Source organism: Shewanella sp. K8 (assembly GCF_028823715.1).
Taxonomy (GTDB): domain Bacteria; phylum Pseudomonadota; class Gammaproteobacteria; order Enterobacterales; family Shewanellaceae; genus Shewanella; species Shewanella algae.
Genome location: NZ_JAPEHY010000002.1, coordinates 1 through 115,343 on the forward strand (window position 1 = coordinate 1; position 115,343 = coordinate 115,343).

101 protein-coding genes and 3 tRNA genes (1 of these 104 running past the window's edge) are annotated in these 115,343 nt (G+C 53.5%); 60 read left to right on the forward strand and 44 right to left on the reverse strand.

Annotated features, from left to right (window positions below; genetic code table 11):
* Positions 1-428: 428 nt before the first annotated feature.
* The 8 genes from ON072_RS01450 to rnm form a co-directional block, all read right to left on the reverse strand.
* On the reverse strand, positions 429-1,424 hold the full coding sequence (locus ON072_RS01450) for a transposase (RefSeq protein ID WP_261752720.1): 996 nt from the start codon (positions 1,422-1,424) through the stop codon (positions 429-431).
* A 244-nt stretch (positions 1,425-1,668) separates the two neighbouring features.
* Positions 1,669-2,433: a hypothetical protein gene (locus tag ON072_RS01455; RefSeq protein WP_144224532.1), complete on the reverse strand. Its 765-nt coding sequence runs from the start codon at positions 2,431-2,433 to the stop codon at positions 1,669-1,671.
* Positions 2,434-2,970: 537 nt separating this feature from the next.
* Positions 2,971-3,936, reverse strand: a complete 966-nt coding sequence (locus ON072_RS01460; protein ID WP_144224534.1) for an exo-alpha-sialidase — start codon at positions 3,934-3,936, stop codon at positions 2,971-2,973.
* Positions 3,937-4,229: 293 nt separating this feature from the next.
* Positions 4,230-5,102, reverse strand: coding sequence for a 23S rRNA pseudouridine(2605) synthase RluB (gene rluB / locus ON072_RS01465; protein WP_025010665.1), 873 nt, complete (start codon positions 5,100-5,102; stop codon positions 4,230-4,232).
* Positions 5,103-5,693: an SMC-Scp complex subunit ScpB gene (scpB, locus tag ON072_RS01470; protein WP_025010666.1), complete on the reverse strand. Its 591-nt coding sequence runs from the start codon at positions 5,691-5,693 to the stop codon at positions 5,103-5,105.
* A gap of 11 nt (positions 5,694-5,704) precedes the next feature.
* Entirely contained in the window at positions 5,705-6,496 is a 792-nt protein-coding gene (locus ON072_RS01475; RefSeq protein WP_274625925.1) for a segregation and condensation protein A, read from the reverse strand.
* A gap of 77 nt (positions 6,497-6,573) precedes the next feature.
* The gene (locus tag ON072_RS01480) at positions 6,574-7,194 is read right to left on the reverse strand and encodes an L-threonylcarbamoyladenylate synthase (RefSeq protein ID WP_025010668.1); all 621 of its coding nucleotides are present in this window, start codon (positions 7,192-7,194) and stop codon (positions 6,574-6,576) included.
* On the reverse strand, positions 7,191-8,051 hold the full coding sequence (gene rnm, locus ON072_RS01485; protein ID WP_274625926.1) for an RNase RNM: 861 nt from the start codon (positions 8,049-8,051) through the stop codon (positions 7,191-7,193). The genes ON072_RS01480 and rnm overlap by 4 nt, the downstream gene beginning before the upstream one ends.
* 355 nt (positions 8,052-8,406) lie before the next feature.
* Here rnm and ON072_RS01490 point away from each other — a divergent pair, with 355 nt between their 5' ends.
* The 18 genes from ON072_RS01490 to map all read left to right on the forward strand — a co-directional run bounded on the left by ON072_RS01490 (position 8,407) and on the right by map (position 22,980).
* Complete coding sequence (locus ON072_RS01490; protein ID WP_274625927.1) at positions 8,407-9,966, forward strand: anthranilate synthase component 1; 1,560 nt, start codon at positions 8,407-8,409, stop codon at positions 9,964-9,966.
* A complete protein-coding gene (locus ON072_RS01495) occupies positions 9,963-10,565 on the forward strand; it encodes an aminodeoxychorismate/anthranilate synthase component II (RefSeq protein WP_274625928.1) in 603 nt (200 codons plus the stop codon). Before ON072_RS01490 ends, ON072_RS01495 begins: the two co-directional genes overlap by 4 nt.
* Positions 10,558-11,634, forward strand: a complete 1,077-nt coding sequence (gene trpD / locus ON072_RS01500) for an anthranilate phosphoribosyltransferase (protein ID WP_274625929.1) — start codon at positions 10,558-10,560, stop codon at positions 11,632-11,634. Before ON072_RS01495 ends, trpD begins: the two co-directional genes overlap by 8 nt.
* Positions 11,631-13,019: a bifunctional indole-3-glycerol-phosphate synthase TrpC/phosphoribosylanthranilate isomerase TrpF gene (gene trpCF, locus ON072_RS01505; RefSeq protein ID WP_274625930.1), complete on the forward strand. Its 1,389-nt coding sequence runs from the start codon at positions 11,631-11,633 to the stop codon at positions 13,017-13,019. The genes trpD and trpCF overlap by 4 nt, the downstream gene beginning before the upstream one ends.
* 58 nt (positions 13,020-13,077) lie before the next feature.
* Complete coding sequence (gene trpB, locus ON072_RS01510) at positions 13,078-14,307, forward strand: tryptophan synthase subunit beta (protein ID WP_208184659.1); 1,230 nt, start codon at positions 13,078-13,080, stop codon at positions 14,305-14,307.
* On the forward strand, positions 14,304-15,107 hold the full coding sequence (gene trpA / locus ON072_RS01515; RefSeq protein ID WP_261752725.1) for a tryptophan synthase subunit alpha: 804 nt from the start codon (positions 14,304-14,306) through the stop codon (positions 15,105-15,107). Before trpB ends, trpA begins: the two co-directional genes overlap by 4 nt.
* A gap of 781 nt (positions 15,108-15,888) precedes the next feature.
* Positions 15,889-16,410, forward strand: coding sequence for a hypothetical protein (locus ON072_RS01520; protein ID WP_129585955.1), 522 nt, complete (start codon positions 15,889-15,891; stop codon positions 16,408-16,410).
* A gap of 100 nt (positions 16,411-16,510) precedes the next feature.
* Entirely contained in the window at positions 16,511-16,927 is a 417-nt protein-coding gene (locus tag ON072_RS01525) for a GNAT family N-acetyltransferase (protein WP_274625931.1), read from the forward strand.
* Positions 16,928-17,009: 82 nt separating this feature from the next.
* Positions 17,010-17,360, forward strand: a complete 351-nt coding sequence (locus tag ON072_RS01530) for a hypothetical protein (RefSeq protein ID WP_107004627.1) — start codon at positions 17,010-17,012, stop codon at positions 17,358-17,360.
* Between the two features lie 41 nt (positions 17,361-17,401).
* Positions 17,402-17,764, forward strand: coding sequence for an MmcQ/YjbR family DNA-binding protein (locus tag ON072_RS01535; RefSeq protein WP_107004626.1), 363 nt, complete (start codon positions 17,402-17,404; stop codon positions 17,762-17,764).
* A gap of 32 nt (positions 17,765-17,796) precedes the next feature.
* Positions 17,797-18,015, forward strand: a complete 219-nt coding sequence (locus ON072_RS01540) for a DUF6500 family protein (RefSeq protein ID WP_028780256.1) — start codon at positions 17,797-17,799, stop codon at positions 18,013-18,015.
* 147 nt (positions 18,016-18,162) lie between these two features.
* On the forward strand, positions 18,163-18,609 hold the full coding sequence (locus ON072_RS01545; RefSeq protein WP_025010677.1) for a GNAT family N-acetyltransferase: 447 nt from the start codon (positions 18,163-18,165) through the stop codon (positions 18,607-18,609).
* 7 nt (positions 18,610-18,616) lie between these two features.
* A complete protein-coding gene (locus ON072_RS01550; protein WP_274625932.1) occupies positions 18,617-19,411 on the forward strand; it encodes a hypothetical protein in 795 nt (264 codons plus the stop codon).
* Between the two features lie 3 nt (positions 19,412-19,414).
* On the forward strand, positions 19,415-19,873 hold the full coding sequence (locus ON072_RS01555; protein ID WP_025010679.1) for a hypothetical protein: 459 nt from the start codon (positions 19,415-19,417) through the stop codon (positions 19,871-19,873).
* 76 nt (positions 19,874-19,949) lie between these two features.
* Positions 19,950-20,639 (forward strand): DJ-1/PfpI family protein, encoded by a 690-nt coding sequence (locus tag ON072_RS01560; protein WP_144133851.1) that lies wholly within the window; start codon positions 19,950-19,952, stop codon positions 20,637-20,639.
* A 121-nt stretch (positions 20,640-20,760) separates the two neighbouring features.
* On the forward strand, positions 20,761-21,612 hold the full coding sequence (locus ON072_RS01565; RefSeq protein ID WP_144133849.1) for a sulfurtransferase: 852 nt from the start codon (positions 20,761-20,763) through the stop codon (positions 21,610-21,612).
* A 386-nt stretch (positions 21,613-21,998) separates the two neighbouring features.
* On the forward strand, positions 21,999-22,205 hold the full coding sequence (locus tag ON072_RS01570) for a ParD-like family protein (protein WP_025010681.1): 207 nt from the start codon (positions 21,999-22,001) through the stop codon (positions 22,203-22,205).
* A complete protein-coding gene (gene map, locus ON072_RS01575) occupies positions 22,198-22,980 on the forward strand; it encodes a type I methionyl aminopeptidase (RefSeq protein ID WP_025010682.1) in 783 nt (260 codons plus the stop codon). Before ON072_RS01570 ends, map begins: the two co-directional genes overlap by 8 nt.
* Before the next feature lie 10 nt (positions 22,981-22,990).
* Here the strand turns inward: map and ON072_RS01580 are convergent, their stop codons facing one another.
* The 4 genes from ON072_RS01580 to ON072_RS01595 are packed head-to-tail and all read right to left on the reverse strand — an operon-like array spanning position 22,991 to position 26,754.
* Positions 22,991-24,121 (reverse strand): ABC transporter permease, encoded by a 1,131-nt coding sequence (locus ON072_RS01580; RefSeq protein WP_144224548.1) that lies wholly within the window; start codon positions 24,119-24,121, stop codon positions 22,991-22,993.
* Positions 24,111-25,070 carry an ABC transporter ATP-binding protein gene (locus tag ON072_RS01585; RefSeq protein WP_144224550.1) on the reverse strand — a complete coding sequence of 320 codons (960 nt, stop codon included), beginning with the start codon at positions 25,068-25,070 and terminating at the stop codon, positions 24,111-24,113. Before ON072_RS01585 ends, ON072_RS01580 begins: the two co-directional genes overlap by 11 nt.
* Positions 25,067-26,011 (reverse strand): HlyD family secretion protein, encoded by a 945-nt coding sequence (locus ON072_RS01590; RefSeq protein WP_144224552.1) that lies wholly within the window; start codon positions 26,009-26,011, stop codon positions 25,067-25,069. The genes ON072_RS01585 and ON072_RS01590 overlap by 4 nt, the downstream gene beginning before the upstream one ends.
* Positions 26,008-26,754, reverse strand: a complete 747-nt coding sequence (locus ON072_RS01595; RefSeq protein WP_144224554.1) for a TetR/AcrR family transcriptional regulator — start codon at positions 26,752-26,754, stop codon at positions 26,008-26,010. Before ON072_RS01595 ends, ON072_RS01590 begins: the two co-directional genes overlap by 4 nt.
* A 490-nt stretch (positions 26,755-27,244) precedes the next feature.
* On the opposite strand from ON072_RS01595, the gene ON072_RS01600 reads away from it, so the two are divergent.
* The 10 genes from ON072_RS01600 to fhuF all read left to right on the forward strand — a co-directional run bounded on the left by ON072_RS01600 (position 27,245) and on the right by fhuF (position 39,849).
* Positions 27,245-28,813, forward strand: coding sequence for a pyridoxal phosphate-dependent decarboxylase family protein (locus tag ON072_RS01600; protein WP_197021448.1), 1,569 nt, complete (start codon positions 27,245-27,247; stop codon positions 28,811-28,813).
* Between the two features lie 10 nt (positions 28,814-28,823).
* A complete protein-coding gene (locus ON072_RS01605; protein WP_144224556.1) occupies positions 28,824-30,170 on the forward strand; it encodes a lysine N(6)-hydroxylase/L-ornithine N(5)-oxygenase family protein in 1,347 nt (448 codons plus the stop codon).
* A complete protein-coding gene (locus ON072_RS01610) occupies positions 30,170-30,787 on the forward strand; it encodes a GNAT family N-acetyltransferase (RefSeq protein WP_144224558.1) in 618 nt (205 codons plus the stop codon). The genes ON072_RS01605 and ON072_RS01610 overlap by 1 nt, the downstream gene beginning before the upstream one ends.
* Entirely contained in the window at positions 30,784-32,676 is a 1,893-nt protein-coding gene (locus ON072_RS01615) for an IucA/IucC family protein (RefSeq protein WP_144224560.1), read from the forward strand. The genes ON072_RS01610 and ON072_RS01615 overlap by 4 nt, the downstream gene beginning before the upstream one ends.
* Before the next feature lie 35 nt (positions 32,677-32,711).
* Positions 32,712-34,868, forward strand: a complete 2,157-nt coding sequence (locus ON072_RS01620) for a TonB-dependent siderophore receptor (protein WP_425383253.1) — start codon at positions 32,712-32,714, stop codon at positions 34,866-34,868.
* Positions 34,869-34,933: 65 nt separating this feature from the next.
* A complete protein-coding gene (locus ON072_RS01625; protein WP_144224564.1) occupies positions 34,934-36,058 on the forward strand; it encodes an iron-siderophore ABC transporter substrate-binding protein in 1,125 nt (374 codons plus the stop codon).
* A complete protein-coding gene (locus ON072_RS01630; protein ID WP_144224566.1) occupies positions 36,055-37,104 on the forward strand; it encodes a FecCD family ABC transporter permease in 1,050 nt (349 codons plus the stop codon). The genes ON072_RS01625 and ON072_RS01630 overlap by 4 nt, the downstream gene beginning before the upstream one ends.
* Positions 37,101-38,162, forward strand: a complete 1,062-nt coding sequence (locus tag ON072_RS01635; protein WP_261752735.1) for a FecCD family ABC transporter permease — start codon at positions 37,101-37,103, stop codon at positions 38,160-38,162. Before ON072_RS01630 ends, ON072_RS01635 begins: the two co-directional genes overlap by 4 nt.
* Positions 38,159-39,034 (forward strand): ABC transporter ATP-binding protein, encoded by an 876-nt coding sequence (locus ON072_RS01640; RefSeq protein WP_144224570.1) that lies wholly within the window; start codon positions 38,159-38,161, stop codon positions 39,032-39,034. The genes ON072_RS01635 and ON072_RS01640 overlap by 4 nt, the downstream gene beginning before the upstream one ends.
* Positions 39,025-39,849 (forward strand): siderophore-iron reductase FhuF, encoded by an 825-nt coding sequence (fhuF, locus tag ON072_RS01645; RefSeq protein ID WP_144224571.1) that lies wholly within the window; start codon positions 39,025-39,027, stop codon positions 39,847-39,849. The genes ON072_RS01640 and fhuF overlap by 10 nt, the downstream gene beginning before the upstream one ends.
* 151 nt (positions 39,850-40,000) lie before the next feature.
* Here the strand turns inward: fhuF and ON072_RS01650 are convergent, their stop codons facing one another.
* Entirely contained in the window at positions 40,001-41,914 is a 1,914-nt protein-coding gene (locus ON072_RS01650; RefSeq protein WP_025010695.1) for a TonB-dependent receptor domain-containing protein, read from the reverse strand.
* A gap of 235 nt (positions 41,915-42,149) precedes the next feature.
* On the opposite strand from ON072_RS01650, the gene ON072_RS01655 reads away from it, so the two are divergent.
* Together ON072_RS01655 and ON072_RS01660 are read left to right on the forward strand one after the other, a co-directional pair.
* The gene (locus ON072_RS01655; RefSeq protein ID WP_144224573.1) at positions 42,150-43,220 is read left to right on the forward strand and encodes an alpha/beta hydrolase; all 1,071 of its coding nucleotides are present in this window, start codon (positions 42,150-42,152) and stop codon (positions 43,218-43,220) included.
* Between the two features lie 562 nt (positions 43,221-43,782).
* Complete coding sequence (locus ON072_RS01660) at positions 43,783-44,007, forward strand: hypothetical protein (RefSeq protein WP_025886758.1); 225 nt, start codon at positions 43,783-43,785, stop codon at positions 44,005-44,007.
* On the opposite strand, the gene ON072_RS01665 is transcribed toward ON072_RS01660, so the two are convergent.
* On the reverse strand, positions 44,001-44,927 hold the full coding sequence (locus ON072_RS01665; protein ID WP_261752736.1) for a class I SAM-dependent methyltransferase: 927 nt from the start codon (positions 44,925-44,927) through the stop codon (positions 44,001-44,003). The two genes, ON072_RS01660 and ON072_RS01665, sit on opposite strands and share 7 nt — an antisense overlap.
* Positions 44,928-44,954: 27 nt before the next feature.
* Positions 44,955-46,034: an AI-2E family transporter gene (locus ON072_RS01670; protein WP_037474734.1), complete on the reverse strand. Its 1,080-nt coding sequence runs from the start codon at positions 46,032-46,034 to the stop codon at positions 44,955-44,957.
* Positions 46,035-46,101: 67 nt separating this feature from the next.
* Between ON072_RS01670 and folX the strand changes: the two genes are divergently transcribed.
* The 4 genes from folX to ung all read left to right on the forward strand — a co-directional run bounded on the left by folX (position 46,102) and on the right by ung (position 48,572).
* The gene (folX, locus tag ON072_RS01675; RefSeq protein WP_208126154.1) at positions 46,102-46,470 is read left to right on the forward strand and encodes a dihydroneopterin triphosphate 2'-epimerase; all 369 of its coding nucleotides are present in this window, start codon (positions 46,102-46,104) and stop codon (positions 46,468-46,470) included.
* A gap of 46 nt (positions 46,471-46,516) precedes the next feature.
* Positions 46,517-47,416 carry a TIGR01777 family oxidoreductase gene (locus tag ON072_RS01680; RefSeq protein ID WP_025010700.1) on the forward strand — a complete coding sequence of 300 codons (900 nt, stop codon included), beginning with the start codon at positions 46,517-46,519 and terminating at the stop codon, positions 47,414-47,416.
* 232 nt (positions 47,417-47,648) lie between these two features.
* Positions 47,649-47,861, forward strand: coding sequence for a TOBE domain-containing protein (locus tag ON072_RS01685; protein WP_025010701.1), 213 nt, complete (start codon positions 47,649-47,651; stop codon positions 47,859-47,861).
* Positions 47,862-47,897: 36 nt separating this feature from the next.
* A complete protein-coding gene (gene ung, locus ON072_RS01690; RefSeq protein WP_028780273.1) occupies positions 47,898-48,572 on the forward strand; it encodes a uracil-DNA glycosylase in 675 nt (224 codons plus the stop codon).
* 110 nt (positions 48,573-48,682) lie between these two features.
* Here the strand turns inward: ung and ON072_RS01695 are convergent, their stop codons facing one another.
* The 9 genes from ON072_RS01695 to ON072_RS01735 form a co-directional block, all read right to left on the reverse strand.
* Complete coding sequence (locus ON072_RS01695; protein WP_261752737.1) at positions 48,683-50,542, reverse strand: SurA N-terminal domain-containing protein; 1,860 nt, start codon at positions 50,540-50,542, stop codon at positions 48,683-48,685.
* Between the two features lie 210 nt (positions 50,543-50,752).
* The gene (gene hupB / locus ON072_RS01700) at positions 50,753-51,025 is read right to left on the reverse strand and encodes a nucleoid-associated protein HU-beta (RefSeq protein WP_025010704.1); all 273 of its coding nucleotides are present in this window, start codon (positions 51,023-51,025) and stop codon (positions 50,753-50,755) included.
* Between the two features lie 257 nt (positions 51,026-51,282).
* Positions 51,283-53,640 (reverse strand): endopeptidase La, encoded by a 2,358-nt coding sequence (gene lon / locus ON072_RS01705; RefSeq protein ID WP_025886755.1) that lies wholly within the window; start codon positions 53,638-53,640, stop codon positions 51,283-51,285.
* A 129-nt stretch (positions 53,641-53,769) separates the two neighbouring features.
* Positions 53,770-55,050 carry an ATP-dependent protease ATP-binding subunit ClpX gene (gene clpX / locus ON072_RS01710; protein WP_025886754.1) on the reverse strand — a complete coding sequence of 427 codons (1,281 nt, stop codon included), beginning with the start codon at positions 55,048-55,050 and terminating at the stop codon, positions 53,770-53,772.
* Positions 55,051-55,138: 88 nt separating this feature from the next.
* Positions 55,139-55,747, reverse strand: a complete 609-nt coding sequence (gene clpP / locus ON072_RS01715; protein WP_025010706.1) for an ATP-dependent Clp endopeptidase proteolytic subunit ClpP — start codon at positions 55,745-55,747, stop codon at positions 55,139-55,141.
* A 92-nt stretch (positions 55,748-55,839) separates the two neighbouring features.
* The gene (gene tig, locus ON072_RS01720) at positions 55,840-57,144 is read right to left on the reverse strand and encodes a trigger factor (protein ID WP_208169526.1); all 1,305 of its coding nucleotides are present in this window, start codon (positions 57,142-57,144) and stop codon (positions 55,840-55,842) included.
* A gap of 246 nt (positions 57,145-57,390) precedes the next feature.
* A tRNA-His gene (locus ON072_RS01725) sits at positions 57,391-57,466 on the reverse strand.
* 9 nt (positions 57,467-57,475) lie between these two features.
* Positions 57,476-57,552 (reverse strand) — tRNA-Arg (locus tag ON072_RS01730).
* 67 nt (positions 57,553-57,619) lie between these two features.
* Positions 57,620-57,696: transfer RNA gene (locus ON072_RS01735), tRNA-Pro, on the reverse strand.
* A gap of 235 nt (positions 57,697-57,931) precedes the next feature.
* On the opposite strand from ON072_RS01735, the gene folD reads away from it, so the two are divergent.
* Complete coding sequence (gene folD / locus ON072_RS01740; RefSeq protein ID WP_062793544.1) at positions 57,932-58,786, forward strand: bifunctional methylenetetrahydrofolate dehydrogenase/methenyltetrahydrofolate cyclohydrolase FolD; 855 nt, start codon at positions 57,932-57,934, stop codon at positions 58,784-58,786.
* Positions 58,787-58,888: 102 nt separating this feature from the next.
* On the opposite strand, the gene cysS is transcribed toward folD, so the two are convergent.
* On the reverse strand, positions 58,889-60,268 hold the full coding sequence (cysS, locus tag ON072_RS01745) for a cysteine--tRNA ligase (protein WP_044734237.1): 1,380 nt from the start codon (positions 60,266-60,268) through the stop codon (positions 58,889-58,891).
* Between the two features lie 144 nt (positions 60,269-60,412).
* Here cysS and ON072_RS01750 point away from each other — a divergent pair, with 144 nt between their 5' ends.
* A complete protein-coding gene (locus ON072_RS01750) occupies positions 60,413-60,907 on the forward strand; it encodes a peptidylprolyl isomerase (protein ID WP_025010708.1) in 495 nt (164 codons plus the stop codon).
* 10 nt (positions 60,908-60,917) lie between these two features.
* Positions 60,918-61,655 carry a UDP-2,3-diacylglucosamine diphosphatase gene (locus ON072_RS01755; RefSeq protein ID WP_144224579.1) on the forward strand — a complete coding sequence of 246 codons (738 nt, stop codon included), beginning with the start codon at positions 60,918-60,920 and terminating at the stop codon, positions 61,653-61,655.
* 149 nt (positions 61,656-61,804) lie between these two features.
* On the opposite strand, the gene miaE is transcribed toward ON072_RS01755, so the two are convergent.
* Complete coding sequence (gene miaE, locus ON072_RS01760; protein WP_144224581.1) at positions 61,805-62,569, reverse strand: tRNA isopentenyl-2-thiomethyl-A-37 hydroxylase MiaE; 765 nt, start codon at positions 62,567-62,569, stop codon at positions 61,805-61,807.
* Between the two features lie 435 nt (positions 62,570-63,004).
* Between miaE and ON072_RS01765 the strand changes: the two genes are divergently transcribed.
* The 4 genes from ON072_RS01765 to ON072_RS01780 all read left to right on the forward strand — a co-directional run bounded on the left by ON072_RS01765 (position 63,005) and on the right by ON072_RS01780 (position 67,432).
* Positions 63,005-64,771: a MotA/TolQ/ExbB proton channel family protein gene (locus ON072_RS01765; protein ID WP_144224583.1), complete on the forward strand. Its 1,767-nt coding sequence runs from the start codon at positions 63,005-63,007 to the stop codon at positions 64,769-64,771.
* Positions 64,771-65,469 carry an OmpA family protein gene (locus ON072_RS01770; RefSeq protein WP_144224585.1) on the forward strand — a complete coding sequence of 233 codons (699 nt, stop codon included), beginning with the start codon at positions 64,771-64,773 and terminating at the stop codon, positions 65,467-65,469. The genes ON072_RS01765 and ON072_RS01770 overlap by 1 nt, the downstream gene beginning before the upstream one ends.
* A complete protein-coding gene (locus ON072_RS01775) occupies positions 65,470-66,618 on the forward strand; it encodes an HNH endonuclease (RefSeq protein WP_144224587.1) in 1,149 nt (382 codons plus the stop codon).
* Positions 66,619-66,835: 217 nt separating this feature from the next.
* Positions 66,836-67,432, forward strand: a complete 597-nt coding sequence (locus ON072_RS01780) for a Yip1 family protein (RefSeq protein ID WP_025010711.1) — start codon at positions 66,836-66,838, stop codon at positions 67,430-67,432.
* Positions 67,433-67,622: 190 nt separating this feature from the next.
* Here the strand turns inward: ON072_RS01780 and ON072_RS01785 are convergent, their stop codons facing one another.
* The 4 genes from ON072_RS01785 to ON072_RS01800 all read right to left on the reverse strand — a co-directional run bounded on the left by ON072_RS01785 (position 67,623) and on the right by ON072_RS01800 (position 73,122).
* The gene (locus tag ON072_RS01785) at positions 67,623-68,480 is read right to left on the reverse strand and encodes a hypothetical protein (protein WP_144224589.1); all 858 of its coding nucleotides are present in this window, start codon (positions 68,478-68,480) and stop codon (positions 67,623-67,625) included.
* Positions 68,481-68,762: 282 nt separating this feature from the next.
* Positions 68,763-70,433 carry a glutamine--tRNA ligase gene (gene glnS, locus ON072_RS01790; protein ID WP_144224591.1) on the reverse strand — a complete coding sequence of 557 codons (1,671 nt, stop codon included), beginning with the start codon at positions 70,431-70,433 and terminating at the stop codon, positions 68,763-68,765.
* A gap of 162 nt (positions 70,434-70,595) precedes the next feature.
* Positions 70,596-72,890 carry a Fe(2+) transporter permease subunit FeoB gene (gene feoB, locus ON072_RS01795; RefSeq protein ID WP_093983284.1) on the reverse strand — a complete coding sequence of 765 codons (2,295 nt, stop codon included), beginning with the start codon at positions 72,888-72,890 and terminating at the stop codon, positions 70,596-70,598.
* Complete coding sequence (locus ON072_RS01800) at positions 72,883-73,122, reverse strand: FeoA family protein (protein ID WP_025010714.1); 240 nt, start codon at positions 73,120-73,122, stop codon at positions 72,883-72,885. Before ON072_RS01800 ends, feoB begins: the two co-directional genes overlap by 8 nt.
* A 429-nt stretch (positions 73,123-73,551) precedes the next feature.
* Between ON072_RS01800 and ON072_RS01805 the strand changes: the two genes are divergently transcribed.
* The 15 genes from ON072_RS01805 to panP all read left to right on the forward strand — a co-directional run bounded on the left by ON072_RS01805 (position 73,552) and on the right by panP (position 97,425).
* Positions 73,552-74,535 (forward strand): DmsE family decaheme c-type cytochrome, encoded by a 984-nt coding sequence (locus tag ON072_RS01805; RefSeq protein ID WP_101059135.1) that lies wholly within the window; start codon positions 73,552-73,554, stop codon positions 74,533-74,535.
* A 10-nt stretch (positions 74,536-74,545) separates the two neighbouring features.
* Positions 74,546-76,657: an MtrB/PioB family decaheme-associated outer membrane protein gene (locus ON072_RS01810; protein WP_144224593.1), complete on the forward strand. Its 2,112-nt coding sequence runs from the start codon at positions 74,546-74,548 to the stop codon at positions 76,655-76,657.
* 19 nt (positions 76,658-76,676) lie between these two features.
* The gene (locus ON072_RS01815) at positions 76,677-78,608 is read left to right on the forward strand and encodes an OmcA/MtrC family decaheme c-type cytochrome (RefSeq protein WP_144224595.1); all 1,932 of its coding nucleotides are present in this window, start codon (positions 76,677-76,679) and stop codon (positions 78,606-78,608) included.
* Positions 78,609-78,703: 95 nt separating this feature from the next.
* Complete coding sequence (locus ON072_RS01820; protein WP_186298886.1) at positions 78,704-80,890, forward strand: OmcA/MtrC family decaheme c-type cytochrome; 2,187 nt, start codon at positions 78,704-78,706, stop codon at positions 80,888-80,890.
* Positions 80,891-81,192: 302 nt separating this feature from the next.
* Entirely contained in the window at positions 81,193-83,334 is a 2,142-nt protein-coding gene (locus ON072_RS01825; protein WP_044734226.1) for an OmcA/MtrC family decaheme c-type cytochrome, read from the forward strand.
* Between the two features lie 309 nt (positions 83,335-83,643).
* Positions 83,644-85,626, forward strand: a complete 1,983-nt coding sequence (locus ON072_RS01830) for a multiheme c-type cytochrome (RefSeq protein ID WP_062793546.1) — start codon at positions 83,644-83,646, stop codon at positions 85,624-85,626.
* Between the two features lie 67 nt (positions 85,627-85,693).
* Positions 85,694-86,683 (forward strand): DmsE family decaheme c-type cytochrome, encoded by a 990-nt coding sequence (locus ON072_RS01835; protein WP_093983290.1) that lies wholly within the window; start codon positions 85,694-85,696, stop codon positions 86,681-86,683.
* 12 nt (positions 86,684-86,695) lie between these two features.
* Entirely contained in the window at positions 86,696-88,783 is a 2,088-nt protein-coding gene (locus tag ON072_RS01840; protein WP_274625933.1) for an MtrB/PioB family decaheme-associated outer membrane protein, read from the forward strand.
* A gap of 189 nt (positions 88,784-88,972) precedes the next feature.
* Positions 88,973-90,061, forward strand: coding sequence for a M35 family metallo-endopeptidase (locus ON072_RS01845; RefSeq protein ID WP_261752739.1), 1,089 nt, complete (start codon positions 88,973-88,975; stop codon positions 90,059-90,061).
* Positions 90,062-90,261: 200 nt separating this feature from the next.
* Positions 90,262-90,840, forward strand: coding sequence for a hypothetical protein (locus ON072_RS01850; RefSeq protein WP_144224602.1), 579 nt, complete (start codon positions 90,262-90,264; stop codon positions 90,838-90,840).
* Positions 90,841-90,929: 89 nt separating this feature from the next.
* Positions 90,930-91,541, forward strand: coding sequence for a uracil-DNA glycosylase family protein (locus ON072_RS01855; protein ID WP_274625934.1), 612 nt, complete (start codon positions 90,930-90,932; stop codon positions 91,539-91,541).
* Positions 91,542-91,757: 216 nt separating this feature from the next.
* The gene (locus ON072_RS01860; protein ID WP_107353362.1) at positions 91,758-92,906 is read left to right on the forward strand and encodes a sugar diacid recognition domain-containing protein; all 1,149 of its coding nucleotides are present in this window, start codon (positions 91,758-91,760) and stop codon (positions 92,904-92,906) included.
* Positions 92,907-93,061: 155 nt separating this feature from the next.
* Positions 93,062-94,420 carry a GntP family permease gene (locus ON072_RS01865; RefSeq protein ID WP_144224603.1) on the forward strand — a complete coding sequence of 453 codons (1,359 nt, stop codon included), beginning with the start codon at positions 93,062-93,064 and terminating at the stop codon, positions 94,418-94,420.
* 54 nt (positions 94,421-94,474) lie between these two features.
* A complete protein-coding gene (locus tag ON072_RS01870; protein ID WP_144224605.1) occupies positions 94,475-95,638 on the forward strand; it encodes a glycerate kinase in 1,164 nt (387 codons plus the stop codon).
* A gap of 140 nt (positions 95,639-95,778) precedes the next feature.
* Positions 95,779-97,425 carry a pyridoxal-dependent aspartate 1-decarboxylase PanP gene (panP, locus tag ON072_RS01875; protein WP_144224607.1) on the forward strand — a complete coding sequence of 549 codons (1,647 nt, stop codon included), beginning with the start codon at positions 95,779-95,781 and terminating at the stop codon, positions 97,423-97,425.
* Positions 97,426-97,429: 4 nt separating this feature from the next.
* On the opposite strand, the gene ON072_RS01880 is transcribed toward panP, so the two are convergent.
* From ON072_RS01880 to ON072_RS01915, 8 genes are all read right to left on the reverse strand, one after another.
* A complete protein-coding gene (locus ON072_RS01880; protein WP_144190904.1) occupies positions 97,430-98,449 on the reverse strand; it encodes a hypothetical protein in 1,020 nt (339 codons plus the stop codon).
* A 135-nt stretch (positions 98,450-98,584) separates the two neighbouring features.
* Entirely contained in the window at positions 98,585-99,700 is a 1,116-nt protein-coding gene (locus ON072_RS01885; RefSeq protein ID WP_107111836.1) for a hypothetical protein, read from the reverse strand.
* Between the two features lie 2 nt (positions 99,701-99,702).
* Positions 99,703-101,502, reverse strand: coding sequence for a hypothetical protein (locus tag ON072_RS01890; protein WP_107111835.1), 1,800 nt, complete (start codon positions 101,500-101,502; stop codon positions 99,703-99,705).
* Complete coding sequence (locus ON072_RS01895) at positions 101,492-101,848, reverse strand: hypothetical protein (protein ID WP_096141319.1); 357 nt, start codon at positions 101,846-101,848, stop codon at positions 101,492-101,494. The genes ON072_RS01890 and ON072_RS01895 overlap by 11 nt, the downstream gene beginning before the upstream one ends.
* A 10-nt stretch (positions 101,849-101,858) precedes the next feature.
* Positions 101,859-102,149: a PAAR domain-containing protein gene (locus ON072_RS01900; protein ID WP_025012114.1), complete on the reverse strand. Its 291-nt coding sequence runs from the start codon at positions 102,147-102,149 to the stop codon at positions 101,859-101,861.
* A gap of 1 nt (position 102,150) precedes the next feature.
* Positions 102,151-102,678, reverse strand: a complete 528-nt coding sequence (locus ON072_RS01905) for a DUF4123 domain-containing protein (protein WP_144133817.1) — start codon at positions 102,676-102,678, stop codon at positions 102,151-102,153.
* Between the two features lie 4 nt (positions 102,679-102,682).
* Positions 102,683-104,755, reverse strand: coding sequence for a type VI secretion system Vgr family protein (locus tag ON072_RS01910; RefSeq protein ID WP_144224609.1), 2,073 nt, complete (start codon positions 104,753-104,755; stop codon positions 102,683-102,685).
* Positions 104,756-104,911: 156 nt separating this feature from the next.
* Positions 104,912-105,430 (reverse strand): Hcp family type VI secretion system effector, encoded by a 519-nt coding sequence (locus ON072_RS01915; protein WP_025009852.1) that lies wholly within the window; start codon positions 105,428-105,430, stop codon positions 104,912-104,914.
* A 667-nt stretch (positions 105,431-106,097) separates the two neighbouring features.
* On the opposite strand from ON072_RS01915, the gene ON072_RS01920 reads away from it, so the two are divergent.
* The 4 genes from ON072_RS01920 to ON072_RS01935 all read left to right on the forward strand — a co-directional run bounded on the left by ON072_RS01920 (position 106,098) and on the right by ON072_RS01935 (position 108,910).
* A complete protein-coding gene (locus tag ON072_RS01920; RefSeq protein WP_044734212.1) occupies positions 106,098-106,562 on the forward strand; it encodes a hypothetical protein in 465 nt (154 codons plus the stop codon).
* Between the two features lie 364 nt (positions 106,563-106,926).
* Positions 106,927-107,844 carry an AraC family transcriptional regulator gene (locus ON072_RS01925; protein ID WP_245003300.1) on the forward strand — a complete coding sequence of 306 codons (918 nt, stop codon included), beginning with the start codon at positions 106,927-106,929 and terminating at the stop codon, positions 107,842-107,844.
* Positions 107,841-108,611, forward strand: coding sequence for an AzlC family ABC transporter permease (locus ON072_RS01930; RefSeq protein ID WP_375336409.1), 771 nt, complete (start codon positions 107,841-107,843; stop codon positions 108,609-108,611). The genes ON072_RS01925 and ON072_RS01930 overlap by 4 nt, the downstream gene beginning before the upstream one ends.
* Positions 108,608-108,910 carry an AzlD domain-containing protein gene (locus ON072_RS01935; protein ID WP_045282425.1) on the forward strand — a complete coding sequence of 101 codons (303 nt, stop codon included), beginning with the start codon at positions 108,608-108,610 and terminating at the stop codon, positions 108,908-108,910. The genes ON072_RS01930 and ON072_RS01935 overlap by 4 nt, the downstream gene beginning before the upstream one ends.
* Before the next feature lie 4 nt (positions 108,911-108,914).
* Here ON072_RS01935 and ON072_RS01940 read toward each other — a convergent pair whose 3' ends face one another.
* The 6 genes from ON072_RS01940 to ON072_RS01965 form a co-directional block, all read right to left on the reverse strand.
* Entirely contained in the window at positions 108,915-110,282 is a 1,368-nt protein-coding gene (locus ON072_RS01940) for an MFS transporter (protein WP_144224614.1), read from the reverse strand.
* A gap of 87 nt (positions 110,283-110,369) precedes the next feature.
* A complete protein-coding gene (gene nagA / locus ON072_RS01945; RefSeq protein ID WP_186298887.1) occupies positions 110,370-111,491 on the reverse strand; it encodes an N-acetylglucosamine-6-phosphate deacetylase in 1,122 nt (373 codons plus the stop codon).
* Between the two features lie 49 nt (positions 111,492-111,540).
* Positions 111,541-112,548: an ROK family protein gene (locus tag ON072_RS01950; protein WP_025886687.1), complete on the reverse strand. Its 1,008-nt coding sequence runs from the start codon at positions 112,546-112,548 to the stop codon at positions 111,541-111,543.
* A gap of 3 nt (positions 112,549-112,551) precedes the next feature.
* Positions 112,552-113,757 carry an SIS domain-containing protein gene (locus tag ON072_RS01955; protein ID WP_107004584.1) on the reverse strand — a complete coding sequence of 402 codons (1,206 nt, stop codon included), beginning with the start codon at positions 113,755-113,757 and terminating at the stop codon, positions 112,552-112,554.
* 4 nt (positions 113,758-113,761) lie between these two features.
* Complete coding sequence (locus tag ON072_RS01960; protein WP_096141327.1) at positions 113,762-115,036, reverse strand: class II D-tagatose-bisphosphate aldolase, non-catalytic subunit; 1,275 nt, start codon at positions 115,034-115,036, stop codon at positions 113,762-113,764.
* A 7-nt stretch (positions 115,037-115,043) separates the two neighbouring features.
* Positions 115,044-115,343 carry the 3' end of a Gfo/Idh/MocA family protein gene (locus tag ON072_RS01965; RefSeq protein WP_028780309.1) on the reverse strand. Its footprint extends 1,071 nt past the window's final position, so 300 of the gene's 1,371 nt are visible here — the last part of the coding sequence; its start codon lies beyond the right edge, outside the window; the stop codon is at positions 115,044-115,046.

Here is a 115,343-nt window from a genome sequence, read left to right on the forward strand (position 1 = left end):
GCTACTTTGTCAGAAAGAGACCTGCCGGTGCTTGCATCGGAGAGGTGTCCATATAGTTATTTAGGCTTGAATGGAGCCTTTGAAAAGGAAAGGATACAATACCGAGGCCAAGATATACTCAAGTAAGTCTTGAGTCTCCCCTTCTATCACTGCATTTATAAAGCACTTCCCCTTTGGGCCCAGCAATATACAGGACATCCTAAACACTTTCCAACAAACATGCAGCCAAATATGCAGGACCCCCTAAACACTTTCTGAGCAGCAAGGAAGTACACTGCAGGGGGCAGTATCTGATAAATAACGACAGTTTTATGGAAATGAGACTCTCTGAGATGAGTAATCTGCGTGCTTCATACAAAAACTGCGATTGCCAGGCAGGCCAACGGCAGGCTTAAGCCTGTTGCTGCAAAATCACCAACGGTTTAAGGTTAATAGGGGTGTATTGCTTGGCTTTGTTGCTTACCCCGGCACCATTTACCGCCATATTTGGCCTTCATGGCACACATGGCATCCCATCGGCCACTCATGCCACTATACTGGCGGCGAAACTCCTTGGCGGAAGTTATCCAGGCATCGTCGCTGACACCAAGCTCAAGCAACAGTTTGGGCCTAGAAGAGGAAGAGGCAATAAAGCCACGCTTGTCTTCCCGCACCGCGCGACCTGTCCAATCAATCAGCTCCAGATAGTCGGCAAAGTGAAACGGGATACCGCTTTGTTCGGCGGTAGTTGCCGCACCGTCAAATTGCAGCAGTGGCTTAAGTGAAGCGTTGGCAGTTGCAGGCTCAGCTACTTCTTCTATGCGCTCCTGAATGGATGTGTAATCAGAAGTTTGCAGCGAATCTGCAATACCGGCGCGAATGGGATTTAAATCCACATACATCATGCAGGCCAGCAGCGCCTGTTCATCGAGCAGCGCCTGCGACTTAAAGCGCCCTTCCCAGAATACGCCCTTGCAGCCATCTTCTCGATTGGCCTTGCGGGCGATATCTTCATTTAAACAGCGCATAAACCAACTGATACTGCCAAGGCGTTCCTGCCAATCGCTAATCAGCGTATCCAACAGTATTCGCTCACCTTCTGAGAGACTATCGCCCTTGAGGAACTTTGCCGCCACAGGATTGCCACTAAAGAGCATTGTCCAACGCTCAATGACTTCAAATGGCGACAACGCTTGTTGTGCAGCAAGGTCGATTTTGAGCACCAAATGGTAGTGATTACTCATGACCGCATAAGCGCAAACGTCGATGCAGAATATTGACGACAACTGTCTGATTTTATCCACGATCCAGCCACGTCTATGTTCGTAACTGCGCCCCGACAGTGCATCTTCACCACACAAAAATGCCCTTCTAACGCAACGGTTAATCACGTGGTAAAAGGGCGTACTTTCAGCATCTATCAACTGGCGACGGGCAGTGGTCATAACCAACTTCGACTGGGCTTTGATGGGTATTTCAAAGCCTAGTCAAGGCTGTGTGAAACATCAAAAAGATATGGCTGTCCTGTATTTCATGGTATTTCATGCGACTGAGCTTTGATGGGTATTTCAAAGCCTAGTCAAGGCTGTGTGAAACATCAAAAAGATATGGATGGCTGTCCTGTATTTCATGTATTAGCAGTATTCGGATCAGCTATTTAGCGAGCGCAGCGAGTGGTTAATGCGTTTGTTATGTTTTTAATAAAGCGGGAGATCTCCACTGCCACACAATATCAGGTTCACCTTCTTTTTTGCCAACTAAGAGCCTTTTATAATCAGCTTCTAAAATGTCTTTATTCTTTGAGAGCTCTTCAATATCGACTGGAGATAAAGAAAATTTACGAATGTTGTCCGCTAGAATAAATTTTTCTGGTGATTGAACTTCAATTGATGCAATGTACTCGCCTTCCTTCCAAGGAAATGAATGCTTGTTGAAATTGTATAATTCAATCATTTCTTGTTCGCGAAGAAACGCTTCTGCATCGTATTTATTCTCAGCTTTTAGATATGCAATTTTTTTTACAGCAGAATTTTCGTACTCTTTTTTTGATGCAATAAAAGCAACATCTTGAAAACGAATAAACCGTTCTTCTATCTGAGTTTGATTGAGTTTAATTGCTAGAACAGATTGTTCTTTTTCAAAAGGCATAGACCCCGCATCAGGAGTAGTCATTTTACCTACACTCTGCTTTATGCCTTGCCATTCGAATACACGCTCTTCACCACTTTGGTGCTTTAAGCGAATTTTTAAGTCTGATACGACAATATCTTTATGCTCAACCGAAAAGGCTAAATGTAAATTTAAAATTGGGCCGAAAGAAGTAAAACCTAATTCGGCAAAACGAGAGGTAATTATTCTTACCTTTGGTTTTGTGAAATGATTTTTGATCAAAGTTATCAAATGAGGAGCCCAAGCCAGCGCTCCCAAAATTGCAATTCCATCTATAAACTTCAAATTTGACTCCTCAGTTTGATAAAAACATAACAGCTGTATAGTGCACATGCGCGGTTTCTAAACCTACTATCTACCAGCTGCATTTTTTAACTTTATGAATTTAATGCTATTTTCTAAAATGTTACAGAAATAACGCGTAAACTTACCTTAAAATTTCCCAACCAGCATCTTGCGGCTATACGCCCCCAGCAAGACCCATACCTACCGGACAAGTCCAAACTCTGCTCGTCCCTGCATTCCGCTGAAAACGGAAAAATACCACTGCCGCCGACTTTGAGCCGCTGAGCTTAAGGAAGCGCTAAAGCTAAGCGGTTGAATTGGTTATACAATACCCAGTACTGAATGTTAAAACAATTAGCCAAAGGTCAAGTTTTTGACAAAGACCACAAAGTCCTGATTTGGCTGATTTTTGCAACAGAATTGACTGGCTTTGAAATCTAAAGCGATTTTCCCTGTTAGTAAACCTAATTCAGTCGCACTCGCTGGTGTCGAGCACACAGGTATTGTTGGCTGGTACTTTAGCTATTGGTTGGTACTTTAGCCTTTAAGCCCGATACGGGCGAAATAGATGGCGGTTTTGCCCTCATGGCTTGAGTAGTACACCAGCTTGAGTTCATCGCCGTCCAGCTCGATACCGGCGTAGCTGGTATCGCCGCCAGATGGCAGAGTCAAAAGTTCAGTGACCTTGGCTGTGGCGCTATCGATTTCCACCAGCGAGGTGCGCACCTTATTGTCATAGAGGCGCACCACGGCCAGCAGGCGGTCGTTATAGAAAAAGGCGACCGGACCACCGATACGGCAACTGAGCTGCTGCCAGTGCCAGGTTTTGAAAGGTGCCTTGGCCTTGCCGAGCAGGCCGGTTTCTTGTGCGTCCCACACAGGATCGCGCCTTAATAGGCAAAGCGCTTCTGTATCTGAAGAGGTTTGAGCAGAGCGAATCTGCTCGCCGCCACGAAACAGCAGTGATGATTCGTTAACATAGCCGTCATTTTGCAAGGGGGCGACCCAGGGCGTAAATTGCAGCGTGCCGGTTTGTGATGCTTGCAGGCGCTCACTGCGATAGAGCCTGACATCACCATCGGCGCCTGGGCGATAGCCCACGCCGTAGAGGCCATCTTCGGCCTCGGTCACCCGCCAGAGCCAGTATCCGGTATCGACGACTTTTTCGGGGGCCGACCAGTTGATGCCATCCAGCGAGTGCCACATCAAAGACTGCAGCGGCGCCTTGCCATGTTTGGAGGCTGCGCCAAAAAGCCATAAACAGCCGGCATGGGCGAGCAGTTTGCCGTCGCGCAGATCGCCAAGCTCGCTTTGAATAAGCGCCTCGGCTTGCCAGCTTTGGCCATCGTCGCTGGATTTAAGCACTCTCAGCGCACCGTCATCAGACACATGGGCTTGGCCCTCCCGAAAGACGCAGTAGAGCGCCCCCTGCCAGCGGCATAGATCGCAAAAGGCGTTGTGTTCGCCTTGGTCCCAAATTTTTGTGTGTGAGATCAGCTGCATGCCTTGGCTCCCTGAGTTGCTGTTCCTTTATCTTATACCATGACTTAACTGCGCCAAGGTAAGTGGACTTTTTACGGTAAAAAGTGATGGCAAAAAACTTTGGTAAAAAGCTATGGCAGAAACGGTGATAAAACTATGAAAAAGCAGCGAGAAACTGTTGAAAAAAGCTTAGAAAAACAGCAACAAAAAAGGCCGCCGCGGCGACCTTTCATTGCATTGGAATCACATCTTTAGATGGGATTAGACAGGCTATCGACAAGCTTTAACACACTGCCGATAAAGCCTTGGCGGCATCAGCTGCGCTGCCGGGTTGGCTTGGGCTTACCCGCCGCCGTCTTGTGTTTACGCACGGCGCGGCGCACCTTGGCACTGCGCACCTTGTTACGGGCCACGCTGTGTTTGTCGGCACCCAGCATGGAGCGGGTTTCCGGATCCATGCCCGCCAATTGGCGCAGGTAGTTAACCTGCTCCAGCGGCAGTTCGACCCAGCCACCACGAGGCAGGCTCTTGGGCAGTTCTATCATGCCGTAACGCACCCGAATAAGGCGGCTCACCTGCACTTCCTGGGATTCCCACAGACGACGCACTTCACGGTTACGCCCTTCACGCAGGGTAACGTGCCACCATTGGTTGATGCCTTCGCCACCGGCGGCCTTGATATGGTCAAACTGGGCCGGGCCATCTTCCAGCATAACGCCGCTACGCAGACGCTGCAGCGCCGCTTCCGGCACTTCACCGAAGGTACGCACGGCGTACTCACGCTCCACTTCATTGGAGGGGTGCATCAGGCGGTTGGCCAGTTCACCGTCTGAGGTGAATAGCAGCAAACCCGAGGTGTTGATATCCAAACGTCCCACTGCAACCCAGCGGCTGTCTCGGGTGCGGGGCAGACGATCGAATACTGTGGGCCGGCCTTCGGGATCTTTGCGCGAGCAGATCTCCCCTTCCGGCTTGTGGTAGGCCAGTACCCGGCAGATCACATCATCGGCAGATTTCAACGATACCGCACGGCCATCGATACGTACCTTGGCGTCGGCTTCGATGCGATCACCCAGTTTGGCGATTTCTCCGTCAATACTCACGCGACCTGCAGCAATCCATGCCTCCATCTCACGACGGGAGCCATGGCCTGCACGGGCCAAGACTTTCTGCAATTTTTCGCTCATTCAAGTTGACTCTTCTAAGGGTTCCGGCGGTGTTTTCATCCCCGAAAATACCGCCTCTAATGATTCGGCGTCAGACAGAGGCGGCAGATCCGCTATGCTGTCCAGACCGAAGTAAGCCAGAAACTCTGTAGTGGTGGCGTATAACGAAGGCCTTCCCGGCACCTCTTTGTGTCCCACAACGCGGATCCAGCGTCTGTCTGTTAAATTCTTGATAATCTGGCTGCCGACAGCCACCCCTCTGACCAGCTCAATTTCGCCGCGGGTCACAGGCTGACGGTAGGCGATAACCGCCAGGGTTTCCAATGTTGCCCTGGAGTACTTGGGCGCCTGCTCCTGCCACAAAGGTTGCAGCAAGGGGCTGAGGCTGTCGCGGGTCTGAAACCGATAACCGCCGGCAACCTTGACCAGTTGTACTCCACGCTCCTGGTAATCCAGGGTCAATTCATCCACCGCGGCGCGAATACGCTCGCGGGAGACACTGAAATCGGCCAGCACGGTTTCTCTCAGCGCCTTCAAGGTCATGGGCTTGGCCAGCACAAACAGGCTGGCTTCGATCAGTTGTTTCAGCTGAAGGTCGTTAATCTTCGCCAAGTCGGCTCCCGTCAGTACGCCTTGAGATAAATTCGCGATAAAGGTTCGGCCTGGATCAGTTCCACCAGCAGTTCCTTTACCAATTCCATCAACGCCAGAAAGCTGACCACCACTCCGGCACGCCCCTCTTCCACCTTGAACAGGGCTTCAAAAGGGGTGTAATGCTCACTGGAGAGCATGGCCAGAATTTGGCTCATCCGCTCCCGGGTAGAAAGCTGCTCGCGCTGCACCTGGTGAGAAGTGCTGGCTTCCACCCGCTTGAGTACCTCGCCAAAGGCCCGGGCCAGTTCGGCCAAAGACACATCCGGCGGCACCAGCAAGGGCTTGATATCCGGCGCCTTGCCCGCCTTGGCCTGGAATACGTCCCGCTCGAGCCGGGGCAGTTCATCCAGCCGCACCGCCGCCTCTTTGATGGCTTCATAAGCCTTGAGTTGGCGGATCAACACGGCTCTGGGGTCTTCCTCTTCCTCGGCTTCCAGCTCCGGCCTTGGCAACAGCAAGCGCGACTTGATTTCCGCCAATGTTGCCGCCATCACCAGATAGTCGGCCGCCAGCTCTACCCTGGCGCCCTGCAGCAGCTCGATATACTCAAGATACTGGGCGGTGATCCTGTGGATGGGCAGATCTACCACATCCATTTTTTGCTTGCGGATCAGGTACAAAAGCAAGTCGAGCGGCCCTTCAAACGCCTCAAGAAACACCTCAAGCGCCTCGGGAGGAATAAAGAGATCGGCAGGCAGCTCTCTGAGCGCCTCACCCCGCACTACGGCAAGCGGCAGACTCTGTTGAACGCCTTCACTCAAGCCGTTTTCTCTCCTCTGGCAGCATCCTTAAGGCGGCATAGGCCGACCAAACGCGCGATTATACCTTTATTGAGCGGTTAAAGAAATGGGCTGATATCGCCACTGCCTTCACGGACTATGACCATTTCGCCTTCAGACATGTCTATCACTGTGGTGGGCTTTTCGCCCAGGTAACCGCCGTGGAGAATGGCATCTACCTGATGTTCGAGAATATCGCGGATATGCTCGGGATCCGACTCGGTAAAGTCGTTGCCGGGCAGAATAAGACTGGTGGACATCAGGGGTTCACCCAGAGCTTCCAACAGCGCCAGGGCGATAACATTGTTCGGTACCCGAATGCCTATGGTGCGTTTCTTTTCGTTCTGCAGCCTTCTTGGCACCTCTTTGGTGGCCTTGAAGATGAAGGTGTAACAACCCGGTGTGTTGTTCTTCAGGATGCGAAACGCCTGATTATCGACTCTGGCATAGGTCGACAGCTCAGATAAGTCGCGACACATCAGCGAAAAGTTATGATCATTGTCTATCTGGCGAATTCTGGCGATACGGCTCATGGCGTCTTTATCGCCAATCATACAACCCAGCGCATAACCGGAATCTGTGGGGTAAACTATGACCCCGCCGCTTTTCAGAATGCTCACCGCCTGGCTTATCAGACGGGTTTGAGGATTCACCTCATGTACGTAGAAAAATTGACTCATTTAGTTATTGTCCATTGCTTGCATTGCCAGACCCAGTTCAATCCCTGGGGCCGATACAGATTCTTGCCCAGTTCCAGCCAGCGGCCGGGAAAGTGGAAATCGGATCCCACCGAGGCGTAGAGGCCGTTGAGAGTGGCCAGCGCCCCTAAATTATTTCTGTCGTCTGTGGTTTGCTGCCCGAGCACCACCTCCATGGCATCACCACCGGCGGCCTTGAATTCGCGCACCAGGCGTTTGAGCCACTTGGCCGACAGTTGATAGCCACTGGGGTGGGCCAACACGGCCACTCCACCTGCGTTGTGAATTACCTCTATGGCCGTCGCCATCTCGCCCCAGTTGTTGGGCACATAGCCCGTCTTGCCACGGCCGAGAAACTTCTTGAACACGCTGGCGCTATCCGGCGCATGCCCCTGCTCGGCCAGGAAACGGGCGTAATGGCCACGGCTCAGTGCCGCATCACCGGCGAGCGCCCTGGCGCCTTCGTAGGCCCCTGGAATACCGGCCTTTTCAAGCCTTACGCCTATTTCACGAGCCCGCTCTTCCCTGAGCTCACGTTGACGCTCGAGAAAGACAAGCAGGTTTTCGTCGTGGCGGTCAATATCCAGCGCCACGATATGAATATCATAGGCGTGCCAACGGGTAGAGATCTCAACCCCGTCTACCAAAGTCAAAGGCGTGCTCTGCCCGGCATTGAAGGCATGGGCCTCATCCAGCCCGGCGACTGTGTCATGATCGGTAATCGCCAGCAGCTCAACCCCCTTTTCCAGGGCGCGTTCGAGCAACTGAGACGGTGTCAGTTGGCCATCTGAGGCTGTGGTATGGCTGTGAAGATCGGCCAAAGTATTTTCAGTTATCATAGCGCTATTGTACTTGGTTTTGTTGGCAAAATGCGATTTATCTCCGCTGGGCGACGGCAAATTGGCAGAAATTTGCATAAATTAAAAATATTCAATTGACATTGGCGGGCAGCTGGGTTTTTCTATAGATCAAACGTCGAGAGGACAAATTTTCAATGACACACTTCAACGCTTCACTCAACATCATCTGGTGGTGGCACTTCCCTTAACGCGGGTAGTGTGAAGCGCTGTGCACGATTGAAAATAACGCAGCCAAATTCAACAAAAAGCCCGCAAGAGATTGCGGGCTTTTTTGTGCTTAACGGTCAGGAAAACCCCGCAGCCAGGCTAAACAGCGGAACAACAGGAAGGACAGATGAACAGAATCGAGCCAATCGCCAGAGTACACCGCCAGACGCGGTCACTGCCCTATTACGACGATCCCCTGAAACTGTATCAGCAACTGACGCGGGACAAGCCTCACAGCATGTTGCTGGAGTCGGCCGAAATCGACAGCAAGGATCACCTGAAGAGCATTATCCTCAGCCACGCGGCGCTGGCCATTCGCTGTGACGGGTCGACCTTGAGCTTCGAGGCTTTGACAGACAACGGCGCCGGACTGCTACCCGCCATTCACGACTTCTTTAACTCGCGCGGTGAGGTCAGCCTGGAACAGCAGAGCCTCAAGGTCGTGCTGCGCCCCATCACTGCCGAGCTGGATGAAGATGCCAGACTCAAGGCAGGCTCGCCGCTCGATGGCCTGAGATTGCTGCAGCAGGGTCTGGTTGATGAAAACGAGAGCCAGTTTGAAACCGGATTTCTGGGCGGCGTTTTGGGGTACGACCTTATCGCCAGCACAGAGCCGCTGCCAAGCGTAAGCCAGGGCGCCAACCACTGCCCCGACTATCTGTTTTATCTGGCTGAAACCCTGATAACAGTGGATCACCAAAAGGGCTGCGCCGAAGCCGTGGTGATGGAGTTTAATGGCAACAGCGAGGTGCAGACCGAGCTTGGCGCCAGACTGGACGCCATAGAAACCAACTGCCAGCTGCTGGAAGATGTCGCCCCTTTAAGCGGTGTACATGCCGAGGCCAGCGTCAATATCAGTGACGCCGATTTTTGCCGCCAGGTGAGCCGCCTCAAGGAGCATATCTGCGCCGGTGATATCTTTCAGGTTGTGCCATCACGCAGTTTCAGCCTGCCCTGCCCCAATACTCTGGGCGCCTATCGGGCACTGAGACTGACCAACCCCAGCCCCTATATGTTTTACCTGCGCAGCGCCGACTTCACCCTGTTTGGCGCCTCTCCGGAAAGCGCCCTCAAGTATGAAGCCGAGGGCAATCAGGTTGAGGTTTACCCCATCGCCGGTACTCGCAAACGCGGCAAGACCCCAGATGGCGAGATAGATTTCGATCTCGACAGCCGCATAGAGCTGGAGCTGAGACTGGACAAGAAAGAGTTGTCGGAGCACATCATGTTGGTGGACTTGGCCCGCAACGATATCGCCCGCATCAGCCAGAGTGGCAGTCGTAAAGTGGCCGAGCAGCTGAAGGTAGACAGATACTCCCATGTGATGCATCTGGTCAGCCGGGTAACCGGGCAGCTTAGGGAAGATCTCGACGCCCTGCACGCGTATCAGGCCTGCATGAACATGGGCACCCTGGTGGGTGCCCCCAAGGTGCGCGCCGCCCAACTCATTCGTGAAACCGAGCAGCAACGCCGCGGCAGCTATGGCGGCGCCGTAGGTTATCTCAACGCCCTTGGCGATATGGACACTTGCATAGTGATCCGCTCCGCCTTCGTCAGCGAAGGCATAGCGCACATCCAGGCCGGGGCCGGAGTGGTCTATGATTCAGATCCCCAGGCCGAGGCCGACGAGACCGCGCAAAAAGCGCAGGCAGTGATCAGTGCAATCAAGATGGGAGGTGGCCTGTGAAACTCTATCTATTGGATAACTTCGACTCCTTCACCTACAACCTGGTGGATCAGTTCCGCAGCCTGAGCTTTGAAGTGCTGGTGTACCGCAATAATGTCAGTGCCCAGTTGCTCGCCGAGCGGATGCTGGCGGAGCCGGGTCAGGCGGCGCTTATTCTATCTCCCGGCCCGGGCGCCCCCAGAGAAGCCGGTTGCATGATGGAGCTTATTGCGCTGCTGGCCGGCAAACTGCCCATTCTCGGTATCTGCCTTGGTCACCAGGCCCTGGTTGAACATTACGGCGGCAAGGTTGAGCGTGCCCCCCAAGTGGTACACGGTAAGGCCAGCCCGGTAGAGCACAACTGCGACGGCCTGTTTGCCAACCTGCCATCTCCCTTGCCTGTGGCCCGCTATCATTCGCTGGTGGCAACCAAGGTGCCCGACTGCCTGGAGGTGATTGCCACCACCGAAGGCATGCCTATGGCCATCAGCCATCGCTGTGATGCCGCCGTCGGCTTCCAGTTCCACCCCGAATCGATTCTCACCACCCTTGGCAGCACCTTGCTGGTGCAAACACTGCAATACCTGACCATGAGCCGCGAGGAAACCTGCCATGACTGAACTGCAACCTCTGTTCGACAGCCTGTACCGGGGCGAGTCTTTGAGCCGTAGCCAAGCCGCCAGCCTGTTTGCCGAGCTTATCGACGGCAAGCTCAGTGAAAGCCAGATGGCAGCCATGCTGATCGCGCTCAAGCTCAAGGGCGAAACCATAGACGAGATCAGCGGCGCCGCCGATGCCCTGCTGGCCGCCGCCAAGCCGTTTCCGCACCAATGCCAAAGGGTAGTGGATATTGTCGGCACCGGCGGTGACGGCCACAACACCATCAATATCTCTACCACGGCCGCCTTTGTTGCCGCCGCAGCCGGGGTCAATGTTGCCAAACACGGCAACCGCGGGGTGTCCAGCAAGTCGGGCTCTTCCGATCTGCTGGCACAGTTCGGCATAGACTTGACCATGTCGCCCGAGTGCGCCGCCAAACACCTTGCAGACAACGGCCTGTGTTTTCTGTTTGCACCCCATTATCACGGTGGAGTGCGGCACGCTGTGCCTGTACGCCAAGCGCTCAAGACCCGCACCCTGTTCAATGTACTCGGCCCGCTGATTAATCCGGCTCGCCCCGACTATATGCTGCTTGGGGTCTACAGCCCGAGCTTGGTTCGTCCCATCGCCGAGGTGTTGCGGGCCCTTGGCGTCAAAGGCGCCATGGTCGTTCACGGCAGCGGCCTGGATGAAGTGGCGCTGCACGGCGAAACTCAGGTGGCCGAACTCAAGGGTGAAAAGATAGTGGAATATCGCCTCACCCCGGCAGACTTTGGCGTGCCGCAGGCGACGCTGGCCGAGCTGGAAGGCGGCACCCCGGCAGAAAACGCCCTTATTACCCAAGCACTGTTCGCCGGTAAAGGCAGCGCCGCCCAGCGTCACGCCGTGGCCATCAATGCCGCCTGCGTACTCTATCTCGCTGGCAAGGCAGACAATCTCAAACAGGCCACCCAACTGGCACTGGCCACCCTGGATGATGGCCGCGCCTGTGCCAAACTCAACGCCCTGGCGGACAAGGCCCACCAAACCCAGACTGAAAACAATGACGCCAACTCACCACAACCCAGCAAGGCAGGAGCTATATCATGAGTAACGTGCTTGAGCGTATCGTCGCCACCAAGCAGCAGCATATTGAAGCCCTCAAGCTGCGTTTTCCCGAAGAGAGCCTGACGCCCAAGACGTCGGATCGCAGCCTGTATCAGGCACTCAGTGCAAAAGGCGCCGGCTTTATTCTGGAATGCAAGAAGGCCAGCCCCTCCAAAGGGCTTATCCGCAAAGACTTCGACCCGGTTGCCATTGCCGATGTTTACAGCCGCTACGCCTCCGCGGTGTCGGTACTGACAGACGAGGCCTTCTTTCAGGGTGACTTTCGCTATTTGCCCAAGGTGCGGGCCAGAATCAAACAGCCGGTATTGTGCAAAGACTTTTTTGTTTCGTCTTATCAGGTTAAGTTGGCGGCCCATCAGGGCGCCGATGCCATCTTGCTGATGCTGTCGGTACTCAGCGATGAGCAGTATCGATTGCTGGCGAGCGAAGCCGAGCAATATGCCCTCGACACCCTCACCGAAGTCTCCAACGAGGAAGAACTCAAGCGTGCGCTGGCTCTGGGCGCGCCGATTATTGGCATCAACAACCGCAACCTCAGGGATCTGAGTACAGATCTGGCGATGACAGAATACTTAGCCCCCAAGATCCCCGAGGGGACACTGATCATCAGCGAATCCGGGATCTACAGCCGTGAGGATGTACGCCGCCTCAGCCCGCTGGTCGACGGCTTTTTGGTAGGCAGCTCGCTGATGGCCGAGGCCGATTTGGATCTGGCCTGTCGCCGCCTTATCTATGGCAACAACAAGGTGTGTGGCCTGACCCGGGAGCAGGATCTGCTGGATGCGGCAAAATCCGGCGCCATCTATGGCGGCCTCATCTTCGCCGCCAAGTCCCCCCGTTGTGTCAGCCGCGCCCACGCCGCCGAGCTGTGCCGTTACAACGCCGAGCAGCCGCGTAAACTGGCGATGGTAGGGGTATTTGTCAATGAATCACCGGCTAAGATGGCCGAGCTGGCCAATGAACTGAAACTGAGCACGCTGCAGCTTCATGGCAGTGAATCAAGCGAAGATATTGCCAAGCTCAAGTTGCTGCTTGAGCAAAACGGGCACCAGGCCGAGATCTGGAAGGCTGTTCCGGTCAATGTCGACGGCGGCGAGCTGCCAACCTTGCCGGAAGGCGCCGACCGCTATCTCTATGACAGTAAAAGCGGCGACAGCTTTGGTGGTACCGGCAAACATTTCGATTGGCAGCAAGGGCTTGCCCAGCGTGAGCGTGCCATGCTTGCCGGTGGCCTGAGTCCGGACAACGCCGCCTTGGCTGCCACCCAGGGCTTTTTCGGGCTGGACTTTAACTCAGGGGTGGAAAGCGCCCCCGGCATCAAAGACAGAGCAGCACTGCAGGCGGTGTTTAAGCAGCTCAAAGCCTGACAAGAACAACAGCATTCGCCTGTCAGACAGGCGTAACAAGTATCCTAAGGAAAGCAGTATGAGCGAGTTAAAACTCAACCCTTATTTCGGGGAATACGGCGGCATGTATGTGCCGCAGATTTTGATACCGGCGTTGAAGCAGTTGGAAAGCGCCTTTGTCGAGGCCCAGAATGATCCCGCCTTTCAGGCCGAGTTCACCGAGCTTTTGAAAAACTATGCCGGGCGCCCCACCGCCTTGACCCTGACCCGTAACCTGTCGCCCAATGATAAGGTGAAAATCTACCTCAAGCGGGAAGATCTGCTGCACGGCGGCGCCCACAAGACCAACCAGGTGTTGGGGCAGGCGCTGCTGGCCAAACGCATGGGTAAAAAAGAGATCATCGCCGAAACCGGCGCCGGTCAACACGGGGTGGCCACCGCCCTGGCCTGCGCCCTGCTGGGCCTTAAGTGTAAAATCTACATGGGCGCCAAAGATGTGGAGCGCCAAAGCCCCAATGTGTTCCGCATGCGTTTGATGGGCGCCGAGGTCATTCCTGTCACCTCAGGCTCTGCCACTCTCAAAGATGCCTGCAACGAGGCGATGCGCGACTGGTCCGGCAGCTATGACAAGGCGCACTACCTGCTGGGTACCGCCGCCGGGCCTCACCCTTTCCCCACCATAGTCAGGGAGTTCCAGCGCATGATAGGCGCCGAAACCAAGGCGCAGACCCTTGAGCGTGAAGGCCGACTGCCGGACGCCGTCATTGCCTGTGTTGGCGGCGGCTCCAACGCCATAGGTATGTTTGCCGACTTCATAGATGAAGCCTCGGTGCGCCTCATAGGCGTTGAGCCGGCCGGAAAAGGCATAGATACGCCGATGCACGGCGCGCCGCTGCGGCACGGCAAGACAGGCATCTTTTTTGGCATGAAGGCGCCCTTGATGCAGGACAGCAACGGCCAGATAGAAGAATCTTACTCCATCTCTGCCGGGTTGGATTTCCCCTCTGTCGGCCCGCAACACGCCCACCTCAACGCCACCGGACGCGCCACCTATGAGTCGGCCACCGATGAAGAGGCGCTGGAGGCCTTCCAGTTACTGGCCCGCTGCGAAGGGATTATTCCTGCGCTGGAGTCGGCCCACGCGCTGGCCTATGCCATCAGGCTTGCCAAAGAGTGCCGCGAAGAAACCATACTGGTGGTTAACCTCTCCGGCCGCGGCGATAAAGACATATTTACCGTTTCCGATATCCTGGCAGAGCGCCAGGCTGCATCTGCGCAGTCAGATAAATCACAGGAGTCACAGGCATGAGTACACGTTATCAAACCACTTTTGCCCGGCTGCAGGCCGAAGGCCGCGGCGCCTTTGTTCCCTTTGTGACACTGGGCGATCCCGGCCCTGAGCTGTCGCTGCAGATTATCGACACCCTGATTGCCCATGGCGCCGACGCCCTTGAGCTGGGCTTCCCCTTTTCCGACCCGCTGGCCGATGGCCCGGTGATCCAGGGCGCCAACTTACGGGCGCTGGCTGCAGGTACCACGCCGGCCAAGTGCTTCGAGCTTATCGCCGAGGTACGTAGCCGTTATCCCGAGTTGCCCATCGGCCTGCTGTTGTACGCCAATCTGGTATACGCCAACGGCATCGACAACTTCTATCGCCGCGCCGCCGAGGCCGGGGTGGATTCAGTGCTGATAGCCGACGTGCCGGTTGAGGAAGCCGCACCTTTTATAGAAGCCGCCAAGGCCCATGCCATAGCGCCTATCTTTATTGCGCCACCCAATGCCGATGATGATACCCTCAAGACGGTGAGTGAAGCCGCTGAAGGCTACACCTATCTGCTGTCCCGCGCCGGGGTAACAGGCGCCGACAATAAGGCCGGTATGCCGGTGGATGAGGTACTGGCCAAGCTTAAAGCCTTCGATGCGCCGCCTCCACTGCTGGGGTTCGGTATCGCCGAGCCGGCTCAGGTCAGCGCCGCAATTGCCGCAGGCGCCGCCGGTGCCATCTCAGGCTCTGCCGTGGTCAGGATCATTGAGCAACACCAAAATGCACCCGATATGCTACTGAGCACTCTGGCCGACTTTACCCGTGCCATGAAGGACGCCAGCTAATCTCAGCCCTCTTTAATCCTCCAGCCAGGGTATTCCCTGGCTTTTTTATGCTTGCCTTACAATGACTTTGCGCTTGTTGCTTGTGTTGGCACAGGGTAACAAGATACCCTTGAATCATTCTCTATGCGGTTGCAAAGAGAAGCATGTAAAACCGAGATCCTTGTATCAAGCTAATCATCTCGGCTTCAGGGACGAAAGGGACTTTCGGCCGTGCGGTAGCTATTGTCTTAATGCACTATTTTCATGCACTGTTTTAAAGCTGTATTTAAGGCAATGGCTTGGGATAGAGCCGCGCAGCACTCAGATACGCTTCAGGAGCCCAGTCTCAAACCGCGACTGACAACCAACTACACCAAGCGGAACTCAAGTATGAAAAGACTGTTTTGCCTCCCGATTATTCTATTCTCGACTGCCGCTATTGCCTAAACACTGGAAACGGATGGTTATAAAATAGAGATAGAAATCAACTGTGAAAGTGAAATGTTATGTGACGATGTTTCCTATATAGGCCAGTCCAAAAAGTCGCGGAATAAAATAAGATTAACCGGCAGAACAGTACACACTGTGTGCAATGATGGTGTTACCCCCTGCTATGAGTTTCAAAACGGCTCAATCAATTACTTTGTTTCCGTCTTTGGCGAGCTTAGCGTCACCAATCAACATGGCGAGTTGATCCTGGAGCAATCCGGGCAATGGCTCGATTAGCATGCTCATCAGCAAATCCAAATTCACTATCAGACTTGATTGTATAAAGGACAGGGAAAGAATAATGATAAAAAGGATGTTAGCTGTTTTTGGGATAAGCTTTTTTATTGTCGGTTGTGCCAATATTCCACTTGGCACCATGCTCAGTCTAAGCTCCTTCGATGAGCAGGATTTTGTTCAATTAAACCCGCAAGTCATCAGATCGCAGATCCTTATCGATGCGCCGGGCAAACTCGACCTTGATACCACTGAACTGACCCTGGAGCTGGATAGCAGTAAGGGAATATCCAGTTATCGCTTCCCGCTCAGACTGGAATCGACTGAGATTATCCCCCAAAACGAGGGACTGTTCAGCACCAGCCCTATGAAACATCATTACCAATTGGCACTCTCTGAAACGGCAATAAGCAGTTTCAGGCAAGTGCAGGCGTTGATAAATACCGAGACACCCACAGAGTACAGCTTTTCCATCGACGCGGGCCTTGCTGATACAAGCGAACCGTTAAGGGAAGTCACCTTGTCGGTTTTGATCAAACTGACCGAAGAGCAGGGATATCTGACCTTGATAGATAACGCGACACTCAACCTTGAGCATTAGCCTTGAGCTTGGGCCTTGAGCATAAAATGACAGCAGCCTTAACCCCTGATTTGATTAAGACTGGATCCAAAACAACCAACAACAACTCAAGGAAATCGGTATGCAGATTGACCTTTTACAGCAAGTTGATGATGACCTGCAAAATGAGCTTATCGACAAGCTCAGAACCTATAATCACAGCTATATAAACGAAACTAGCCAACCTCTGGCCGCAATCGCCCGCGATTCCGAGGGACAACTCATTGGTGGCGTGAGTGGCCGCAGCATCTATCGCCAGTTGCTGATTGAGGTTGTTTGGGTCGCGAAGGAGCATAGAGGTTCAGGTCTTGGCAGCCGCTTAATGGCTCTGTGCGAGCAAGAGGCAATCAAACGGGGGTGCCTGGCTGCGCAGCTCGACACTTTGTCGTTTCAGGCGCCGGCATTTTATGCCAAACAAGGGTTTGCAGTTGTCGGTTCGGTCAGCGGAATTCCCGGCAGTCCGGACAGGTATTTTATGTGTAAACGCTTCAATGGCTGAAGGCCTGGCTGCAATATGCCTTTTCTCCTGAGAGCGTGTTTGCGCCTTGTTCAATTTAGAGACTTGTTCCATGCACGGACTCATGAGTAACACCAAGTGGCGCAAGGTATTGACTGTTCTGGCCAAGTACCCCGTCTATCTACAGCTCAAACGCCTGCAGGATGAAGACTTTCCACTGGATGTCGAACGCGCCGATCTGATTCTATCTGAGCTGGGTACGACACACTTTACTTATGTCAGATGTTCAGTCAGCTACAACGAGATAGACAAGTTGAAAGTAAAACGTCCAGCCAGAATATCGGCTTGGGGAGCAAACGAGATGACAGATTTATTTTCAGAGCTGAGCACGGAACTGAAAACCCTAGGTCAGCTCCCTTGCCAATTTGGGACCGATACGCTTGTCCTGTTCGGTTATCAACAAAACGTCGACTGAAGCCGGTATTATTATACTCCCCCAAAATGACAGAGAACGCCATGACACTGACACAACTCAAGAAACTGTTACAGCAATGCCCCAACGCCACTGCCGACTATCCTTTTGGTCCTGAGGCCAGAGTCTATAAGGTCATGGGTAAGATGTTTGCTCTGCTGGCCGAGCAGGAAACGCCCCCGAGGGTGACACTCAAGGCCAAACCTGCCGACGTGCTGGCACTGATCGATAGCTTTGAGGCGATAGTGCCCGGCTATTACATGAATAAGCAGCATTGGTTCACGCTAACCTTGAATGGTGAGGTCAGCGAGGATATGCTCCGTGACCTGATTGAGGCATCCTACGCCCTGGTTGTCAGTAAACTGACCAAGGCGCAACAAGCTCAGTTGCAACAGCAAAACACCTAAAAATGACTTTCCAGATTGAGGGAACAATCGAGATGCGTGCCAGCCTGCGACAAAAAGTTATCCATGTCTGCCAGCAAAAAATCGCCCAGAAGGGCGAAAATGTTGGCGTCTCCTTCTATGCCTTCTTTGCCAACAAGAATGATGATCCCGAGTTGCTCATGGAGGCCGCAACCTGGTGGATCCAGACCCATAAACTGGATCACTTTGAGAAGGCCCGCAAAATTCTGCAAATGGTGCAAGCCGGGCAATAACCTCAGGGGCTGAGTAGCGCTAACCAGAGCCTAATTAAGCCCATGGATATAAACCATGCAACTCGCCGGGGAAAGATGAGCGCATCCTGCTCGGCCTGGCTCTCAAAGAGCACCACAACCCGACCCAGGATTGGAAAACCACAAGATATGAACATTGAAACCCCATCCAGTGCCGACTTTGCTGAGCTGCTGCAAGTCTGGGAAGATTCAGTGCGCGCCACCCACGACTTTATCAGCGAAGCCGATATCGCCTTTTTCAAGCCGCTGATCCTCGATAAGGCCTTCCCGGCGGTGACGCTCAGATGTATACGAGATGAAGCCAAAGCCATTGTCGGCTTTCTGGGCGTAGCAGACGACAAGATAGAGATGCTGTTTGTTCACAGCCGGGCTCGCGGCCAAGGCGTAGGCAGTGCCCTGCTCAAGCATGCCATCGAAGACCTCGGCGCCAACTTGGTCGATGTCAATGAGCAAAACCCACAGGCGGTCGGATTCTACCGCCATCAAGGCTTTAAACAGATCTCCCGCTCGGCACTCGATGCCATGGGTAAGCCCTTCCCTATTTTGCATCTGGCGCTTGATACCTCAAAAGGATAACTGATTGATGTCCAAGGAAGATGAGTTAAACAAAAAATATCGCGCTCTGCCCCGCGGCGCTCGTTGGCACTTAAATCTGGATGCCGATGGACGAGCCTACTTTATTGGCAGACAGCAAACCCTGGCTACAATCTGGGGCTTTATCATGCTGGTTCCCCTGTCGGCCTCAAGTTTAATGGCTGTGGTGCTGACAGGAAAATCACAGGTATTTCATGCCGTCTCGGCCTTGCTGTTGTTAACTCTGGCAACTGGCTGTTTGGGGGTGAGAAGGCGTTGGCTGTTTGACCCCAAAAGCGCTGAGATTCAAAAATACACTGGCTGGTGGCGTATAAAAGCCAAGCCCCGTAAAACCCTGCCCTACAGTCAACTCTCTATTCATATTACCCCACTGGCACAAACGCCCAATGGGGTACAGCTGGTGCTGCTCGGACAGCGCCACACCCTGACAGATATGGCCGAGGCGCTGGCATTGATAGGCTTTTTGCGCGGCTGCGCCGGCCCGCGCGCAGTCAATGAACTTGAAGTTTATGAACTTGAAGTCTATGAAAAAGTCACTGCATGGCCCGAGTTGAAAGCCGTGCCCTTTGACGCAGCTCCAAGCGACTTGGCGCCGCCGGAGGCCGAGAGCCAGGCCGCAAAATCCCCCCATACCGAAACCAAGCCTCTGAAAGCCGCGACTCAAACTGGCCAATCCATCAGTCAGTACCGACCCATTTGGGAGCAACACCTGATGTGGAAACTGGCACTGCCGCTGCCGCTTTTTGCCCTGCTCGGACTGCTACTGACACGCTTAGGGAGCTGAGCCATGGCGCACTGGAACAAGTACTCCTCACAAAGGGCCGAGTTGGTGTTTGGCCGCTGGACCTGGTTAATCGGCCTGCCGCTGGCGGCGCTGACTCTGGCACAGGTGTATTTCGGGCTTAACCCTGAATTGCTGCTCGGTTGGGCCATGGGGGCAACACTCGGCTGGCACGCGTTGTTCTGTCGCCATAAAATCTTGATAGACAAGGATACCTGTGTGCTGGTGCACAGTATTCGCAGTATCTACCCCATAGGGCAACTCAAGGTGCCACTGGCCGAAATCAGCGGATTTTGCCTCTGCCCCCACTTCGGCGAGCCCAGATACTGGGACTTGATCTTGATGCTCAAGGATGGTCAGAGAGTGACCCTGCTGAGACGTAAGGGCAAGGCCGCAATGCAGGAGCTGGGTAAAGAGCTGGCAGATGTCAGCGGCCTGGCCTATGACGAAGAGTTCAGAGACTGAATCCCGGCTTGCATTGGCATTGAATAACATTCCTGAAGAACCCAATTGTCAAACTGATACCAGACAAGGAGGCTGTATGTCTGTTTATACTTCACCAAACGCCCAAACTCCGAGCGCCAGCTATAGTGCGGCGGACAAGAAACCCACTATCGCCATAGTGGCTTTCGATGAATTTACCGATATCGATCTGTTTTTGATGTGGGACATAGTGGGCCGCATCCAGAATGATTGGCAGGTCAAGCTGCTCGGCAGCAACAAAAGTCACAAATCGGCATTGGGTCTTGAGATTGAGATGCAGGGCCATATTCGCGAAGCCAACCAGGCTGATGCCGTGCTGTTTATCAGCGGCAAACAGGGGATCCCGCTGGCGCTGCAAGACCCGGACTTTATCAATACTTTTGAGTTGGATCCCAACAAGCAACTGCTCGGCTCTATCTGCGCCGGTTCCTTTATCCTGCAAAGATTGGGGTTACTGGATTGCCGCGCGGCCACCACGCATCCGGATGCCAAAACGGCATTGCAAAAGACAGGTGCCGAAGTACTGGATGAACCTTTGGTGATAAGAGGCAACATAGCTACCGCCGGTGGCTGCCTGTCGGCCATGTATCTGTGTGCCTGGCTGGCCGAACGCCTGCTCGGTGAAGAGAAGCGCCGGGAAATGCTAAGGGAGCTGTTGCCCGCCGGACAACAGCCACAGTTTGAGGCCATTATTGATGCCAGCCTGCAAAGTGCTGCTAAGGCTGCAATCCAAACCGCATGCCAATAACTATTGAGAATAATCGCCTATAGAGGTTCTGTGGCAATAACAGCTTGAGAAATCCGTAGCGCTCCAGTAATTTGGGCCAAGTTTCATTGCTTGGTGCCGTTACCGAGCTTAAGGAGTCGAGATGCAATCTGCACTGGTAAGCAGCGAGTGGTTGGCCGCTCATCTTTCTGATCCCAAGTTGGTCATTTTGGATGCCAGCATGGACAAGGTGATAGGCCGCGAGCCGATAGTCTACGATGAGCCCTGCTTTATTGCCGGTGCCCGGCGGCTGGATCTGGAGCGGGAGTGCACAGATCTGCAGTCCAGTGAGTTACACGCCCTGCCGAGTCAGGCCCAGTTTACCGAGCTGGTGCAGCGGCTCGGCATCGACCAGGACAGCACTGTCGTCATCTATGACAACCAGGGCATCTACTCATCGCCCCGGGGCTGGTGGTGTTTCAAGGTCATGGGCTTTGAGCAGGTGTTTGTTCTCGACGGCGGTCTGCCCAAATGGCTCAAAGAGCAGCGCCTCTGTGCCGACAAGCCGGCGACCGAGTTTCCGCGCGGTAACGCCTGTGGGCAATATCAAGCGGAAAAGGTCTGTAACGCCCCCCAGGTATTGGATACCTTGGCAGGCAAGCAGGCCATGATACTGGATGCCAGGGCCAGTTCACGCTTTCTCGGCCAGAGTCCCGAACCCAGAGAAGGCGTGCGCAGCGGCCATATTCCCGGCGCCGTGAATCTGCCGTTTGCCGAAGTGCTGGATGGCGACAGCCTGAAACCTCAGCCGGCACTGGAGCAGATTTTTCTACATCTGGGTGCCATGGACGCCAGACGCAGCGGCAAACCTTTGATCTTCAGTTGCGGCTCAGGGATCACCGCCTGTATTTTAATCCTGGCGGCCTATCAGGTACGCCTCGATGCCCTGATACTCTACGATGGCTCCTGGGCCGACTGGGGCAGCAAGGCCCATCTGCCGCTGGCAACAAATTAAGCCTCGCTTGCCTTTGAACAAAAGCATTCTGAGCAAAACGGCTAAGACCCAAGCCGTTATAAACCAAAGCTGTTAAAACCGGCTCTCGCTTTCAGCCCAACGGAAGACGAGCAGCAAACGGTTCTCTAGCTTCACCTTCACCCTCGAGCTCAATCTCAAGCCTGCTTCCCCAAGCAGGCTTTTTAACATCATAGCCGCCCATCAGCTCGCCTCTGCAAAATATGACCAAGGTTGCTTATGCTTGTCTAAAGAACAGCCTTAAGCCCTTTTCTGACAACGCCACACTTTCTTAAGGCACCGCAATCTTTCAACCAACATGCTTTTCTTTCACCACCACAAAGTATACGATTCATATATGTTTTATATATAAAGTGTATTTTTAGCATATGGGAATTATCAAGATATCCGATGAACTCCATGAGGAGCTGCGCAAGGCCAGCGGCCTGATGGCGCGCTCCATCAACGCCCAGGCGGAGTTTTGGATCAAGATGGGCATGCTGGCCGAGCTTAATCCCGACCGGAGTTTCAATGAGCTGATGGCCGAGCTGTATCAGCGGGAAGCCATCAAGGTACCTGGAGCACAAAATGCTTGATCAAAAAAGAAAAATTCATTTAAAAACCGCGGCTGAAGCCGAGCTGATGCGCCGCTCAGGCGCTCTGCTTGCCAAGGTATTTGCCATGTTGGACGACTTTGTTGTTCCCGGCATCTCGACCATGGCCATCAACGACAGAGTAGAAGACTTTATCGTCAACGAGCTTAAGGCGCGCCCGGCCAGCAAGGGCCAATACGGCTATGCCTATGTGCTCAACAGTTCGGTCAATGAAGTCGTGTGTCACGGGGTTCCGTCGGAGCAGCAGTTGCTGAAGGCCAGCGATATTGTCAATCTGGATATTACCCTCGAAAAAGATGGTTTTATTGCCGACTCCAGCAAGATGTACCTGATGCCACAGGCATCGCCTTTGGCCAAACGCCTGGTACAGGCCACTTATGAAGCCATGTGGCGAGGGATCAAGATGGTCAGGCCCGGTGCCCGCCTCGGGGATATTGGCCATGCGATTCAGCAGTATGCCGAATCCCAGGGCTACAGTGTGGTCAGGGAATACTGTGGTCATGGCATAGGGCGGGAGATGCACGAAGAGCCCCAGGTACTGCACTATGGCCGCGCCGCCAGCGGCTTGGAACTGCGAGCCGGTATGTGTTTTACCATAGAGCCGATGATCAATCAGGGCGGCGCCAAAATAAAGACCAAGAAAGATGGCTGGACTGTAGTGACCCGGGATAAAAAACTCTCGGCCCAGTGGGAGCACACCATACTGGTGACAGATACCGGCTATGAAGTGTTGACCCTCAGAGATGAAGAGCGCTGAACCACAGCGCTCATCCCAAACGCTTACGGAACCTCAATGAAGCGAGCAACACGCCTCCCAGGGTGAACGCCCCCAGCCAAAAGGCATCTTTAGCCAACATCAGGATATCGGCCTCACGCAGGACTATGGCGCGCACCATACGCATAAAGTGGGTCGCCGGCAGCGCTTCGGCTATCCACTGCGCCGCAATTGGCATAGCTTCGTAAGGAAACATAAAGCCTGACAACAGAATAGAGGGCAGCAGGATAAATACCGTCAGCTGCATCGCCTGCAATTGGGTCTTGGCAATAGTGCTGATCACCAGGCCCAGGCTGAGGCTGGCAAAGATGAACAACAAAGAGGCCAGCAACAAGCTGTCCAGACCGCCGCGCACAGGCACACCGAACAGGAAGTGGCCCACGCTGAGGATAATACTCACCTGAATAAGCCCCACCAGCACATAGGGGATGATTTTCCCCACCATCAGCTCCATGGGTTTGACCGGGGTGGTGATCAGAAACTCCATATTGCCCTGCTCTCTTTCCCTGACAATGGCGGCAGAGGTGAACATGATCATTGTCATGGTCAAAATCACCGCCAGCAAGCCGGGCACTATGTTAACCACAGTTCGCTGCTCCGGGTTGAAATACTGCACCACCTCAAAACTTGGCACCCGGTTTTGGCTGCTGAAACCGGCCACTTCATCCAGCGGCATGCTTCTCAGGCTACGAATCGCGGCGGCGATAACCGTATCCGAGCCATCCACCAGCCACTGAGCCACGGGCCGGGTAAGCTGGCTGTCGCTTTGACGACGGTCGAAGGCTGGATGATTCACCAGCCGGGCATTGAGATCCGCCGGCAAATAGAGCACGGCGCGCACTTCTCCCGAGGTGATGGCCGCCTCGGCCTGTTCGATAGAGGCATATCTTGCCTTGAAGTCCACCACTTGGGTGGCCTTTACCGCCTGCACCAAGGCCCGGCTATAGCTGCTGGCGGACATATCCACCAAGCCGGCGGGCAGATGCCTGGCATCGGTATTGATGGCGTAGCCGAACAGCAACAGCTGCACCAGAGGGATCATCACTATCATGCCGAAGGTCATCCTATCCCGCGACAACTGCCTGAGCTCCTTGAGCATGATTGCCAATATCCTAGCCCACATGTCGACCTCCGGTGCAGGATACAAACACATCTTCGAGACTGGGGCGCGCCATGGCGAGCTTGTGCCCATCGCAATAGGGGCTGAGAAAGGCGATGGGATCTGTGGCATCACGCCGCACCAACACCCTGAGCCGGGTGCCTACCTGAGCGGCAGAAACAACCTCAGGTAAGGCCACCAGCTGCTGTTTGAGCGCCCTTAGCTGCTCACCGCTCACTTCCACCACGCTGGCGCCCATCTGCTGCATCAGTTCGGCCGGGGAGCCATCGGCCCGCTTGGCGCCGCGCTCAAGGATTGCCAATGCATGGCAGCGCTCTGCTTCGTCCATGTAGTGGGTTGAAACCAAAATAGTGGTCCCGGCGGCGCAGAGATCGAACAGCCGCTCCCAAAACTCGCGGCGGTTTTCCGGATCGACCGCCGAGGTGGGTTCATCGAGAAACAACAGCTCGGGGGAGTGTAGTGTGGCGCAGGCCAGTGCCAGACGCTGCTTCTGACCACCACTCATGGAGCCGGCCAACTGAGACTCCCTGCCCTCCAAGCTATATAGATGCAGTAGCTCTTCGATGCGCGCCTTGCCGCGGCGGCCGAACAGGCCATAAATACTGGCAACAAATCTGAGGTTCTCCAGCACAGACAGATTATCGTAGAGAGAGAACTTCTGGGTCATATAACCTATACGTTGCTTGAGCCTCTCTTCGTTACCGGCAAGCGGCTCTCCCAATACGGTCACCTCACCGGCATCCGGCAACAACAGGCCGGTAAGCAGCCGAATCGCAGTGGACTTGCCGCAACCGTTGGGGCCGAGAAAGCCGTAAATGCTGCCACGGGGAATGGCGAGACTGAGATTATCCACCGCGGTCAACTCACCAAAGCGCCGGGTCAGCCCATGAGCTTCAATGACCAGGGGAGTTTGAATGGCCGAAGAAGCACCGGCATCAGCTGACTGAGTCATGGCAGTCGTACCTCCAGCGCCAGCCCTGAGGGCAGAGACTCGGCGCCCTCGACATCGATATCCGTCAGATACATCAATCTGGCACGATCGCGCTCATTAAGGGCATAAAACGGGGTAAATGCCGGTTGGGAACGGATATTTCTGACAGTGCCTTTGAGCGGCTGTTCCACCCCATCGACCCAGACCTCCAGCTTGTCGCCGCGGGAAAGCTTACTGATGGCCGTTTGCGGCAGATAGACTCTGGCATAGGGTTTATCCAGCGCCAAAAGCGCGACAAGTTGAGTGCCCTGAGCCACTCGATCGCCCCTCTTCCAGGGCAATATGTTCACCTCTGATGCCAGCGGCGCCCTGAGACTGAGGTCGTCCAAGGCTTTCTCCTCGGCCTTGAGCGCCGCCGCTGCGGCAGCCACTCTGGCTTCGGCCTGGGCCAGTTGTTCGCTGCGGGTACCGTTTTCCAGTTGCAGCCATTGTTCATTGGCCTGCTCGACCAAGGCCTTGGTGTGATCCCGCTCGGCGATGGCCGCATCCAACTCCGCCTGCCCCACCACTTTGGCGACAAACAGTTCGCGGGTGCGCTGATATCTGAGTCTGGCTTCGGTCGCGGCTGCCGTTGCCGCCTCTATGGCGGCTCTGGCCGCCCGCCGCTCTTCTACCCTGGCGCCTTGTTGCAACTCATCAAGCCTGGCGCCGGCCTCAGCCAATTCGGCGCGGCGCTGTGCCACTCTGGCTGCCGCGCTGCGGCTGTCCAATTGCAGCAACAACTGCCCCGCCTCGACCTTGTCACCCTCGGCTACATGGATATCGGCTATCTGCTCGGCAACGGGGGCTGAAAGCTGGATACGATCCCGCTCCAGAGTGCCCATGGCGCGGCTTTCGCCGTTGTCGCCACAAGCTTGCAACAGCAATAGTGTCGCTGTCAGTATCAGGGATATCTTGTTCATTGGGGTTCCTCACTGCCTGGGTTGGCGGCAATATCCTGGCGCAATAAGCCTTGATGCAGGACTTTGGCATTGTGCTCTGCCAGCTGTTTGAGCCAGGTTTCATTCAATTCGACACCGAAGTCCCGCATCAGATGGGCCGGGGCGATCAGCGGAAACACCATCAGGCTGACAAAACTCAGCCGTGCCAAGGTAGGGTCCAGGTTGGGATTAAGGCCTTGATGTTGCCCAAGCTGGCGGATCCACAGCCTCGAGCGGCTGAGCATGTCACTGAATACGCTGGCAAGGGCATCGAAGGCTTCACTGCCTTCTCTGTGATTCAATACCTGGATGATAAGCCCGGGCAAGGCCGGGTTGGCGGCCATAGCGCGGTAATAGACCTGCATCAGCTCAAATGGCCCGCCAAAACCTGACTCGGGCCTTTTCTTGCTCGAATCAAGACTCATCTTGCTGGGCTCAAAGCTGTTTGAAGAGCCCTCAGAGGTAGATTGATGACTTTGCGCGGCATTGTAGTGTTTGAAGGCTTCCAGCACTGGAGCGATTGTGTCTCTGACCATAGCCTCAAACAGGCCTGCCTTGGAGCCGAAGTAATAACGGATCATCGCCGCATCCACTCCCGCCTTGCGTGCCAGCTCTCGGGTGGAAACCCGCTCATACCCCTTCAGGGTAAAGCAGCTGCGCGCGGCTTCTATCAAAGCATCCCGGGCCCCTGAATGGCCTTTAGGACGACCGGCTGTGGCATTCATCCCCTGCTCCTCAAAAATTCCTCTTGTGATGAATATACTCAGTTTAGTGCTTATATGGCAGTGAGTTAATTCTCCATTCGTGCCTATGTTGGGGAATTTAGTCGGCCCAGTTAAGAGGCATTTGAGCAAGCTTGCTCCACCGTCTTCGACTCCCGTCCTTTACCTCACCTCCGGCGGAGCCAATGGGAATTCCGTCACTCTTGAGCAAATCGCTCTCAAATCAGTCGCTCCCAATGCTGTAAATGCTGTCTTTATCCGACCAGTTTGTGGTTATCGGTACAGGCTTCTAATCAGACCAGTTACATCTTTACACAAATCAATTGAGAATCATTTGCATTTGTATTTGAGTGCATGCTAATTTGTCGCCGCTGTAGTTGAGAAACGGATGACAGCAAAAAAGGAATGGCCCAGGGAAAGGCCGAAGTAGTTCCTGTCCCTGGGTGACTTGTCATTGATGACTGACCTCATGTCAGTCGCAAAGGAGGCAAAAGTGACACACCCCAGCATGGAGCCTGAACAGGCGAGCAATGACCCGAGCTATGATGCCGCCGGCCACCTGCCGTTCGCTCCCCACACTGAACTCTTTGGTATCGCACCCGAACACCACTACTCCCGCTTGATGCAACTGGGCATGGATACCCTGAAACACCGCCTTGAACGGCTGGATGGCCCCAGCAGTGGCATTCGCCCCGAAGAGCTGCAAAGCGCATTTTCCGATATCAATCTTGACCGCCCCCTCGGGGACATGAAGCAAGTTCTGGCCGAACTGGACAAGCTCTATCTCAGCCACGCCATCTACTTCCAACACCCTGATTATCTGGCCCACCTCAACTGCCCTGTAATGCTCACATCCTTGTTGGCCGAGCAGTTGAGTTCTGCCATCAATACTGCGGTGGAAACCTGGGATCAGAGCGCCGGCGGGACTCTGATTGAACAGAAGGTTATCGACTGGGCCTGCGAGCGCGTGGGATATCAAGGATTTGCCGACGGTGTCTTCACTACCGGCGGCACCCAGTCCAACCTGATGGCGCTGCTGCTTGCCAGAGAGTTGGCCGGCAGCCTTGAGCCGGGTCACAGAGGCAATGTTCTGGCCGGCCTGGCTGCCAATGCCCGCCGCTACCGCATTCTCTGCTCTGAATTCAGCCATTTCAGCATTCAAAAGGCGGCCGCACTTTTAGGGTTGGGACACGAGGCGGTTGTTAGTGTCGGTTGTGATGCCAATCGGCGCATGGATCCCAAGGCACTGGCGGGCAAACTCAGGCAGCTCAAAGCGGCAGGACTGATCCCCATCGCCGTGGTCGCTACCGCTGGGACCACTGACTTTGGCGCCATAGATCCCATAGCGCCCATAGCTGCCCTTTGCCGCGAGTTCGGCTGTTATCTGCATGTGGATGCGGCCTACGGCGGCGCCTTGTTGCTGTCACGCACTCAGCGCCAACGCCTCGAAGGCATAGAGTTGGCCGACTCTGTCAGCCTGGATTTCCATAAGTCCTTCTTCCAGCCCGTGTGCTGCTCGGCGCTGTTGGTCAAGGACAAAGGCGTGCTCGGTTACCTCACCTACCATGCCGATTACCTCAACCCTGAGTCCCAGGCCCAGGCCGGAGTGCCGGATCTGGTCAACAAGAGCCTGCAGACCACCCGCAGGTTTGATGCCCTTAAGTTGTGGCTGAGCCTGAGAGCCGCCGGACCGGATGCCATAGGCGAGATGTTCGACACCCTGATTGCCACCACAGCCGAGCTTTATGAAAGCTTTAGCCGTTTCCCCGAGTTGCAGACGGCGCAGCGCCCGTCGCTGACTACCCTGGTGTTTCGCTTCAACGACCCGGCGCTCGGCAGCGCCGAACTGGATGAATGCAATCGCCATATCCGTGCCCGCCTGGCCCGCGAAGGGCGCGCCATGATTGCAGCGACCAAGGTGGCCGGCAGCCAATATCTCAAGTTTACCCTGCTCAACCCTCACACCCGTCTCGAGGATATCGAAGCCGTATTGACCGACATCTGCAAAATCGGTCGCGAGCAGGCCCGTCACTACAAGACCAGCGCGCTTTGCAGCGCCTGAGGAGGAACTGATGCAAACCAAAGTCTACGATACCCTGGGCATAGGGATAGGCCCCTTTAACCTGAGCCTGGCGGCCCTGGCCGAGCCGCTTGATGGTCTTGAGTGTCTGTTTGTCGATGCCGGCGCCGGTTTCGACTGGCATCCCGGCATGTTGCTGGAATCGTCCAGATTGCAGACCCCTGTCATGTCGGATCTGGTGACCATGGCCGATCCCACCAGCCGCTACAGCTATTTGAACTTCGCCAAACAAACCGGCCGACTCTACAGTTTCTATATTCGCGAAAGCTTCTTCCTGCCGCGGCAGGAATATAATCTCTACTGCCAATGGGTCTGCGCCGAGCTGAGTAACCTTAAATTCAATTTCAAGGTCACCCGGGTCAGTTTCGATGCCGAAACCGACACCTATCTGGTCAGGGGACAGGACAGAGTCAGTGGCCAAGAGCAGAGCCTGCGCGCCCGTCACCTGGTGCTGGGAACCGGTACCCAGCCCTGGATGCCCCACTTCTGCCCCGGCGCCGACAAGCGAGTACTGCACTCGGCCAACTATCTGCACCGTAAACAGGCACTGCAGAGCCAAAATGACATCACCATAGTCGGCAGTGGCCAAAGCGCGGCAGAGATCTTCGAAGATCTGCTGCTGGATATCGACAAATACGGTTATCGCCTGCGCTGGCTCACCCGCTCGCCAAGATTCTTCCCGCTCGAATACACCAAGCTGACTCTGGAAATGACCTCGCCGGAATATATCGACTATTTCCACGCCCTGCCCGAGGCACAGCGCCGCGAACTTATCGGCTCACAGAAGAGCCTCTATAAGGGGATCAACGCCGATCTGATCAACAGCATCTATGATCTGCTTTACCAAAAACGCCTGCACTGTGACTTTGATGTACAACTGCTGACCAACACGGCACTGCAAAGCGTTCACAGCGACGGACAGCAACTGCTGCTGGGTTGCAGACATACAGAGCTTGAGCAGGAGTTCGAGCTGACCAGTTCGGCACTGGTGATGGCCACCGGCTACTGCTACCGATTGCCGGATTTTCTAGAGCCGCTCCACTCGCAGCTGCTGTTCGATCAAAAGGGCGAGCCCGATGTCCAGCGGCATTATCACATAGACAAGGCCGGGCGAATTTTTGTTCAGAATCTGGGGCTGCACACCCACGGGCTGTGTTCGCCGGATCTGGGAATGGGCTGCTATCGCAACGCCACCATATTGCGGCAGATCCTGGGCAAAGCACCTTACGAGATAGAGCAGCAAATTGCCTTCCAAAGCTTTGGTATTCCCAAGCAAGACGCCAGTGCGCCCAAACGCCGGCAAAGCAGCAATCAAGCGTTGCAGCGGGAGGCCAGCTGATGGCCTCTCAAACAGCAGTTAATCCGGCTGCAGACACGGCCGGCTTCAGCGCCAGATACGGCTTTGCGCCGGGCAAGCGCCTCAAGGTCAACGACTTTGATTTTTGTGCCTATCGGGAAAGCGAGCACTTTGACACCCTGAGCGACTGGCTCGGCCGCGACTATGCCGCCTTCTGGGGCATGCAATCCTTAACGCCCACCGAGCGCCGCGTTGAGCTCGCCCCCACTGCAGATAAGTTTGGCCTGATGGCCTATCGCGGCGCGGAGCCTGTGCTCTATACCGAGCTGTACGATCCCCGCTTTGATGAAGTGGGCCAACACTTTGACTGCCAACACGGCGATTGCGGCATGCATTTGCTGCTGGCTCCTCCCACTAAGCCGCAGCGCGGTTTCAGCCGCCAGGCCATCACGGCTGTAGTGTCTCTGATACTGCAGCATCTGGGCTTTGCCCGCCTGGTGGTAGAGCCGGATATCAACAACCAAAAGATTCACCCGCTGAACCGTGCGGTAGGCATCTGCTACAGCCACGCCATTCAACTCGAAAACAAACAAGCCATGCTGGGTTTTTGCACCCTGCCTGGGTTCAGTGCCGCACTGGCAACAGGAGCCACACAATGACAGCATCCATTATCGAACAGACCCGTCTCAGCCATCTGACGCCTGCCATCTGGAACCAGGCGAGCCGCCATCTGCTGGCGAAAATTCTCAGTGAATTCAGTCATGAAAAGCTAATAGTGCCAGAGCTGTTATTGCCAGCAGAGGCAGAGCAAGAGGCCTGTTGGCAGCTCAAGCTGGATACCCGGGATGGTCAGCTCTGCTACCGCTTCAGCGGTCGCCGTTATCAGCTGGATCACCTGCAGATAGCGCCGGATTCCATCGAGTGTTTCAAAGATGGCGAGCAGCAACAGCCGGACGCCATGCTGCTTATCATCGCCCTCAAGGAGAGACTCGGCATAAGCGATGCATTGCTGCCCACTTATCTTGAAGAGATCACCAGCACCCTCTACAGCAAGGCCTTCAAACTTCTGTGGCAGGCAAAGCCGGTGCAGGAGCTGGTGGATTGCGACTATCAGCAGATAGAAGCGGCCATGACCGAAGGCCATCCTGTGTTTGTCGCCAACAACGGCCGCATAGGTTTTGATGTCGATGACTGGCGGGCCTTTACGCCGGAGAGCGGCCAACCGTTGCAACTCGAGTGGCTGGCGGTCAGCAGTGAACATACCAGCCTGGCGCTGATAGCCGGGCTCGACTATCGCCAACTGCTGCAAGATGAGTTGGGCGATGCCTTGTTGCTCAGATTTGAGCAGAAGATCCGGCAACAGGGCAAAAACCCGGACGATTATTTTCTGATGCCCGTTCATCCATGGCAGTGGCGCGAAAAGATCAGCCGCATATTTGCCGCCGATCTGGCCCGTGACCGCCTCATTCACCTGGGACAAGGCCGTGATGAATATCAGGTGCAGCAATCCATCCGCACCTTCTTCAACCTGAGCCAACCCAAGCGCTGTTACGTGAAGACGGCGCTGTCGATTCTCAATATGGGCTTTATGCGGGGTTTATCGCCCTACTACATGAGCCGAACCCCGGAGATCAATGCCTTTGTCGCCGAGCTTATCGACAGCGACCCTTTCTTTGCCAATCAAAGATTTGTGCTGCTCAGGGAAATCGCCGCCATAGGCTATCACCACAGATACTATGAGCAGGCGCTGGAGAAAGACACCCCCTACAAGAAGATGCTCTCGGCACTGTGGCGTGAAAGCCCTTATGCTCTCAGCTTCCAGGGCGAGCCTTTGGTAAAACCCGGACAGCAACTGATGACACTGGCTGCGCTGCTGCACCAGGACAATCAGCAGCAGAGCCTGCTGGCGGCGCTTATCGAGGCTTCCCCCCTGAGTGCCCACGACTGGATGAGCCGGCTGCTGGATCTTTACCTTACCCCCTTGCTGCACGCCTTCTTTGCCTACGATCTAGTGTTTATGCCCCATGGCGAGAACCTTATTCTGGTGCTGGATGACAAGGTGCCTGTCACCATATTGATGAAGGACATAGGCGAAGAAGTCGCAATTCTCAACGGCAGTGCGCCGCTGCCGGGACGGGTGGCGCAACTGGCGGTCTCGCTCGAAGAGGAGATGAAGCTCAACTACATACTGCTGGATATTTTCGACTGTATCTTCCGCTTTATGGCGCCGCTGCTCGATAGCCACACCAGCCTGAGTGAACAGGGATTCTGGAGCCTGGTGGCCGCAAAGGTCCGTGATTATCAGGCTTCCCACCCCCAGTTTGCCGATAAGTATCGCCGCTACGATCTGTTCCAGCCGACCTTTGTCCGCACCTGTCTGAACCGGATCCAGCTCAACAACAACCAGCAGATGATAGATCTCGAAGACAGGGAGAAGAACCTGCGCTTTGCCGGCGATATCGACAATCCGCTGCACCCCTTTGCCGCCAGCCACAGCTTTGGCGTGACACCCACCCAGGCCGAGCGTCTTGCAGACCCGGCCCTGTAAACCTTCCAGGAAGTAACAGGAAAATGGACACAAACATGCAAACCCTTAATGGCTTCAGGCCGACCCCCATCGCCCTTCTCTGTTCTGTGCTATTGAGCGCCCCGGTGTTCGCCGCCGACAAGAGCGAAACACAGGAGAAAGAGATGGAGGTACTGACAGTAATCGGTGCCAAGAGCCAGCCCATGAGCTACAAGGCTAGTGACATGAGCACGGCCACAGGTATGAAGCTCTCGTTTCTCGAGACGCCGCAGTCTGTCACAGCCGTCACCGCCAAAGCCATTGAAGATCAGCAGCTCAACTCTGTCATAGATGTTATGACCAGTGTCGCCGGGATCAATGCCCGCCCCTCGGACAACGACAGATACTCCATCAGCGCCCGCGGGATCTCAGTCAGCAGCATTCTCTATGATGGCGTGGCAACCACCTATGACACCCGCTTCAACTATGGCGATAACCTGATGGACAGCGCCCTATACGAGCGCATTGAAGTAGTACGGGGCGCCACCGGCTTGATGCTGGGTGCCGGTAGCCCTTCCGCCGCCATCAATTTGGTGCGAAAACGGCCCACTGCCGAGTTTCAGGGCAGCGTCAGCCTGAGCAGCGGCTCCTGGGACATGCTGCGCGGCGTAGTCGATCTCTCCGGCGGCCTCAATCAGGATGCCAGCATCCGTGGCCGGGTGGTGCTGGCCTATCAGGACAGGGAAAACTGGCAACACAGATATGAGCAGCAGCGGCAAACCCTGTATGGCATCCTGGAAGCGGATCTGGGAACCAATACTCTGCTGGCCCTGGGCAGTGATTTCCAGCATACCAGGCCGGAAGGCACCATGTCCGGCGGCTTGCCGCTGTTTGACAGTGACGGCAACCGCACCAATTACGACCGTCATGTATCCACCGCCCCCAGTTGGGCCTCCGCCAAGACAGATGCGCTCAACGGCTTCGTGACTCTGGAGCACCACTTCAACCCAGATTGGAGCCTAAAAGGCAGCTATATCTATGGTGACAACAGCCTGGAGTTTGATGTGCTCTGGCCCATGAAAAATCCGGATCCCGTCACCAATGAGGGCATGGTCCCCGGCTCTTTGGCCTTTATCGACGGCAGCCGCACTCAGCACACCTTTGATCTCAAGCTGTCCGGCAACTTCAGCGCCTTTGGCCGCAACCATCAACTGGTGGCCGGCGCCAATCAACAAAAACAGGATTTTGCCAACCCCTACTATGGCGCTCTCGGCGCCAGGCCACCTTTGGGAGACTTCCGCCAACCCGGCTTTGATTACCCAAAGCCGCAATGGAGCGATAAGGTGCTTTACGGCTCCTGGGGCGAAACCAAGCAACAGGCTGTCTATGTCGCTTCCCTGCTTGAACTGACCGATGCCCTGTCCATGGTGCTCGGTGGCCGCCTGGATAACTGGGAAACAGATCAGGATAACTTTGGTGCCAAACATGACTATAAGGTCGATGGTGAGTTCACCGGCTACCTGGGGCTGACCTATGCCCTAAGCGACGAATATGCCCTGTATGCCAACTACACGGACATTTTTACCCCGCAAAGCAAGGTTCAGGCAGATGGCCGTTATCTGGACCCCATCAAGGGCAGCAACTATGAGGCCGGGATCAAGGCCAGCCTGTTCGATGAGGCGCTGGACTTGTCGTTGGCCGCCTTTGAGATCCGTCAGGACAATGTCGGTGAGCGAACCGGCGAAAGCCTGCCCAACAGCACTATCCCCATCTACCGCAGTGTCGACGGCACCAAGACCCAGGGTTTCGAGTTTGAGGTCAACGGCTCCATCAATGACAACTGGGATCTTTACCTGGGCTACACCCAGTTTGATACCGAAAATCCCCAAGGGCAAAAAATCAACACCACCAACCCGGAGCGGCAGCTCAAGCTCTTTACCACTTATGAATTCGATGGCTGGCTTCACGGATTGCAGCTGGGCGCCGGGGTCAACTGGCAGAGCCGCATCTATAGCCAAGTCTCAAAACCAGACGGAAAAAAGGTTGAAGTGGAACAAGGCAGCTACGCCCTGGTGAAGTTGATGGCGAGATACAAGTTCAATGAACAGTTGAGCCTGAGAGCCAATCTGGATAACGCCCTCGACAAGAGCTATTACAGTCAGCTCGGCTTCTATGACCAATTCCAGTATGGCGCGCCGCGTAATTTCAGCGTCACCCTAGACTACCGTTTCTGAGCCGCGTTATGCCGTGAAACTACCCATAATAAGGAGCGCCCCGCACTGCGGGGCGAATAACAAGTATGTTGTGTGAAGCAAGGCGCCTGTTGGCGCTTATCGTGTTTCTGAGCCTGGGGCTGGCGGGCTGTTATGACCCTCAGCAAACCAAAGCCCAAACACCGCCGCAAGACGGTTATCCGGTTTGCATTACCACGGCCCACGGGACCAGCTGCATCGAGTCGCCGCCCAAGCGAGTGGTGACCCTGGGAGCCGGGGCCGAAGACTGGACCCTATCCTTAGGGGTTGTCCCCATCGCCATTGAACCCCATTACTGGGGCGGCGATGCAGAGGGTTATCTGCCCTGGTTTCGCCAGGCATTGGAAGCGCAAGAGCTGCCGCTGCCGGCCATCATCAGCAGTTACCCCGAGCTGGATGTGGAGCGATTATTGGCGTTGAAACCGGATCTTATTCTGGCGCCCCAGTCCGGTATCACCCGCGAAAGCTTTTTGCAGCTGAGCGCTCTGGCCCCCGTCATCGCCTATCCGGACAAACCCTGGCTGACACCGGTTAAGCAGCAGGTGGAACTGATAGCCAAGGCGCTCGGCAAAGAACTGCAGGCCGAAGCGCTTTTGAAACAGCAACGGGCTTATATCGCCCGAGTCGCCGCCGAAAACCCTGAGTTCAATGGCGTTCGCCTGGCCTATATCAATGCCGCCAGTCGAGTTGGCAATCTCTCGGTTTATGTCACAGGCGATCCCAGAGTGGATCTGCTGTTGGCGCTGGGGTTTGTATTGCCACCACAACTTTTTGGGCTCAATGCCAGCCGAGGCCACTTCGCCGCCCACATAGGACTGGAGCGCGCCGACATGCTGGATGATGCCGAGCTGCTGCTCAGCTGGTACAGCTCAGACAAGGCCAGAGCCGAGGTGGAAGCCATGGCGGTTATCCGTCGTCTGCCTGCCATGCGCCGCGGTCGGTATCTGGCAATAACCGACCCGGCGCTGGTGATGGCCAGCTCCTACGGCTCGCTGCTAAGCGTTAAATGGGCTATTCCCAAGCTGGTGCCGCAACTGCAACAAACCCTGGCAGAGCAACAAGAAAAAACTCGCCCATACCGGCATCAAGACACACAGCCAGGTGCAGATACAGACGCCCATTCAGGTGCAGATACAGGCGCGCCATCGAATAAAAACGGGAGGCCGGGATGACACACCCAAAAATCTTTCTGCAACCTGGAGATACCCAGTCCCAGAACCGTCTTGGACGTAACGCTTTAACCCTGCTTGGGCTGCTGACGATGCTGGCGCTGCTGGTATTGGCCAACCTGCTCTTTGGCGCCCGCACGCTACCGCTGACTATGCTGGGCAAGCTCTGGCAACCGGCCGCAGACGATCATCTGTCACTGGTGTTACAGGCAAGGCTGCCAAGATTGCTGTGCGGCATGTTGGCCGGCATGGCATTGGCAATGGCCGGTTGCGTTATCCAGGCGCTGTGCCGCAACCCCTTGGCGGATCCCGGCCTGCTCGGCGTCAATGCCGGCGCCAGCGCCTCTCTGGTCACTCTGGGGCTATGGAGCGCAACAGCGGGTTTGAGTCTCTTCTGGCAGGCCTTGCCCGGGGCGCTGCTGGCCAGCGCCTTGGTGTATATGATGTCCAGGGCGCAGCAATCCCAGGGGCAATCCGCTGCGGTCAGGCTGATCCTGGCCGGCGCCGCCATCAGCGCCGTGCTCGGGGCCTATGTCCAGGCCAGAGTGCTGCTGAACCCACAGCTATTTGATGGTTTCAGGTATTGGATGGCGGGCTCCCTGTCCGGACTGGGCTGGCCGGAGTTTCATGCGCTCTGGCCCTATCTGCTGCCCGCCGCGGCACTCTTGTGGCTGCTGGCGCCGGCGCTGAATCTGATGCTGCTGGACAATCATACCGCCAAGGCGCTCGGTGCCTCACAGGGCTGGCAGGGGCTGCTCGCCTGGCTGGCTGCCACCTTGCTGTGCGCCGCAGCCACCGCCATTGTCGGCCCGCTGGCCTTTGTCGGCCTGGCCAGTGCCCATCTGGCCAGGCGTTATCTGACACTCAATTTCCGCCTGCTATTACCGGGAGCCGCTTTGATAGGCGGCGCCATGGTATTACTGGCAGATCTGTTGGCGCGGGTATTGATGCCGCCGGCCGAGCTGCTGACCGGCATCATGGTCGCCCTGCTGGGAGCGCCGTTTCTGTACCTGATGGCCCGAGGTCAAAACCTGAAGGAGGCGTCATGAAACAAACCCGTTTTCCCATCTGGCAATGGGGCCCGATAACCTTAAGAGCCCCCTCATCCGGCGCCATTGGAGCCGCCTTGCTGGCCGTAATCCTGCTTGGCGCTGCACTGCTACTTAGCCTGATGCTGGGACATCAGGGCCTGGCTCCTGTGAGCCTTGCCAAGGCCTTGTTTGCCGAAGCCTCCGACTATGAAAACTGGCTTTTGTGGCAATCACGCCTGCCAAGGGCCCTGTGTGCCCTCGGCGCCGGCATGGCGCTGGGGCTCTCCGGCGCCGTGTTTCAAAGCCTGAGCCGTAACCCGCTGGGAAGCCCGGATATTCTCGGGGTCAATGCCGGAGCCAGTGCCGGCGCCGTCCTCTGGTTATTATGGCTGCCGGAACTGCCATTGCTGCCCGGCGCCCTCTTGGGCACTGGGGTTGTGCTCCTGCTGTTTTTCGCAGGGCTCGGACGCCAATGGCAGTTTTCCCGCAATCTGGTGTTGATGGGCATCGCCATCAACGCCTTTGCCATCGCCCTGGTGCAGTTTGTACTGACACTGGTGCAAAGAGAGCAGGCGCAGCAGATGCTGGGGTATCTGTCCGGCAGTCTGGCACACCGCACCTGGGGTGATGTGCTGCTGATAACCTCAGTGTTACTGCTGGCGCTGCCCGCTCTGTTGCTGCTCTCCCGCCGTCTGTCACTGCTAAGCTTGGGCCAGGAACTGGCTCAGGCGCTTGGCAACCCGGTGCGCCAAAGCCAAACACTGGCGCTGCTGTTTGCCTCCTTGCTGGCGCTGGGAGCCGTACTCTGCGCCGGCCCGGTAGCCTTCGTCGCCTTGGTGGCGCCGCATCTGGCCCGCTTTGGCAATCGTCAATTGGCACTGCTGCGCTCGGCGCTGATAGGCGCACTGTTGCTGCTCGGGGCCGACACTCTTACCTTATTGCTGCCGGGCAACCAAAGGCTGCCGGTGGGCGTATTGACCGCCCTCATCGGCGGCGCCTATCTAGCGCTGCTGTTGAGCCGCGAAATCCGGGGACAACCGCAACTGGCCAAGGGACTGAAAGGAGAAAGATCATGACCCAATACCCTGACTATGACATTGCCCTCAGTGGGCATGAGCTTTATCTCGAGTACGGCCAGCGGCCCATCATAAGCGCCATGAACCTGGCCATCCCCAAGGGTAAGCTGACGGTGATCCTTGGCCCCAATGGTTGTGGCAAGTCGACCCTGCTCAAGTGTTTGAGCCAGGTACTGCCGCCCACACGCGGCCAGGTCATCTTGGGTCACACCCCCTTGGCGCAGTTGAGCAACAAGGCCAGAGCCAGGGAGCTGGCACTACTGGTGCAAAAGCCTGAATTACCGGAAGGAATAGATGTGCAGGAGCTGGTCAGTCGCGGCCGTTACCCTCATCAGAGCCTGTGGCACCAATGGTCAGAGCAAGATGAGCAGGCGGTTGCCCAAGCCCTGGCTGCCACAGGGTTAACCACACTGGCACAAAGGCCGGTGGCCGAGCTCTCAGGCGGCCAGCAACAGCGAGTCTGGCTGGCGATGGTGTTGGCGCAGCAAACCGACTTGCTGCTGCTCGATGAACCCACCTCGTTTCTCGATATCCGCTCCCAGCTGGCAGTACTCGACTTTTGCCGGGCGTTGGTGGATCAGGGCCGCACCTTGGTATTGGTGCTGCACGACATCAACCAGGCTCTGCGTTACGGCGATCACTTGCTGTTGATGCGTGATGGCAAGTTGATTGCCGGCGGCGCGCCTGAATCACTGTTGACCGAGGCCCTGCTGGAACAGGTGTTCGATATCAATGCCAGCATAATCACAGATCCCGAGGCCAACTGCCCGATGATTATCCCCAGACCCAGAGCAAAGCCCAGAGCCGCCGGGCACCATGGCGGGGAGGATTCGACCAACAATGCCACCGGAGGACTGCCGTCATGGGAATGAGTATTGCCAGCGAGCTCAACCAACTATTGGCACAAAAAGCCGCCTTCTATGGCGAGCACTTCAAGGCCATAGAGAGTCTGGAGCAGTTACCCCAAGAAGCCATCAGCTTGAACTCAGTCTTGAGCCAGGCACATTACCCGGCGCTGCTGCAGCAATTTGCCCTGAGTTATCAAGCCAAGGTGTCCACAACTTGTGCCACAAAGCCCGAGATAGACGCCCGGGCACTGCACTCCATGTGGAGCCAGTGGTTTTTCGGCCTGCAACTGCCCCCCCTGCTGCTGTGGTTGTTTGCCAGTCAGCCCGGCAGCGCACTTAACCGCGCCATTGCGGCTGCAGCTTGCAGTGGCAACTGGTACCTTGAACCTTTTGATAACGGCCGGGCGGAAACCTTCTATCTGCTGCTTGATGCAGATGTCAGCCATCCGGCTCCCGCCGGGCAACTTGCCAGTTGGGAAAGCTTACTCGATCAGTTGCTCATTCCCATTGTCGAGCGCCTGGCAGAACTGGGGCCAGTGCCATCAAAGCTGCATTTCAGCCATCAAGCCTATATTGTGCATTGGTATCTGGGTGAGTTGTCACTGCCCGTCAGTTGGCGACAACAATTGATAAGAGAGATGTTCGAGCAAGCTGAGCTGCAGCCACGGATTGATATTGCACCGATTGCCCATCCATTTTGGCGTAAGCTAAGGCTCAAGCAGCAAAGCCCGCGTATCGCCTGTTGCCTGCGGCACAAGCTTCCCTGCACCCAAATGTGCGCCGATTGCCCGCTGGATAAAGATGGCCGCAAAGGCAAAGGGCAAAAGGCCTGCGGTTAGATTACGGCTCAATGCCTTTTGGTGGTTATCACCTGAGCCTTTCGATGGAGAAATAAAATGTTGGCCAAAAGAAAAGCAGCGACAAGTCGCTGCTTTTCTTATTGCAATCCTGGCTATTTAAAGGATTCAGGCCGGGAGTAGGCCCAGACGCTTAGAGGCTCAGGCTGACACCGACAAAGAAGGCACGGCCTTGCAGTATCATATCGCTGTTGGTGTCTTCCTCGGCCGGTTGCTCGTCGGTAAAGTTGGTTACCCCTGCGCGTAGTTTCAGGTGATCGTTCACCCGATAACTGCTGCCGATATCGAAGCGGCTGTAGCCATCCTGACGCACGGCACTGCTATCCAAATATGAACCGAAATAGTTACCGGCAACATACAGCTGCCAATCGTCGGTGAGATACCAATCCAATTGCACATTGGCACTCTGGCGTGGACGACCAGTGAGTTCATCACCATCACCTGTCTCGGTATCGAGATAACTGTAGTTTGCCTTGAGGCCGAGATCCGCCGTGATATCCACGCTGGCGGTCAGCTCTACCCCTTGCAAAGTCACCTTAGATTCGTTGTAGTAAGTACGGGTTGGGCTGGAACCATCCCAAGCCGAAACCGTGATCAGATCTTCCACCTTGTTATGGAACAAGGTTGCAGACAGCTCATAGGAAGGCTGACTCCACAAGGCTGCCAGCTCATAGTTGACACTGGTTTCGGGCTCAAGATCCGCATTGCCCACTACAGTACAAGCGCCGCGGCAACTGACTGAAGAGAAAGTCGGAGATGATTCAAACAGTGCCGGAGCCCTGAATGCCGTACCGACACCACCTTTGAGCACCAATGCATCAGAGGCACGGTAAACCAGATACGCCCTGGGGCTGAAATGGCTGCCGTACTTTTCGTTGTCTTCGTAGCGGCCGCCGAGGGTCAGGGTGAAATCATCCAGGAAATCGAACTGATCCTGAATAAACAGCGAGTATTGTTCAACACTGTCACCACCGGTAAGTGGATATTGCACAGGATCGTCGACTTCAGTTTCAAAGTACTCGGCGCCGACGGTCCAGTCCTGCTGCCACAGGTTAAAGAAGGCCGAGCCTCTGAAGGTAGTGTTTTTCTCTTCGATGTCACGTCCCAAAGGGGGCTGCAGCGAATAGCGGCTGTTGTAGTCGTAGATATCCGACTTTTCCAGGTTGGCCAAAAGCTCGGTGCCACCCCAGCTCCACTCGCCTCTGTGAGTCAGAGCAAAGGTGTTGCGCTCTATCTTCTGCTCGCGTTTTGAATTGGCAGCAAAGGTGGTCAAGGGCACCTTGTCATTATCGTATTGATAATCCAAGTCCAGCGATTGATTGTCTGCCAGCTGCCAGGTGAGCGAGCCATAGAGCTTGCGAGTCTTGCGCTCTTCTATGGTGTCCTGATTCGGGGTCAGTTCGGGCATCAACCAGGCGTCCTGCTCAGCCACCTCTGCGGTGAACATCAGCCCCAGATTATCTGTGAGTTTGCCCGAGCCAAACAGGTTGGTACGACTGCGATCACCGCCCTCGCCGTCCTGCATCCAACTGTACTCGCTGTCGAGTACCAGTTGCCAGTCATCATCTGGCGCCTTGGTAATCACGTTGATGACCCCGCCAACCGCATCTGAACCATAGAGAGCCGACATGGGGCCGCGAACAATCTCCACCCGGGAGATAGCGTCGATGGGGATAGCAGTCAAGTCAAAGTTACCGCCGCGCCACAGACCATTGGAAGAAGAAACCCGCTTGCCGTTGATCAACATCAGTACATAGTCTTCATCCATACCACGGATATAGATGCTGTTTCGGCCCGAGTCGTTGGTCACCACATTCACGCCGACACTGTTTCTCAGCACATCCCCCAGATCTTTGACCGGCATCAGCTTAATCGCTTCGGCATCGATCACCGAGATTGAGGCAGGTGCAGTGCTGAGTTGCTGATCCTTGGCACTGGCAGTAACGACCATATGCTCCATTTCACCTTCATCTGCCTGGGTATAACCACTGACAGCCATGGCGACCAAGCTCAAGGTAAGCAGTTTGCGGCACTTATCCAGTTTCATTCTATTCCCCCGATTATCGCGGCGACGATTGCGCCTTGTAAGTTGTTGCTTTTGGGTAAATCCAGGTAAAGCCCCTGGTTCCATGGCGCGAAAAAGTAGCATAATCCTTACAACATATAAATGATATTGGTTATCATTTACAATGTAATGACGCGAATGTGAGCCAGGCCACTCAAAAGCCCATCAGGGCTGAATTTCAAGCTGAAAATGTCACCTTTACCGAGTAAAAATTTCCATGAAAAAATCACTGTTTATCCCTCTGACGCTATTGTTCGGTCTGCTGGTAGGCTGCAGCGCCCAAAGCCTGGATAAAGAAGCCGCCGGGAAACAACAGCTACTGACGCTGAACTCCAACATATTGGGAGAATCGCGGGAAGTATTGCTGCGTCTTCCCAAACACTGGGACGCCAGGCACAGCAAGAGCTTTGCCCGTTATGTGATCCTGGATGCCGAGCAGCAGTTTGAGCATCTTGCACCCATGCTGGACTATCTGGCTTCCGGGGTTAATCCTGCGATACCTGAAGGCGTCATAGTCGGCATCATCAACCGTAACCGTATTCGTGACTTCACGCCGGTGAAACTGGAAACACTACCCGGTGGTAGACCCGCAGGGCCGCTTTATCAGCAATCGGGCAATGCCGGCGCTTTTCTCGACTTTCTCGACCAGGAACTTAACCCCTGGCTGAATACCAGGCTTGGGCAGCCCGGCCCTACTGTGCTTATCGGTCACTCTTTTGGGGGCTTGTTGGCACTGGAGGCGCTGCGCCGGCAACAGCCTATGTTCAATGCTTACCTGGTGCTGGATGCCAGTCTCTGGTACGACAGCCCGACTTATGCCGATGAGCTCGAGCAGGCACTCACTCAGGGCCAGCTAACAGGCAAGCCCCTGTACATGGCGATAAGTAACCAGGCCACCACCCCCGGACTTGGCCGCAATGACTACCACAAACAGCGAAATCTGGCGCTGGCCAAACATCTGTCGGTGCTGCCGTCTCAGCAACTTATATTTCACAGCGAGTTCTTCAGTGACGAAGATCATCACTCCCTGCCTCACATAGGTGTCTATCAAGGTATTCGCTGGCTGATGCACTCGCAACAGTTGGATATATTCGCCGAGGATTTCAGCGTGACTGAAGTGGTCAGTCGCTTCACGCGCTTGAGCGAGAGCCAGGGTATTGAAATCAAGCCTCAGTATCATGCACTCAAAGGCTTGCAGCGCCAGGCACAAAGACAAAAGCTTGCTCAACAGCAGCGGATATTGACCCAGCTTATCGAGCATTATTACCCCGGCTCCGCCCTCGAATGACTCATCCGTAATTCAATGGCAACAAAAAAAGCGGCAACCCTGAGGTTGCCGCTTTTTCAAGATTTGAGCTGCCTGGCTGAGGCTTAATCCAAAAACGCTTCTTCGTCTTTCTCTACCGGAAGTGATTCAATCACTTCATCCTGCAGTTGGTAGTAAGCATCTTGGTACTCATGAATTTCCATAACAACTCCAGTCTATTCTGTAGGGTACAGGGCGTATCTTTTTCTTGGATTCCTGTTAAGTTCAGGTCCCGACGACACTTTATGCCCGATTCCGGCTTTTCGGAGCCCTGGGTGTTTCCCCTAAGGCGGCGCCAGTATAACAAGGCCCGAGAAAGAATTACAGAAAACTTTCACTTTCGTTACCCCAAACTGGTAAAACCACCTTCAAAAGCTCAAATATCCACCGGTTATGTAGGAAGTGCTGAAAGACTTTCAGTTTGATATGCCCCTGGGTTCTGAGGCGAAATTTTTTAAACACATTGGGTCTAGCGGCGGGCGCTGCAACTGCTATTGCTTAAAGGAGGCCTCCCCGGCCCGTAAATCAGCAAGAGGACGACGCCATGAATCATATTGTCGACTTTGAAGCACGAACCCTCGCCACCCTGCTGGCCAGTGGCGATATATTGGGAATGCGCATGTTTATGGAAAGGATGCAGATGCCCTTGGATGTCCAGGACAGGCTATTGCACCAGGCATCCGGCTTGAGCAGTTTTGATGTCGAAGGCATAGCCGCCCTGTTGGAAGAAGGCGGCCAATCCCTGATCTCTGAACGCCTCAGTTATTGAGTATCCGAGTCCGGTTCTCCCTCATAGCGATACAGCAACACCTTCAATGCCCTGTCAGGATCCCGGTCTGCAAAGGCCGGTGGGTTATCCAGCTGTTTGACAAACTCAAGTTCTGGTGCGGCGTCACTGACCTGGCTCTGCAAAAACGCTCTGTCCAGCTCAGGCGCATTGAGACAGAGCAACAGCTCGGCGCCCGGGTTCAAGAGTTGCGGCAGATGACGCAGCAGTCGCAGATAGTCTTTGGTTGCCACAAAGCTACCCTTTTGGTTGCTGGGCGGATCGACTATCAGCAAGTCATAGGGCCCGAGTTTTTTAAGTTTGCCCCAGGACTTGAAGATATCATGCCCCAGAAAGCGGGCGCCGGCAGTAAGCCCATTGAGCAAATGGTTTTGCTTGCCGATGGCGAGCGCCCCTTTACTCATATCCATATTGACCACTTCATCGGCGCCGCCCTTGAGGGCCGCCACCGAAAACGCACAGGTATAGGCAAACAGATTCAGTACTTTCCGCCGAGCACTGTTGGCCATCACCCACTCGCGGCCGTTTCGCATGTCCAGGAACAAACCATGATTCTGGCCCCGTAACAGATGCAATTGATAACGGCAGCCAAGCTCGCTGGCCAGATGTGGCTCGGGTATCTCGCCGGCAATGAGCTCGGTGCGGGTCTGCCCGGCGGCGCGGTATTGATAGACAAGATTCAGGGCCAGCCCCAAGGCTTGCCAGCGTAATTGCAGACGCTCGGTAACCAGCGCCAGCTCTTCCGGCGTCAGGGGTTTAAAGGCGGTCAGCAACACCACAGGTTCAAACCAATCCAGGCATAAGTGCTCGGTGCCTGGATAACGGCCGCCGCGACCATGAAACAAACGGCCACACTCATCGCCTGGTGTCAGGTCGGTGATGGCTTCCAAAAATAACTGCATGAAATCCTCAACTTCTTATTTCTGCCTTTATTCGGCATCGGATGCCGCTTCTTTATCGGCATTTTCCCGCACGGCAATACTGGCATCGTCCGAGAGCAAGATTGCCAGCCAACTGCCACTCTGGCTCGATTCCAGAGCTATCTTGACTATCATGGTCAGCGGTACGGACAGCAACATGCCGACCGAGCCCAAGAGCCAGCCCCAGAAGATCAACGACAGGAATACCACCAGGGTGGACAGCCCGAGGCCGCGCCCCATGAATCTGGGTTCTACCAGATTGCCCATTACCATATTGGTTGCCAGATACAGGGCGGCAACCCCGCCTGCACCCGCTGTGCCCAGCTGCACAAAGGCCAGCAGTACGGCCGGGATGGCGGCGATGATAGAACCGATATTGGGAATATAATTAAACAAAAAAGCCACTACGCCCCAGAGCAGCGCATAATCCACCCCCATCAGCGCCAGACCGACACCGACAATAACACCGGTTGCCAGGCTGACCAGGGTCTTGATCACCATGTATTGGTTCACTGATTGCAAGAAGCGCTCAATCTGGGATAAACGCATCTCGGGGTCATCCAGCGCCAGATGCACCTTACGCGGCAAAGATTGTGCCTCAAACAGCATAAAGACTATGGTCAGCACGATCAGAAACAGGTTGGCCATGACATTGCCCACGCCGGAAAGCGTATTGGTGGTCAAAGACAAGGCCATGCCGGGGTCCAGATAGGCCAGCACCTTCTCTTTGGAGATGTGAATATTCAGCTCCTTGAGCTTGTCCAATATCCAGGCAAATTGCTCCACCAACTGCGCCCGGTATTGAGGCAATTGCTGGGAAAACTCATTGATGGAACTGCCCACCACAGAGGCCAGCCAAAGCCCAAGTAACAAAATGATCGCCACCAACACAAATACAGCCAGGGCTCGAGGCACGCGGTAACGACTCAGGGCATTGATGGCCGGGCTGCAGATAACCGCAATAAAGGCTGACAACACAAAAGGCACCACTATGGCGCTGGCGGCCTTAATTCCCGCCAGCACTATGACCAGGCAGGCCATGACAGCAAATCCTTTCAGCGCCATGGACGGACGATAGGCTGATGACATAATTGAAATTCCTTGTTGATCTCTGTCACAATCAGCCGTTGCATCAACAACAAAAAGTAGTGACATGATGAAACCCGAATTAGCTATTATACGCATTAAAAACCTGCGCTTGCGCACTTTTATCGGTATCAAGGAAGAGGAAATCAACAATCGCCAGGATGTGATCATCAATGTCTGCATCCATTACTGTGCCGACAAGGCGCGTAGAAGTGATGACATGGAGCACGCGCTCAATTATCGCACCATCACCAAGGCAATCATTAACCTGGTGGAAGACAACCGCTTCTCCTTGCTTGAGCACCTCACAGGGAAAGTACTGGAAATTGCCAGCGAGCATGAATGGGTAGAGTACGCCAGCGTGGAAATCGACAAGCCCCATGCCTTGAGGTATGCCGACTCGGTTTCACTGCAACTGAGCTACCGTAAGCCGGTGTAAGTCAGTCTATACTCTGGAGAAACCTTCAGTGATTCAGGGAGAAAGCATGAATATTTTGCTCACAGGTGCAACCGGGTTTGTCGGTTCAGAACTGGCGCAGCGGCTGGCAAAACGCCATAGGCTGACTATTTTGAGCCGCAACCCCGCGGCGGCCGAGCAAAAGCTGGCGCTGGCACAAACCCGTTACATAGATTCGCTGCAAACACCCGGACTGCTTGAGGAGATAGATGCCATCATCAACCTCGCCGGTGAACCCATAGTTGCCAAACGCTGGAGCGATGAGCAGAAACAGCGGATCTGCCACAGCCGCTGGGATATCACAGAGCAGTTGGCCACGCTTGTCCGCAACAGCCAAAAGAAACCCCAAGTCTTTCTCAGCGCCTCGGCGGTGGGTTTTTACGGGCGTCAGGGGCCGGAACCCATAGACGAAAACGCCACGCCCCATGATGAGTTCAGCCACAGGGTCTGTGCCCAATGGGAGCAAAAAGCCCTGGCGGTTGCCGATCTCACTCGGGTTTGTATCTTTCGTATCGGCATAGTGCTTGGCAAAGATGGCGGCGCCTTGGCCAAAATGCTGCCAGCCTTCAAACTGGGCCTTGGCGGCCCGATTGGCCATGGTCGTCAGGGAATGAGCTGGATAATGCGCGAAGACTTGCTGCGCCTTATTGAATTTCTGCTGGAAACTGAAGCCTGCCGCGGCATATACAATGCCACTGCGCCTCAGCCTGTCAGCAATCGCGACTTCAGCAAGGCCCTCGGCAAAGCGCTGCACCGCCCCGCTTGTCTGCCGGCACCGGCATTGGCCCTGCAACTGGCCATGGGTGAGATGTCGACCCTGCTGACCGAGGGTCAGTTTGTATTACCGGTTCATGCTCAGGCCGACGGCTTTGAATTCAACTATCCGGAAATCAACCACGCCATGAGGACCTTATTCGATAAAGACTAAAAGGTGTGAATAAGTCCCCGTGGTACTCTGGCTGCAAGCAATGGCGCTGACCAGGTTTATTGCCGGCATAAGCCTGTCATCCGGGGACCAGCGCCCTGTATCTACTTCCGACGTGACATTGGCGTCATTTCAATCTCCTCTGACGCTCAAATTTGTTATCGAAGCATCCCAACTTAATGGCAATTCGGTTTATACTCTTGATCCTGCTAATCGTTCTTTCGGGAGAAAACCAATGAAAATCAGTGCACGTAATTGTCTTGGCGGCACCATCAAAGCCATCGAAGAAGGCTCTGTAAACAACGAAGTCACCATTGAACTGGCTCCGGGTGTCGAATTGACTTCCGTGGTCACCAAGGCCTCCTGTGAGCGTTTGGGGCTTAAAGTGGGTGATAGTGCATATGCACTGATCAAAGCCAGCAGCGTGATGCTGGGTGTGGACGAGTAATAGATGAGCAGCGCCGCAAGGCGCTGCTTTTTAGTTATGCATAAGGACATCAGTTGGGCCGAAGTGCTGGGCCCGGAAAAACAACAAGCCTACTTTCGGGATACTCTGGCCTATATCGACGCCGAGCGCGCCCGGGGAAAGGCCATCTACCCTCCCAAAAACGATACCTTCAACGCCTTGCGTTATACACCACTATCGGCAGTTAAAGTGGTGATCCTGGGGCAAGATCCCTATCATGGTCCAGGGCAGGCCCACGGCCTGTGCTTCTCAGTGCCCAAAGGGGTGATGCCACCGCCATCATTGCAGAACATGTTTCAGGAGCTGGCCAATACAGTCCCAGGCTTTAGCTATCCAAGCCATGGCAATCTTTGCAGCTGGGCCAGTCAGGGCGTGTTGCTGCTCAATACTGTGCTCAGTGTCGAACGTGGTCAGGCACATTCCCACGCCCATCTCGGCTGGGAGCAGTTTACCGACAGAGTGATAGAGGCCATAGATAAATACACAGAAGGCGTAGTGTTTCTGCTTTGGGGTAAGCATGCCGGGCTCAAGGCCCAGCGGGTTGACGGCAACAAACACCTTATCTTAAAGGCCCCTCACCCATCACCGCTCTCGGCTCATAGAGGATTCTTTGGCTGCAATCATTTCAATCAGGCCAACGATTACCTCATAGCCAAAGGCAAGCCACCCATAGACTGGCGCTTGCCGGATTAACCCGTTTTATCCGCAAGTTCCAGCAGCCTAGTTAACCGCTGGACATAAACGCTGGAGATAAAAAACCGGTCACTTGGACCGGTTTTTTAACGTTAAATCAATGAGTCAAGTTACTCATCACCTTCTGGATAAATGATCTCGGCCTTGGCCTTCAGCATATCGATAACGGCGCGATAGTCATTCTCACCAAACTGGCTGTTGAGACGTTGCTTGATGGCCGCGACCTGATCGGCAGGTGCGCTTTCAGTATCATGGATTGCATCCAGTACCACTACCGCATAACCGGTTGCCAGAGACACGGTATCAACACTCAAGCCTTCTTTAGCCTTGGCCATCTGGAATGCCTTGCTCACCAAAGCGGAATCTACATCCTGGGTGAAACGTCCCAGGTTGGCGCGGCTTTGCAGCGCAATGTCGGCATTGCCTTCTTTGAGCTTGACCATGTATTCCTGTGCCTTGTCACGGGCAATCTCATTGGCTTTTTGCTGTTTGAGACGCGCTTCAATGGCAGGCTTAACCTCGGCGAATTCCAGCGTACCGGCTTGCTGATGGTCTTTAACGCGAACAACTACGACATGGTTGCGATCCACTTCAAGCAGCTCACTGTTCATGCCCCCCAGTACATCACTGGAGAAGGCAGCCTTGGACAGCTCAGGCTTATCGAAAGGTGCGGGCGCGTTGTCACGACCAAACAGTCGGGTAGTCTTGATCTCTGCACCAACGGCCTTGGCCGCTTCCTGCAGGTTATCAGGAATTTCATAGCTGGTATCGGCAAGTTTCTGCTGCAGGCCATAGAACTGTTTAACAGCTTCTTCCTGTTTGATCTGCTCAACTATCTTGTCTTTCACCTCAGCGAAAGGCGCAGTTTGACCGCTCTGAATATCCAGCAGTTTGATGATATGGAAACCGAAAGGTGTCTTGACCACTTTAGAGATATCACCCTTGTTCAGTGCAAACAGGGCTTCATCGAAAGCGGGATCCATCACACCAGGCTCAAACCAACCCAATTCGCCACCCTTCTCACCGCTCAGGGTATCCTGGGAATCAGACTTGGCCAGCGCAGCGAAATCGGCGCCGTTTTCCAGTTGCTTATGGATATCCTCTGCCTTGGCTTCGGCATTGTCGGTCGAGGCGTCGATCAGAATATGGGCTGCCAAACGCTTTTCTGCGGTCTGGTATTGATTCTGATGCTCATCATAGTAAGTCTTGGCTAGCTCGTCACTGACCTCGATACCATAGACCAGATCTTTGGCGTTAAGCTCGATATATTCCAGGCTGACCATCTCCGGACGTTCAAATTGAGCCGGATTGGTGTCGTAGAATGACTTGGCTTCCTCTTCGGTCACTGTCGCTTGGCCCAGGAAAGGCTCGGCATCAACCAAGAGATAGCGAATATCACGGGTTTGTCCCTGCAGCTTGGCCAAAGATTCTGCCTCACCATTGAGAACAAACTCACTGCCAATCAAGGCGCTGATCAGCTGACGACGAGTCATGTCCACCCGCATGCTTTCACGGAAAGCAGCTTGCTGATAGCCCAATTGGCGCAGAATGGCCTCGAAGCGATCATTGTCGAACTTGCCTTCAGTCTGGAAAGCAGGCTCTTGTCTAATTGCTTCTATGATTTGGGCATTGGACACTCTCAAGCCCATTTCAGCGGCAGCTTGATCCAGCAACTTTTGCGCTACCAGACGTTCAAGCACGCCTTTTTTGATACTGGCCAGGTAAGCATCATTAGCCGCCAGGGCGTCAAACATCTCACCCAGCTGTTGTTCCAGACGGGCGCGCTCGCTTTGATAGGCCTGGTCCAGTTCGGTTGTGGAAATCTCTTCACCATTGACTGTGGCGGCCGGAGCCACTGAGGAGGAACCCAGGTAACTGCTTACACCAGCAAATGCAAAGGAAAGTATCACCAGTACCAAAATACCTTTGGCAATTACGCCCTGTGACCCTTCGCGAATCTTCTCTAACATCAGACGTCTCGCTTATGCGATTAATAGTAAAAAAAAGGCGCATCTCTTGTGGGATGCGCCTATCTGTAACATGAATGGAGTCTGCAGACGCTACTTCAGCTTATCCTCACACTCCGAAACGTCGGTTAACCCGGCGCTTCCCAATCCGTAAAAAGCACTGCCAGGCAGTGCTTAGTCTTTACGAAAGCCCTACAAAGGCTGCGATGTTAATTAGTTAACAGCGTCTTTCAGAGCTTTACCTGCTTTGAATGCAGGGATCTTAGCTGCAGCGATTTTGATCTCTTTCCCGGTCTGTGGGTTACGACCAGTACGCTCAGCGCGCTCACGCACTTCAAAAGTACCGAAACCAACAAGAGAAATTTTGTCGCCTTCTTTCAGACCATCAGTCACAGCTGCGATGAAAGAATCCAGTGCACGGCCGGCAGCGGCTTTAGAAATGTCAGCACCAGAAGCGATTTTCTCGATTAGTTCAGATTTGTTCATGTCATCCCCTTGAATGTAGTTTTCGCGCCGCAACCAAATCCTTCTCTAGAGCGGTCTGCGGAGGCTTTTATAACAAGCTTGATACCAAAGTTCAAGCTCAGTTGGAAAACCAAAGAATTTAAATTGGATACAGCTCAAAGCCAGTTGCCCCAAGGGCTTGGCACAACTGGCTCTCCACAGACCTAGGCTACCACAGGTCTGGGTTTTGTTAAGCCCCTTTTTTCACTTTTTTTAGTGGCATAGGACATTTTCTTGCGTTAGCCCAAATTTTTAACCACTTCAAAGCCCTCGACTGGTCGCTCAAGCGCCAGTTGCAGTACTTCATCTATCCAGCGAACCGGACGAATATCCAAGTCTGCCACTACGTTAGCCGGAATTTCTTCCAGATCCCGTTCGTTCTCCTTGGGTATCAACACCAGTTTGATACCACCGCGGTGGGCCGCCAGCAGTTTTTCTTTCAGGCCACCGATTGGCAGCACCTCACCTCTCAGGGTAATTTCGCCTGTCATGGCAACTTCACCCTTGACCGGGTTACCCGTCAGGCTGGAAACCAACGCGGTACACATGGCGGCACCGGCTGATGGACCATCTTTCGGAGTTGCCCCTTCGGGTACGTGCACATGGATATCACGCTTCTCGTAGAAGTCAGGGTTGATCCCCAACTGCTCGGCGCGCGCCCGAACCACTGTCATTGCGGCCTGGATAGACTCCTGCATCACATCACCCAAAGAACCTGTATAGGTGAGCTTGCCCTTACCGGCAACTGAGGTAGCTTCAATGGTCAGCAAGTCGCCGCCCACTTCGGTCCAGGCCAAACCTGTCACCTGACCAATCTGATTCTTGGACTCTGCCTTGCCATAGTCAAAGCGCTGTACCCCCAGGAAAGACTTGAGGTTGTCCTGATTGACATCCACGTGCTTGGTGTCTTTCTCCAGCATGATCTGCTTGACCACTTTACGGCAAATCTTCGACAGCTCACGCTCCAGCGCCCGCACCCCGGCTTCGCGGGTGTAATAACGGATCACCCCGAGAATGGCACTGTCATCAACAGTGATTTCATTCTTCTTCAGGCCGTTACGCTCAATCTGTTTCGGCAGCAAGTGCTGCTTGGCAATATTGAGTTTCTCATCTTCGGTGTAACCGCTAAGACGGATGACTTCCATCCGATCCAGCAAGGGGCCCGGAATATTCATCGAGTTGGAGGTGGCCACAAACATCACATCGGACAGATCGTAATCCACTTCCAGGTAGTGATCGTTAAAGGTAGCGTTCTGCTCTGGATCCAACACCTCCAGCAGAGCTGAGGCCGGATCGCCGCGCATGTCCGAACTCATTTTGTCGATTTCATCGAGCAGGAACAGTGGGTTCTTCACCCCGACTTTGGCCATCTTCTGGATAATCTTGCCCGGCATAGAACCTATATAGGTCCGGCGGTGACCACGGATTTCCGCTTCATCACGCACACCGCCCAGCGCTACCCGCACATATTTACGGCCGGTCGCTTTGGCAATAGATTGCCCCAGGGATGTCTTACCTACCCCTGGCGGGCCAACCAGACACAGGATAGGCCCCTTGAGCTGTTTCACCCGGCTCTGTACCGCCAGATACTCGAGGATACGTTCCTTAACCTTCTCCAGGCCATAGTGATCTGTATCCAGCACCTGTTCGGCCTTGGAGAGGTCACGCTTGATCTTGGAGCGCTGTTTCCAGGGCACAGAGGTCATCCAGTCAACATAACTGCGCACCACAGTGGCTTCGGCCGACATGGGTGACATCATTCTCAGCTTGTTGAGTTCGGCAGACGCCTTGTCTTTGGCCTCTTCCGGCATGCCAGCTTCTTCAATCTTACGGCTCAGACTTTCAAATTCGTCGTGGCCTTCATCGAGATCGCCAAGCTCCTTCTGGATAGCCTTCATCTGCTCGTTGAGATAGTACTCACGCTGGCTCTTTTCCATCTGCTTTTTGACCCGGGAGCGGATACGCTTTTCAACCTGCAGCAGGTCGATTTCCGCTTCCATCATAGCCATCAGATACTCGAGCCGCTCACCGACCTTGACCATCTCCAGCACAGACTGTTTGTCTGCCAGCTTGAGAGGCATATGGGCTGCCATGGTGTCGGCCAGCCTGTCGGCTTCTTCGATACCTGTGAGCGAAGTGAGCACCTCGGGAGGAATTTTCTTGTTCAGCTTGATATAGCCTTCAAACTGACTGATAGCGCTACGAACCAGCACCTCTTCTTCCCTGTCGTCCAACGCTTCGGACTCCAGGTAGTGTGCGGTAGCAACAAAGAACTCTTCTTCCTGGGTATAGCGTTCGATGCGGGCGCGCTTGCCGCCTTCGACCAATACCTTGACTGTGCCATCGGGCAGCTTCAGCAGCTGCAAAATGGAAGCGACTGTACCTACGTCGAAAATATCGTCTATGCCAGGCTCGTCCAGATCCGCATCCCGCTGCGCCACAAGAATGATCTGTTTATCCTGCGCCATGGCAGTTTCCAAACAACGGATGGACTTTTCACGTCCTACGAATAACGGAATTACCATATGGGGATAGACCACCACGTCTCTCAGTGGCAGCACGGGCAATTCGATTCGCGCTTCACGCTCTAGGGTCATAGTTCGATTCCGTTTCAGTTAAAGATTACAGAGAGTATATTGGGACGCTTTCCCGGCTTTCAATGGTAAAGACAAAAAAAGGAGCCCTAGTGGACTCCTTAATTTTCAACTTGATAGCTTGTTGCTCAGTTATTGGTCACCGGCAGCAGCCTGGGAGTCATTATTCTCGTAAATAAGAATAGGCGCTGACTCACCTTTCACCACAGATTCATCAATAACCACCTTGACCACATTATCCATGGACGGCAGGTCATACATGGTATCCAGCAGTATCGCTTCAACGATGGATCGCAGACCACGGGCCCCTGTCTTACGGGACATGGCTTTTTGTGCTATCGCCTTAAGGGCGTCATCGCGAAACTCGAGTTCGACATTTTCCATCTCGAACAAAGTGGCAAACTGCTTGGTGATGGCGTTCTTGGGCTCGGACAGAATCTGCACCAGAGCTGCTTCGTCCAGTTCACCCAAGGTCGCAACCACAGGCAAACGCCCGATAAACTCAGGAATAAGGCCGTATTTGACCAAGTCTTCCGGCTCAACCTGCAGCAGAGTATCGGTAATGGTGGCCTTTTCGGCCTGGCCTTTAACCTGGGCGCCGAAGCCTATACCGCTACCCACATGGGAGCGCTGCTCAATCACCTTCTCAAGGCCTGCAAAGGCACCGCCACAGATGAAGAGTATCTTGGAGGTATCAACCTGCAGGAACTCCTGCTGTGGGTGTTTACGGCCACCCTGAGGAGGTACGGCGGCAACAGTACCTTCAATCAGTTTCAGCAGTGCCTGCTGCACCCCTTCACCGGACACATCCCGGGTGATGGAAGGGTTATCTGACTTACGGCTGATTTTGTCAATCTCATCGATATAGACAATACCACGCTGCGCCTTGTCGACATCATAGTCGCACTTCTGCAACAGCTTCTGAATGATGTTTTCAACGTCTTCCCCCACATAACCGGCTTCGGTCAATGTGGTGGCATCTGCCATGGTGAAAGGCACATTCAGGAACCGCGCCAGGGTCTCTGCCAGCAAGGTTTTACCACTACCGGTTGGACCGATAAGCAGAATATTACTCTTGCCCAGCTCCACACCATCTTTGGGAGTGCTGTTTTTCAGGCGTTTGTAGTGGTTATAAACCGCTACAGACAACACCTTCTTGGCCTGCTCCTGGCCGATAACATAATCATCCAGATGAGCACGCAGTTCGTGGGGAGTCGGCAGCTTGTCCTGATCCCGGTTGGGCGAAATCTCTTTTATCTCTTCGCGAATGATGTCATTACACAACTCGACACATTCATCACATACATACACAGATGGCCCGGCGATCAGCTTGCGAACTTCATGCTGGCTTTTTCCGCAGAAAGAGCAATACAGCAATTTGCCGCTATCACCGTTGCCTTTGTTGTCACCCATTACTCTACCTCTTTTGCAGTCTGCTCTACTGCCATACACTTAAGCGTCTTCAATCTGAGCATAGCCCAGCCAAAAGCAAAAATCAGCCTTAACGTTTGGTCAGAACCGAATCCACCAAACCGTATTCCATGGCCTGAGAAGCGCTCATAAAGTTATCTCGGTCGGTATCCCGCTCGATGATCTCCAGCGGTTGACCAGTATGATCGGCCAACATCTGGTTCAGCTTCTGTTTGATCCCCAGGATCTCTTGGGCGTGGATAGCGATATCCGATGCCTGTCCCTGGAAGCCCCCTAAAGGCTGATGGATCATCACCCGCGAGTTAGGCAGACAGTGACGCTTACCCTTGGCACCACCGGCCAACAGGAAGGCGCCCATACTGGCCGCTTGCCCGATACATACAGTGCTGACATCCGGCTTGATAAACTGCATGGTGTCATAAATAGCCATACCGGCAGTGACAGAGCCGCCTGGTGAGTTGATATAAAGAGAGATCTCTTTATCCGGGTTTTCCGATTCCAAAAACAGCAACTGTGCCACGATCAGATTGGCCATGTGCTCTTCAACCTGACCAACCAGGAAGATCACCCGCTCTTTCAACAGACGTGAATAAATATCGTAAGAGCGTTCTCCCTTGGCAGTTTGCTCAACCACCATAGGAACGAGTGCATTAAGTACTGATTCTGGCGCGTTATGCATCATTAACTTTCCCTAAATAAAAAAACGGCCCGCATGAGGGACCTCATACGAGCCATTATAAATGGCGAACAACCAAGCAAGTCAAGCTTAGGTTATGCGCGGCCGGTAGCCTTGTTCATAAATTCTTCAAAAGCGACATCTTTCTTAGTCACTTTGGCTGATTTCAGAACTGCTTCAACGGCTTGCTCTTCCAGAGCCAGGTTGCGCATGTTCTGCATCAACTCTTCGTTACCGTTGTAGTATTCGATCACTTCTTTTGGATCTTCGTAGGCAGAAGCCATAGAAGCGATCAACGCCTGTACGCGCTCTTCTTCAGCTTTCAGCTCGTTGGACTTGATCACTTCGCCCAGCAGCAGGCCGACTTTAACGCGGCGCTCGGCTTGTTCAGTGAACAGCTCGGCTGGCAGCTCAGGCATGTTGGCACCTTGGCCACCGAAACGCTGCATGGCCTGGCGACGCAGAACGTTAACTTCACCGTCGATCAGCGCTTTTGGCAGTTCGATTTCGTTGGCAGCCAGCAGGCCGTTCAGCACTTGTTCTTTCACATTGGCTTTCAGAGCTTGTTCCAGCTCACGGCTCATGTTCTTACTGATCTCAGCTTTCAGAGCATCGATGCCACCGTCAGTGATACCGAACAACTTGGCGAACTCGTCGTTAACTTCAGGCAGGTTGGCACCCTTGACTTCTTTCACTGTGATAGCGAACTTGGCGGCTTTGCCTTTCAGGTTTTCGGCGTGGTATTCCTCAGGGAAAGTCACGTCGATGTCGAACTCTTCACCGGCTTTGTGGCCTTTAACGCCTTCTTCAAAACCAGGGATCATACGACCGCTGCCCAGTTGCAGTTCGAAGTCTTCGGCCTTGCCGCCTTCAAACTCTTCACCGTCAACACTACCGACAAAGTTGATAACGACTTTGTCACCGTCTTCGGCAGCGCGCTCAACCGCTTCGTAAGTCGCGTGTTGCTTGCGCAGGGTTTCGATCATGTTGTCAACGTCGGCTTGTTGTACTTCGGCAACAGGCTGCTCAACTTCGATACCGTCCAGGCCTTTGATTTCAACTTCTGGATAAATTTCAAAGGTCGCGGTGAACTCAAACTTTTCGGCGTCAGTGGCACCTGGGATAAAGGTAGGAGCGCCGGCAGGGTTCAACTTCTCGGCAATGATGGCCTCAATGAAGTTGCGCTGCATTACTTCACCGGTAATGTCTTGGCGAATCGCTTTGCCATAACGCTTTTCAATCACGCTTGCTGGGACTTTACCTGGACGGAAACCTGGAATACGGGCACGCTTGGCTTCGCGTTGCAGGCTGTCTTTAACCAGTTGTTCGATCTGCTCTGCAGGAACAGAGATGGTCAGGCGACGCTCCAGGCCTTGGGTTGTTTCAACAGAAACTTGCATTGTTTTACCTCGAAATGTGTCTAACGTCCTTTGCAATAGCCGATTGTTTCAACTATTCAGGTATTCGTTTCTTGATCTTTAACTTGACTGAAATGCCCATCAGAAGTGAATTCCGGCACCGGTCGCACATTGTTGATTGTTATCAAGACGCAGCATTATATCGACCGTTCTTAGTGGAGTCGAGCCTCAATGCCACAGAAAAAGGCATAAAAAAAGCGACCTAAGGTCGCTTTTTTTATAAAAGAGTGGGGTGACTGATGGGGCTCGAACCCACGACAACTGGAATCACAATCCAGGGCTCTACCAACTGAGCTACAATCACCACCGAAAATGGTACGCCCGGCAGGATTCGAACCTGCGACCATCCGCTTAGAAGGCGGATGCTCTATCCAACTGAGCTACGGGCGCAGGATCTGCAAATTCAATTTGCATCCTAAGCGGTACTGACAATGCTATCCACACTGCCCTTGAAATCTGGTCGGTGATAGAGGATTCGAACCTCTGACCCTCTGCTCCCAAAGCAGATGCGCTACCAGGCTGCGCTAATCACCGAAAGTTTTCTCCAAGCGCGGTTACAACCGGCTTGCCTCGAGAACGGAGCGCATCTTAGCCCCTCACCCAACAAGCGTCAACGATTTTTTTAAGCGCTTTATCTGCTTGGCGAAATTACGTGCTGCTTTGACGAAATTCTGTGTTCTGGAGCAGGTTTGTCCATGACACTCCCAAGCCTCACTGGTAAAATAGCGCCGTTTTCAACATCGCGCCATACAAAGGATATCCTACACCCATGACAGCCCAACTAATAGATGGCAAAGCGATTGCGCAATCCATAAGACAACAGCTAAAGCAAAAAGTCGCTGCACGTCAAGCAGCGGGACAACGTATCCCAGGCTTGGCTGTTATTCTGGTGGGTGCTGATCCTGCCTCTCAGGTTTATGTCGGCAGTAAGCGTAAAGCCTGTGAAGAAGTGGGGTTCATCTCCCGCTCCTATGATCTGCCGGATTCCACCAGTGAAGAAGAACTGCTGGCCCTGATAGATTCACTCAATGAAGATGCCGCCATTGATGGCATTCTGGTGCAGCTGCCGCTGCCGGAACATATTAAAGAATCCAAGGTGATCGAGCGGATCCGTCCCGACAAAGATGTCGACGGTTTCCACCCTTATAATGTCGGCCGTCTGGCTCAACGGATCCCGGTACTGCGCTCCTGCACTCCCATGGGGATCATGACCCTTATCAAGTCTACCGGTATCGATACCTATGGTCTGGATGCGGTTGTGGTTGGCGCCTCCAACATCGTGGGCCGTCCCATGACTCTGGAGCTGCTGCTGGCTGGCTGCACCACCACTACTTGTCACAGATTCACCAAAGATCTCAAGGATAAGGTCAGCCGCGCCGATCTTCTGGTGGTTGCCGTCGGCAAACCCGACTTTATCCCCGGTAGCTGGATCAAACCAGGTGCCATAGTCATAGATGTGGGCATTAACCGTCTCGACAGCGGCCGTTTGGTGGGCGATGTTGACTTTGATGTTGCCTGTGAGCGCGCCAGCCATATCACCCCGGTTCCCGGTGGCGTGGGCCCTATGACCATAGCCAGCTTGCTGGAAAATACCCTGTTTGCCGCGGAGCAATATCACGACTAAGGGTAGATTGAAACCAACCTCAGTTTGGTTTTCAATTTCAAGCGATAAAAAACGCCGGCTTCAACAGCCGGCGTTTTTGTTTCGATTATTGGCAAAGAAGGATTACTTCTTGCGCCAGCTGGTCCCCTGTGGGCCATCTTCCAGCACCACACCCAGCTCATTCAGCCGGTCACGGGCAACATCTGCAGCAGGCCAATCCTTCTCGGCTCGGGCGCGGTTGCGCTCGGCAATAAGTGCTTCGATTTCAGCTACTTCATCGTCGCTGCCCTCGCCTTTGAAGAAGGCTTCAGGTGTAGAGCTGACAATCCCAAGCACTGCAGCCAGTTGTTTCAGTGACACGCCAAGGGCCGAGGCTGCCGCCATATCCACGCCCTTGAGGCGGTTGATTTCACGCACCATTTCAAACAGCACAGAGTAGGCTTCGGGGGTGTTGAAGTCATCATCCATCGCCGCCTTGAAGCGCTCAACATACTCTTCGGCAGGCGCCGCAGTGACACTCAGGTCAAGGTCTTTGAGCGCTGTGTAAATTCGCTCAAGCGCGGCTCTGGCCTGCTTGAGGTTGTCTTCCGAATAATTCAACTGGCTGCGGTAGTGGCCGGACAACAGGAAGTAGCGCACGGTTTCGGCATCATAATGCGCCAACACATCGCGAATGGTGAAGAAGTTACCCAGCGACTTGGACATCTTCTCTTTGTCGACCATCACCATGCCGGTATGCATCCAGTAGTTCACATAAGGCGTGTCGTGGGCGCAGCAAGACTGGGCGATTTCATTTTCATGATGCGGAAACTGCAGATCGCTGCCGCCGCCATGGATATCGAAATGCAATCCCAGGTGTTTGCTGTTCATGGCAGAGCACTCAATGTGCCAACCGGGACGCCCCGGGCCCCAAGGTGAATCCCAGGTAGGTTCGCCAGGCTTGGACATCTTCCACAGCACAAAGTCCATGGGATCGCGCTTGTGCTCGTCCACTTCGACCCGGGCTCCGGCCTGCAACTGCTCCAGGTTCTGCCCGGAAAGCTTGCCGTATTCAGGGAAAGAGGCGACGCTGAACAACACATCGCCATCATCGGCCACATAGGCATGACCACGGGCGATCAGCGCCTCAACCATTTCGATAATCTCGCCAATATGCAGAGTCGCCCTTGGCTCCATATCGGGGCGCAGCATGTTCAGAGCATCAAAATCTTGATGCATCTGACCGATAAGACGCTCGGTGAGGCTATCGCAGCTCTCGCCATTTTCATTGGCGCGTTTGATGATTTTGTCATCCACGTCTGTGATGTTGCGCAGGAAATTAACCTGGTAACCCGCGTAACGCAGGTAGCGCACTATCATGTCAAAGGAAACAAAGGTCCGGCCATGACCGATATGACACAAGTCGTATATGGTGACACCACACACATACATACCCACTTTACCTGGGTTAATCGGTTTAAATTCCTCTTTTTGGCGGCTCAGACTGTTGTATATCTTCAACATCGACTTTCTCTTCAACAATATAGGATTAGTGGGTAAAACGAATCTGGCAGTTTAGCATTGCCAAAAGCTCTTGAATACTGCCCTTTATAGCCGGAGTCGGATAAGTTAGAATCCGCCAACAAAATTTATCCTGAGGATCCGATCATGATTACACTGCACACCAACCACGGCGACATCAAACTGGCGCTGGATAGTGAAAAAGCCCCTCTGACTGCGGCCAACTTTATTAAGTACGCCCAGGAAGGCTTCTATGACGGTACTATCTTCCACCGCGTTATCGATGGCTTTATGGTCCAGGGTGGCGGCTTTACCGAACAGATGTCACAGAAACCTACCAATGCCCCAGTGCGTAACGAAGCCAACAACGGCCTGTCAAACAAAACAGGTACCATAGCCATGGCCCGCACTTCCGATCCTCATTCCGCCACGGCGCAGTTCTTTATCAACGTCAACGACAACACCTTCCTGGATTTCAAAAACGAATCCATCCAAGGCTGGGGTTACTGTGTATTCGGTGAAGTGGTTGAAGGTATGGACGTGGTCAATGCCATCAAAGGCGTGAGCACGGGCAACCACGGCATGCATCAGGATGTGCCCTTGGAAGCCGTGATCATCGAGAAAGTGACCATAGCAGACTGATAACTTCTGAATGCGCACTCTCTTTATCGGCGATCTGCACCTCAGTGCCGATCGCCAAGATATCCTCAACGCCTTCTATCAATTTCTCGATACCGGTCTTGAACAGGTCGACGCCCTCTATATCTTGGGGGATCTGTTTGAGGTTTGGGTCAGTGATGATTTGGCCGAGCCCTTTGCCCTGGCGCTGGCCGAGCGTCTCTATGAAGTCAGCCGCAGCCTGCCGGTGTACTTTATCCACGGCAACCGCGACTTTATGCTGGGGAAAGAATACGCCGCCAAAGCGGGGATAACCTTACTGCCCGAGGTGTATCGACTCGATCTCTATGGCCACAAGACAGTGTTGCTGCATGGCGACAGCCTCTGCACTCTGGACAAGGCCTACCAGCGTTTTCGGCGGTTTCGCAATATGGCTTTGCCCCGCTGGATATACCGCCATCTGCCGAAGAAGACCCGCAGCAATATTGCCGCCAAGCTCAGGCAAAACAGCCAGATGCAGAATCAGCTGAAAAGCATTGAGATAATGGATGTTGAGCCGAGCGCGGTGGATGAACTGTTTGCCGGCACTGGCGCCGAGTTGATGATCCACGGTCACACCCATAGACCGGATATCCATCAATTGGCGGGTAATAAGCAGCGCTTGGTGGTGGGAGACTGGTATGAACAGGGAAGTGTCTTGAGCATCAGTGCCGACAACATAGCACTGACCAGCCTGCCTTTCATAGAGAAAAGCCAGCAGACCGGGCTTTAACTGAACTCATTCGGCTCGGGTTTTATCTGTTTGGCTTGAGTCGGCTCGCATTGAACCTAGCCAGCCCTGATAACCGATAACCCCCTTCCAATCCAGCAGTTGCCGACCCTGTCGGCATCTTTATCTATGTAGGCGCAATATCGAGTAGTTTAAAGCGGCGCGCCGCTGTGAAACCTGAATTCATCATCCGGCGCTAGAATAAGCTCGGCTTCCACCTCGGCAAAATAAGCCACTCTGGCGCTGATATCCTCGCCTGCAATCGCCTCGGCCAATGAAAGATAATCCTGATAGTGGCGCGCTTCAGAGCGCAGCAGTGAAATATAGAAACGTTTAAGCTCATCATCGAGCCAAGGCGCCAGCTTGGCAAAACGTTCACAGGAGCGGGCCTCGATAAAGGCGCCCACTATGAGTTTATCTATCAGAGTCGCAGGCTCATGGGTGCGAACGTGCTTCATCATCCCCTTGGCATAACGGCCGGCGCGGATGTTGCTGTATGGGATATTGCGCGCCAACATCAGTTCCAGCACCTGTTCAAAGTGGTGGAACTCCTCTTTGATAAGGCGGATCATCTTGGCGATGAGCTCAAAGCCATGGGGGAACCCCGCCCTGGGCGTCAACTCACCAATCAACTCGTTCTTCTTCACCTCTCTGGCCAGAAAAGCCGCCATATCCCTGTCGTTGTGATAAACAAACTCTTCGTAAGGCTTGACCCAGGTTAGCAACTGCTCGCCACTTTGCTTGTCCACCGCATACTTGCGGACCAAAAACATCGCCGTCTGCGCCGCCTTAAGCTCACAATTACAGTGATCTATCAGCAATTCGGCCAGTCTATGCTCCTCTTTGGCAGCTGCTATCCAGCTGTCAGGGGTTTCACATTTGAGAAAACATTTAATCGGCTGTAATAATTCGTCCAACGTTACCAATCTCTACAACACGTTTATCCAAGCTCAAAATTCTACCATAGTGAATTTCTGGATACCCCTACTCTGTTTCCAATAACTTTGCACTTCATGAAGACCGCAAACTATGAAATAACTATGCTCAAGAACTAAGAACTCCTGACCATTTCCCGAGATTAGTACCAATCTCTTGGCTAAAGTGATGCTCAAAACCTAGTTACTGAATTATAGAAAACTTGTGAACAACCTGATTCACCTTCAAGCCAACAAAAGTCACAAATACTAAGAAGAGCTTTGCTCCAACTCAAAATTTTGTGGAAAATAAGGGGTTATCTATTTTTACTCCGAACCTATTGTTTTAAGAAAACTGTTATCAAAAAAACCAAACTACAGTTCCTAAAACGATGCGGAGTATATGTACCTTCTTTAACTGAAACAAGAAACGTCAAAATGGAAATATTAGAGAATTTACTGCGAAGTTTTAACACGGATGTTGTCAACAACTGTATTTTGGTCGCTATGGGAGCGATATTTGGACTTGGACTTTGGCACACCAAGCAAGTCAGGCAAGTTGAGTTCGTAAACTATGTGCCAACATTGCTCACCACTTTGGGTATTTTTGGTACCTTTCTAGGTATTGTGCTGGGCCTGCTAGATTTTAACCAGAACAACATTGAAGCCAGTATTCCACCACTGCTGGAAGGTTTGAAAACCGCTTTTATTACCAGTCTGGCGGGTATTTTCTCATCCCTGATTTTCAAAACCTTATCAACCTTCGACCTCCTCAAGCCCAAAAAGGTTGAAGAAAGCAGCTCTCATGCTACGCCAGAGGCGATTCTCGGTACGATGCAAGCTCAGGTTGCTGAAATTAAAACACTCAGACAATCTATGGTAGGCAACGAAGAGTCGACCTTATTTGGTCAACTGAAAATCTTGCGAGGTGATATTAATGACAACGCCAAGCTGTCGTTGAATAACGCCAAAGAGCAAGCAGACAAGCAACAACAGCACTTTGATGAGTTTTCTGAAAAGCTGTGGCTGAAGCTTCAGGATTTCGCCGACACCTTGTCGAAATCCGCGACAGAACAGGTTATCGAAGCGCTGAAACAGGTCATTGTTGATTTCAATAATAATCTGACCGAACAGTTTGGTGAAAATTTCAAGCAGCTCAATGAAGCCGTCCACAAACTGGTTGAATGGCAGGAGAACTACAAGCTTCAGCTAGAGCAAATGCAGCAGCAATATGCTCATGGTGTCGAGTCTATTTCAGCCACTGAAGCATCTGTTGCCCATATCAGTGAGCAAAGCAAAATCATCCCTGAATCCATGAATGACTTAAAAACCGTCATGGAGGTCAATCAACACCAATTAGCTGAGCTTGAACGTCATCTGGAAGCCTTTAAAGATATGCGTGATAAAGCCGTAGAAGCAGTACCGCAAATCCAGCAACAGGTGCAAGATACAGTTAATGATATTTCTGCCGCTGTCTCTACTGCCAGTGAGCACTATAAGCAGTTGCTCACTGAGTCCGATGCATATATCAAGGCCCATGTAAATACATCCAATGAACTATTGGAGAAGTTTGCCAATGAGACAGAAACAGGTATCACCAAGGTAAGAGACCGTCTGGTAGAGAGCTCCGAGCGGATTAACAATGAAATTGAAATAGCAGCAAACATTTTCTCTGACAACTCAAACAGGACAAATGAGCAACTATTGAATAATTCTGAAAGTATGCAAGAACATTCGGAAGTGATAAAACAGCACTTGAAAGATGCGGTGAGCGATCTCAACAGTGTGATGCGCGACATGATTGAGAAGATGGTCAGTGACGCTAAAGAAATGACTTCAACCATTAAAGAAGCTAATCACAACCTGGCAAGCGATACCGAGCAGGTACGTGATACCGTGATTAAATCCACCGAAAAGCTTCAGCAGCGCCTCAATGAGGTGATTGATGAAGCAGCAACCCAGCAAATCAATCAGGCAAAACGTACCTTTGATGCAATAGAGGACCAGGTTAAGCAACAAGTAGGCTTTACCGCTGAAGCTGTTGATTCTCAGCTTAAACTGATTGATTCCGCCATGCAGCAGGAAATCAATCGGGTGATGAATGAAATGGGACAGGCACTTGCCCAAGTCAGCGGCAAGTTTGTCGAGGATTACATCAAACTAACTCAGGCCATGAATGAGATTGTGAGCAAACGGGTTGCATAATGGAAAAGCTATTTGGAACCAGTAAGGACTCTCAGGAAAGCGGCGAGCACTGGTTAACAGTCTCAGATCTGATGGCTGGACTGATGATGGTGTTTCTGTTTATTGCTATTGTCTTTATGATGATTACTCAGCAAGAAAACAACAAAATCAAGGATGTTGCAGTCGCATATCAACAAAATCAGGTCGCCATCTATGAAGCTCTACAGCAAGAGTTCAAAGATGACCTTGATAAGTGGGGTGCAACTATTGATCAAGAAACACTGGCATTCAATTTTCAATCACCTGATGTGCTGTTTGCTAACAACGAAACACGCCTAAGCACCGCGTACAAAGATATTTTGGATGATTTTTTTCCACGTTATATCAATGTATTAAAACCATACCGTGATTCTTTGGATGAAATCCGCATCGAGGGACACACATCCAGTGTAGGTTTGCGTGGTTCTACAGAAGCAGAAGCCTATTTCTACAATATGCGCCTGTCTCAGGGACGTACACGTGCTGTGCTCGAATACGGTTATGCACTCATGCCTGAAGAAGCTGATTGGATTAAGGCCAACATTGCGGCTGTAGGGTTTTCATCATCTAGGCTGGTAATGAAAGATGGTGTTGAAGATGCAGCTAAATCCCGCCGAGTATCTTTTAGAGCTATCACCAATGCTGATATTCAAATCAAGCGTATTCTGGAGAACAACTAAGTGAAACTAACAGTCGATCTCAGTGCGCTTCACAGAGCAGTCGCACCTCTTGGAAAAGTTATCACCAACTTTTCCATCCAGAGTAACTCCAGTGGATGGGTTGATATTGGTGATCACTTAAAAAGCGGGATGATCCTGGGTAAAGACATTCAGCTCGCTGATATCGACGGAACCAGTGGTATTCTCAATTACAATGGTCATCAGGTAATGCTCTACATCCCTGATCAGGGAACCTACATAACGCAGGTCTTGGCGGACGGGAAGCAAAAAGGTGCCAAACGAGTACATGTAGCTGAGTGTAAGACCATCATAAGTATGCGAGAACGTGGAAGGTTTAACGACAGATATGATGTTATCAACAGGATTGATGGACTATTCCCCGTGTTTGGTATCGACTTCCACTCTCAGCAGGAAATAAAGGGAGATGCCGATCTAGCCGTTTGTCAAAACTGTTTAAGTCTCCTTAACCATAAGGACTTCCCCAATCTTAGTTGGGGTGATAAAACCAAGTTTGTGAATGAGTTTTCGTATGCAAAATTCTTCGAAACCTACAGTTCATATTTTAAGTTCTTACCCAAATCGACTGTTGGTTTCCAATCAGGTGGCTATACATCCGACTGGCCCGGTATTTCAGCAAAACTGAGAAGTGAACTAGACTATACTTGTGAACAATGTGGGGTAAATCTGACTGGTAACACCAAGCTCTTACATGTACACCACATTAATGGCAATAAAACAGACAACTGCCGGGAAAACCTAAGGGCGCTCTGTGCAGACTGTCATAAAAAACAACCTCACCATGGTCACCTCTACGTCAGCAACGAAGACACCCTGAAAATAAACGAATACCGTCGTGAGCAGCAGAAGTTCGACGTATTCAACTACGACAATGTACTTGAATGTGCAGATACAGCCTTAGAAGGCTTGGTCAGCAAATGCCAATCAACAAGATTGACGGTTCCTGACCTGGGGATTGTGATAAACAACGGTGGTAAAATGATTTCCATTGATCTGTGTTGGCCTAGACGTAAAGTCGCCGTATTAATCAATATGGCTTCAGCAGCAGATCTGAAACAACTTGGATGGAACGTGTTTTCGGCTTTTGAAGCTTTGAATAACTTCTATGAGTTTCAGGTAAAAGTAAGGTAACTCTTTTACAGGGGCGAGTAACTGTTGCATTGAGGTCAAGCTTCCACAAGAGTTTTCAAGGCCGTCAAGTCTACCAGCAAGCCAATGCTATGCCCACAGCCTCTCGGAGTACAAACTTGACGGCCCGCTGTTTTTGTTCAATAAATAGACTCAGAGCGGTAAAACGCTCGTCTGCAGTTTGACGAGCAAAAGTCAAAGCGGAATAAGGATAATTATAATGGTATTGAATCACTTAATGGGGTTGTATACTCATCCCAAACAGGAATGGCAAACCATAGAACAAAACCATGAGGCACTTAAAAGCTGTCTCAGTCACCTGCTACTCATTGCGCTCATCCCTTCTGTCTGTAGTTATATCGCCGCCGTGCATATCGGCTGGAACCCAGGTGCCGGCGACCCCTTGTTTCTAACAGCCCAAAGCGGCTTCATCATGTGCGCAGGCATGTATTGCGGCCTGGTATTCGGTGTGTTCGCCCTCGCCTACCTGGCCTACTGGATGGGACAAACTTTTGATGCCCATCCGGACTTTACCCAGTGCCTGGAACTGGCGTCTTATACTGCCACCCCACTGTTTATGGTGGGACTGGCGGCGCTCTATCCAGAGCTTTGGTTTATTATGGTGATAGGACTGATAGGCCTTAGCTACTCTGTATACCTGCTGTATACCGGGGTCCCTATCATAATGAATATTCCCGAGGAAAAAGGCTTTATCTATGCCAGCTCTGTGGTGACTGCAGGTTTGGTGCTCCTGGTCGCTCTGATGGCCAGCAGCGTGATCCTCTGGAGCATGGGACTCGGCCCAATACTGCAATAATAAAAGCAGTCATCAAAACACCAGAGATGAAAAAGGCGCTCCTTGAGCGCCTTTCTTACGTCCAATTCAGCCCTAGCCATATAGCATCCCCCAACGGAAACCAGGATGTGTTGGGTAAGCAGGAGATATCCGTCATGCAGAACTGCTAAGAAGCCTTACATCTGCTCTGTACAGACTTACAGGCCAAGCCCTAGTTCAGTAATTCCTTTGCAAGCGCGTCATGGCCCAAACGGTCAAATAATGTGGCCAACTCAGTTAAATCTATGCTGCTGTTCCTTAGGTCTTCAAAAGCTTGAGCAAATGCTTGCTTGAACTTTTGATCCTCAAGGTAAGCTTCAATAAACTTCGCCCAAAAATCTTCCGAATTGATAATGCCGGAGTTAAATCTCTCAACGTAAAAGTGTTTAGCCGCATTGGGTGCATTAATGAAGCAATCCAAATACACCCATCCATAATCACTGTCCGTCGTTAAGTTCACATCCACATTGAGCTTGTTTATAAACCATGAAATTATTTCGGTTTGATCGGAGTTTTCATGATAACAGGAAGTGACACTGGCATTAACCAAGTAGCCAAAGGCAAGATTAAGCTCTTCGTTGGATACTTGAATATTGGCAATCAAAAACTCAATGGTATCACGACAAATAAAGTTACAGCTCACCTGTAAAACATAACCCCAAGGTATGTCTGCCTTCATATCGAGCATTAATTTGAATAGTTCAACTCTGCCGGGGATTTGGCACATATGATAGAGAGCATCTTCATCGTCGAACTCATAGGATATTTCTTTGTCGAGCGACTTTAAGAAGTTGAGGCACTGGATGGCCGTAGGGGTGATATCAACACCGGCACTCTCGACAACAGCATTAAAAATTAGCTGCTCCATAGGTTCGGTATCTTTAAAATGATTGTAAATTATTTCGACTAGATCAAACCTGTTACTCTCAATTATCGAGGTCAATACCCTAAAGTCCAGATCGTTCCTGATTGATTCTATGTCACCATTATTTATTGCTTCTTCGACTTCATGTGCTTGTTGAATCAACATTTAGATACCTTATATACATCCAAGTTGTTAACGCTTAAATAATCCCTATCACTTCAGCATCTGTTGAAGAACGATTGTGTCTTTACTGATATCAATCGAGAGCAGCTTAACCAGTTATTCAAGGGAAGGTGCGAACGAGTCCCATGGGTGCTCTATATCGGCTCACTGGCCTGGAAACGGTTTAAAGCGCAGAGGGAAATAAGCGGGCTTGTGAAGCCGACGGCTGACTAAGCTTGCGAAAAACAAGTCTAGTCAGCCACAGCTTTACAGAATGGTACTGACTTAAGCGAATGAATCTCTTAATGCCACGGTGCGGTTAAATACCAGCTTATCTGGGCTTGAGTCCTTGCTGTCGGCACAGAAGTAACCTTCACGCTCAAACTGATAGGCCTTCTCGGCCTGCGCTTGCACCAGACCAGCCTCAACCAGACCATGCTTAACCACCAAAGATTCCGGGTTCAGCACTTCGTCCACGGTTTCTGCCGCGGCCGGATTGGCATCGACAAACAGGCGATCATAGAGACGGAACTCGGCAGGCACAGCGCTGCTGGCTTCGACCCAGTGGATCACGCCCTTGACTTTGCGGCCATCGGCAGGGTTTTTACCCAGAGTCTCAGGGTCATAACTGCAGTAAATGGTGGTGACCTTACCGTCTGCGTCCTTGTCACAACGCTCGGCTTTGATCACATAGGCATTGCGCAGACGCACTTCTTTGCCCATCACCAGACGCTTGTAGTGCTTGTTGGCTTCTTCACGGAAGTCGGCCGCATCGATATATAGCTCACGGCCAAAAGCCAGCTCACGATTACCCAGCTCTTCCTTATTGGGATGCACCGGCGCACTGACATGCTCCAACTGCCCTTCAGGATAGTTCTCAATGATCACCTTAACCGGGTCGATAACCGCCATGGCTCTCGGGGCATTGTCGTTGAGCTCTTCACGGATACAGGCTTCGAGCATACCCACTTCCACCAGGTTATCCTGCTTGGTCACACCAATGCGATCACAGAACTCACGGATGGAGGCCGGGGTGTAACCGCGGCGGCGCAAACCGGCGATAGTCGGCATGCGGGGATCATCCCAGCCATTGACCAACTGACGTACCACCAGCTCGTTGAGCTTACGCTTGGACATCAGGGTATATTCCAGATTCAGGCGTGAAAACTCATACTGACGGGTACGGTTGGGGATCTTGAAATCATCCAGATTATCCAACACCCAGTCATAGAGGCGACGGTTATCCTGGAACTCCAACGTACAAAGGCTGTGAGTGATATTTTCCAGCGCATCAGAGATACAGTGGGTAAAGTCGTACATGGGATAGATGCACCACTTATCTCCCGTCTGATGGTGATGAGCGAACTTGATCCGATAGATCACCGGGTCGCGCATACACATGAAAGGTGATGCCATGTCTATCTTGGCCCGCAGTGAACACTCGCCTTCTTTAAATTCACCGGCGCGCATCTTTTCAAACAGCGCCAGGTTTTCTTCAACGCCGGTATCACGATAAGGGCTGTTCTTGCCCGGCTCTTTCAGAGTACCGCGGTACTCGCGCATCTGCTCGCCATTGAGAAAACACACATAAGCCAGACCTTTTTTGATCAGCTCAACGGCATAACCATAGAGGCTATCAAAGTAGTCTGACGAGTAGTGAATATCACCGGCCCACTGGAAGCCCAGCCATTGCACGTCCGCTTTAATGGAATTTACATAGTCAATGTTTTCTTTTTCCGGGTTGGTGTCATCAAAGCGCAGGTTGCACTGGCCCTGATAGTCCCTGGCAATACCGAAATTCAAGCAGATAGACTTGGCGTGACCTATGTGCAGGAAGCCATTAGGCTCTGGTGGGAAACGGGTGTGCACATTGGTGTGCTTACCGCTCGCCAAATCTTCATCTATGATATTGCGAATGAAGTTACTTGGACGTACTTCGGTGTCCACATGACTCATGAAATTCCTCTTTGCGAACAATGGCTGTCTAACGAAAAGAGGCATGATCCTACAGATCATGCCCGGTTACAATCCTTCTAGAATAAAAACTGCGGCGCACTTCGTCAAACCCGGCGCCGTGATCAAAAAAGCAGCCAAGATGGCTGCTTTTTATCTGCGACCTTACTCAGTCACTATCTTGATACCCGGAATGATCTCCTGGGTCTTGCGGCCTTTACGCTTCAGCCACATATAGAAACCAATCAGGGCGAAGACAAAGAAGCTTATCCAGGCGGTGGACTGCAATGGATGCTCGGCAAAAGTCGCGCCTTGGTAGACCACAGTGGCACTGCCGTAAGCCAGTGCAAAGGTCCAGGTAGCGGCAAAGGTAGCCCAGCGACTGCCAAACTCATTCACCAGTGCACCCATGGCGGCCACACAAGGGGTGTAGAGCAGAATAAACAGCAGATAGGAGAAGGCAGCCAATTGTCCGCTGAATCCTGCCTGCAGTGCACCGAATGTGGACTGATCAACCCCCTGCTCTTCGGCAGCCAGCGTCTTATCCTCAACATGGCCCACAGACAGCTTGAGCGGATCTTCCATCACTATGCCGAACAGGTTGGCCGGAATGGTCGCCAGCGCCTCGGAGAAGCTGTCCATCAATGGAGTAAGCTCGCCATCACCGCCATCAGCCGTGCTATACAGGCTATTGAGCGTACCCACCACCGCTTCTTTGGCGAAGATACCCGTTACTATCCCAACAGTGGCCGGCCAGTTGTCTTCCTCTATCCCCATGGGTGAAAACACCGGAGTGATCTTCTGACTGGCAACACTGAGCAGAGACTCCTGACTGTCTTCATGGCCAAAACTACCATCGACCCCTATGGCATTGATAAAGTTGAGCAGAGTCACTACAACCACAATTGTCTTGCCGGCACCGAGAATAAAGCTCTTGGTACGCTTACCTGTACGGGAAGCCACCGCTTTGAGCTTGGGCAGTTCATAGCTTGGCAGCTCCATCACTACGGCACTGCTGTTACCGGGCAGCAAGGTCTTGCGCAGCAGCAGGCCTGTGCCTATCGCAGCCAAAATACCGATAAGGTAGAGACCGAACACCAGATTCTGACCTGAATCAGGGAAAAAGGCCGCCGCAAACAAGGCGTATACAGGCAATCTGGCACCGCAGGACATAAAGGGCGCCATCATACCCGTGACAATACGTTCACGCTCACTGCCCAGTGTGCGGGTCGCCATGATGGCAGGCACAGAGCAGCCAAAACCGACAATCATGGGCACAAAGGCCTTGCCGGGCAGGCCGATACGGCGCATCAGGCCGTCAACCACAAAGGCGGCACGGGCCATATAGCCAGAGCCTTCCAGCACAGATAAAGCCAAAAACAGCGCCGCGATAACCGGAATAAAGGTCGATACCGTCTGAATACCCTGACCTATACCACCGGCCAGCAGAGTCACCAACCAGGCAGGAGCTCCTATGTTGGTCAGCAAAGCCCCGAAATGATCGACAAACAGCGCGCCGGCACTGATATCGAAGAAGTCGATAAAGGCACTGCCCACGTTGATGGCAAACATGAACATCAGGTACATCACCAGCAAAAATACCGGAATACCCAACACAGGATGCAATACCAACTTATCGAGCCTGTCACTCAAGGTCAGCTGGCCGTCGGCATTGACCGACCCCTTATAAACACGCTCAACAAAGTCAAAACGTGTGGTGGCCACCATGATCTCTATGTCTTTGCCTTCCAGTGCCAGTTTATCCGTCACTCTGGAGACCTGTTCATCGAGCAAATTGTTCTGGCAAGAACCACAGCCCAAGCCATTGGCCAACATGGCCAGCGCCCGGCCCCGGCTTAATTGACTGTCGCTGCCCATAATGGCTGTGACACCGGTTTCAATGGTGGCGTCATATTGCAGCATCAAAGGCGACTCTGAAACCCGCCCTTCCAGCAGCTCTATCACCTGTTCCTTGACCCGCTCGACGTCTTTGGCTTCTCTTGAAGTCACGCCTATTACGGGGCAACCCAGCTCTCGACTCATGGCTTGGGTATCGACCCGAATGCCGCGCTTGACCGCCGCATCCATTTTGTTGAGCACCACAACCATGGGAATACCCAGCTCACGCAGTTGCACTGTCAGATACAGGTGACGTTCGATATTGGTGGCATCCACCAAGTTGATAATGCCATCTACTTTCTGGTTGGCCAGATACTGCTGGGCAATCTGCTCATCCAGCGAGCAATCACAGTTGCTACCGGCGGGAAGAAGATCGTAAATGCCGGGTAAATCGGTTAGAAAGACATCATCGCCATTAAGCGAAAAGTGGCCGGTCTTCTTCTCGACTGTCACCCCGGACCAGTTACCTACCTGTTGATTGGCACCTGTCAGGGCGTTGAACAATGTCGACTTACCGGCATTGGGATTACCGACAGTGACACAATGGAACTGCTTAGTCATTGGCCTTTTCCACCTCTATAATCTGTGCCAGATCCTGACGCATGCACAACTTGCTGCCGCGAATGTCCAATTCCAACCCGGATCCCATAGGAGCACGGCGGATCAAAGAAAAACAGGTATTGGGGGTGATCCCCATGGACAGGAGCTTGCGTTTGACCACTGCAGGCAGATCCAGATGGCCAACTTCGGAAATCATGGCGCGATCACCGGGTTTCAATTCACTTAACTTCATTGCCTCTACCACTGAAAACAGCATGCAAGCATGCGGGTAATGATTCGATTCTACCTGAAACAGTCAAATAAGAACTTTATCTGGATCAAGCTTTTCAACTGGTAACGATAATAGTTTTCAATTGTGTTGGCTATTATGGGACAAAAGCTAGCTGGAATAAACCGTTTAACTGCAAATAAAAGTAACTGAACCGTGGCTTTTTCTGCGGCGGATCCCAAATTCGAACAAAGACACACCATACCCAAAACGAGGCATGGATCACACTTTGTTGTTTTCTTTTTTAAATCAGCCTTCTTTACCCATAAGCATCATCAAAAAGTTATCGCTTTGTCACTTTTTTGCTCTATTCTTTAACATTAGCAATTCGGTAAATTACTGATGCATGCCTAATAACTATAAATCGGCAATGAACGCGCTCAGGATGGAATGATGAAAATGGATAACTCGAGTAAACCAAGCCTTTGGGGGTTGGGTTGCGCTCTCCCCTTATTGTTATTGTTGGCCTTCCCGGCCAAAGCTACCCCGTGGGACAACCAGGACCCGGCCGAAGTTGAAGCCACACTGGACAAGAAATTTGCCGAAGGCAAATACTCCCCCAAGGGTGCTGACAGCTGCCTGATGTGTCACAAGAAGAACCAGAAGGTAATGGCGCTTTTTGATGGTGTCCACGGCAATCCCAACCTCTCTCAATCTCCGATGGCCGATCTGCAATGCGAAGCCTGCCACGGCCCGATGGGGAAACACAACCGCGGCGGCAAGGAGCCGATGATCACCTTTGGTGCCGACTCGCCGGTACCAGCTGACAAGCAAAACAGCGTCTGCCTCAGTTGCCACCAGGATGAACAGCGTCTGGGCTGGAGTGCCAGCCACCACGACACGGCTGGAGTCTCCTGTGCCAGTTGTCACCAGGTGCATACAGGCCAGGATCCCATCCAGAGCCGTGAAACCGAAGTCGCCGTTTGCAGCAGCTGTCACTCAGAGCAACGTGCCGACATTCACAAACGTTCCGCGCACCCGATACGCACAGAGCAGATGGTCTGCAGCGACTGCCACAATCCTCACGGCAGTTTGGGGGACGCCAGCCTGAAGCAGATGACGGTCAACGAAAACTGTTACAGCTGCCACGCCGAAAAGCGCGGGCCCAAGCTGTGGGAACACGCCCCGGTTACAGACAACTGCGCCAGCTGTCACAACCCTCATGGTAGCGTCAACGAAGCTATGCTGTTGGCCAAACCGCCTCAATTGTGTCAGCAATGCCATGCTTCCGACGGCCATGCAGCCAGAGCCTACTTCCCGGCCAATGAGCAAACCGGCTTGATGCCCAACGCCTATAACGCCGGCAACTCCTGTCTGAACTGCCACACCCAGGTGCATGGTTCCAACCATCCATCCGGCAAACTCTTGCAGCGATAAGGAGCTGAGTATGGTTATCGAGAAACAGACACAGATGAAACTATCACTGCTGGCGCTCACCATAGCCTGTGCACTGCCACCGGCCTGGGCCGGTGGCTATTCGCTGCAACAGGCCAATCGCGCCGAGCTCAAGCAAGACAAGTGGAGTTGCGGCCAGTGCAAGTTGCCACAGGAAAGCCGCGGCACGCTCGAAGCCGGTGTGGCCTACAATGATGGCGACAATGCGGTGTTTGCCAACAGTAGTGGCACAGATGCCGATGGCGCCACGGGGCACATTGGCGGCGATGTCGTCTTTTATGGTGAACAGGATTACCGTACTCACATTGAAGCCGACAAACTGGGCTATGACACCGGCAGCGCCAGCCTGAGTACCGGAAGACCCGGCCAATTTGATATCCGTCTGGGTTATCGCGCCTTGGCCAACTTCGGCCCGGACAATGGCATGAGCCCCTATATCAATCAAGACAACAGACTGATGTTGCCGGACAACTGGCAAGCGGCTGCCCTCACCTCGCAAATGCCGGGGCTTTATGACAGCCTGACAAGCCAGCGACTGGAAATGAAGCGGGATCGCTTCACCCTGGATGCCCATTACCTGGGAAGCTTTTATAAGGCGGGGCTCAATTACCGTCACGAGCAACGCGATGGCACCCGCCAAACCAACGGCAACTTTCTTACCAACTCCATGGCATTGGCCACCCGGGTGGATGACAGTACTGACGAGCTGGAAGCCAAACTCTATTTCAAAGGAAAGGGCTGGCTGGCCGGCTTCAATTCGACCCTGAGCCAATACAGCAACGACTATCAGGCACTCTATTGGGAAAACGCCTTCTTTCCCACATTCGGCGCCGCCTATAATGGCCAACTCGCCGACAATCCGGACAACAAGGCGCTGAGGGTCGGTGCCGATCTGCAGTTATCCGAGGCCGGACATCAAATATTGATGCACACGGCATTCACCCGCATGTCTCAGGATCAGGCGCTGTTACCGGCCACCATCAATGGTCCTTCACCCCAGTTGCCCGCAATCGATGGCGACATGCAGGTTGACGTGCTGGAACTCAAACTCAAGTATGCCACCCGCCTCAGCAGAGGCTTGTCGGTTCGCGCCGGCTATGACTATCGCGACCGGGAAAACAAGACACAATTTAAAGAATGGCCACAGGTGAGCAGTGACAGCTGGCACCAGGGCAGCGCCACGCCCGCGGCCTATGACCACACCCGCCAAAGAGCCGATATCGCCTTCAACTACCGTTTTACCCGCGCCCTGTCTCTTGACGCAGGTTACGAGTATGAACACCACAGCTATAGCGATCTGGCGCGCGAATCCCTGTTCCAATCCAGCGTGTTTGCCAAGCTGAACCTGCGTGCCAGCCGCGACTGGCAGTTGTGGTTCAAAGGTGAACTCAGTGAGCGCAGTGGCGGCAGTTATCAGGCATCCGAGCTGAGCCAAAGCCCCAATAATCCCTGGATGCGTCAGTATTGGTTGGCAGATCGCAAGCAAACCCTGTTGCGACTGCAAAACGATTACCGCTTCAGCGATGCCCTGTCGTTCAGCCTGGCGCTGAATCACAAGCAGCAAGACTATGATGAGACGCTTATCGGCCTGGATGAAGTCAGCAGTTGGGGCTATGGCCTCAGTGGCAACTATCAATTCTCAGCCCAGTTTGGCCTCAATGCCTGGCTCAATCAGGACTGGCAGGATACAGATCAAACCGGCTCAGCTTCTTTCGGCCCCAGCGGTTGGTACAGCCGTGCCAGCGACAGCAGCACTGTCGCTGGCTTCGGCATCTACTATAACGAGTTGCTGGATAAACAACTGGATCTGGGCTTCGACTGGCAATACTCAAAAGGCGAAAGCGACACAGATGTCAGCCAGGGGCTCACTCTGGATTACGGCGACTATTATTCACGCCGTCATACCTTCAACGCCTTTGCCAAGTATCACTTCAGCGACAAGATGGCATTGAGGCTGGATTGGTTGTTTGAACACTATCAGGACAGTGACTGGCTCAATCAGGGATTAACCCCGGATAGCATCCCCAACGTACTCAGCTTTGGAGATCTTGGCCAGGACTATAACGCCCACTATCTGGGGCTGACACTGAGTTACTCCCTATAAGAGCAAGAGGCGAAGAGCGATGTCAAAGGAATACACCCCAAAAACTCACCTGTTTTACCTAGGCGCGCCCCTGCTGACCGCCATGTTGGCTCTCTCAGGTTGCGGTGGTGATGATGGCAACCCGGGAACCCCAGGCGAACCGGGCGGCGAGCCGGCGATGAATATCAGTAAGCTCAATATTGAGGTCAAGGAAACGGCTCTCGAAGAGGGCATTACCCGGGTAGATTACCGGGTCACCAATCAGGATGACGAGCCGGTAGTCGGTATCTCCTCAGGACGCTTCATTGCCGCGCAGTTGTTGCCGGAAGGCAGCAGTGGGGCCGGGAACAGCAGTGAATGGCAGTATTTCACCGCCGAGACCTGCTCCAGCAGCTGCCCTGGCACCTATGTTGACCATAAAAATGGCAACTACTCCTACAGTTTCAGTGCCCCTTTCGACGGGATGAATGAAATAGCTGAAATCGCCGGTGCCACTCACAGAGTAGTGATCAAACTCGGTGGTGATACCTTGGCCGATGGCACCGCATTGCCGGTAACCAATGACCATTACGACTGGCAGCCCCCAGGTGGTGCTCCGGCCTACAGCCGCAACATTGTCTCCATCGACACCTGTAACAGCTGTCACAATGACCTGGCGTTTCACGGCGGTAACTATAACCAGGTGGAAACCTGTGTTACCTGCCACAATGCCACTCGGGTCAGCAATCCGGAAAACATCTTCCCGCAAATGATCCATGCCAAACATCTGGCCGGATTCCCCAAACCCTTGTCCGACTGTCAGACCTGTCATAAAGAGGATGAAACCCTCAGTGAACAGCACAACTGGTTCCGGGTGCCAACCATGGAGTCCTGTGGCAGTTGTCATAACAATATCGACTTCGTCAAAGGCGAAGGTCATCCGGCGCAAGCGGATAACAGCAATTGTGTCGCTTGCCACAATCCAGATTGGACCCGCGAAGTACATGCCAATCAGGAGAACATGGCGGCCCTAGAGCAATTCAAGGCCGAGGTCACCAACGCCAGTGTCAGCGGCACCAGTTTGAGCTTCTCGCTCAAGCTGAGTAACCCGCAGACAGGTGCAGCCTACAACGACAGCGCCGACAAGCAGGTGTTTGTCAACGATCTCAGGGTCTACGCCAACTGGGGCACCAGCTTTGATTACGCCACCCGCTCTGCCCGCTCAATTAGGGTGCATGAAGTGGTACCGCTGTCCGGCAGTGATGGTATCTATCAGTATCAGTTGGATGGACTGACTATTCCCGCCGGCAGTGAAGCCGATGCCGGTACCCTGGCGATTCAGGGCCGAGTCTGTGCCAGCCAAGGCATGCTGGTCGACTGCAGTGACAGCGCCGCCAGTGTGCTGGTCATCAAGTCGAGCCATCAGTCATTCAACATGGCCGGCCTCACCACGGTCGGACGGCGCCAGGTGGTCAGCAACGAAACCTGCGGCAGCTGCCATGGCGATCAACAGTTGAACTTCCACGGCTCTCGCAACGATTTGGCCGGCCAGTGTCAACTGTGCCACAACCCCAATATGCAGGCCGATGCCACTGCTGCCAATCCATCAGCGAGCAGCGCCGACTTCAAGCAGTTGATCCATGCGCTGCACTCGGCCAATTTTGAAGGGTTCGAGACGCTGCAATTCCCGGGGAACATAGGCAACTGTGCTCACTGCCACAGCAAAGATGAAAATGGCGTGCTGAGTATGGCACTGCCACTCAGCCCGGCAGTGCAACCCTTGAGTCTGGATGATGGCAGCTTCACCAGCCCCACGGCGGCAGTCTGCAGTAACTGCCACCAGAGCGATAGTGCCCGCAACCATATGACGCAACAGGGAGCCGTGTTCCAAGGCACTGAAGCCGATGCCAAGGCAGGAACGGAAAGCTGCGCCACCTGTCATGGTCAGGGCGGCATGGCCGATGTCACCAAGGTGCATCCTATCGCCCAGTAACAACAATAAGCCGCCCTTTAAGGGCGGCAATTACAGGAACGGGCCGGTCTTCAAAAGCTGGCTCAGTCGTGCAATCAAAGCAATGCAGGGAAATAATGATGAAAAGCTCAAGACTGGTTACAGGGCATACCCGCCTGGCATTGGCCACTCTGATGTCGCTGACGCTCATGGCATGTGGCAGTGACGGCAAGGATGGCGAAGACGGTAAGGACGGCGTGATCGGAGTGAATATCGATGCCACTCCCACACTCAAGGTCAAGTTTACCGACGCCAAAGTAGAAGCAGGCAAGGTCACGGTCGACTTTATGTTGACCAATGCCAATGGTGTGGCTGTGCTGGGTCTGAACAAAGATTATGACCTCAGATTTGGTATCGCTCAGCTGACCCATGTGACCGAAACCATAGGTGAAGGAGAGGAAGCCAGAGAAGCCGATTGGGGATTCCAATGGCAAGCCTATATCAATAGCCTCAAACAACCGACAACGGTTCCCGACGGGGTGGATAACCTCAGTCCATCACCTCAGTATCAGGCCGGAGTCGAAGCCGCCAGCGCCTGCGAAACCTGTCTGGTTGACAATGGTGACGGCAGCTATAGCTATAGTTATCAGGTCAATATTGCCGAAGTCACAGAGCCGCTGGCCATAGCTTATGATGCCGATGCCACTCAAAGGGCCACACTGGAGCTGAAACTCCCTCAGGTTACCGCCAATGCCCATTATGATTGGCAACCCTCCAGCGGCAATACAGAAGGTATCCAGACCCGCAATGTGGTCACCATTGATGCCTGTTACACTTGTCACCAACCTGACAGCCTGGAGCTGCACGGCGGACGTCGAATAGCGCTGGAAAACTGCGCTTCCTGCCATACTGCGACTTCTGGAGATCCTGAGTCCGGTAACAGTGTGGAGTTCACCTATCTGATCCACGCCATTCACCGCGGCGCCGAACGGCATACCTATGATGCCGACGGCAATGAAGTGCCGGCGCCGTACAAGATTGTCGGTTATGGCGGCAGCGTCCACGACTATGGTGTGGTCGGCTTCCCTCGTAAGCCAGCTTCAGACTGTAGCGTCTGTCACCAGGAAGGCAGTGGTGCTCCCGCTAATGCCGATCTGTTCAAGGCAGAGAAGAGCAATACCGCCTGTGTCGCCTGTCACACGGAAAAGCCTTCATCCCACCACTCCAGCACCGACTGTATGGCTTGCCACAACACGGACAATACCTATCACGGTACCGGCAGCGCAGCCAAGCGCCACGGTGATGTAATGCAAGCCTACACTCTGGCAGCCGAACTGAGCGTCAAGGTGTTGGAGGTCAGCAGCAACGCCGGCAAGATGACCTTTAAAGTGCAGGTGCTGGATAAAGACGGTAACGCCATGGATCAAAGCTTTATCGATCAGGGCAGCCGTATGATAGTGGGCTGGGATGTAGACAAGGACTACCCTGCCTATAACGAAGCCTCCTACAGCCAGCGCCGTATTCGTCTCAGTGAAGGCAGTTTTGACACCACCAGCAAGAGCTATACTCTGACTCCGGCGTTTGATATGCCGGCAAGTCCGGATGGCAAGAGCTTTGAAATCTGGTCGGCACTGGAAGCCTGCTTCAATAACGGCGGTTATGGTGTTGCCGATATTCAATTGACAGACTGCGCAACCGATGGTGTTCGCTCTGTGGCTATCCAGCAGGAGCCCTACCGCTTTGTCTGGGGTAACAATGGTGTCGACAGCGGTATGGATGCCGTGGCCCGCAGAGCCATCATAGATCCGACCAAGTGCCAAAGTTGTCATGGCAAGGAGATCCATCACTATGACAATGGCGTCAACTGCCAGACCTGCCATACACCGGATAAGACACTGCGAAATGACGCCGATTATCCCGGTGGCAAGATCCCCTCAAGCTTTGCCTGGAAGGCACACGAGCGTGAGGGCCACTTCCTCAAGTATGCAGGGCTTAAGTCCGGCACTGTGCTGAAAACCGATTGTGCCACCTGTCATGCCGAGTCTTCCGGCAGCGTCACAGGTATCACTCTGGGTCGTTCACCGGATCGTGTCTGGCGCTATGGTGACATCAGCAATAGCGGCGCGGATATCTGGGTATCCTCAGATGCAGGCTCCTGCTTGAGCTGCCACCAACAGTACCTCAGCGATGCGGCCAAATCGCATATTCAAGCCAACGGCGGTATTCTGGATGGCATGGATGAGACCGATGTCCGTAATCGTGCCAAAGAGGCCTGTGCCACCTGTCATACCCCGGCTCAGCTGATGACTGCACACGGCAATTAACTTGCGTTTTGCTACCAAAGGGAGGCACGTGCCTCCCTTTTTTATGCAGCAAAATTCGTTAAAAACTCTTTCAAAAAACACGTTTTTTTGATCAGGATTAACGTTTTTTGATCTAGCCGTATACCCCTAAAGAAATAGTCGGATCTTAATCACATAACCCATCTAAAGTGACTGCTTAATCCCCACCACTTGGGTAGCCTTAGCCTTGGAAAAATAATTCCACACACTTTCCATGGTTAATGAGATTTATTCTTATTTAACCTTTGGTTAGTGATGATTAAAATCACTTGCAGGGAAATATCATGATGAAACGGTTTAATTTCAATGCCGCGACTAAAGCGATGTTGGGTGCCGGTTTGCTGTCTCTGATGCTGGCCGGTTGTGGCAGCGACGGTAAGGATGGTGAGACTGGTAAGCCAGGTCCTGTCGGCACACCCATAAGCAAAGTCAACACGCTGAAATCCAAGATTAATTCAGCATCTGTAGACACCAATGGCTTCCTGACAATCAACTTCAGTTTGTCCGATGCCAACGGCGCCGCCGTCTTTGGTTTGAAAAACACTGACATAGGTGCAGTCTCCTTCGGCCGTGTCGGCAGCGAAGATGAGATTGAAGGCCTGACCAATGTAGAAGGCCAAGCGAGAGAGATCTGGCTGAGCTACTTCAACAAAGACAAAGGTGACGGCTTCTACACGGGTTCTTCCTACTTCCAGGGTAAAAACTGCGAAGACTGTCTGACCGACAATCAGGACGGCACCTATACACTGAAACTGAACAAAGCCATAGATACCCTGGGTAAATACGACTACAAGGCCGATATGGTCAATGGTATTTACCTGGGCATCAAAACAGCCAATGCGGCCAACGTTAACCTGGTTAACAACAGCTTCTTCTACTGGCAGCCCTCTTCCGATACCACTCAGGCCAAACCCAAGCCGGTTATCGCCGATGAAACCTGCCAAAGCTGTCACAGACCCGGTCATGCCGGTGAACTGGCCATGCACGGCGGCAAACACGTCACTCTGGAAAGCTGTACTTTCTGTCACACTGACTACAACAGCTACATGAAGGATGACAAGGACGAAAATGGCCAAGTGATCGGTAGCCATAAATTTGATGGTTCCATCAAGGCCATGGCGCACGAAGTGCACAGCCATGCCTTCTACAACGGCATTTTCCCGCAATCAGCCAGCAACTGTCAGACCTGTCACCAACCAGATGAAAACCTGGCGATGGCCGATGCCTGGAAAGCCGATCTGGATGCTGCAACCTGTCTGAGCTGCCACAACAGCCAGTATGCCGTACCTTCCTGGCACTGGGATGCAGAAAACAACCAGATTAAAGAAGACAAACTGAACTGTGTCTCCTGTCACAGCGATCCTGATGGCCATGGCCGAGGTGCCGAACGCGCCCACTACAGCAACAACGACAGTGCCCAGTCTGCCAAGACCAGCGTTACTTTCAACAGCATGACTTATGATGAGGCCAGCAAGACCATTAAGGCCAACATGACTGTCAAGCACGGCGACACCAATGTGACACTGGCGCAAATTGACTCCAGCCCGTACTCACACGGCGGTTTCACCAGCGCCATCGTCTTCAACGGTGTGGTCAAAGACGACTTCCTGGTTAACTACCAGAAAGTCGGTTACGACCACTTCAGTGAGGGCGCCGACGGCAGCATAGATGTCACCTTCAGCGACGGCGACTTCAAAGTAGCCGAAGTCATGGGTACGCCAGAGGTTAAAGTGGCCTTGAGCAGCCAGCTGCATGTCTGCTTCGATGGCAAAGGCGCTGTAGCCGACTGTAAGCCAGTCGAAGACGGTGTTATCCCTAACTCCGGCCCTTACGTGCCATCTGACACAGCCTACTTCAATGTGGATGGCAGCAAAGTCGACAAGACGCCAAGGGTTCAACATGCCGAAATGACAGCTTGTCAGCAGTGTCACACCACTGCCATCAAGCACCGTTTCTCCAACGACATCGACGGTTGTGCCTCCTGCCACAACGGTACCCGCGACAAGAAGGGTGACGGCTCATCCAACCTGGCGTACATAGTGCACTCCAAGCACTACCTGTATGACAGCTCAGGCAACGGCTTCTTCAAGAAGACAGACTGTCAGACCTGTCACGGTAAAGACGGCTTCTCACTGAAGAAAATTGCCGCCGATGCCGCTCCGGTTGCCTTCGGCAAGACTGAAGATGGCACAGAACAGACTCTGGTATCACCACAGACTGCCGCCTGCGCCAGCTGTCACCAGCCGCCATACGGCCTGAGTGAAACCACTATCAACCACATAGTGACCAATGGTGGTGTGATAGGTACAGGCCACGGTGTAGCTGCAAGTGATTATGACGCCCAGAAAGGCCAAGAAGCCTGTTCTACCTGTCATACTGATTCCCAGCTGTTGGAAGCTCACTCCAACTGGGGCTTCAGCCACTAAAATTTAACCCTAAAGAGAGGCTTCGGCCTCTCTTTTTTTATCTGCCAAATTGCCAAAATCGAATTAAAAAACAGCGTTTTTTTGATCGAGATTAAGTTTTCCCTACCAGCTCAAATACCTCTTTATAAATAGAAAGATCCAAGTCACACATTAACACCAGTCATGCAGCTTTTCGGCCCTGCTTGAGTTAGCCTTTTCGAGGGAAATCCTATTTCCGGTATCGGGTTAAGGGCCAATTACATAATCAATTTGGTTGAGATGACTCAGCCACTCCCTAAACCAGATACTTCCACTATTGCAGGGAACAAGATGATGAACGCACAAAAAACCAGAATCGCACTGCTGCTGGCAGCCAGTGCAGCTACTCTGGCCTTAGGTGGCTGTGGTGGCGATGATGGCAACGATGGTAATCCAGGTAACCCAGGCGGCGAGCCTGCAGGTGAAATCAAAGAGCTGCATTTCAGCTTTGAGCAAGCTGTTGTCAAAGGCGGTATCCCAACGGTTGAATTTACCGTGACCAACGAAGACGATATGCCGGTAGTTGGCCTGCAGAAGTTCCGCTTTGCCGCCGCTCAGTTGCTGCCGGAAGGCGCAACCGGTGCAGGTAATGCCTCTCAGTGGCAGTATTTCGGCAACGAAGACTGCACTGTAAGCAGCAGCTGCGCAGGTACTTTCGTTGACCACAAAAACGGTAGCTACAGCTACACCTTCAGCAAGACCTTGAATGAGCTGAGTAAAGACACTATCAGCTTCAACCCTGAGTTGGCCCAGCGGGTACTGCTGCGCGCTTACAATACGCCGCTGCCTGACGGCACTCTGATCCCCAACAGCAACGCTTTCGTCGACTTCAGTGCCGACTCAGGTGCCTCCGCGGCTTACAGCCGTAAGCTGGTGAGTACAGATAGCTGTAATACCTGTCACGGTGATTTGGCCAACGTCAAACACGGCGGCGCCTACTCAGATGTTAACTATTGCGCCACTTGCCACACCTCAGGCAAGGTAAAACCAGGCAATGAATTCAACGCCATGATCCATACCAAGCACAAGGATCTGGGTCTGGATGCGCTTAACAGCTGCCAATCCTGTCACAACGACACCAATGTCGAGTTGACGCCCGATTGGGGCAACTGGTCCAAAGTACCTACAGCTGCAAGTTGCGGTAGCTGCCACAGCAACATAGATTTTGCTGCCGGTCAGGGCCACAGCCAACAAACCGACAACTCCAACTGTATCGCCTGTCACAACAGCAAGTGGACAGAAGAGCTGCACACAGGTGTAACCGGTGACAAACGTGCCGTTATCGCTCAGCGCGGTCTGGCAGCAGAACTGACCGGCAGCGCCGACAACAGTGCGACTCTGACTGTGACCCTGTTGGACAAGGCCGGCAATGCGCTGGATGCCAACAACGAACTGGCCAAGATCAAGCGTCTGGAAACCATCACCAACGTAGGCCCTAACTTCCCTGTCATGGGCTACAACGTCAGCCCAGGAAGCGGTAAAGCCAAGGTCGCCAAAGATCTGGTTAAAGACGGCCAGCTGCAGGACGCCGTGACTCTGGTTGACGGCAAGCTGCAATTCACCGTTCAGGACCTGCCTTTCGGTGCCGGTGATGCCGATACCGCCTTCAGCTTTATCGGTCTGGAAATGTGCAACCAAGGCAGCGAGCTCATCGCCTGTGCCGATGGCGTTGCCACTACCAGCATGAAAGCTCAACTGGCCTTCGGTACCAAGTCAGGTGATGCACCTAGTCACCGTCATATCGACTCAGTGAACTTCGCTACCTGTCAGGGCTGTCACAGCGACACCTTCGAACTGCACAAAGGCCACCATGCCGGCTTTGTGATGACAGAGCAGCTGGGCCGCGAAGTAAACGGCAAGCTCACCGTCGGTGTTGATGGCTGTGTGGCCTGTCATACCCCAGATGGTACTTACGCCAGCGGTGCCAACAAAGGCGCATTGGAGATGAAACTGCACAAGACCCACATTGAAAAGGCTCACGGCCTGATCGGTGGCAACTGTTCAGCCTGTCACAACGACCTGAATCTTGATGCCTTCAAGAACAAGGGGGCTCTGGCAACCTCAGCAGGCATGTACACCACGCCTGTCACTGCTACCTGTACTTCTTGTCACACTGTCGGTGGCGACTACATGGTACACACCAAGGAGCAACTGGAAGCCTACGGCGCTGTGGTAGATGGTGATTACACCGCTGCCAACCAGGCTGCGCAGCTGGAAACCTGTTTCTACTGCCACAAGCCAACCGCCGCAGATCACACTCAGGTGAAGATGTAATTTGCCCAGGCCGGGGGAGACCCCTCCCCCGTCTTTCAAGGGTTTGGACAAATTAAGGATGCCTAATATGAGAATCAGCAAAAATATACCAACACTGCTAAGCGCCCTTTTGGCGACGGCAGTGTTATCTTTTGGTGTCACCCATGCGGCGCACGCCGCCAAGTGGGACGCCAAAATGAGCCCGGAAGAAGTGGAAGCTACCTTGGATCAGAAGTTTGCCGAAGGCAGCTACTCTCCCAAGGGTGCCGACTCCTGTCTGATGTGCCACAAGAAGTCAGAAAAAGTCATGGACCTGTTCAAAGGGGTTCACGGCGCCATCGACTCCAGCAAGAGTCCTATGGCCGGACTTCAGTGCGAAGCCTGTCACGGCCCCATGGGCAAACACAACCGTGGCGGTAACGAACCCATGATTACCTTCGGTAAGGGTTCTACCCTGGCGGCCGACAAGCAGAACAGCGTCTGTCTCTCCTGTCACAAGGATGACAAGCGTATGTCCTGGAACGGCGGTCACCACGACAACGCCGATGTTGCCTGTGCTTCTTGCCACAGCGTGCATACCGCCAAGGACCCTGTGCTCTCCAAGAACACTGAGATGGAAGTATGTACCAGCTGCCACACCAAGCAAAAGGCTGACATGAACAAGCGTTCCAGCCACCCGCTGAAGTGGGCACAGATGGTGTGCAGCGACTGTCACAACCCTCACGGCAGCACGACCGATGCCGATCTGAACAAGGCGTCAGTCAATGACACTTGTTACAGCTGCCATGCGGAGAAGCGCGGCCCAAAACTCTGGGAGCATGCACCCGTCACTGAGAATTGTGTCACTTGCCACAATCCACACGGCAGTGTCAACGATGGCATGCTTAAGACCCGCGCTCCGCAACTGTGCCAACAGTGTCACGCCAGCGACGGCCACGCCAGCCGTGCTTATCTGGGTAACACAGGCATGGGTTCTCAGGTCAACGACAACGCCTTTACCGGTGGTCGCAGCTGTCTGAACTGTCACAGCCAGATCCATGGTTCAAACCATCCATCCGGCAAGTTGTTCCAACGCTAAGGAGGCGGGAAGATGAAATTCAAACTTAATTTGATCACCCTGGCTCTGCTGGCTCCTGCCAGTCTGGCGATGGCCGCCGACGGTTATGACCTGGCCAATGCCAATACCGAAAAGGTCAAGTTTTCGGCCTGGAGCTGTAAGGGTTGCGTCAGTGAAACCGGTGTATCCGGTACTATTGGTGCCGGAGTTGGCTATAACGACTCTGACGATATCCGCTCTGCCAACGCCTTTGCCGCCGAAGATGACTTTGCCGGCAAGGTGGATGCAGACCTGAACTATCGCGGTGAAAACGGCTATCGAGCCAGTATCGAAGCCGATAACCTGGGTATGGAAAACGGCCGGGTCGATATCAATGCCGGTAAACTCGGACAGTACAATATCAACCTGAACTACCGTCAGATCCACACCTATAAGACTGACTCTGCCATGAGTCCTTACCTGGGAATTGGCAGCGGCAACCTGACACTGCCGGCCAACTGGCAGACAGCCGGTGGAAGCAACGAGATGCCCATGCTGTATGACAGCCTGAGCCCAGTGGAGCTGTCGCTCAAGCGCAAGCGCACAGGCCTGGGTCTTGAATATCAGGGTGAGGAGCTGTGGAGCACCTATGTCACCTATATGCGCGAAGAAAAAACCGGCCTGAAAACTGCATCCGGCAGCTTCTTCAACCAGTCAATGATGCTGGCCGAGCCTGTGGACTACACCACAGATACCGTCGAGGCCGGGATTAAACTCAAGGGTGACAACTGGTTTACCGCACTCAACTACAATGGTTCATTCTTCAAGAATGATATCCAGACCTTGAGATTCGACAACGCTTTCAACCCAACCTTTGGTGCCCAAAGAGTGGGCTATATGAGCCTGGATCCGGATAACGAGTCTCACACTGTGACCTTGAGCGGCCAATTTGCCCAGAAAGGCGCCGTGGTCAGCGGCCGTTTGTTCGCCGGACAGATGACCCAGGATGAGGCCTTTATCACCTCGGGATACGGCTATCAATTGCCGCAGGAATCCCTGGATGGCAAAGTCGATATCCTGGGGATGAACCTCAAGGCGGTCAAACGCGCCACCCGCAATCTGCGGATCAGCGGCAGTTATGATTACTACGACAGGGACAACCAAACCCAGATCCAGGAATGGACCCAGATCAGTATCAATAACGTCAGTGGTCGTGTGGCCTACAACACCCCTTATGACAACACCAGTCACAAGGCCAAGTTGGCCATGGATTACCGGATTGCCAACGGCATGAAGTTGGACGCAGGTTATGACTACCGTCGTGATGAACGCAGCTATCAGGACAGGGAAATCACCGACGAGAACAGCGTTTGGGCCCGTTTCAGTCTCAACAGCTTTGAACACTGGAATATGTGGATCAAGGGCAGCTATGGCAAGCGCGATGGCTCAGAGTACGAAGCATCTGAATGGACCTCTTCCGAGTCCAACAAGTTGCTGCGCAAGTACAATCTGGCCGACCGCAAGCGCACTCAGGTTGAAGCCAGGGTGACTCACAGCCCTATCGACACCCTGACCCTGGATTTCGGTGCCCGCTATGCGCTGGATGACTACAACAACACGGTTATCGGTTTGACAGAATCCAAAGACCTCAGCTATGACGCCAGCATCAGCTATTTGCTGACAGACGATCTCAGCCTGAGCGCCTTCTACAACCATCAGACCATAGACTCAGATCAGGCCGGCAGCAGCAACTTCAGCACTGTCACCTGGACAGGAACCGTGGAAGACAAGGTGGACGTCATAGGTGCCGGTTTGGCCTACGACAACCTGCTGGAGAAGAAACTGCGTCTGGGGCTGGATTACACCTACTCTGACTCGGATTCCAGCACTCAGGTACGCCAAGGCATCACAGGCGACTATGGCGATTACTACGCCAAAGTGCACAACGTCAACCTCTATGCCCAGTATCAGGCTACTGAGAAAATGGCGCTGCGTCTTGACTACAAGATGGAGAAATACGAGGACAATGACGCAGGTAACGATATCGCCCCGGATGGTATCTGGAACCTGGTCAGCTTTGGTGACAACAGCCATGACTACACGGCTCACCTGATCATGTTGAGCGTCAACTACCGTCTGTAATTCTCGCTCTTAGCTCCCAAAAGCCCGCTTTTCGCGGGCTTTTTTTATCTCTTCCCGCCTTCACCTCAAACCAACAAGCATTCGGTAAAATTCCTCTTGCCAGCGGCCCTTTTTGCAGCTTACACCGCAAAACGTTACATTTTTGTAACAAACATAACAATTAAGACTATATGACCTGAGGACAAAGGCATGAGAATCACTCATACACTACAAGGAATAGCCTTGCTCGCGGCCCTTTCCAGTACCAGCGTGCTGGCCGATGGCATTCGTGCCAGCCTGGAGATGAGCCAGCAGAGCTATAAGGCCAGTGATAACGTGTTGGTCACTGTGACCCTGACCAATGACGCCAACCAGCCGGTAAAACTGCTCAAGTGGTACACAGCCGCTGATGGAGTGGAAGAATCCCTGTTCAAAGTCAATGCCGATGGCCTTGACCGTCACTATCTGGGCGCCCATTTCAAACGCCCGGCGCCCGGCAAACAGGACTATATCAAGCTCAAATCCGGTGAGAGTGTGTCCTATCAGGTAGAGTTGTCCTCACTTTACGACATGAGCAGCAGCGGCAACTACGAGATAAGCTATGATGTCAGTTCTTTGCAACTCTTCTCCCCCAACCCGGGCCAACAAAAGAAGCTGGCCCGCTTAGGGATAGAAGGGATACATTCAGATCCGGTCAGCTTCTATGTGGAAGGCCGTGAATTCAAGTCCGGCGCCAACAAGGGTAAACCCGGCAGTGGCGATGGCGGTACGGCGCCCGACGGTATCAGCTTTACCGGCCGTTGCAGCAATTCCCAACAGAGCGATATTCTGGCGGGGCTGGACGCCGCCCGCGCCATGGCAGCCGACAGCAAGCAATACCTCGCGAGCAACAACAACCCCTCAAGCTCGGTGCGTTATGCCACCTGGTTTGGCAGCTACAACAGCAGCCGCTGGAATAGCGTCAGCAGTAACTTCAGTGCCATAGACTCGGCCTTGAACAATCAGCCACTGACCTTCGATTGCAGCTGCAAGAAGAGCTATTACGCCTACGTTTACCCGACTCAACCCTACAAGATCTACATGTGTAACGCCTTCTGGAGCGCACCGGTATCGGGCACCGACTCCAAGGGCGGCACCATAGTCCATGAAATGAGTCACTTCAATGTGGTGGCGGGAACCGATGACATTGTCTACGGCCAAAGTGGCGCCAAATCGCTGGCCCTGAGTAATCCTTCCCAGGCGATTCAAAATGCCGACAGCCACGAATACTTTGCTGAAAACACCCCCTTTCAAAACTAAGGAAGCTACAGCAGATTAGTTTACCTTTCGTGGGCCGGCTCCCCCGGCCCACCTCCCTGTTACCTTGTGAGCTTGGGCGGACGGAACTGCCCCTTTTTTCCTCATAGTCTCAGAGCCATCCCATAACGGCCATCAAGAACTTGCAAGCCTTCCGCCTTTAAGCCAATGTAAGGCGCAACCTTTATGATGAGAATCTATTGATGAAGTTGAAATATCCTTGTGCCTTGGTCGCCCTTTTTCCGCTATCGGCCATGGCCGCACAACCCGACGGTTTAATGGCCGGGGTGTTTACCATACTGGTGCTGGGTGGTTTTACTCTGGTTAACCTGCTACTGCAGCTGGTTTTTTACTTCAACGGCCAATATAGCCGCCCTGGGTTTGTCCACAGCCATATCTATTGGGCCTTGCCCATTCCGCTCATTACCCTGTTACTTGTATTCTGGGATCATGCTTCTATTGCCGATCTCAGTATGAACTTCGGCCTGGTGTTGATAGCCGTGGCGCTGGCGTTGTTGCCACTGCAACTGAAAAACTCGGCCAAAGTCGCCGGGCCTCAGGCTGGTTGGCGCTTGCTGGCAACCTCTGCCTTATTGTTGCTGCTGGCCAATATCATCTGGCCGCTGACTATACCGGCAATGCTTATCGCCTGGAGTGCTCCTGATTGGCAGCAGTGTAAAGAAAACGGCTTTAAGCTCAGCCGGATAGTGTTGCTGCTCGCGGCGCTGGGGCTGACTTTGTATGAAGGCTTTCAGGCCTGGCAACATTTTTTCGGTAGCTGATTTTCGGAGCCTAGTCTTCGGAGCCTGATTTTCGGAGCCTAGTTTTCTAAGCCTAAGTAGGGTCTGATATCCATCAAAAACCAGGAAATATGATGAAAACTGCCGCTCTGCCCAGTGATTTCCCGCTACTCGATGAGGTGCGAGCCTGCACCCAGTGCCGGGATAAACTGCCGCTGCCGCCCAAGCCGATACTGCAGGCCCACCCTGACGCCAGGATTTTAATCGCGGGGCAAGCGCCCGGCAGAATAACCCATGAACGTGGCCTGCCTTTTGACGATGCCAGCGGCGACCGGCTAAGGCTGTGGCTGGGGGTGAGCCGCGAACAGTTTTATGACCCCAGGCGGTTTGCCGTCATTCCCATGGGATTTTGCTATCCGGGAACGGTTGAAAAACAGGGTGATATGCCGCCGAGGCCAGAATGCTCAGCCACCTGGCACCCAAGGCTTTTTGCCGCCCTGCCCAATATTGAGCTGACGCTGATCCTTGGCAAATACGCCATGGCCTGGCACATCAAGGGCAGTCCGCTGGCCAAGGCGTCCGTCAGTACCGCCGTGGCAGAAGCTGATTCGCTGTGGCCGACAAAACTGGTGCTGCCTCACCCGAGTCCGCGTAATCGCCTCTGGTTTAAACAGCACCCCGAATTTGAGCAAAACCTGTTACCCAGACTCAGGCAGAGAGTCGCCGAGTTATTGGCACATTAGGGTCTGTTGACCCTTGAAGATGGTTTTTGCAGCTTTTGTCGTTTTTTATACCAAACAACGACAAATGCTACCCAAAGGGCTCGGCTAGACGCGCTTTACTCTTTGTTGCAAGGTATTTACCTAGGCCCCTAGGCTGCATACCTTGCGTCGCGATTAAAACGCGTCTAGTACGGGCAAAATTCAACCATGAAAGGTCAACAGACCCTAGAGGCTCGCATGTATTTTCTCGACGCCGCGACCGCGCAGCAGATAGTGGATCGCACCATGAATATCATCGACCACAATATCAATGTGATGAACAGTCAAGGGGTGATCCTCGGCTCCGGCGACAAGCAGCGGCTCAACAGTGTCCATGAAGGCGCCCTTTTGGCCATAGCCCAAAACCGCACCGTAGTGATAGATGAAGGCAGTCGCCACAGCCTGCATGGCGTCAAACCCGGGGTCAACCTGCCGCTGCACTATCACGGCAAGATAATCGGCGTTGTCGGCATTACCGGTAATCCAGCGGAGCTGCTGCGCTATGGTGAGCTGTTGAAAATGACCGCCGAAATGATGGTCGAGCAAGCCAACTCTCTCGAGCTGGATCTCTGGCATAAACGCCAACGGGAAGAATTTATTCTGCAACTGCTGAAACGGGACAATTATAGCGAAAGCGATTTTTGTGCCTGGGCTGCCCAGCTGCAGATAGATCTGCAAAAACCCAGAGTTGCTGCCGTGATAGAGCTCGCCAAAGGCGAAAGCAAGGCCACAGATCTCAAGGAGATCCAACGCTTGCTCGAGTATCCCCAAAGGGACAACCTGGTGGCCATGACCGCCATGGATCAGTTGGTGATCCTCAAACCCGCCTTTCTCGATGGTCGCAGTTGGGATCCGGCGCTTGAGGATCTGCGAATCGAGAAACTGCTTGCCCGTTTGCCGGCCGACACCCAGGGCCGGCTCAAAATCGCGCTGGGGCATTTCTTCCCCGGTGAAGGCGGTATTAGGCGCTCATTTCATACCGCGCTGGAAACCCTGAGATTGGGAAAGAAACGGGCGCCGGAAAAGACCAAATACCTCTATCAGGATCACGCGCTGGCGGTATTGCTGGCCGGACTGGTCGATAGCTGGCGCGGTCAGGAGCTGGCAGCGCCTTTTCGCAAACTGCAGCAGCATGACAAAAAGGGCCTGCTGACCCGCACTCTCAGCGCCTATCTGCAACACTTCGGCGACCAACAACAGTGTGCCAAGGCCCTGTTTATTCATCGTAATACCCTGAGATACCGCCTGGAGCGTATCAGTGAAATCACCGGCATAGAGCTGCAAAGCCTGGATGGATTGCTGCAACTCTACCTGGGAGAAGTCCTCAGCCGCCTGGAACACAAATAATTGTGCATACGCACAAAAAACTACCCTCTTTCAGGGGGGAATTCCGTATTTTCCCCTAAAGCCATCACGGCGCGGCAACTGGGATAATAATCGCCAGCCCGCCTTCGCGCCGGCGCCCCAACCCTACACAAATAACGACCCAATAAGGGACACTTATGAGCCTGGTACTAGTACTATTGGCGGTGATCATCTTTATTGTCATCGCCACCTCAACATTTAAACTACACCCTTTCTTGACGCTGCTGCTGGCGTCATTTATCGCCGCCTTCGGATTCGGCCTGCCCGCCGGGGAAATCGCCAAAACCATCAGTGGTGGTTTTGGAGGTATTCTTGGTTACATAGGGCTGGTGATAGTCCTGGGAACTATCATAGGCACAGTGCTGGAAAAGAGCGGCGCGGCCATCACCATGGCCGATGTGGTCATCAAGGTGCTCGGGCAGCGTTTCCCGACCCTGACCATGTCCATCATAGGTTATATCGTTTCCATCCCGGTGTTTTGTGACTCGGGCTTTGTGATCCTCAACAGCCTGAAACAGTCGCTGGCCAACAGAATGCAGGTTTCCAGCGTTGCCATGAGCGTTGCCCTGGCCACCGGCCTCTATGCTACCCACACCTTTGTGCCGCCGACTCCCGGCCCGATTGCCGCCGCCGGTAACCTGCAATTGGAAGCCAGTCTGGGGCTGGTGATTGCCGTCGGTATCCTGGTTTCTGCCGTTGCCGCCTTCGCCGGTTTGCTCTGGGCCAACCGCTTTATGAACACTGAGCCGGATGGCGAAGGCGCCGAAGAGCTCAAGGCTTCTGCCGAAGAATTTGAAACACTCAAGGCTGCTTATGGCAAACTGCCAAGCCCCTTGGCGGCGTTCTCACCTATTTTTGTTCCTATTTTGCTGATCTGCCTTGGCTCTATCGCCGCCTTCCCTTCCAAGCCCATGGGTGAAGGCATGCTGTTCAGCCTGTTCCATTTCCTCGGCCAACCGCTCAATGCCTTGATGATAGGCCTGGGGCTGTCACTCTTGCTGATCAAGGGCGACAACAAGGTCAAAGAGTTTTCCGATCGTATCTCACAGGGCCTGGCTGTTGCCGCCCCCATACTGCTGATCACCGGGGCCGGCGGCGCTTTTGGCGCTGTGATCAAAGCCACGCCTATCGGTGACTTTATCGGTACTTCACTGTCGGCTCTGGGTATAGGTATCTTTATGCCCTTCCTGGTGGCGGCGGCACTGAAGTCGGCTCAAGGCTCCTCCACAGTGGCGCTGGTAGCCACTTCGGCTCTGGTGGCCCCCATGTTGGGAGATATCGGCCTTGGCAGCGAAATGGGCCGGGTGCTGACCGTCATGGCCATAGGCGCCGGAGCCATGACAGTGTCCCACGCCAACGACAGCTTCTTCTGGGTAGTCACTCAGTTTAGCCGTATGAGCGTAGCCCAGGCCTATCGGGCTCAGACTATGGCGACCCTAATTCAGGGGATCACCGCCATCATCTTCGTCTGGCTGCTTAGCCTGGTTCTGCTCTAAACTCTTCCCTTGCTGCTGCCGGTTTCACCGGCAGCCCGTTGTACAGGAAATCAGATGAAAATAGTGATAGCGCCGGATTCCTTCAAGGAAAGCCTGAGCGCCCTCGAAGTGGCCAATGAAATTGAAGCAGGCTTTAAACACAGGCTGCCGGATGCCGAGTACCTCAAAGTGCCGGTGGCCGACGGAGGCGAAGGCACAGTGCAATCTATGGTCGATGCGACCAATGGTCACCTGGTCGAGCTTGAAGTCTGTGGCCCACTCGGACAAGCTGTGAAGGCCCATTACGGCATTCTGGGTACAGAGGGTGGCACCAGTGGCATCCGAACCGCAGTTATCGAAATGGCGGCCGCCTCCGGGCTGCATCATGTCAGCCCGGCGTTTCGCAATCCAAGGCTCACCACCAGTTACGGCACCGGCGAGCTGATTGTCGATGCCATGGAACGTGGCATTCGCCACTTCATCATAGGCCTTGGCGGCAGTGCCACCAATGATGGCGGCGCCGGTATGGCCAAGGCGCTGGGCGCCAAACTATTGGATAGTGCCGGGCTGGAAATGAGCCCGGGCGGGGCGGCGCTCGCGGCCTTGGCAACACTGGACTGCAGCCAACTGCATCCGGCGCTCACTGACTGCCATTTTGAAGTGGCTTGTGATGTGGACAACCCTTTATGTGGCGAGCGCGGCGCTTCGGCGGTATTCGGGCCGCAAAAGGGAGCCACTGAGGAAATGGTCGCCGAGCTTGACGCCGCCCTCGGCCACTTTGCCGATATCCTGGCTCAGAGCGGCTTTGAAGATAAGCGCCTGCAAAGTGGTGCCGGCGCCGCCGGTGGCATGGGACTTGGGGTGATGGCATTTCTGGGCGCCGAGCTGCGCCCCGGTATCGACATAGTCATGCAGGCTGTGGGGCTGGATGCCAAACTCGAAGGCGCAGCACTGGTTATCACCGGCGAGGGACGCATAGATGGACAAACTATCTATGGCAAGACGCCCATGGGAGTTTTGCGCCTGGCAAAGGCGCGCAACATTCCCGTGATTGGTATTGCCGGCTGTTTGGGAGCTGGCTCAGAGCTGGTGTTGGAGCAGGGAATGAGCGCCATTTTTGATATCATTCCCTCGGCCTGCGACTTGCCCAAGGCGCTGGCCGAAGCCAGAGCCAATCTGCAGCGCACCTCGAGCAATATCGCCGCTCTGCTGGCTCTGCAACTGAATAACGCCAATTGATTTTTCGCGGGTCAACCTCTGTGGCCCGCCGCTTTTTCGCTTCAGTTTCAACTTGTCTGACCGCAATCCTTGCAGTAAAGTGAGCTGCCATTTCAAGACCTGTGCAGACACAGGCAGATACAGTGTGAGACCAAAGCCCCATGACCGCCAGCAAGCAACGCCAGGCCACCGCCTCAGAAAACTCTCTGATGCGTATCTTTACCGTGCCCGAAGCACCGGAATCGACCCTGAGCCGCATAGAGCAGGCATTGTCTGAAGATCTCGCCGGTTTCCTGACCCAGAATATCGCCGCACTGGAAAAGCCCCTGAGTGAAATCGAAAAGGATTTCCAGGCCTTTGAAATCCCGCGTCAACCCAGATTTGTTTCTGACTACACAGAAGAGATGATGCAGAATTTGGTGGCGCATTCAGTACACACCGCCGCTCCCAGCTTTATCGGCCATATGACATCGGCGCTGCCCTACTTCGTGTTGCCCTTGTCGAAAATGATGGTGGGCCTGAATCAGAATCTGGTCAAAATCGAAACCTCCAAGGCCTTCACGCCCATGGAGCGGCAGGTGCTGGGGATGATGCATCACCTCATTTATGGCGAAACCACCGACTTCTATCACCAGTGGATGCACAGCGCCAATCATGCTCTGGGAGCCTTCTGCTCCGGCGGCACTGTAGCCAATATCACCGCCCTATGGATTGCCCGCAACCAACTGCTCAAGGCTGACGGTGAATTTCGCGGTATCAATCGTGAAGGCTTAGGCGCGGCGCTCTGCCACTACGGTTGGAAGAGCCTGGCGATACTGGTGTCCGAGCGCGGCCATTACTCTCTGGGCAAAGCTGCCGATCTGTTGGGCATTGGCCGGGATAACATAGTTTCAATCGCGACCGATGCCAACAATAAGGTCGATGTTGACGCCATGCGCGAGGCGGCCACCAAGCTGGCCCGGCAGGGCATCCGAGTCATGGCGATAGTTGGCGTCGCCGGCACCACAGAAACCGGTAACATAGATCCTCTACCTGAGCTGGCCGAGTTGGCAACCGAGCTCAATTGCCACTTTCATATTGATGCCGCCTGGGGCGGAGCCAGCTTGTTATCCAGCAAATATCGCCATCTGCTCAAAGGGATAGAACTGGCAGACTCAGTGACCATAGATGCCCATAAACAGATGTATGTTCCTATGGGGGCTGGTATGGTGCTGTTCAAACAGCCTGAACTGGCGCGGGCAATTGTGCATCATGCCGAATATATTTTGCGTAAAGGTTCCAAGGACTTGGGCAGCCAGACTCTGGAAGGTTCCCGTCCCGGAATGGCCATGCTGGTGCATGCCTGCATGCAGATAATCGGCAAGGAAGGCTATGAAATACTGATCAATAATTCGCTGGAAAAGGCCCGCTTCTTTGCCAGCTTGATTGAGCAACACAGCGAATTTGAACTGGTGAGTGCGCCCGAGTTGTGTCTGCTCACCTACCGTTGGCGCCCCTCTTGGGCACAAACCGCTCTGAACCGGCAATTGGCACAGGGTAATCTTGAAAAGGTCAAAGAGATCAATGGCATTCTTGATGACCTGACTCGCGCCATTCAGAAGAAACAACGTGAACAAGGCAAGTCTTTTGTGTCCCGCACCCGGATCCAACCCGCCCGTTATCACAGAGAAACCGTGACTGTATTCCGGGTGGTGCTGGCCAACCCGCTGACCACAGACACCATACTGGCAAATGTATTAAACGAACAAACTGAGCTGGCAGCTTCTGAAACCGGGCTACTGCAGGTGCTAAAGCAAGCCTGCAACTAAACATTTATTGAGGGCGATGCTGAGTCACGCCCTGCATGCCGTTTTCCCGCACCCGCACGCTTTTGAGCAGCCCTACTATCATATCTGTGGCATTCAAGGGCGCCATTTGCGGAAAGTCCTTGATCTCTATCTTGCCGCTGATCTCCATATGGGCATAACGGACACTGTTGATTTTGCTGTCGGTGCTGACCCAACGAAACTCCCGCTGGGTATCCGAGTATTTACCATCACTGATAAACAGCCGTCCTTCCCGCCCGGCCACCTTGGTCTTGCTGCTGGCAAAAAAGGCCATCATCCCGCTGTAGCGGCTCAGTTCTTCTTTCAGCGCCTTGCCCTGATCTTTGCCATACACGTTCACCAGGATCTCAAACAGTGAGTCTTTACCGTTATAAAACTCCATCCCATAGTTCTCATGGTAAGAACCCTCGGCATTTTTCAACGGCTGGGAATTGGCGATCAAGATATTTCTCGGCAAACAGACACCCGCCTGCTTATGCGGCCAGGGCTGATATTCAATCTTCTCTATCGCCTGACGCATCCATTGCAGCCGCTGCTGCAATATCTCATCCACATTGGGCGCATTACGGGCTATAAACTCATCTGCCCGCCCATCAATGCTGATGCCTATCTGTTGCTCCGGAAAATCCTTGAAGAAAAAGCTAGAGAAATCATGCTTAGCATTAGGATCATTCATTAAAACTCTGGAATCTTCGTTATAAACTAATGTCTTAAGTTCAGGTTCCAGGTCTCTAATCACATACTTGGTAGGCCCATATTTCGCAGCCTTACTACGCAACTCCTCCACATAAGCCAGCCATTGCTCAAGCCTATGTTCACCGGTTATCACCCCTTTCTTTTCCGCCTTATCATCCTGATGATAGATATTGATAAAAAACTGCGGCTGACCATAACCCGAGGTGAGCAGTTGCATCTCTTGGGGTAACTCAAACTCAAACCGACCTACACAGTGCTTGGTAAACACCATACCGGCCGGTCTTGGCGGTATCTCCTTGGCGTACGTCAAAAGGGGAAAAACTGCACAAACCAGGCAGCAGAACCACAGCTTTTGCCGCAGTGAACTTAAGGACTTCAGGCATGCTCTTATCAAAGGTTTCTCCCTTTCGCTCCAATCAAGAGTTCCAACCTTTCATTCTTATAGCTAGTCCTTCACTCCGACCATGCCGTTTTCTCTAACCCGCACGCCTTTGAGCAGCCCCACTATCATATCGGTGGCATTCAAGGGAGCCATCTGCGGAAAGTCCTTGATCTCTATCTTGCCGCTGATCTCCATATGGGCATAACGGACACTGTTGATTTTGCTGTCGGTGCTGACCCAGGTGAACTCCCGCTGGGTATCCGAGTATTTGCCATCACTGATAAACAGCCGCCCTTCCCGCCCGGCCACCTTGGTCTTGCTGCTGGCGAAAAAGGCCATCATGCCGCTGTAGCGGCTCAGCTCCTCTTTCAAGCCCTTTTCCTCGCCTTTGCCATACACGTTCACGATGATCTCAAACAGTGAATCTTTTCCGTTAAAAAACTCCGCCTGATAGTTTTCGTGATAAGAGCCTTCCTTATACGCGCTCGTTGGATAAGGCCCTGAAGGGGTAATCGGTGGCTGAAGATTGGCGATCAAGATATTTCTTTGCAAACAGACACCCGCCTGTTTATGCGGCCAGGGCTGATATTCAATCTTCTCTATCGCCTGACGCATCCATTGCAGCCGCTGCTGCAATATCTCATCCACATTTGGGGCATCTCGGGCAATGAACTCATTAGCACGGCCATCAATGCTGAGTCCCAACTGTTGCTCCGGAAAATCCTTGAAAAAGAAGCTGGCAAAGTAGTGTTTTTTATCTGGACCATATCTTCGATAATCTGTGTAAAACACTACTGTTTTCAAATCCGGCTCCAAATCTTTGATAACATACTTGGTTGGATGAAGCTCAGCATCTTTTAGGCGCAACTCCTCCACATACTCCAGCCATTGATCAAGCCTATGCTCACCGGTTATCACTCCTTGCTTTTCTGCCTTATCATCCTGATGGTAGATATCGATAGAGAACTGCGGCTGACCATAACCCGAGGTGAGCAGTTGCATCTCTTGGGGTAACTCAAACTCAAAACGTCCCACGCAGTGTTTGGTAAACACCATACTCGCCGGCCCTTCCTGTATTTTTTCCGCTTGCGCCATCACAGCCTCTCCCTGCCAAAAACAAACTAATGCCAGACTGCCGAGCAGCCCGCGTTTAATCCTCTTGCGATAACCTTCTGCCATCTCTATCCCTTGAATTTCTGGTGAATATCCGGCAGCCAAGACTGAAGCACACCGACCATCAGATCCCTAACATCGGGGCAGTTAAAGAACCCTTGATGATCCTGGGTCGCCACCAAGCCGATAGTCTGCACCCCTTTGGGGTACTTGCCCGCGCCTTCATGCACGGTACCATCACCCTTGGCCGTCTCGCTACCCAACCTGAAGCTGGTACTTTGAGCCCTAGGCGGCGTATGGGCATATTGATGACCATAGCGGTTCTGTTCCATCCAGCTCTTTAACTTGCGTTCATGCTCGGCCAGCTCACTACTACTCAGCAGTTTGACCTCGCCCTTGACAGAGAGCCAGCCATGGTTTTCATCGCCTATGACTTGCCAGCGCTCCACCGCCGCCGTCTCCAGCCCCGGGGTCAAGCCGTTCTGCAGCTGCCACTCACAGGTATCAAACGCCTTGGTGTCCGGGTTATTGCTGTAGAGCAGTGTGGTAGTCTTGTGAAAATTGGCCGCCAATTTATCGTGAAAGGTTTCACATTTGGTAATTCGATTCAAAAATGCATTTTTATGTTTTTCAAGCTGCTCATCGGTTGGATTGGCCAGCTCAGGTGCCAACAAGGGAGGCTGCACCAGGCTATACCAGGTATCGAAACGGCGATAGAAATCATAAATGCCACTGCCATAGCCTATCTGCAACAGTTCCCGTTTGTCCGGCTGTTTCGCCGGATCCTTATTGACAAACAGCCACTCCCCCTTATTGGCCGCATCCACGTAGAGCTTATTGGGCATCAGTTCCAGCCCGCCCTGACAAAAGCCCAGTATTGCCGTGGTATCGGCGGCGTTCTTGCCCAGCACCATTTTGACGACCTGCCCCAAAGCACCGTGGCCGACGGCGCCGCAGCGAAACTGAAAATAAGTGGAGGGGCTGCCGTGGGTTGGCATCGCGCCATGGATAACCGCTTCGACTTGAGATTCCAGGCCGCTTAAGATAAAGCCGGCGCGGGAGGCATATCCGCCCATGGAGTGACTGATGACCACAAACTTAATATCGTCCTTGGTCAGCCCCAGGTTATCGCCTTCTTTATCTTCCTTGAGTAGCTGTGTCCTGAATTCCTCAAGTTTATCCTTGAGTCGCTTCCCGGCGTATTCATTGCTGCGCATCCAGTTATAGCCTACGGCAAATACCGGGAATTGCAGCCCGGGATACAGGCGTTTAAATAACGGCTCCTTCGACTCAAGATATCGAAGCAGCGGGCCGTAACTGTCCCATAACACCTCGCCCCAACCCCGACGCTTTTTGAGTTCCATCTGCGACTTGGGTACTGAAGTATAGACCCTGAAATACTTATCGGTGCCTGGGTCTTCCACCAATAAATGATCATCCCGATCGATTATCGGATCCCCTTTCTTTTTAGTTTTACCATTAACCAACAATGCTTTACGCTGTACCGGACCGGCAAAAATCAAATCTTTGATCCGAGGCCAGGCGGCGGCTTTGGTTCGGTACTTACGGCCGGTTTCCGCTATTCCGCGGCCCTTTTCCTTTATCCCTATCCACTTTCGATTAAACCATTTACCTATCCCCTCAAAGAAACCATCATCATCGTCCGCCTGCGCCGCGGCGAGCTCGGCTTCACGTTCGGCCTTCAGCTCCATGGCGGTACTGCTGGGACCACTGAACTTTCCCCCGGCAGCAGGATCCCATACTGAGTCGCCACTCTTTTTGTTCATCAAGCGGGTGCCCATAATACCGGGGACGAACACCAGCGCCACAATACCCTTGCGGCATTTACAATCAGCGTTACAGCTCATAACCAGACTCCATGGTAGAAGATTGCTGTTCCTTGGCCCACTGCAACAAGATAGCCGCTCGTCCTGAAGGCAAGCCGGTCTTGGTCACTATGGCACTCACTTCCGGGTCATCGAGTGACACTTGTGCCAAAAACAAGGCCTCGGCAACCAAGCGCAGATGGCCCAGCTCGGTGAATCCATATTGATAAGCCTGACTGACTTGCTGCTCGAGCCAGTCATAGCATGCCTGCCCATCTGTTGGTGGACTTTCCAGTGATAACAGGTGACGTGCGAGGGCATGGATCTGGTTTCGCCTTTGCCAGTTTGGCATCGCATCCATGATTTCCTGACTCAATTCCCAGCTCATTCGCTTCTCCTTAAGACACTGTCAAGGCAGCATCTCCCTGAATGACTTTGCCACCATGGGCCGTGGACGCACCCTGCAATACCACGGCTATGCCATTGACGGTCAAACTCGGATGTCCCTGAACCAGGGTATCTGGCCCGCCAACCTGGCAGTCACACTTGTGCCCGGTTAAGGCCACAGGAATACCGTTGACCGTCAGAGCACTTTCTCCCTGGTTTATCGGTCCACCAACATGAGGGGTATTGCCGCTGAACATAGGGCAAATATGTTGATGTCCTTTCAAAGCAACCGGAGTCCCCATATTAATCCTCCTTAATCGATATCGCCTGGCAGCCGTATCCGTCCGGCTCCCTTTGCCAATACAGCCAATGGCTATTGAAACGAAAGGGGTTAAGCGATGCATAGAGCACTGACCCCAAAGGCTCAAGAAATGCATCCCTTCTGGCCTGCGTTTCTTCGGTTAAATAGTGATGTAAGACCCTGGGGTCGTAGAAACGAAAACGAGTAGTTTCACCATCAGGCTTGACGGCATACAACCTTTGCCCCAGTGCTTCTTTCAGTGGCTGCAGGGCTAGGCCACTCTTGCACCACAGCGCGCTGTGACCATGGGTGTCTTTCTCCAGCATCAGTTTTATCAGCTCGTCCTGTCCCGCAAGATGGAGTAACCAAGGGCCGTTATCCACCAATGCCTGATCCCTGTAATCAAACAGGCTATGACACTCGGCTCCGGCCCCTTTGGCAAACCACAAGGGCTCGGGGCATAGCGCTGCATCCAAGACCAAGTAGTTGGGCCCAAACGCCTTGAGGCTATTTTCTTTCACCATAGTCATACTGTTATTCTCCGCAATCGGGACAAAGATCGACTATCGGGTTGCCCTCTTCTGCGGCACTCTTCAGCGTCGCCAATTGAGGCTTGGCTCCGGTTGTTACAGCCACTGGCCCCTTGAGCTTGATATTGGGAGCTTCGAGAGTGATCCCGCCGGAATCTATGAATATCTTGCCTCCTGGCCCCTGAATAGTGACTTTCTCCGAGCCATTGAGGGTGAGCGACTTGGTGTGCACCAGTACGCTTTCACCGGCTTCCAATAACACCTTTCCCTCAACCTTCTGGGTGTAATGGCCGCCCACTTCCAAATCGTGATTGGCTCTGGAGTACTCGTGACGACGATCCATGACTTCGAGGCGATAATGACGCTTGATCAGGGTTTGCCTGTCTCTGGTCACTTCCAGCTTTTGATCCTGACCAATCAATGCCTGCTGATCTCGACCTATTTCCAGAAACTCATCCTGCCCCACGTTCAGGCGCTGATCCCGTCCTATATGCTTTTCTCTATCGTTACCCACCTGATAGTGCTGGTCGTGGTTGATTTCCAGCTTATGATCTTTCTGGGCATGCAAATAGATGAGCTGATTTTCGGCGGCATCTTCAAAACTCAACTCATTGAATCCCGGCCCCTTGTGGGTTTGGGTCTTGAGCACGGTTTTGGTTTTGTTGGTCGGCAATACATAGGGCACAGGGTTGGCAGCATGGTATGTGCGACCGGTAATGATAGGTTGGTCCGGATCGCCTTCAAGAAAAGAGACTATGACCTCATGACCAATGCGTGGAACCGCCATAAAACCGTACTGACCACCGGCCCACCCCTGGCTGACACGAACCCAACAGCTGCTGTGCTCATCGGCCCGGCCATATCTGTCCCAGGGAAATTGCACCTTGACCCGGCCAAATTCATCACAAAAGATCTCTTCATTATCCGGCCCCACGACAATAGCCATGTGTGGCCCTGTCACCAAGGGTTTGGTGGCCGGAAGCGGTAACCAGGGAAGGTGCCCTTCAATTGCCAATAACTGGTTTTGATACTGAGTCGGGGTGCTACTGTTCCCCTCCTCTGCCGCTGCGCCCTGGATCCCACTGTGTTTTACCCCCACAAGCAACCAATCACGGTTAAACGCCGCATCTGGATGTTCGCCCAAGTTGAACTTGATACCGGCACCGGCATCAGCAATATCGGACATTGCCGATGCCATTTGGGTTTCATTCCGTAACGCCTGCAATCTGGCGCGGGTGAAAAGCTCTCCCTGGGCATCATCCTTGTAACGCCCCGGATAATCATAGTGTTCATAAAGCACTTCAGATCCCGCTTGCTGGAAATCGAGCTGATTGGCAATATCATCCTGTAAAAAGCTATAAGCGGGCTTTTTGAAGCTGTAATCCTTGAGTTCGGCCTTGGCACTCGCCAGTTGCTTGGCGTAACTGAAGCTGCGGACAAAAGGCACTTCGCTGTCGCCGCCGCTCAAGGCGTTATAGGGGAATAGTTGTTTGGCCGCTGGCAGCTTGCTGGTGGCATCACAGAAAATCAGCGTATGTTTGTCGTCACTGAATTCGAAATACCAGAACACCCCGGCCTCAGCCGCAAGACGGGTGATAAAGTCAAAGTCCGACTCCCGATACTGAACACAGTATTCGCGCTTTTCCGACTCGTAGCGTGCATCCCAACTGAAGGCATAATCACTGATACCCATTTCATCAAGCAGGGTGCTGAAAATCTGTTTGAGGGACTTTTCCTGAAAGATACGGCTGTTTTGTCTCAGCCGCAGCCGCGCCATGGCAGGTTCCATGGTCAGCTTGTATTGGGTCTGTTTATGGCCTGAGTCTTCCTTGGCAAAGCGACTGACTATGCCGTGAAAACTCCTGACTCGAACACCGTCCTGCCAAATACTCAAGACGCCATTCTTATCGACTATCTGCTCGGCAGTAATATCATCCCTGCGGCTCAGTAATATCAACTCTCCCTTGAAGAGCGAGGACAACTGCTCATCAAAATCAAACGACAGCAGGTTGAAACTATCGTCCGCCTCCGCTTCTGCCTTGAAATGAAACCGCAAACCACTGCCAAGATAAAACATAGCCGGTATCCTTGTTCGAGTTCGTCCTGACTCTAATCCGATAGAATCACTCTTTTAATGTCATCGAAAACCTATTTGCAAAACCTTTACATCAGATAACAAGAGGCGCCCGGCTATCAGCCGGAACACCTCTTAGAAAAACAGTTGCTGAATGAATTATGCTTCGATGGGCTTGCGCCAATCGTCGGCACCAGAGGTTCCGGCGCTGACGTGATCCCAGTCTATCTTGCGATAAGCCATGGACACTTCAACCAACTGAGTAAAGTCAGCCTTATTGGGATCCTGGCAGTGAGGCATATTGCAGTTGATATCTATGATAGTGGCGCCTTCCAGCTTGGTCGTGAAGAAGTGCTCTTGCTTACCTTCGATAGAAGTGCGGTACCACTTGAGCTCAACCTTGGTCAGTTTCTCACCGGAAGAGAGTGAGTTGTACATCAAGGGAACGGCTTTGTTCAGCGCGACGGTGAACTTGAACGGCTTGTGCACACGCTGACCGGAAGGCATGCCGGACTGAGGGTCGGTTGGCACAGTCACAATGTGGTTGAACTCCTGAACCAGCATCTCGTCTTCATGGCCTTCCACAAAGATGTCACCGACGGATTCCGCAGTAAAGGCGCCGGCAGTGAGGTTGCCCTGAGTTTGGCCTTCGATAGAGATATAACATGGTGTTGGCATGATAAATTCCTTTTTAAAATTCACTGAGGTTTGGATTAACCTTCCTAGCTAAGGCAACCTTCGTGCCAAAATTTAATCAATTGATTTCGTTACTGTTTAAAAAATAGCCTAATTGGCTGGGCAAAAAATTGCCCGAACTTGAGCAAAAAATTGCCCGGCGGGCAAGAAATTGCCCAATCAGTCAGGCATACCTTAAAAACTTATTTTTTGCTGCTTTATGGCGGCTAAGATTTACCGTCGCAATCCCTCACTTACCGGCACGGGTATGTGTACAGAATATCCAGCGCAAGGTCCCAGGGTAATATGCCGGATAATATGCGAAATAGAGAGGCCGGCAGAGAAATCATGATGAGCGCCATAGACATAGGCCTGACCTTGGTGAGCCTTGAACACTGGAGCCTCACCTGCCTCATGGCAACTCAATAGTATGTGTATCAAGTCAATCATATTTGTTGTGTTACTTCTCTGTCTCGGCCAGTTGATAAGTTAGATGGAAGTAGGAGATTGGACATTTTCATGAACTAAGATTTGATAATCAGCGAACTTTGACTGTCTAATTCATCATCATAGCCCCTGCAACTGCCGTGCTAAACTGCCGATTCGCATTGACATTTAGCGAGAAATATAATTTCATACCAACAGTCCATCCAATTGTTTTTAAAGAAAAATGATAGAAGTAAAATGTTTTACGTTTTTTGCCACACAGAAGTTACACGCATCGGATATAACAAAAATAGTGGAGGATAAACATTACCCAATCATAGAAATTGACGGTTTAGAGCTGTCTCCAAGCATAAGACTCACATGTACCAACCCTAATATAAACGAGTTTGATGCTGATGATATGTTAGGAGGATTCTTTTCGGATCTATTTGACTCTATAAATAATGAAATAATAGAAGAGGATGGTAATGTAATTATAAAATCCATTTTTGTCCTACAATTCGATGTTGATTGTCCTATATCACTACATGGTGACGAAATAACCTACAAAGAAGGAGAAAGAGATTACTCATATAAAGTATCACCTTCTTTCTGTAGAACAGACTTTCCACCATTGACCGATTCGATAGAGATTAAATCAGAAAAGAAACTCACAATAGAAGAGGCAGTTAAAGAATTGATAATGTAATGAATGGGTTGATGCGCTTATTACCGGGTAAAGACATCTGCAATGAGGTCGCCCTGAGTTTGAGCATCGATATAGGTACAAGTTAGAGTTGGTTTGATAAATTTCTTCTTAAAATTTACTGGGGTTTGGATTAACCTTTCAATCCAAAGCAAGCTTTACGCAAAATTTAATCAATTGATTTAGTTACAGTTTAAGACTTGGTCTAACTGTGTGGCCCCCTTTTCACTCAATCATACCTTAACACTTATTCTTGTTGCTTCATGGCGGCCAGGATTGGCCGTAACAATCCCCGGGGAGTCTTAGCTAATCAACCGCTCGCCTGCGTGCAAAAATATCCAAAACAATGCCAGGTAAACTGGTTAATATGCAGGATAGAGAGACCGACAGGGGAATAAAGATGGCCGAAAGCGCCAATGCACAGCAAAGCAAAGCGCTGCGCCACAAGTCCCGCAGGCAAGGGCGGGAACGGGCGACTTATCGTCTGGCCGAAGAACTTGGCGGCCTGGAAACTCTCAGTGCCAGCTATCATCAGCAGAACTTTGGCCGCCACAGTCATGAAGGCTTCACCTTGGGAATCATAGACAGTGGTGCCCAGCGGTTTTTCCGAAGTGGCGGAGATCATGTTGCTCCCAAACACAGCATCATTCTGGTGAATGCAGATGAGGTGCATAATGGCCGTTCGGCAACAGAAAATGGCTGGTCGTATCGAGCACTTTACCCTACCCCTGAGCAGTTTGCCGAACTGGCACTGTGCAGCAAGCAACAGGTGCCCTGGTTTGCCGAGCCCGTGGTACAGGACCCTCTATTGGCGCACCTGATAGCCATCACCCATGAAGCGCTCAACTATTCGAGTAATCGCCTGCAACGGGAAAGCCTCTTGTACGAAACCCTCAGCCTGTTGATGCTGCGTCACGGTCGGCTGAAGCCCGCTGCAACTGTCCAGGCAGGCCCCCTGCTGAATAGGGCCAGGCAGTTTCTGGAAGACAGTTGCAGCAGTAACATCTCGCTCCAGGAACTGGCCAATCTGGTACAGCTGCCGCCTTTTGTGTTACTCAGGCAGTTCAGGGCACAATTTGGCTTAACCCCGCACCAATACCAGACCCAGGTAAGATTAATTCTGGCGCGAAAGTTGTTGCGGCTGGGCGCTTCACCTATCCAGGTGGCACAGGACTCAGGATTTTGCGACCAAAGCCATTTGAACCGTCAATTCAAACGGGCATTCGGCACCACTCCGGGCCAATTTGTTCAAACAGAAAAATCATCAAGATGGAGTCAAGATTGACCATTCACAATCAGCAATCATCATGCGTTCAGGAACTTAACCGGGGCCGCGAATTTTTACGGGGTACCCTGGCGGTAATGCCGCTGACTTTAGCTGTTATCCCCTGGGGAATATTGGCCGGCTCGCTGGCACTGGAAACCGGCCTCAGCGCCTTAGAGAGTCAAGCCATGAGCCTGTTTGTTTTCGCAGGCTCGGCGCAATTGGTCGCCCTCGGAATGATAAAGGCAGGTTCAGGCCTACTGGCCATTTTGGTTACCACGGCATTGATCACCTCGCGTCATCTGCTTTATGCCATGGCGATGCGTCCAGCCATCAGCCCCTTGCCACTGCGCTGGCGCTTGACACTGGGTTTTCTGCTCACGGATGAACTCTTTGCGGTGGCCAATCAAAGCAAGGAAAGTACCCTTAGGCCCTGGTACGCCCTGGGAGCTGGTTTGAGTTTTTATCTTGGCTGGAATCTGGCAACCCTGGCCGGAATTCTCGCCGGCAGCTCTATGGATAATCTCGGCTCTCTGGGACTGGATTTTGCCATCGCAGCCACCTTTATCGCTTTGGTGGTGCCGAGGATAGTCAATGTTGCCACCGCCTTATGTGTGCTCACGGCCATGTTGCTGAGCGTCCTGTGTGAAGCACTGGCTATCCCGGGGGGCCTGCTGATCGCCGCCGTAACCGCCATGGCTGTGGGGTATATCTATCAAAGCCTCTTGGGCAGCAGTCCAGTTAAACCGGTTGAGACAACACAAGATCAAGGTGAGGAGCAGGCATGATTTGGTTAACCATACTGACAATGGCTCTGTTGGTGATACTCAGCCGTTATTTACTGCTTGAGCCCGGGCTGCCGATACGGCTTGGCAAGAAAACCCAGGCTTTCCTTGGCTTTTCGGCACCGGCGGTATTAAGCGCCATCTTCACCCCCATAGTGTTTCTGCGAGACGGCGAGTTGCAACTGAGCCTGAGCAATCCCTACCTCAGCTGTGCCCTGCTGGCTGCCTTACTGGCACTGCTGACCCGCAACACCCTGCTGACCACTATCGTCAGCATGGCGGTATTTTTCTGGATCTACTGAGGTCTCAGTCAATCACGGCTTTGGTGGCGGCCGCTCCCGACCAGGCCCGCAGCTTGTGGCCGGCAACGGCGTAATAAAGGATCATCCCATAGCAGGGAAGGAGGATCCCGTAGGCGCTTTGATGAGGCACACCCTGATGCACCAAGGCGCCATAGAGCAAGGGCAGCAAGGCGCCACCGGCTATGCCCATGATGAGCAGTGCCGAGGCCACAGCAGTCAGGCGGCCGAGCCCTTCCAGCGCCAGCGGCCAGACAGCGGGCCAGACCAAGGCGTTGGCAAAGCCGAGTAGCGCAAGGTAAAGCAAGGGATCCGGCAGCGGCATTATCTCCAAAGGTTCGAGCAAGAGACTCGACAGCTGCATGCTGGTTTCATCTCCAAGCATGATCCCCAAAGTAAACACCAACCCAGCCAGCGCCGAGCCCACCAAGGCGCTGCGCTGACTCATTACTCTTGGGATCAAGAGTATGCCGAGCAAATAGCCAAGCACCATAAATCCCATGGTGTAGGAGGTCAGAATGCCAAATTCGGCCACTTTAAGATGCTGGCCATAGAGGCCTATGCTGTCACCGGCAATCACTTCGGCACCTATATACATAAAGAGAGTCAGTGCTCCGAGAATAGCCTGAGGATAGGCCAGAATGGCGCGCCAATCTGTTCTCGGAACCAAGCTGTCACAGCTTTTGACCTGGCTGTCCTGTTCAAGTTGCAGTTCGGGCAGAGGCGAAAATCGCACATACAGCAGCAACAGAGCCAAGACAACCGCCATCGCCAGGTAAGGCTGCACCAAGCGGGCAGACAGTTGCTCCAATGCCGCAGTGCGCTCAAGCTCACTGAGCTGTGCCAACGCTTCCGGCGTAAAAGCATCCATACCTGTCAGCACCCAGGCACTGAACACCAAAGGAACAATAAAACCGGCGCCCTTGTTGACCACGCCCATACAGCTGATCCGCATGGCGGCGCTCTCTCGCGGACCAATGCAAACAATGTATGGATTGGCCGCGGTTTGCAGTATGGTAAGGCCAGTTCCCAGAACAAACAACGCCAGTAAAAACAGGCCAAAGGTGTGGCTCAGCGCCGCAGGGATAAACAGCAGTGCGCCACTCGCCATTACCCCAAGGCCAATCTGTAGCCCGGCACGGTAACCGAAACGGGTCAACAGCCCGGACATGGGCAAGGCCATCACGAAGTAAGCGATATAGAATACAAAGGCCACAAGATAGGCTTGCAGCTCATTGAGTTCACAGGCGATTTTCAGAAAAGGGATCAGTGCACCATTGAGCCAGGTTACGAAGCCGAATACAAAAAAGAGTATTCCAATCAGCACCATGGGCAGTAAAGTGCCGCCTCCTTTATTCAGGGTGTTATTGCCCATTGTCGGCATCTCCTCTGTTATTGTTATTCTCTGTCAATGATTATCCAGCTGCTGCCAAGGACAGATGTCCCTTGAAGCTACTTATTTTCAAACGCTTTTGCTGCGAACTTCAACGCCCGCTGCGAGCCTGCCGCCCTGCCAGCGCTTTGACTGATACAGGGCATCGTCAAGCAGCAGCAAGTCAGCCCGCATGCCTTCGGCCAACATGCCTCTGTCATTCAGCCCGGCAAAAGCGGCTGGAGTACTGCTGGCCATGGCAACGGCCTGCTCCAGCGGGATCCCCAGCACCTTGACGGCATAGCGAACCGCCGTTGTCATCTCCAATACTGAGCCGGCCAAAGAGCCGTTGAGATCCCTGAGCTCAGTACCGCGGCGCACAACTTTACCGCCGAAAAATTCAAACTCCTGCTCTTCAGAGCCCACAGGCGACATGGCATCTGTTACCAGCATCAAACGTCGACTCCCCTTGGCACGCCAGGCGAGAGTGGCGCTGACCGGGTGCAGATGATGACCGTCGAGAATAATGCCGCAAAATGCCCTTGGGTCACTGAGCGCCGTTCCCACCATGCCGGGAGCACGCGACTCCAGCTGTGACATGCCGTTATAAAGATGGGTAAAGCCGCTGGCTCCGGCATCCAGCGCCGTCATCACGGTTTCGGCATTGGCATTGGAATGCCCCAACGACACTCTGACACCGAGCGCCACCAGGCGGCGAACATCTTCAGGCCCTACCCTCTCGGGAGCCAGAGTCACCACACAAACACCCAGTTGGGACACAGCCTCGGCGTAGAGCGCCAACTCAATATCGCCAAGCTCTCTTAAGCGTGCTTCACTGTGGCACCCCTTACGCTCCAGTGACAGATGCGGCCCCTCAAAATGGATCCCGGCTATGCCGTCAAGACCGGCTTCCCTGGCGCTGATGGCCGCCGCAAGTGCCGCTTGCATTACCCTGATATCGTCGCTGATAAGCGTCGGCAACATGCTGGTGGTGCCGAAACGGCCATGGGCGTCCAACATCAGCTTAAGCGTCTCAACGCTGGGCTGCCGGTTGAACATGCGGCCACCACCACCGTTGACCTGAGTGTCGACAAAACCGGGAACCAGAAGGCCTGCATAGTGAGTTGCCGCCTCACCTTCCTTGGGCGCCTTGGCAATGGTATGAATACGGCCATCGACTATCCGCAGCCAAACCTCACTACTGCGGCTCATTTGCGGCCCGAGCAGGGCACCATCGGCACCAATCCAGAACGGGGCCTTGTCAGTGTTGCTGTTCATGCCAGCCTCCGGTCAACAGGGTATCCATATCCGCTACCTGCTCGTTGGCGCTCACGCTATTGCTCTGTTCCACTCTAGTCGCCAGCGCCTTTCCCAGCATGGCGGCGCCGCGAACGCCACTGGCGGCGCCGAATTGAGCGGCGCAAAACTCGGGCAACTGCACCCCATTGAACATATGCCTGGCGGTAGCCTGCGGCAGCGCCGCCAAAATTTCCGGCACTTCGCTCAAGCCGCCGCCGAAGACAAAGATGTCCGGATCCAGACTGAGGATCTGTCCGGCCAACACACTGCCCAGGGCATCCAGATAAGCATCGAAACTGCGTTTGGCTATGGCATCACCGGCACGCAGCGCCGCCAGCCAAGCGTATGTATCACCCTCGCCGCCAAACGCCCGGTAGATACGACCAAGGCCTGTGCCCGAGACATAGGTTTCGGCGCAGCCTTTGAGGCCACAGCCGCAATCGTAAAGCGGCAAGCCATGGCGCAGCAGCACGCTGGCCGCCATGCCCTGATGGCCGAACTCACCGGCCAGACAGTGGGCGCCGGTGATAAGCCGCCCTTCGATACAGATCCCGCCGCCAAGCCCGGTACCGAGTATGAGCCCAAGAACTCTGGCATGATCTTTCCCGGCTCCCAGCAAGGCTTCGGACAGGGCGAAACAACGGCAATCATTGCCAAGAGCCACAGGACGCGACAACAAGGCGCCCAGATCTTCGGCCACTTTACGCTGATTGAGGCAAGGCACATTGCTGGAGACCACGGTGCCATCGGCGCGGATCACCCCGGGCAGGGCTATCCCCACAGTGCCCGGGATGCCGGACTCGGCCGGCCAACGCCTGTCGGCCTCGCTTATTTGCAAGGCGAGTGAGGCCAGAAAGCTCTGATAATCGTCACCCTGAGTCGCGATGCGCCATTTATCCAACAGACGCAATTGTGGACTGAACACCGCCAGTTCTATCTTGGTACCACCGATATCCACACCGTAGTACATGGCTCAATCCTCTGTGTTATCCAGGCTGCCGGGCCGAGTATAAACCGCAAGCGAATGTAGCTTCACCCCCTGCACCACTCTATTGACCTGGCCGCTGGGACAGGGATTATCCGGTGACACCCCAAGCTCCAACGCCTTGTAAAATGCAAGTAGTTGACAGTAAACAATAAAGGGCAGTGTCAACCAAGCCTCTTCCAGACTGGCCTGACCATCTTGGGCCAGAGCCTCTTCACTCAGATAACAGATATCCAGCGCCCGCTTATCGGCGCGCAGCTCTGCCAGAAGATCCAGATCGTAGGCTCTGGCATAGGGCTCAGAGCTGCCGAGCAGCACTATCTGGGTATCTTCATTCACCAGTGACTTGGGGCCGTGACGAAACCCCAGCGGACTCTCAAAACTGCTGATCACTATACCGGCCGTCAGTTCAAGGTACTTGAGCGCCGCCTCCTGAGCCGCCGCCTTGAGCGGCCCGGCGCCGAGAAACACTATCCGCTTGCAGCAATGGACGGCGGTTTGCTGCACCCCGTCGAGCCGGGTTTCGAGCAGTTGCTCCGTCAGTGTCAGCACCCTGGATAGCGATTTGTCTTCCTCGGCAAACAGCAGCAGGGTCGCCAGATACATACAACTGAAGCTGCTGGTCATGGCAAAGCTGCGGTCGTGGCTGTCTTGGGGCATCAACCACAAACAAGCCTTGTGACTGTGTTCGGCCGCATAGCTGGCCAAAGCTCCCTCAGGGTTACAGGTCAGCAGCAGATGACTGACATCTGTCAGCAACTCATCGGCCAACGCCAGCACAGCCAGGGATTCAGGGCTGTTTCCCGAGCGGCCATAGGAGACGATCAGAGTCGGCTGCAATGGGTTGAGATGCAGCCTGGGGTGAGAAACAATATCCGTGCTGGACAAGGCTTCCACCCTCTGGCCCGGCAATCTGAGTTGCCGCTGTAAAAAGGCTGCCAACGCCTCGCCGATATAAGCCGAAGTACCCGCGCCGGTGAGAATAATCCGCAGATTGTCCTTGGCCAGCAAGGGATTGAGAAAAGCGCTGAGCTGCGCTTCCCTGTGTTTGAAATCGGCCTGTAATTCGCGCCAGAGAGTTGGCTGCTGGGCTATCTCGGTCGCCGTCCATTTACCGCTCTCCGGCGCTTGCCAAAGCGGGTTGGCGGCAGATTTTGGATACAAGTGGGTCTTTGATAGGTCACTGACTTGCATTGATTTATCCTTCGATGGCAGCAGGCTGACAGGCGCTGGCATAACGGCTAAGCACCAGGCCGATATGATGGAGTACCAGCTCAATCGCCGTGGCAGGCAGCTCGCCTCTGACCACGGCCGGATAGGCCAGCGGCAGATATTGGCTGATAAGGGGCTCGGGAATGGGGTTTGCCAGATTGGCCAGCAGCTTGTCTATGGTCAGCGACAATTCGGGCCAGTAGTAGCGGATCCTGTCACTGTAACTGAATCCCAGTTGCCAATCCCGCAGCGCAGGATCTGTATAGAACGACTGCCAGTATTTGGGCTCAGACAGCATCTTCTGCTCACACAGTGCTCTAAGCCCTGAGCGTTTCGCCGCCGGCACCAGCAAGACCTCTATATGATCCAGGGCAAACAGCCCCTCACGCAGGGCAAAAGTCAACTGCGGCCCCACCTTGAGAATGGCAAAATGGCCGGCCACCAACTGGGCGTAATGCTCCGGCAGTTGATAATCTGTGGAGTGGGCTTCAAACACCAGGTTGGGCTGCTCGCGAATAAAGCGGCTCTGCTCCTTGGTGAGCGTATCATCATACTGATGTACCCCGGCATTGCCGAACTCCACCCCTGGCTGCACCACCAGCGCAATCACCCGCTGCCAAACCTCTGCCCCAAGCCCCTCGGCGGCAAAGGCCTGTTTGTGGGCGCTAATGGTGTGTTTCATCGCCGCGACCGGGGTGACATGCAGCCCCTCCTCCAGCGAACTGACACCACCGGGAGCGGGTACTTCAGTGCCTATCACATAACAGAGCTGTTGCCCCGGCGCCTTGGCCGCTTCTGCGGCGCGGCACAGTCTGGCGGCGCGCGCGGCAATCACCTCATCGGCAAGGGGCGTTTGTTCCTGATGACAAGCCATGCTGGCATCCAGATGAATTTTACAAAATCCCGCCTCGACATAGGCCCGCACCATGGCTTCGGCCTCAGCCATCGCCTGCTCGGCAGTCAGGTGCTTCCAGGCCACCGGCCCCAGGTGATCGCCGCCGAACAGCAACTGCGCTTCGGCAACACCTTCACTTTGGGCCAGGCTCTTTACAAAGGCGATAAAATCGGCGGGGGTCATGCCTGTATAGCCGCCGTGCTGATTGACCTGGTTGGCCGTAGCCTCAATCAGCAAAGGCGCCCGTTGCCGCGCCGCATGACGCAAAGCGGCGCGCAGTACCAGCGGCTGGGCCGAACAGACGGAATAGATCCCCGCCTGCTGCCCGGCCTTGTTGGCCTCAATAATGGATTTGAGTGCAGACATGCTTACCTCAACCTACAATGCCAAGCGGTTTGGCACTCTGCCACACGCCACGGGTAAAGTCGGGGAAATCCTTGGAGTTACCGCGATCGGCCACTGAAGCCGCCGACAGAGGCTGCACCGCCGACCAGGCCGCACCGTCATACACATCCTGATCCAGCGGCTCGCCGTTACGCAGGCAGTAGATCATCCGCCAGCACATTAAAAAGTCCATGCCGCCATGACCGCCGTTCTTTTCGGCCGCCTCGCCCATCTGCAACCACAGCGGATGGTCATACTTGGCATACCACTGGGTCATATCCTGGTCCCA

What these genes read in the sequence shown, in the direction of transcription:
- nagA (WP_186298887.1), bottom strand. Translation starts at nt 111,491, where the DNA reads ATGAGCCGCAGTAGTGAGGTTTGGCTGCGGATAGTCGATGGCCGTATT.
- ON072_RS01885 (WP_107111836.1), bottom strand. Translation starts at nt 99,700, where the DNA reads ATGGCAGAAGGTTATCGCAAGAGGATTAAACGCGGGCTGCTCGGCAGT.
- ON072_RS01805 (WP_101059135.1), top strand. Translation starts at nt 73,552, where the DNA reads ATGAAAATGGATAACTCGAGTAAACCAAGCCTTTGGGGGTTGGGTTGC.
- ON072_RS01915 (WP_025009852.1), bottom strand. Translation starts at nt 105,430, where the DNA reads ATGCCAACACCATGTTATATCTCTATCGAAGGCCAAACTCAGGGCAAC.
- ON072_RS01460 (WP_144224534.1), bottom strand. Translation starts at nt 3,936, where the DNA reads ATGCAGCTGATCTCACACACAAAAATTTGGGACCAAGGCGAACACAAC.
- rnm (WP_274625926.1), bottom strand. Translation starts at nt 8,051, where the DNA reads ATGATAACTGAAAATACTTTGGCCGATCTTCACAGCCATACCACAGCC.
- ON072_RS01670 (WP_037474734.1), bottom strand. Translation starts at nt 46,034, where the DNA reads ATGTCATCAGCCTATCGTCCGTCCATGGCGCTGAAAGGATTTGCTGTC.
- ON072_RS01755 (WP_144224579.1), top strand. Translation starts at nt 60,918, where the DNA reads ATGCGCACTCTCTTTATCGGCGATCTGCACCTCAGTGCCGATCGCCAA.
- ON072_RS01630 (WP_144224566.1), top strand. Translation starts at nt 36,055, where the DNA reads ATGACACACCCAAAAATCTTTCTGCAACCTGGAGATACCCAGTCCCAG.
- ON072_RS01555 (WP_025010679.1), top strand. Translation starts at nt 19,415, where the DNA reads ATGGCGCACTGGAACAAGTACTCCTCACAAAGGGCCGAGTTGGTGTTT.
- ON072_RS01820 (WP_186298886.1), top strand. Translation starts at nt 78,704, where the DNA reads ATGATGAAAAGCTCAAGACTGGTTACAGGGCATACCCGCCTGGCATTG.
- ON072_RS01780 (WP_025010711.1), top strand. Translation starts at nt 66,836, where the DNA reads ATGGTATTGAATCACTTAATGGGGTTGTATACTCATCCCAAACAGGAA.
- ung (WP_028780273.1), top strand. Translation starts at nt 47,898, where the DNA reads ATGCATAAGGACATCAGTTGGGCCGAAGTGCTGGGCCCGGAAAAACAA.
- ON072_RS01845 (WP_261752739.1), top strand. Translation starts at nt 88,973, where the DNA reads ATGAGAATCACTCATACACTACAAGGAATAGCCTTGCTCGCGGCCCTT.
- map (WP_025010682.1), top strand. Translation starts at nt 22,198, where the DNA reads ATGCTTGATCAAAAAAGAAAAATTCATTTAAAAACCGCGGCTGAAGCC.
- ON072_RS01825 (WP_044734226.1), top strand. Translation starts at nt 81,193, where the DNA reads ATGATGAAACGGTTTAATTTCAATGCCGCGACTAAAGCGATGTTGGGT.
- ON072_RS01595 (WP_144224554.1), bottom strand. Translation starts at nt 26,754, where the DNA reads ATGAATGCCACAGCCGGTCGTCCTAAAGGCCATTCAGGGGCCCGGGAT.
- panP (WP_144224607.1), top strand. Translation starts at nt 95,779, where the DNA reads ATGACCGCCAGCAAGCAACGCCAGGCCACCGCCTCAGAAAACTCTCTG.
- ON072_RS01570 (WP_025010681.1), top strand. Translation starts at nt 21,999, where the DNA reads ATGGGAATTATCAAGATATCCGATGAACTCCATGAGGAGCTGCGCAAG.
- ON072_RS01905 (WP_144133817.1), bottom strand. Translation starts at nt 102,678, where the DNA reads ATGACTATGGTGAAAGAAAATAGCCTCAAGGCGTTTGGGCCCAACTAC.
- ON072_RS01860 (WP_107353362.1), top strand. Translation starts at nt 91,758, where the DNA reads ATGTATTTTCTCGACGCCGCGACCGCGCAGCAGATAGTGGATCGCACC.
- ON072_RS01895 (WP_096141319.1), bottom strand. Translation starts at nt 101,848, where the DNA reads ATGAGCTGGGAATTGAGTCAGGAAATCATGGATGCGATGCCAAACTGG.
- ON072_RS01685 (WP_025010701.1), top strand. Translation starts at nt 47,649, where the DNA reads ATGAAAATCAGTGCACGTAATTGTCTTGGCGGCACCATCAAAGCCATC.
- ON072_RS01800 (WP_025010714.1), bottom strand. Translation starts at nt 73,122, where the DNA reads ATGAAGTTAAGTGAATTGAAACCCGGTGATCGCGCCATGATTTCCGAA.
- ON072_RS01695 (WP_261752737.1), bottom strand. Translation starts at nt 50,542, where the DNA reads ATGTTAGAGAAGATTCGCGAAGGGTCACAGGGCGTAATTGCCAAAGGT.
- ON072_RS01530 (WP_107004627.1), top strand. Translation starts at nt 17,010, where the DNA reads ATGAGTAACACCAAGTGGCGCAAGGTATTGACTGTTCTGGCCAAGTAC.
- ON072_RS01615 (WP_144224560.1), top strand. Translation starts at nt 30,784, where the DNA reads ATGACAGCATCCATTATCGAACAGACCCGTCTCAGCCATCTGACGCCT.
- ON072_RS01770 (WP_144224585.1), top strand. Translation starts at nt 64,771, where the DNA reads ATGGAAAAGCTATTTGGAACCAGTAAGGACTCTCAGGAAAGCGGCGAG.
- ON072_RS01635 (WP_261752735.1), top strand. Translation starts at nt 37,101, where the DNA reads ATGAAACAAACCCGTTTTCCCATCTGGCAATGGGGCCCGATAACCTTA.
- ON072_RS01855 (WP_274625934.1), top strand. Translation starts at nt 90,930, where the DNA reads ATGATGAAAACTGCCGCTCTGCCCAGTGATTTCCCGCTACTCGATGAG.
- ON072_RS01765 (WP_144224583.1), top strand. Translation starts at nt 63,005, where the DNA reads ATGGAAATATTAGAGAATTTACTGCGAAGTTTTAACACGGATGTTGTC.
- ON072_RS01565 (WP_144133849.1), top strand. Translation starts at nt 20,761, where the DNA reads ATGCAATCTGCACTGGTAAGCAGCGAGTGGTTGGCCGCTCATCTTTCT.
- ON072_RS01750 (WP_025010708.1), top strand. Translation starts at nt 60,413, where the DNA reads ATGATTACACTGCACACCAACCACGGCGACATCAAACTGGCGCTGGAT.
- glnS (WP_144224591.1), bottom strand. Translation starts at nt 70,433, where the DNA reads ATGAGTCATGTGGACACCGAAGTACGTCCAAGTAACTTCATTCGCAAT.
- fhuF (WP_144224571.1), top strand. Translation starts at nt 39,025, where the DNA reads ATGGGAATGAGTATTGCCAGCGAGCTCAACCAACTATTGGCACAAAAA.
- ON072_RS01950 (WP_025886687.1), bottom strand. Translation starts at nt 112,548, where the DNA reads ATGTACTACGGTGTGGATATCGGTGGTACCAAGATAGAACTGGCGGTG.
- folD (WP_062793544.1), top strand. Translation starts at nt 57,932, where the DNA reads ATGACAGCCCAACTAATAGATGGCAAAGCGATTGCGCAATCCATAAGA.
- ON072_RS01960 (WP_096141327.1), bottom strand. Translation starts at nt 115,036, where the DNA reads ATGTCTGCACTCAAATCCATTATTGAGGCCAACAAGGCCGGGCAGCAG.
- trpB (WP_208184659.1), top strand. Translation starts at nt 13,078, where the DNA reads ATGAGCGAGTTAAAACTCAACCCTTATTTCGGGGAATACGGCGGCATG.
- ON072_RS01955 (WP_107004584.1), bottom strand. Translation starts at nt 113,757, where the DNA reads ATGCAAGTCAGTGACCTATCAAAGACCCACTTGTATCCAAAATCTGCC.
- ON072_RS01625 (WP_144224564.1), top strand. Translation starts at nt 34,934, where the DNA reads ATGTTGTGTGAAGCAAGGCGCCTGTTGGCGCTTATCGTGTTTCTGAGC.
- ON072_RS01605 (WP_144224556.1), top strand. Translation starts at nt 28,824, where the DNA reads ATGCAAACCAAAGTCTACGATACCCTGGGCATAGGGATAGGCCCCTTT.
- ON072_RS01520 (WP_129585955.1), top strand. Translation starts at nt 15,889, where the DNA reads ATGTTAGCTGTTTTTGGGATAAGCTTTTTTATTGTCGGTTGTGCCAAT.
- ON072_RS01910 (WP_144224609.1), bottom strand. Translation starts at nt 104,755, where the DNA reads ATGTTTTATCTTGGCAGTGGTTTGCGGTTTCATTTCAAGGCAGAAGCG.
- rluB (WP_025010665.1), bottom strand. Translation starts at nt 5,102, where the DNA reads ATGAGCGAAAAATTGCAGAAAGTCTTGGCCCGTGCAGGCCATGGCTCC.
- ON072_RS01610 (WP_144224558.1), top strand. Translation starts at nt 30,170, where the DNA reads ATGGCCTCTCAAACAGCAGTTAATCCGGCTGCAGACACGGCCGGCTTC.
- ON072_RS01890 (WP_107111835.1), bottom strand. Translation starts at nt 101,502, where the DNA reads ATGAGCTGTAACGCTGATTGTAAATGCCGCAAGGGTATTGTGGCGCTG.
- ON072_RS01580 (WP_144224548.1), bottom strand. Translation starts at nt 24,121, where the DNA reads ATGTGGGCTAGGATATTGGCAATCATGCTCAAGGAGCTCAGGCAGTTG.
- ON072_RS01925 (WP_245003300.1), top strand. Translation starts at nt 106,927, where the DNA reads ATGCAGGATAGAGAGACCGACAGGGGAATAAAGATGGCCGAAAGCGCC.
- ON072_RS01850 (WP_144224602.1), top strand. Translation starts at nt 90,262, where the DNA reads ATGAAGTTGAAATATCCTTGTGCCTTGGTCGCCCTTTTTCCGCTATCG.
- ON072_RS01480 (WP_025010668.1), bottom strand. Translation starts at nt 7,194, where the DNA reads ATGAGTCAATTTTTCTACGTACATGAGGTGAATCCTCAAACCCGTCTG.
- ON072_RS01490 (WP_274625927.1), top strand. Translation starts at nt 8,407, where the DNA reads ATGAACAGAATCGAGCCAATCGCCAGAGTACACCGCCAGACGCGGTCA.
- ON072_RS01815 (WP_144224595.1), top strand. Translation starts at nt 76,677, where the DNA reads ATGTCAAAGGAATACACCCCAAAAACTCACCTGTTTTACCTAGGCGCG.
- ON072_RS01590 (WP_144224552.1), bottom strand. Translation starts at nt 26,011, where the DNA reads ATGAACAAGATATCCCTGATACTGACAGCGACACTATTGCTGTTGCAA.
- ON072_RS01450 (WP_261752720.1), bottom strand. Translation starts at nt 1,424, where the DNA reads ATGACCACTGCCCGTCGCCAGTTGATAGATGCTGAAAGTACGCCCTTT.
- ON072_RS01550 (WP_274625932.1), top strand. Translation starts at nt 18,617, where the DNA reads ATGTCCAAGGAAGATGAGTTAAACAAAAAATATCGCGCTCTGCCCCGC.
- ON072_RS01640 (WP_144224570.1), top strand. Translation starts at nt 38,159, where the DNA reads ATGACCCAATACCCTGACTATGACATTGCCCTCAGTGGGCATGAGCTT.
- ON072_RS01655 (WP_144224573.1), top strand. Translation starts at nt 42,150, where the DNA reads ATGAAAAAATCACTGTTTATCCCTCTGACGCTATTGTTCGGTCTGCTG.
- ON072_RS01865 (WP_144224603.1), top strand. Translation starts at nt 93,062, where the DNA reads ATGAGCCTGGTACTAGTACTATTGGCGGTGATCATCTTTATTGTCATC.
- ON072_RS01940 (WP_144224614.1), bottom strand. Translation starts at nt 110,282, where the DNA reads ATGGGCAATAACACCCTGAATAAAGGAGGCGGCACTTTACTGCCCATG.
- cysS (WP_044734237.1), bottom strand. Translation starts at nt 60,268, where the DNA reads ATGTTGAAGATATACAACAGTCTGAGCCGCCAAAAAGAGGAATTTAAA.
- trpCF (WP_274625930.1), top strand. Translation starts at nt 11,631, where the DNA reads ATGAGTAACGTGCTTGAGCGTATCGTCGCCACCAAGCAGCAGCATATT.
- ON072_RS01785 (WP_144224589.1), bottom strand. Translation starts at nt 68,480, where the DNA reads ATGTTGATTCAACAAGCACATGAAGTCGAAGAAGCAATAAATAATGGT.
- ON072_RS01620 (WP_425383253.1), top strand. Translation starts at nt 32,712, where the DNA reads ATGCAAACCCTTAATGGCTTCAGGCCGACCCCCATCGCCCTTCTCTGT.
- ON072_RS01665 (WP_261752736.1), bottom strand. Translation starts at nt 44,927, where the DNA reads ATGCAGTTATTTTTGGAAGCCATCACCGACCTGACACCAGGCGATGAG.
- trpD (WP_274625929.1), top strand. Translation starts at nt 10,558, where the DNA reads ATGACTGAACTGCAACCTCTGTTCGACAGCCTGTACCGGGGCGAGTCT.
- ON072_RS01525 (WP_274625931.1), top strand. Translation starts at nt 16,511, where the DNA reads ATGCAGATTGACCTTTTACAGCAAGTTGATGATGACCTGCAAAATGAG.
- clpP (WP_025010706.1), bottom strand. Translation starts at nt 55,747, where the DNA reads ATGCATAACGCGCCAGAATCAGTACTTAATGCACTCGTTCCTATGGTG.
- feoB (WP_093983284.1), bottom strand. Translation starts at nt 72,890, where the DNA reads ATGACTAAGCAGTTCCATTGTGTCACTGTCGGTAATCCCAATGCCGGT.
- ON072_RS01560 (WP_144133851.1), top strand. Translation starts at nt 19,950, where the DNA reads ATGTCTGTTTATACTTCACCAAACGCCCAAACTCCGAGCGCCAGCTAT.
- clpX (WP_025886754.1), bottom strand. Translation starts at nt 55,050, where the DNA reads ATGGGTGACAACAAAGGCAACGGTGATAGCGGCAAATTGCTGTATTGC.
- ON072_RS01540 (WP_028780256.1), top strand. Translation starts at nt 17,797, where the DNA reads ATGCGTGCCAGCCTGCGACAAAAAGTTATCCATGTCTGCCAGCAAAAA.
- ON072_RS01585 (WP_144224550.1), bottom strand. Translation starts at nt 25,070, where the DNA reads ATGACTCAGTCAGCTGATGCCGGTGCTTCTTCGGCCATTCAAACTCCC.
- hupB (WP_025010704.1), bottom strand. Translation starts at nt 51,025, where the DNA reads ATGAACAAATCTGAACTAATCGAGAAAATCGCTTCTGGTGCTGACATT.
- ON072_RS01870 (WP_144224605.1), top strand. Translation starts at nt 94,475, where the DNA reads ATGAAAATAGTGATAGCGCCGGATTCCTTCAAGGAAAGCCTGAGCGCC.
- ON072_RS01680 (WP_025010700.1), top strand. Translation starts at nt 46,517, where the DNA reads ATGAATATTTTGCTCACAGGTGCAACCGGGTTTGTCGGTTCAGAACTG.
- lon (WP_025886755.1), bottom strand. Translation starts at nt 53,640, where the DNA reads ATGACCCTAGAGCGTGAAGCGCGAATCGAATTGCCCGTGCTGCCACTG.
- ON072_RS01545 (WP_025010677.1), top strand. Translation starts at nt 18,163, where the DNA reads ATGAACATTGAAACCCCATCCAGTGCCGACTTTGCTGAGCTGCTGCAA.
- ON072_RS01650 (WP_025010695.1), bottom strand. Translation starts at nt 41,914, where the DNA reads ATGAAACTGGATAAGTGCCGCAAACTGCTTACCTTGAGCTTGGTCGCC.
- ON072_RS01660 (WP_025886758.1), top strand. Translation starts at nt 43,783, where the DNA reads ATGAATCATATTGTCGACTTTGAAGCACGAACCCTCGCCACCCTGCTG.
- ON072_RS01935 (WP_045282425.1), top strand. Translation starts at nt 108,608, where the DNA reads ATGATTTGGTTAACCATACTGACAATGGCTCTGTTGGTGATACTCAGC.
- ON072_RS01835 (WP_093983290.1), top strand. Translation starts at nt 85,694, where the DNA reads ATGAGAATCAGCAAAAATATACCAACACTGCTAAGCGCCCTTTTGGCG.
- ON072_RS01810 (WP_144224593.1), top strand. Translation starts at nt 74,546, where the DNA reads ATGGTTATCGAGAAACAGACACAGATGAAACTATCACTGCTGGCGCTC.
- ON072_RS01830 (WP_062793546.1), top strand. Translation starts at nt 83,644, where the DNA reads ATGATGAACGCACAAAAAACCAGAATCGCACTGCTGCTGGCAGCCAGT.
- ON072_RS01535 (WP_107004626.1), top strand. Translation starts at nt 17,402, where the DNA reads ATGACACTGACACAACTCAAGAAACTGTTACAGCAATGCCCCAACGCC.
- ON072_RS01840 (WP_274625933.1), top strand. Translation starts at nt 86,696, where the DNA reads ATGAAATTCAAACTTAATTTGATCACCCTGGCTCTGCTGGCTCCTGCC.
- ON072_RS01920 (WP_044734212.1), top strand. Translation starts at nt 106,098, where the DNA reads ATGATAGAAGTAAAATGTTTTACGTTTTTTGCCACACAGAAGTTACAC.
- ON072_RS01900 (WP_025012114.1), bottom strand. Translation starts at nt 102,149, where the DNA reads ATGGGGACTCCGGTTGCTTTGAAAGGACATCAACATATTTGCCCTATG.
- folX (WP_208126154.1), top strand. Translation starts at nt 46,102, where the DNA reads ATGAAACCCGAATTAGCTATTATACGCATTAAAAACCTGCGCTTGCGC.
- tig (WP_208169526.1), bottom strand. Translation starts at nt 57,144, where the DNA reads ATGCAAGTTTCTGTTGAAACAACCCAAGGCCTGGAGCGTCGCCTGACC.
- trpA (WP_261752725.1), top strand. Translation starts at nt 14,304, where the DNA reads ATGAGTACACGTTATCAAACCACTTTTGCCCGGCTGCAGGCCGAAGGC.